At 49.1% G+C, this 115,343-nt stretch carries 102 protein-coding genes, 1 pseudogene and 1 riboswitch (1 of these 104 running past the window's edge); of the genes and pseudogenes, 90 read left to right on the top strand and 13 right to left on the bottom strand.

Annotated features, from left to right (window positions below; translation table 11 throughout):
• From ACE5LO_RS06060 to ACE5LO_RS06015, 10 genes are all read left to right on the top strand, one after another.
• Positions 1–178, top strand: the 3' end of a protein-coding gene (locus ACE5LO_RS06060) for a FecCD family ABC transporter permease (protein WP_375519130.1). Its footprint begins 866 nt before the window's first position; 178 of the gene's 1,044 nt are visible here — the last part of the coding sequence; its start codon lies beyond the left edge, outside the window; the stop codon is at positions 176–178.
• On the top strand, positions 178–1,206 hold the full coding sequence (locus ACE5LO_RS06055) for a FecCD family ABC transporter permease (RefSeq protein WP_375519129.1): 1,029 nt from the start codon (positions 178–180) through the stop codon (positions 1,204–1,206). Before ACE5LO_RS06060 ends, ACE5LO_RS06055 begins: the two co-directional genes overlap by 1 nt.
• 42 nt (positions 1,207–1,248) lie before the next feature.
• A complete protein-coding gene (locus ACE5LO_RS06050; RefSeq protein WP_375519128.1) occupies positions 1,249–2,127 on the top strand; it encodes an ABC transporter ATP-binding protein in 879 nt (292 codons plus the stop codon).
• Positions 2,128–2,229: 102 nt separating this feature from the next.
• Positions 2,230–2,706: a glutathione peroxidase gene (locus ACE5LO_RS06045; RefSeq protein WP_375519127.1), complete on the top strand. Its 477-nt coding sequence runs from the start codon at positions 2,230–2,232 to the stop codon at positions 2,704–2,706.
• 375 nt (positions 2,707–3,081) lie between these two features.
• The gene (locus ACE5LO_RS06040) at positions 3,082–4,443 is read left to right on the top strand and encodes an FAD-dependent oxidoreductase (RefSeq protein WP_375519126.1); all 1,362 of its coding nucleotides are present in this window, start codon (positions 3,082–3,084) and stop codon (positions 4,441–4,443) included.
• A gap of 410 nt (positions 4,444–4,853) precedes the next feature.
• Entirely contained in the window at positions 4,854–5,705 is an 852-nt protein-coding gene (locus ACE5LO_RS06035; protein ID WP_375519125.1) for a formate/nitrite transporter family protein, read from the top strand.
• 306 nt (positions 5,706–6,011) lie between these two features.
• Positions 6,012–8,078: a molybdopterin-containing oxidoreductase family protein gene (locus ACE5LO_RS06030; RefSeq protein WP_375519293.1), complete on the top strand. Its 2,067-nt coding sequence runs from the start codon at positions 6,012–6,014 to the stop codon at positions 8,076–8,078.
• 102 nt (positions 8,079–8,180) lie between these two features.
• Entirely contained in the window at positions 8,181–9,410 is a 1,230-nt protein-coding gene (locus tag ACE5LO_RS06025; protein ID WP_375519124.1) for an MFS transporter, read from the top strand.
• 40 nt (positions 9,411–9,450) lie between these two features.
• Entirely contained in the window at positions 9,451–9,957 is a 507-nt protein-coding gene (locus ACE5LO_RS06020; RefSeq protein WP_375519123.1) for a GNAT family N-acetyltransferase, read from the top strand.
• Between the two features lie 63 nt (positions 9,958–10,020).
• Entirely contained in the window at positions 10,021–11,004 is a 984-nt protein-coding gene (locus tag ACE5LO_RS06015) for an ABC transporter substrate-binding protein (RefSeq protein ID WP_375519122.1), read from the top strand.
• 79 nt (positions 11,005–11,083) lie between these two features.
• Here ACE5LO_RS06015 and ACE5LO_RS06010 read toward each other — a convergent pair whose 3' ends face one another.
• Positions 11,084–11,632, bottom strand: a complete 549-nt coding sequence (locus ACE5LO_RS06010) for a GNAT family N-acetyltransferase (RefSeq protein ID WP_375519121.1) — start codon at positions 11,630–11,632, stop codon at positions 11,084–11,086.
• 237 nt (positions 11,633–11,869) lie between these two features.
• Here ACE5LO_RS06010 and ACE5LO_RS06005 point away from each other — a divergent pair, with 237 nt between their 5' ends.
• Together ACE5LO_RS06005 and ACE5LO_RS06000 are read left to right on the top strand one after the other, a co-directional pair.
• On the top strand, positions 11,870–13,552 hold the full coding sequence (locus tag ACE5LO_RS06005; RefSeq protein ID WP_375519120.1) for a glutamine--tRNA ligase/YqeY domain fusion protein: 1,683 nt from the start codon (positions 11,870–11,872) through the stop codon (positions 13,550–13,552).
• Positions 13,553–13,663: 111 nt separating this feature from the next.
• Entirely contained in the window at positions 13,664–14,944 is a 1,281-nt protein-coding gene (locus ACE5LO_RS06000) for an ArsB/NhaD family transporter (RefSeq protein WP_375519119.1), read from the top strand.
• 93 nt (positions 14,945–15,037) lie between these two features.
• On the opposite strand, the gene ACE5LO_RS05995 is transcribed toward ACE5LO_RS06000, so the two are convergent.
• Positions 15,038–16,258: an MFS transporter gene (locus ACE5LO_RS05995; protein ID WP_375519118.1), complete on the bottom strand. Its 1,221-nt coding sequence runs from the start codon at positions 16,256–16,258 to the stop codon at positions 15,038–15,040.
• A 487-nt stretch (positions 16,259–16,745) separates the two neighbouring features.
• Between ACE5LO_RS05995 and ACE5LO_RS05990 the strand changes: the two genes are divergently transcribed.
• The 4 genes from ACE5LO_RS05990 (at position 16,746) to ACE5LO_RS05975 (ending at position 18,692) form a co-directional block, all read left to right on the top strand.
• Positions 16,746–16,889, top strand: coding sequence for a hypothetical protein (locus tag ACE5LO_RS05990; RefSeq protein ID WP_375519117.1), 144 nt, complete (start codon positions 16,746–16,748; stop codon positions 16,887–16,889).
• A 292-nt stretch (positions 16,890–17,181) separates the two neighbouring features.
• Positions 17,182–17,853 (top strand): molybdenum cofactor guanylyltransferase, encoded by a 672-nt coding sequence (gene mobA / locus ACE5LO_RS05985; RefSeq protein WP_375519116.1) that lies wholly within the window; start codon positions 17,182–17,184, stop codon positions 17,851–17,853.
• Positions 17,854–17,889: 36 nt separating this feature from the next.
• Positions 17,890–18,417, top strand: a complete 528-nt coding sequence (locus tag ACE5LO_RS05980; protein ID WP_375519115.1) for an SRPBCC family protein — start codon at positions 17,890–17,892, stop codon at positions 18,415–18,417.
• Entirely contained in the window at positions 18,369–18,692 is a 324-nt protein-coding gene (locus ACE5LO_RS05975) for a hypothetical protein (RefSeq protein WP_375519114.1), read from the top strand. The genes ACE5LO_RS05980 and ACE5LO_RS05975 overlap by 49 nt, the downstream gene beginning before the upstream one ends.
• Here the strand turns inward: ACE5LO_RS05975 and ACE5LO_RS05970 are convergent.
• Genes ACE5LO_RS05970 through ACE5LO_RS05955 form a run of 4 tightly spaced genes read right to left on the bottom strand, consistent with a single transcriptional unit; the run spans position 18,637 to position 20,841 of the window.
• The gene (locus tag ACE5LO_RS05970; RefSeq protein WP_375519113.1) at positions 18,637–19,572 is read right to left on the bottom strand and encodes a 1-phosphofructokinase family hexose kinase; all 936 of its coding nucleotides are present in this window, start codon (positions 19,570–19,572) and stop codon (positions 18,637–18,639) included. The two genes, ACE5LO_RS05975 and ACE5LO_RS05970, sit on opposite strands and share 56 nt — an antisense overlap.
• 35 nt (positions 19,573–19,607) lie before the next feature.
• On the bottom strand, positions 19,608–19,922 hold the full coding sequence (locus ACE5LO_RS05965) for a DMT family transporter (protein WP_375519112.1): 315 nt from the start codon (positions 19,920–19,922) through the stop codon (positions 19,608–19,610).
• The gene (locus ACE5LO_RS05960) at positions 19,922–20,263 is read right to left on the bottom strand and encodes a DMT family transporter (RefSeq protein ID WP_375519111.1); all 342 of its coding nucleotides are present in this window, start codon (positions 20,261–20,263) and stop codon (positions 19,922–19,924) included. The genes ACE5LO_RS05965 and ACE5LO_RS05960 overlap by 1 nt, the downstream gene beginning before the upstream one ends.
• A complete protein-coding gene (locus ACE5LO_RS05955) occupies positions 20,260–20,841 on the bottom strand; it encodes a TetR/AcrR family transcriptional regulator (RefSeq protein ID WP_375519292.1) in 582 nt (193 codons plus the stop codon). The genes ACE5LO_RS05960 and ACE5LO_RS05955 overlap by 4 nt, the downstream gene beginning before the upstream one ends.
• Positions 20,842–21,070: 229 nt before the next feature.
• On the opposite strand from ACE5LO_RS05955, the gene fni reads away from it, so the two are divergent.
• The 47 genes and pseudogenes from fni (at position 21,071) to metK (ending at position 75,036) form a co-directional block, all read left to right on the top strand.
• Positions 21,071–22,162: a type 2 isopentenyl-diphosphate Delta-isomerase gene (gene fni / locus ACE5LO_RS05950; protein ID WP_375519110.1), complete on the top strand. Its 1,092-nt coding sequence runs from the start codon at positions 21,071–21,073 to the stop codon at positions 22,160–22,162.
• A gap of 91 nt (positions 22,163–22,253) precedes the next feature.
• Positions 22,254–22,730, top strand: coding sequence for a GNAT family N-acetyltransferase (locus tag ACE5LO_RS05945; protein WP_375519109.1), 477 nt, complete (start codon positions 22,254–22,256; stop codon positions 22,728–22,730).
• A 197-nt stretch (positions 22,731–22,927) separates the two neighbouring features.
• Positions 22,928–24,028, top strand: coding sequence for a redox-regulated ATPase YchF (gene ychF / locus ACE5LO_RS05940; protein ID WP_375354678.1), 1,101 nt, complete (start codon positions 22,928–22,930; stop codon positions 24,026–24,028).
• Positions 24,029–24,290: 262 nt separating this feature from the next.
• Complete coding sequence (gene prfA / locus ACE5LO_RS05935) at positions 24,291–25,358, top strand: peptide chain release factor 1 (protein ID WP_375519108.1); 1,068 nt, start codon at positions 24,291–24,293, stop codon at positions 25,356–25,358.
• A 25-nt stretch (positions 25,359–25,383) separates the two neighbouring features.
• Positions 25,384–26,247, top strand: coding sequence for a peptide chain release factor N(5)-glutamine methyltransferase (prmC, locus tag ACE5LO_RS05930; RefSeq protein ID WP_375519291.1), 864 nt, complete (start codon positions 25,384–25,386; stop codon positions 26,245–26,247).
• A 99-nt stretch (positions 26,248–26,346) separates the two neighbouring features.
• On the top strand, positions 26,347–27,528 hold the full coding sequence (locus ACE5LO_RS05925) for an FtsW/RodA/SpoVE family cell cycle protein (protein WP_375519107.1): 1,182 nt from the start codon (positions 26,347–26,349) through the stop codon (positions 27,526–27,528).
• 322 nt (positions 27,529–27,850) lie between these two features.
• Complete coding sequence (spoIIR, locus tag ACE5LO_RS05920) at positions 27,851–28,507, top strand: stage II sporulation protein R (protein ID WP_375519106.1); 657 nt, start codon at positions 27,851–27,853, stop codon at positions 28,505–28,507.
• A gap of 227 nt (positions 28,508–28,734) precedes the next feature.
• Positions 28,735–29,820: an L-threonylcarbamoyladenylate synthase gene (locus ACE5LO_RS05915; RefSeq protein WP_375519290.1), complete on the top strand. Its 1,086-nt coding sequence runs from the start codon at positions 28,735–28,737 to the stop codon at positions 29,818–29,820.
• A gap of 145 nt (positions 29,821–29,965) precedes the next feature.
• The gene (locus tag ACE5LO_RS05910) at positions 29,966–30,526 is read left to right on the top strand and encodes a manganese efflux pump MntP (protein WP_375519105.1); all 561 of its coding nucleotides are present in this window, start codon (positions 29,966–29,968) and stop codon (positions 30,524–30,526) included.
• 41 nt (positions 30,527–30,567) lie between these two features.
• Entirely contained in the window at positions 30,568–31,149 is a 582-nt protein-coding gene (locus ACE5LO_RS05905) for a low molecular weight protein arginine phosphatase (RefSeq protein ID WP_375519104.1), read from the top strand.
• Between the two features lie 80 nt (positions 31,150–31,229).
• Positions 31,230–31,311: riboswitch (ZMP/ZTP riboswitch) on the top strand.
• Between the two features lie 164 nt (positions 31,312–31,475).
• Positions 31,476–32,030, top strand: coding sequence for a TIGR01440 family protein (locus ACE5LO_RS05900; protein WP_375519289.1), 555 nt, complete (start codon positions 31,476–31,478; stop codon positions 32,028–32,030).
• Between the two features lie 43 nt (positions 32,031–32,073).
• The gene (gene glyA, locus ACE5LO_RS05895) at positions 32,074–33,324 is read left to right on the top strand and encodes a serine hydroxymethyltransferase (RefSeq protein ID WP_375519103.1); all 1,251 of its coding nucleotides are present in this window, start codon (positions 32,074–32,076) and stop codon (positions 33,322–33,324) included.
• Between the two features lie 491 nt (positions 33,325–33,815).
• Positions 33,816–34,445 (top strand): uracil phosphoribosyltransferase, encoded by a 630-nt coding sequence (gene upp / locus ACE5LO_RS05890; RefSeq protein ID WP_375519102.1) that lies wholly within the window; start codon positions 33,816–33,818, stop codon positions 34,443–34,445.
• A 27-nt stretch (positions 34,446–34,472) separates the two neighbouring features.
• Positions 34,473–35,627 (top strand): non-hydrolyzing UDP-N-acetylglucosamine 2-epimerase, encoded by a 1,155-nt coding sequence (gene wecB / locus ACE5LO_RS05885; protein WP_375519101.1) that lies wholly within the window; start codon positions 34,473–34,475, stop codon positions 35,625–35,627.
• Positions 35,628–35,814: 187 nt separating this feature from the next.
• Positions 35,815–36,069: an AtpZ/AtpI family protein gene (locus tag ACE5LO_RS05880; RefSeq protein WP_375519100.1), complete on the top strand. Its 255-nt coding sequence runs from the start codon at positions 35,815–35,817 to the stop codon at positions 36,067–36,069.
• Positions 36,062–36,454, top strand: coding sequence for an ATP synthase subunit I (locus tag ACE5LO_RS05875; protein WP_375519099.1), 393 nt, complete (start codon positions 36,062–36,064; stop codon positions 36,452–36,454). The genes ACE5LO_RS05880 and ACE5LO_RS05875 overlap by 8 nt, the downstream gene beginning before the upstream one ends.
• An 18-nt stretch (positions 36,455–36,472) precedes the next feature.
• Positions 36,473–37,291: a F0F1 ATP synthase subunit A gene (gene atpB, locus ACE5LO_RS05870; protein WP_375354665.1), complete on the top strand. Its 819-nt coding sequence runs from the start codon at positions 36,473–36,475 to the stop codon at positions 37,289–37,291.
• Between the two features lie 91 nt (positions 37,292–37,382).
• Positions 37,383–37,607 carry a F0F1 ATP synthase subunit C gene (atpE, locus tag ACE5LO_RS05865; RefSeq protein ID WP_305753724.1) on the top strand — a complete coding sequence of 75 codons (225 nt, stop codon included), beginning with the start codon at positions 37,383–37,385 and terminating at the stop codon, positions 37,605–37,607.
• Positions 37,608–37,718: 111 nt separating this feature from the next.
• Positions 37,719–38,207 (top strand): F0F1 ATP synthase subunit B, encoded by a 489-nt coding sequence (atpF, locus tag ACE5LO_RS05860; RefSeq protein WP_375519098.1) that lies wholly within the window; start codon positions 37,719–37,721, stop codon positions 38,205–38,207.
• On the top strand, positions 38,204–38,749 hold the full coding sequence (locus ACE5LO_RS05855) for a F0F1 ATP synthase subunit delta (RefSeq protein WP_375519097.1): 546 nt from the start codon (positions 38,204–38,206) through the stop codon (positions 38,747–38,749). The genes atpF and ACE5LO_RS05855 overlap by 4 nt, the downstream gene beginning before the upstream one ends.
• A gap of 19 nt (positions 38,750–38,768) precedes the next feature.
• On the top strand, positions 38,769–40,283 hold the full coding sequence (atpA, locus tag ACE5LO_RS05850) for a F0F1 ATP synthase subunit alpha (protein WP_375519096.1): 1,515 nt from the start codon (positions 38,769–38,771) through the stop codon (positions 40,281–40,283).
• Between the two features lie 134 nt (positions 40,284–40,417).
• Complete coding sequence (atpG, locus tag ACE5LO_RS05845) at positions 40,418–41,284, top strand: ATP synthase F1 subunit gamma (RefSeq protein WP_375519095.1); 867 nt, start codon at positions 40,418–40,420, stop codon at positions 41,282–41,284.
• 94 nt (positions 41,285–41,378) lie between these two features.
• Positions 41,379–42,779: a F0F1 ATP synthase subunit beta gene (gene atpD / locus ACE5LO_RS05840; RefSeq protein ID WP_375354660.1), complete on the top strand. Its 1,401-nt coding sequence runs from the start codon at positions 41,379–41,381 to the stop codon at positions 42,777–42,779.
• Positions 42,780–42,847: 68 nt separating this feature from the next.
• A complete protein-coding gene (locus tag ACE5LO_RS05835) occupies positions 42,848–43,246 on the top strand; it encodes a F0F1 ATP synthase subunit epsilon (RefSeq protein ID WP_375519094.1) in 399 nt (132 codons plus the stop codon).
• 458 nt (positions 43,247–43,704) lie between these two features.
• Positions 43,705–43,926 (top strand): DUF1146 family protein, encoded by a 222-nt coding sequence (locus tag ACE5LO_RS05830; protein ID WP_375519288.1) that lies wholly within the window; start codon positions 43,705–43,707, stop codon positions 43,924–43,926.
• Between the two features lie 323 nt (positions 43,927–44,249).
• On the top strand, positions 44,250–45,596 hold the full coding sequence (gene murA / locus ACE5LO_RS05825; protein WP_375519287.1) for a UDP-N-acetylglucosamine 1-carboxyvinyltransferase: 1,347 nt from the start codon (positions 44,250–44,252) through the stop codon (positions 45,594–45,596).
• A 214-nt stretch (positions 45,597–45,810) separates the two neighbouring features.
• Entirely contained in the window at positions 45,811–46,887 is a 1,077-nt protein-coding gene (spoIID, locus tag ACE5LO_RS05820) for a stage II sporulation protein D (protein ID WP_375519093.1), read from the top strand.
• A 90-nt stretch (positions 46,888–46,977) separates the two neighbouring features.
• Positions 46,978–47,709 (top strand): stage II sporulation protein SpoIIQ, encoded by a 732-nt coding sequence (spoIIQ, locus tag ACE5LO_RS05815; protein WP_375519092.1) that lies wholly within the window; start codon positions 46,978–46,980, stop codon positions 47,707–47,709.
• 185 nt (positions 47,710–47,894) lie between these two features.
• Entirely contained in the window at positions 47,895–48,182 is a 288-nt protein-coding gene (gene spoIIID, locus ACE5LO_RS05810; protein WP_375354654.1) for a sporulation transcriptional regulator SpoIIID, read from the top strand.
• A gap of 164 nt (positions 48,183–48,346) precedes the next feature.
• Entirely contained in the window at positions 48,347–49,345 is a 999-nt protein-coding gene (locus ACE5LO_RS05805; protein WP_375519091.1) for a rod shape-determining protein, read from the top strand.
• A gap of 100 nt (positions 49,346–49,445) precedes the next feature.
• Complete coding sequence (locus tag ACE5LO_RS05800; protein WP_375519090.1) at positions 49,446–50,336, top strand: flagellar hook-basal body protein; 891 nt, start codon at positions 49,446–49,448, stop codon at positions 50,334–50,336.
• Between the two features lie 13 nt (positions 50,337–50,349).
• Positions 50,350–51,168, top strand: coding sequence for a flagellar hook-basal body protein (locus ACE5LO_RS05795; protein WP_375519089.1), 819 nt, complete (start codon positions 50,350–50,352; stop codon positions 51,166–51,168).
• An 8-nt stretch (positions 51,169–51,176) separates the two neighbouring features.
• Positions 51,177–51,380 carry a DNA-directed RNA polymerase subunit beta gene (locus ACE5LO_RS05790; protein ID WP_445993902.1) on the top strand — a complete coding sequence of 68 codons (204 nt, stop codon included), beginning with the start codon at positions 51,177–51,179 and terminating at the stop codon, positions 51,378–51,380.
• 324 nt (positions 51,381–51,704) lie between these two features.
• The gene (gene fabZ, locus ACE5LO_RS05785) at positions 51,705–52,139 is read left to right on the top strand and encodes a 3-hydroxyacyl-ACP dehydratase FabZ (RefSeq protein WP_375354647.1); all 435 of its coding nucleotides are present in this window, start codon (positions 51,705–51,707) and stop codon (positions 52,137–52,139) included.
• Positions 52,140–52,191: 52 nt separating this feature from the next.
• Positions 52,192–53,910 carry a phospho-sugar mutase gene (locus tag ACE5LO_RS05780; protein ID WP_375519088.1) on the top strand — a complete coding sequence of 573 codons (1,719 nt, stop codon included), beginning with the start codon at positions 52,192–52,194 and terminating at the stop codon, positions 53,908–53,910.
• Positions 53,911–54,112: 202 nt separating this feature from the next.
• Positions 54,113–56,131 (top strand): DUF5693 family protein, encoded by a 2,019-nt coding sequence (locus ACE5LO_RS05775; RefSeq protein WP_375519087.1) that lies wholly within the window; start codon positions 54,113–54,115, stop codon positions 56,129–56,131.
• Complete coding sequence (csaB, locus tag ACE5LO_RS05770; RefSeq protein ID WP_375519086.1) at positions 56,104–57,234, top strand: polysaccharide pyruvyl transferase CsaB; 1,131 nt, start codon at positions 56,104–56,106, stop codon at positions 57,232–57,234. The genes ACE5LO_RS05775 and csaB overlap by 28 nt, the downstream gene beginning before the upstream one ends.
• A 6-nt stretch (positions 57,235–57,240) precedes the next feature.
• Positions 57,241–57,999: a WecB/TagA/CpsF family glycosyltransferase gene (locus ACE5LO_RS05765; RefSeq protein ID WP_375519085.1), complete on the top strand. Its 759-nt coding sequence runs from the start codon at positions 57,241–57,243 to the stop codon at positions 57,997–57,999.
• Positions 58,000–58,168: 169 nt separating this feature from the next.
• On the top strand, positions 58,169–59,296 hold the full coding sequence (locus ACE5LO_RS05760; protein WP_375519084.1) for a glycosyltransferase family 4 protein: 1,128 nt from the start codon (positions 58,169–58,171) through the stop codon (positions 59,294–59,296).
• 271 nt (positions 59,297–59,567) lie between these two features.
• A complete protein-coding gene (locus ACE5LO_RS05755) occupies positions 59,568–63,488 on the top strand; it encodes an S-layer homology domain-containing protein (protein ID WP_375519285.1) in 3,921 nt (1,306 codons plus the stop codon).
• Positions 63,489–63,785: 297 nt separating this feature from the next.
• Positions 63,786–66,920, top strand: a complete 3,135-nt coding sequence (locus ACE5LO_RS05750; RefSeq protein ID WP_375519083.1) for an efflux RND transporter permease subunit — start codon at positions 63,786–63,788, stop codon at positions 66,918–66,920.
• 34 nt (positions 66,921–66,954) lie between these two features.
• Entirely contained in the window at positions 66,955–68,307 is a 1,353-nt protein-coding gene (locus ACE5LO_RS05745; protein WP_375519082.1) for an efflux RND transporter periplasmic adaptor subunit, read from the top strand.
• A gap of 492 nt (positions 68,308–68,799) precedes the next feature.
• A complete protein-coding gene (locus tag ACE5LO_RS05740) occupies positions 68,800–71,196 on the top strand; it encodes a copper amine oxidase N-terminal domain-containing protein (RefSeq protein WP_375519081.1) in 2,397 nt (798 codons plus the stop codon).
• A gap of 128 nt (positions 71,197–71,324) precedes the next feature.
• Positions 71,325–72,866 (top strand): stalk domain-containing protein, encoded by a 1,542-nt coding sequence (locus ACE5LO_RS05735; protein WP_375519080.1) that lies wholly within the window; start codon positions 71,325–71,327, stop codon positions 72,864–72,866.
• A 101-nt stretch (positions 72,867–72,967) separates the two neighbouring features.
• Positions 72,968–73,198, top strand: a pseudogene (locus tag ACE5LO_RS05730) (hypothetical protein); the annotation flags it as partial.
• Between the two features lie 114 nt (positions 73,199–73,312).
• Positions 73,313–73,612, top strand: coding sequence for an alpha/beta-type small acid-soluble spore protein (locus ACE5LO_RS05725; protein ID WP_375519079.1), 300 nt, complete (start codon positions 73,313–73,315; stop codon positions 73,610–73,612).
• A gap of 221 nt (positions 73,613–73,833) precedes the next feature.
• Positions 73,834–75,036 (top strand): methionine adenosyltransferase, encoded by a 1,203-nt coding sequence (gene metK, locus ACE5LO_RS05720; protein WP_375519078.1) that lies wholly within the window; start codon positions 73,834–73,836, stop codon positions 75,034–75,036.
• 63 nt (positions 75,037–75,099) lie between these two features.
• On the opposite strand, the gene ACE5LO_RS05715 is transcribed toward metK, so the two are convergent.
• The 3 genes from ACE5LO_RS05715 to ACE5LO_RS05705 are packed head-to-tail and all read right to left on the bottom strand — an operon-like array spanning position 75,100 to position 80,568.
• The gene (locus tag ACE5LO_RS05715; protein WP_375519077.1) at positions 75,100–75,984 is read right to left on the bottom strand and encodes a TetR/AcrR family transcriptional regulator; all 885 of its coding nucleotides are present in this window, start codon (positions 75,982–75,984) and stop codon (positions 75,100–75,102) included.
• 34 nt (positions 75,985–76,018) lie between these two features.
• On the bottom strand, positions 76,019–79,150 hold the full coding sequence (locus ACE5LO_RS05710; RefSeq protein WP_375519076.1) for an efflux RND transporter permease subunit: 3,132 nt from the start codon (positions 79,148–79,150) through the stop codon (positions 76,019–76,021).
• A complete protein-coding gene (locus ACE5LO_RS05705; protein ID WP_375519075.1) occupies positions 79,147–80,568 on the bottom strand; it encodes an efflux RND transporter periplasmic adaptor subunit in 1,422 nt (473 codons plus the stop codon). Before ACE5LO_RS05705 ends, ACE5LO_RS05710 begins: the two co-directional genes overlap by 4 nt.
• A 279-nt stretch (positions 80,569–80,847) precedes the next feature.
• Here ACE5LO_RS05705 and ACE5LO_RS05700 point away from each other — a divergent pair, with 279 nt between their 5' ends.
• The 4 genes from ACE5LO_RS05700 to ACE5LO_RS05685 all read left to right on the top strand — a co-directional run bounded on the left by ACE5LO_RS05700 (position 80,848) and on the right by ACE5LO_RS05685 (position 85,974).
• Entirely contained in the window at positions 80,848–83,544 is a 2,697-nt protein-coding gene (locus tag ACE5LO_RS05700; protein ID WP_375519074.1) for a stalk domain-containing protein, read from the top strand.
• Between the two features lie 47 nt (positions 83,545–83,591).
• Positions 83,592–84,752 carry a sensor histidine kinase gene (locus tag ACE5LO_RS05695; protein ID WP_375519073.1) on the top strand — a complete coding sequence of 387 codons (1,161 nt, stop codon included), beginning with the start codon at positions 83,592–83,594 and terminating at the stop codon, positions 84,750–84,752.
• Between the two features lie 4 nt (positions 84,753–84,756).
• Positions 84,757–85,479, top strand: coding sequence for a response regulator transcription factor (locus ACE5LO_RS05690; RefSeq protein WP_375354622.1), 723 nt, complete (start codon positions 84,757–84,759; stop codon positions 85,477–85,479).
• 66 nt (positions 85,480–85,545) lie between these two features.
• Positions 85,546–85,974, top strand: coding sequence for a hypothetical protein (locus tag ACE5LO_RS05685; RefSeq protein ID WP_375519072.1), 429 nt, complete (start codon positions 85,546–85,548; stop codon positions 85,972–85,974).
• Positions 85,975–86,201: 227 nt separating this feature from the next.
• Here ACE5LO_RS05685 and ACE5LO_RS05680 read toward each other — a convergent pair whose 3' ends face one another.
• Entirely contained in the window at positions 86,202–86,585 is a 384-nt protein-coding gene (locus ACE5LO_RS05680) for a DUF5643 domain-containing protein (protein WP_375519071.1), read from the bottom strand.
• A gap of 651 nt (positions 86,586–87,236) precedes the next feature.
• Between ACE5LO_RS05680 and ACE5LO_RS05675 the strand changes: the two genes are divergently transcribed.
• The 9 genes from ACE5LO_RS05675 to csrA all read left to right on the top strand — a co-directional run bounded on the left by ACE5LO_RS05675 (position 87,237) and on the right by csrA (position 95,011).
• Positions 87,237–89,192: an ATP-dependent helicase ComFA gene (locus tag ACE5LO_RS05675; RefSeq protein WP_375519070.1), complete on the top strand. Its 1,956-nt coding sequence runs from the start codon at positions 87,237–87,239 to the stop codon at positions 89,190–89,192.
• Positions 89,193–89,318: 126 nt separating this feature from the next.
• Positions 89,319–90,191: a ComFC family protein gene (locus ACE5LO_RS05670; RefSeq protein WP_375519069.1), complete on the top strand. Its 873-nt coding sequence runs from the start codon at positions 89,319–89,321 to the stop codon at positions 90,189–90,191.
• 178 nt (positions 90,192–90,369) lie between these two features.
• Positions 90,370–90,780 (top strand): TIGR03826 family flagellar region protein, encoded by a 411-nt coding sequence (locus tag ACE5LO_RS05665; protein WP_375519068.1) that lies wholly within the window; start codon positions 90,370–90,372, stop codon positions 90,778–90,780.
• 146 nt (positions 90,781–90,926) lie between these two features.
• Complete coding sequence (gene flgM / locus ACE5LO_RS05660) at positions 90,927–91,202, top strand: flagellar biosynthesis anti-sigma factor FlgM (RefSeq protein WP_375519067.1); 276 nt, start codon at positions 90,927–90,929, stop codon at positions 91,200–91,202.
• Positions 91,203–91,213: 11 nt separating this feature from the next.
• Entirely contained in the window at positions 91,214–91,714 is a 501-nt protein-coding gene (locus ACE5LO_RS05655) for a flagellar protein FlgN (RefSeq protein ID WP_375519066.1), read from the top strand.
• A gap of 15 nt (positions 91,715–91,729) precedes the next feature.
• Positions 91,730–93,310 carry a flagellar hook-associated protein FlgK gene (flgK, locus tag ACE5LO_RS05650; RefSeq protein WP_375519065.1) on the top strand — a complete coding sequence of 527 codons (1,581 nt, stop codon included), beginning with the start codon at positions 91,730–91,732 and terminating at the stop codon, positions 93,308–93,310.
• Positions 93,311–93,338: 28 nt separating this feature from the next.
• A complete protein-coding gene (flgL, locus tag ACE5LO_RS05645; protein WP_375519064.1) occupies positions 93,339–94,247 on the top strand; it encodes a flagellar hook-associated protein FlgL in 909 nt (302 codons plus the stop codon).
• Between the two features lie 78 nt (positions 94,248–94,325).
• Positions 94,326–94,742, top strand: coding sequence for a flagellar assembly protein FliW (gene fliW, locus ACE5LO_RS05640; RefSeq protein WP_375519063.1), 417 nt, complete (start codon positions 94,326–94,328; stop codon positions 94,740–94,742).
• On the top strand, positions 94,742–95,011 hold the full coding sequence (gene csrA / locus ACE5LO_RS05635) for a carbon storage regulator CsrA (RefSeq protein WP_375519062.1): 270 nt from the start codon (positions 94,742–94,744) through the stop codon (positions 95,009–95,011). Before fliW ends, csrA begins: the two co-directional genes overlap by 1 nt.
• Before the next feature lie 161 nt (positions 95,012–95,172).
• Here csrA and ACE5LO_RS05630 read toward each other — a convergent pair whose 3' ends face one another.
• Positions 95,173–96,015: a beta-1,6-N-acetylglucosaminyltransferase gene (locus ACE5LO_RS05630; RefSeq protein WP_375519061.1), complete on the bottom strand. Its 843-nt coding sequence runs from the start codon at positions 96,013–96,015 to the stop codon at positions 95,173–95,175.
• 216 nt (positions 96,016–96,231) lie between these two features.
• Here ACE5LO_RS05630 and ACE5LO_RS05625 point away from each other — a divergent pair, with 216 nt between their 5' ends.
• The 6 genes from ACE5LO_RS05625 to ACE5LO_RS05600 all read left to right on the top strand — a co-directional run bounded on the left by ACE5LO_RS05625 (position 96,232) and on the right by ACE5LO_RS05600 (position 101,735).
• On the top strand, positions 96,232–97,002 hold the full coding sequence (locus tag ACE5LO_RS05625) for a flagellin N-terminal helical domain-containing protein (RefSeq protein WP_375519060.1): 771 nt from the start codon (positions 96,232–96,234) through the stop codon (positions 97,000–97,002).
• Positions 97,003–97,153: 151 nt separating this feature from the next.
• The gene (locus tag ACE5LO_RS05620) at positions 97,154–97,516 is read left to right on the top strand and encodes a flagellar protein FlaG (RefSeq protein WP_375519059.1); all 363 of its coding nucleotides are present in this window, start codon (positions 97,154–97,156) and stop codon (positions 97,514–97,516) included.
• Positions 97,517–97,532: 16 nt separating this feature from the next.
• On the top strand, positions 97,533–98,984 hold the full coding sequence (gene fliD, locus ACE5LO_RS05615) for a flagellar filament capping protein FliD (protein WP_375519058.1): 1,452 nt from the start codon (positions 97,533–97,535) through the stop codon (positions 98,982–98,984).
• A 27-nt stretch (positions 98,985–99,011) separates the two neighbouring features.
• Entirely contained in the window at positions 99,012–99,401 is a 390-nt protein-coding gene (fliS, locus tag ACE5LO_RS05610; RefSeq protein ID WP_375519057.1) for a flagellar export chaperone FliS, read from the top strand.
• Entirely contained in the window at positions 99,398–99,736 is a 339-nt protein-coding gene (fliT, locus tag ACE5LO_RS05605; RefSeq protein ID WP_375519056.1) for a flagellar protein FliT, read from the top strand. Before fliS ends, fliT begins: the two co-directional genes overlap by 4 nt.
• Before the next feature lie 22 nt (positions 99,737–99,758).
• Entirely contained in the window at positions 99,759–101,735 is a 1,977-nt protein-coding gene (locus tag ACE5LO_RS05600) for a glycosyltransferase (RefSeq protein WP_375519055.1), read from the top strand.
• A gap of 25 nt (positions 101,736–101,760) precedes the next feature.
• Here the strand turns inward: ACE5LO_RS05600 and tagD are convergent, their stop codons facing one another.
• On the bottom strand, positions 101,761–102,204 hold the full coding sequence (tagD, locus tag ACE5LO_RS05595; RefSeq protein WP_375519054.1) for a glycerol-3-phosphate cytidylyltransferase: 444 nt from the start codon (positions 102,202–102,204) through the stop codon (positions 101,761–101,763).
• Positions 102,205–102,216: 12 nt separating this feature from the next.
• Positions 102,217–103,707: a CDP-glycerol glycerophosphotransferase family protein gene (locus ACE5LO_RS05590; protein WP_375519053.1), complete on the bottom strand. Its 1,491-nt coding sequence runs from the start codon at positions 103,705–103,707 to the stop codon at positions 102,217–102,219.
• Between the two features lie 203 nt (positions 103,708–103,910).
• On the opposite strand from ACE5LO_RS05590, the gene ACE5LO_RS05585 reads away from it, so the two are divergent.
• From ACE5LO_RS05585 to tnpA, 8 genes are all read left to right on the top strand, one after another.
• Positions 103,911–104,984, top strand: a complete 1,074-nt coding sequence (locus ACE5LO_RS05585; protein ID WP_375519052.1) for a glycosyltransferase — start codon at positions 103,911–103,913, stop codon at positions 104,982–104,984.
• Positions 104,985–105,100: 116 nt separating this feature from the next.
• Positions 105,101–107,179, top strand: coding sequence for a glycosyltransferase (locus ACE5LO_RS05580; RefSeq protein WP_375519051.1), 2,079 nt, complete (start codon positions 105,101–105,103; stop codon positions 107,177–107,179).
• Positions 107,180–107,201: 22 nt separating this feature from the next.
• Positions 107,202–108,233 (top strand): glycosyltransferase family 2 protein, encoded by a 1,032-nt coding sequence (locus tag ACE5LO_RS05575; protein ID WP_375519050.1) that lies wholly within the window; start codon positions 107,202–107,204, stop codon positions 108,231–108,233.
• Between the two features lie 40 nt (positions 108,234–108,273).
• Positions 108,274–111,756 carry a CDP-glycerol glycerophosphotransferase family protein gene (locus tag ACE5LO_RS05570; protein WP_375519049.1) on the top strand — a complete coding sequence of 1,161 codons (3,483 nt, stop codon included), beginning with the start codon at positions 108,274–108,276 and terminating at the stop codon, positions 111,754–111,756.
• Between the two features lie 26 nt (positions 111,757–111,782).
• On the top strand, positions 111,783–113,324 hold the full coding sequence (gene asnB / locus ACE5LO_RS05565) for an asparagine synthase (glutamine-hydrolyzing) (protein ID WP_375519048.1): 1,542 nt from the start codon (positions 111,783–111,785) through the stop codon (positions 113,322–113,324).
• On the top strand, positions 113,321–113,734 hold the full coding sequence (locus ACE5LO_RS05560; RefSeq protein WP_375519047.1) for an FAD synthase family protein: 414 nt from the start codon (positions 113,321–113,323) through the stop codon (positions 113,732–113,734). Before asnB ends, ACE5LO_RS05560 begins: the two co-directional genes overlap by 4 nt.
• Before the next feature lie 664 nt (positions 113,735–114,398).
• A complete protein-coding gene (locus ACE5LO_RS05555; RefSeq protein ID WP_375519046.1) occupies positions 114,399–115,079 on the top strand; it encodes a hypothetical protein in 681 nt (226 codons plus the stop codon).
• Positions 115,080–115,108: 29 nt separating this feature from the next.
• On the top strand, positions 115,109–115,343 hold a 235-nt coding region (tnpA, locus tag ACE5LO_RS05550), incomplete at its 3' end, for an IS66 family insertion sequence element accessory protein TnpA (protein WP_445993901.1).

Below are 115,343 nucleotides of genomic sequence, written 5' to 3'. Positions count from 1 at the left end.
CAAGGATTATCGCTGGATCATTCCCACCTCGGCGGTGCTCGGCTCGCTCTTGATGGTGGGCGCCGACATTGCGGCAAGGCTGGTTAATCCTCCCCAGGAGACGCCGGCCGCGGCCATGATCGCTCTGATCGGGGTTCCTTACTTCCTGTACCTCATCCGGAAAGAGGTGAGGGACTGATGAAGAGGCAGACAATCCGGGGCTCTGGAAGAAGCGCCAGGACTTTGACCGTTGCGGCGGTTTTGCTTGTGCTGATCGTTATTGTGCTGGTCATTAGCGTCAACTCGGGTCATACCTCCCTGAACCCGCTGCAGGTACTGAGGACCTTTATGGGAATGGGGAGCAGGAACGAATCGCTCATCTTATTCGAATTCCGGCTGCCCCGCATCGTTATTTCCCTGCTCGTAGGTGCAGGACTTGCCGTGGCGGGTGCGGTGCTGCAGGGAGTGTCCCGCAATCCGCTGGCCGATCCGGGTATTCTCGGAATCAACGCTGGCGCAGGGCTGGCTGTTGTTCTGTTTGTATCGCTGAATCCGCTCCGGCTGGGCGCTTCACCGTTTACACTGCCCTTTCTTGCGATCATCGGTTCATTTGCAGCCGCTGCGGCCATCTATATGCTGGCCTACCGCAAACATAAGGGCCTGTCCACTTCACGCCTGCTGCTCGCCGGAATTGCCCTGGCGGCCGGGATTCAGTCCTTGATGCTGGTGCTGGTGATCCGGCTGGATGAACAGAACTATGCTTTTGTGGCCAATTGGCTGGCAGGCAGCATCTGGGGGACGACCTGGGATTTCGTGCTGGCGCTGCTGCCCTGGATTTTTATTCTTGTTCCTTTTGTGTTCTCCAAAGCCCGGCAGATGGATGTGTTTATGCTGGGAGATCAAACTGCGGCAGGCCTCGGCAGTCTACTGAACCGTGAACGGCTGCTGCTTATAGCGGCCGCTGTAGCCCTCAGCGGGGCTTGTGTCTCCGTCAGTGGGGGCATAAGCTTTCTGGGCCTGATCGGCCCTCATCTGGCCCGCAGGCTTGTCGGACCGCAGCACATGTATTTCGTGCCTGTATCGGCACTGGTTGGCGCACTGATTATGCTGGCTGGAGACACCATTGCCCGCACGATAATGCAGCCGTCCGGTATTCCGACCGGCATCGTCGTTGCCGTCATCGGTGCTCCGTACTTTTTGTATCTGCTCTCCAGATCAAGGGGCTGACCATACCTCAAACGCCTTTAGAATAAGAAAGGGATGATCACAATGTTTCGTTTAAACACAGTCGGTTTGAATATCGCTTATGAGGATCGTTTGATTGTCGAGGATTTGAACATTGAAATACCGCAGGGTCAAATTACGGCGCTGGTTGGAGCGAACGGCTCCGGCAAGTCGACAATATTGAAAACGATGGCCCGCATCATGCAGCCCAAGGGCGGGAGCGTGCTGCTGGACGGCAAATCCATTCATAAGCAATCCACACGTGATGTGGCAAAGCAGCTTGCGATTCTGCCGCAGAATCCGACTGCTCCGGAAGGGCTGACTGTAACGGAACTTGTATCTTACGGACGTTTTCCCTATCAGAAGGGTTTTGGCTCACTGAAGGCGGAGGACCGGAAAATGGTTGAGTGGGCGATCGGGGTTACCGGCATGCAGGATTTTCATGACCGCCCTATAGATCAGCTCTCGGGCGGGCAGCGCCAGCGTGCCTGGATAGCCATGGCACTGGCGCAGGATACGGATATTCTCTTCCTTGATGAACCGACTACGTTTCTTGATATGGCCCACCAGCTTGAGGTTCTGCAACTCCTTGAGCAGTTAAATGCCAACGCGGGGCGCACCATTGTGATGGTGGTTCATGATTTGAATCATGCGGCCCGTTATGCCCATCATATGATCGCTATAAAAAAAGGAAAGGCTCAGGCCGTTGGTTCCCCGGTTGAGGTAATGAAGCCGGATATGCTGCGCGAGGTATTCGGAATCGAAGCCGATATTGTGACCGATCCGCGTAGTGGGGTTCCGCTGTGCCTGCCTTACGCCCTGGCCGGGCATCACGCCTTGTCCAATGTTACAGCTGGACCCGGAGCGGATGCAGTGCTCGTCCCTGATAGAGCAGAGAAGCTTGTAGGTGCTGCAGTAAGATAAGTTGGATTTGGATTTTCTTTTACGTTTGGTTATGATATAAAGACAAGATCCCATCTTATCTTGTACTAATCCGAGTCAGTTTATAAAGGAGGAAAAGCCACCATGTCCATTTATTCATTTCAGGCTATAACGCCCGCCAATCAGGTATTGTCTCTGGAGACTTATACAGGCAAGGTAATCGTGATTGCCAACACGGCGAGCAAGTGTGGTCTGACACCCCAATACGGGGAGCTGCAAAAGCTGTATGACGAATACAAGGACCGGGGACTGGTTGTGCTGGCCTTCCCGTGCAATCAATTCGGCGCTCAGGAGCCGGGCACCAGCGAAGAGGCAGAGGAGTTCTGCAAGATTAACTATGGCGTGAATTTTCCCGTTTTTTCCAAGCTTGAAGTCAATGGCCCTGACACGCATCCACTATTCCAATACCTTAAAGACCAACTGCCTGGAGAGCAGGAGAACGGGGAGATTGCCTGGAATTTCACGAAATTCCTGGTGAACCGCGAAGGAACGCCGATCGCTCGTTTTGAACCGAAAGAATCTCCAGACTCGATGAGATCGGCCATTGAGAAACTGCTCTAATAAGCCTCACAATCACAGATAAGTCATACCGTATCTTCTCCCGGGTGTATTGAGCCGGGAGATTTTTGCGTGTAAAAGAGTCTGTTCTTAGCTTGCGCTGAAACAGGAGGCATAATCAGAAAAAGCGTGGGAAAGCTAATGCAAGAAAAGAATCCTCCATATCGTTGCGATTGTGAACAATACGTGAACAAGCGTAAAAGTTGTTGCATTGTGAAATACATCACATTATAATAAAGTCATAAAGTGAAATAAATCACATAAGTAGCTATGATTTAGTGAAATAATTCACAAAAAAATTTTGTCCTATATCTTTTTCAATTTCTTTTCAAGCAAGTCCAGTCAGACATTCTAATTACACCTGAGGAGGCTACACAAATGAAAATTGCAGTTATCGGATGCACACACGCTGGGACAGCAGCCATCGTCAATACCGCCAAATTATATCCGGACGCGCAAATTACCGTTTATGAACGCAATGATAATATTTCGTTTCTTTCCTGCGGGATTGCTTTGTATGTCGGCGGAGTAGTGAAGGACCCTGAAGGCTTGTTTTATTCGTCTCCACAGCAGCTTGCCGATCTGGGTGTAGCCACCAAAATGCTTCATGAGGTGACCTCGGTGGATACGAAAACCAAATCGCTGCGCGTGCGCAATCTTGAGACGCAGGAGGAGTTTACGGATACGTACGACAAGCTGATTATGACGACCGGGTCGTGGCCGATTATTCCGAAGCTTGAAGGCATCGAGCTTGACAATATTTTGCTCTCCAAGAACTACAATCATTCCAATACCATTATTGAAAAAGCGAAAAACGCCGAGCGGATTACCGTCGTAGGTGCCGGTTATATCGGCATTGAGCTCGTGGAAGCTTTCCGGATGAATGGCAAGGAAGTTACCTTAATCGATAGCATGGATCGGATTTTGAATAAATATCTGGATGCCGAGTTTACGGACAGAATAGAGAATTCGTTGAAGCAACGTGGCATTCAGCTTGCCCTGGGGCAAACGGTCAACCGCTTTGAAGGCAAGGACGGCAAGGTTGCGAAAGTCATCACCTCCCAAGGGGAGTATGAGACTGATCTCGTTATTCTCTGCATCGGCTTCCGTCCGAATACCGGTCTGCTGAAAGACCAGGTTGATATGCTGCCGAACGGAGCCATCATCGTCAACGATTACATGCAGACCAGCAACCCTGATATTTATGCCGCCGGGGACAGCTGTGCGATTCACTATAATCCTACAGGCAAAAATGCGTATATCCCGCTGGCCACGAATGCGGTCCGGATGGGGACGCTGATCGCACGCAACCTTATGGAGCCGACTATCCCATATATGGGGACCCAAGGAACTTCAGGCATCAAAATATATGAACACAATATAGCAGGAACCGGTTTGACCGAAACAGCAGCAAAAGATGAAGGAATGGAGGTAGAAGCGGTTATGATCGAGGACAGCTACCGTCCGGAATTTATGCCCACAGCCGAAAAAGTGCAACTAAAGGTTGTATATGAGCACGATTCCCGCCGGATCGTCGGCGCGCAGCTCATGTCCAAAGCTGAGCTTACACAGTCGATCAACACCCTGTCAGTGTGCATCCAGAACCGGATGACTATTGATCAGCTGGCATTTATCGACTTCTTCTTCCAGCCGCATTACAACAAGCCTTGGAACTTCCTGAATACAGCGGGGCTGCAGGCGCTTCCACCGGTGAAAAGCAAGGAAGCTGTAACTCTGTAACCTTGTAACAATCTGCTAAAAAAATCTGTGCTATGTTCACTTAATTGCCATGAAATCCGGCTCTCCCTGCTCTCTGAATATTGTAAAATAAAAATATCAAATATTCAGATCATGATTATGAATCATGGAATAAAGGGGGAGGAACCGTCTTGTTTTGGATTGCATTTATGATTGTACTCGGAGCAATCGGTTTTGTGGCGATCAGCTGGTTTATGAAGCAGCTTGAGAAAGAAGAATATAATTAATCACGATATTGTTATACAAGCGGCTTCCTGGAGGAGGCTGCTTTTTTGCATATATGCCATCTTTTCTCTCTTGATTATGTGATAAATTTCACAACTTCCATCTTCATGACCATCTAAACTGAAAGAAACAGAAGAAGCGCTACAGCAAAGGAAGGAGAGAAAAGGATGGCAACTTATAAACCGAAGCAAATTGCGGAGCTGACGGTCGAAACCGGTGTCCACAAAGCCCACAATCCGTGGCAGACGGCGGTCATACTTGGCTTTCTGGCAGGCGCTTTTATCGCGCTTGGTTTTTTATTGGACATCAGGGTGATTGCGAGCGCTCCCGCAGAATGGGGGAGTATCGTCAATTTTATCGGTGCTGCCGTGTTCCCGGTGGGACTGGTGCTTGTGCTGCTTGGCGGTGGGGAGCTGCTGACCGGAAATATGATGGCGGTTCCCCTGGCCCGCATGGCCGGCCGCATCACGACAGGTGAGGTTGTGCGCAACCTTGTGCTGATCACGCTGGGAAATTTTATCGGCGCGCTGTTTGTCGCTTATTTTTTCGGTCATGTAGTGGGATTGACGGCGAGCGGGCCTTATCTTGACAAGGTAGTGGAGATGGCAGGTCATAAAATCCATGATTCCTTGTGGCAGTCTTATTTGTCCGGCATCGGCTGTAACTGGCTCGTCGCGCTGGCGGTTTGGTTGTCCTACGGCAGCGACTCCATGAGCGGAAAAATTATGGGCATCTGGTTCCCGACCATGGCCTTTGTGGCCATCGGGTTTCAGCACGTTGTGGCCAATATGTTCCTGATTCCGGCGGCTATCTTTGCAGGACACTTTACATGGCTTGATTATCTCCGTAATTTCGTTCCGGTATGGCTGGGCAATCTGACGGGCGGAAGCCTGTTTGTGGCAGGGGCGTACTGGCTGGCATATTTGAAGGATTTTCAGGCTGTTCCGAAGTCGAATATCCACGGCATCCAGGAGAAGTCGGGTGTTCATCCGCAGACGGCGCCGGACCAGGCTGTGTGAGTGCTGAGCAGCCGTGAAGTAAAATAAAAAAATTCGCCATGTCAGATTCGGGGGAACGAAATCTGGCATGGCGAATTTTTTTTGGGAGTGGTCCATGATCTGGCAGGAGGCAGAGTGTGTGTGCTCTTCCGTCCTTGCCTTGTTCATTTCTTACCCTGCAAGCAGATTCTTGAAACAGCTTATCTGGCAAAAAATATAGTATGATAGAGAAAAAGATGACGGACAATTGAGGTGCCGGACATGGGAGGGCCAGAAGTGATTCAGGATATCAGCATCAACAGGAAAGACAGGAACGGCAAGACATGGATGACGGAAGCGGCTGACGGTGTGTTTCCGGCGGTATGTCCGCTGGATTGTCCCGATACATGCGGGCTGCTGCTGCATAAGGAAAATGGCAAAATCGTGAAGGTCACAGGCAATCCGCATCATCCGATCACGAAAGGCGCCATTTGCAACAAGGTCCGCAATATGGCGGAAAGAATATATCACCCCGAGCGGCTGCTGCATCCGCTCAGACGGACAGGACCCAAGGGTTCAGGGCAGTTTGAGCGGATTACGTGGGAGGAAGCCCTTGCCAAAATTACCGAACGTTTTCGGGATCTTATCACAAGCCATGGCTCGGAGTCGATTCTTCCCTACAGCTTTTATGGCAATATGGGCAAGCTGAGTGTGGATGGCATGGACCGCCGTTTTTTCAACGCATTGGGCGCCAGCGAGCTGGAACAGACCATCTGCAATTCGGCGGGCAATGCCGGATGGGTGCATACGATGGGGTTTTACGGGGGAGTAAGCCCGGAGGACATTGAGCATGCGGATTTGATTATGATCTGGGGTGGCAATATTGTCAGCACCAACATGCATCAGGTTGTGCTGGCCGAGAAAGCGCGCAAGAAAGGGACCAGGATCGTCGTCATCGATGTCCACCGCAACCGGACCGCCCAATGGGCAGATTGGTTTATTCCTTTGTATCCCGGAACGGACACGGCGCTGGCACTGGGCATCATGAATGTTCTGTTTGCAGAAGGATTGACAGACACGGCCTTTATGGAGCGTTACACCGTTGGGCATGAGCTTCTGGAGGAGCATGTTCGTGGCTGCACACCTGAATGGGCAGCCCGCATAACAGGGGTGCCTGCTGAAGATATTGTCCGGCTGGCGCACATGTACGGGCGCGCGCACGCCGCCCATATCCATGTCGGCAACGGTCTGCAGCATCATGACAATGGGGGTATGATCGTAAGGACGATCACCTGTCTGCCGGCGGTTACGGGGCATTGGCAGCGGCGCGGCGGTGGAGCGACAAAATCGAACAGCGGTTATGCCAAGCTAAACAGTGCTGCGCTGGAGCGGCCGGATCTGCGGCCGAATCCGCAGGCTCGCCATATCAATATGAACCGGATTGGCGAAGCTCTGTTGGATCGAGAGAAGCCGGTTATGGGGCTGTTTGTATACTGCTCCAATCCGCTGGTTGTGGCTCCGGATACGGAACGGGTAACCCGCGGCTTCGAGCGGGAGGAGCTCTTCACCGTTGTCCATGATTTGTTTATGACAGATACGGCGAAGTATGCAGATATCGTTCTGCCTGCTGCTTCATCTTTTGAAAGCACCGATCTGTTCACTTCCTACTGGCATCATTATATCCAGCTTCAGGAACCGGTGATTGAGCGGGTTGGGGAGAGCAAGAGCAATTATGAGCTATTCTCGTTGCTGGGGCAGATGATGGGTTTTGACAGCGAGGTCTTTAGTGAGAGCGAGGAGAGCATGATCCGCGGAGCTTTGAACCATCCTGTCAATCCTTACTTGAACGGGGTTACGCTGGAAGCGCTGCAGGAGCACCGGCATGTGAAGCTGGATATGAGTCCACGGGGGCGGTTTTTGGAAATGCTGCCGACCCCTTCAGGCAAGATCGAGCTGTACTCTGAAACGCTGGAGCGGGTGGGGCTGCCCGGCTTGCCTGCTTATGTGCCATTAAAAGAAGGATACGACGGCGAGCGCAGGCCGGAACCGGATGCCTTGTATCCGTTGATGTTCATCTCCCCGCCGAACCACAATTTTCTGAATTCGACCTTTGCCAATGTCCCGAAGCATCAGGAGCTGGAAAAGGAGCCTCTGCTGCAGATTCATCCTGAAGATGCAGCGATACGGGGAATTACAGATGGCGATAAAGTAACGGTATGGAACGAAAGAGGGGCAAGTGAGCTGCGCGCGAAGGTTGCGGACCGGATGCTGCCGGGAACGGTGATTAGCCAGGGACTTTGGTGGGACAAAAACGGGCAGCGGCAGCGTGCGAATGTACTGACACCGGACAGGCTGGCGGACATGGGGAAAGGCGCCGTATTCTTTTCTACTGCTGTTAATGTAAAGCGTCAATGAATATGCTTGCCGGATGAGCGCATGTAAGCGATACTGATGGATGTGTCATGATTTTCTTACATGATGAGTCAGTCTGCTCATGTGCGATGAAGGAGTATATTCATGAAATTTTTGCAATCCTATCCTAAAGAAGTAAGAGTGTTTTTGATCGCCAGCCTGGTGAATTCAGCCGGAGGCTCTTTGATGTGGCCGCTGATTACGATGTATGTCTTCGACGAGCTTGGACATACGATGAGCGACGCCGGATTTGTCATTTTGATCCAATCGCTCGGCGGCATATTCGGGCAATTGCTCGGAGGAGCGCTATACCACCGGGTGGGCGTGAAGAAGCTTATCGTGGGCTCGCTGGTCATGAACGCGTTTGGGCTTTTTGCGCTGCCTTTTACCAGTCAGTACTGGTTTATTTTCGTAATGGTCATGGGATTTATCGGGTTTTCCAATGCTATGTCCATGCCTGCGATTCAGGCCTTTATCGGCTTCCGGTTTGCCGACCGGCGCGGGGAATTGTTTAACGTGATTTATGTAGCCAATAATATCGGTGTGGCGTTAGGAACGGCTCTGAGCGGTGTCCTGGCTGATTTGTCCTATCACCTGAGCTTTGTGCTGAACGGCCTTACAGCGGCCCTGTTTGCCCTTTTCTTCTTCTCTTATCTTACGAAGGTGGACAAAGAGGAAGGAGAGGTGCATTTGAGCAAGCGCGGCCGCGCTTCCGGGGAGCTGCCGCTGCCTGTGCTGCTGCGGGATATGCGGATTTATCTGTATATAGGCGTAGGGACCTTGTTCCTGTGGTTCGGCAACTCGATCTGGAATAGCGGGGTATCCCCGTTCATCATTGAAGAGGGGATGCCCAAGAGTATGTACGGTCTGCTCTGGACCTTGAACGGCATCTTGATCTTTGCCGCACAGCCGCTCGTGTCCTGGTTGCGGCGCAGCTGGACCGCCACGACATCTTCCCAGTTGATTGGCAGCGGCGTTTTCTACCTTGCCGCCTATATCCTCATGCTGGTTACCCAGAACTATACGGGGATGGTTCTCGCGATGGTGCTGGCAACGATCGGAGAGATGCTGATGTCTCCTGCCATCCCGGCGTTTTTGTCGGAGCACGGAGGCAAGGGGGCCCCGTTCTACATCGGGCTGACCGGCGGGATCGGGGCGGCCGGACGGGTATTCGGCCCTTACGCCATGGGCGTGCTGTACGATCAGGCAGGTCTGGCTCCGGCGGTTTGGCTGGCGGCGGCTACAGCCGTGCTCTGCATCCTGTTCTACATGCTGCATGGCTGGCTGAACCGCAGCCGCGTACAGAACGAACTGGAGGCTGTAAGAATACAATAGATTCAAGCCAAACCTGCAAAAAACGGAAGGATTGATGGATATGACGATTAACCAAGGATGGACTGTGCGTCCTTCGGAACTTAAGGATGCCTCGCAAATTATGGCACTGGATGAGCTTGTGTGGGATGAGCAGACAACTCCGGCTCCGTTGAATAAGAGCTCGCGGGAAGAGTTTCTTCGCCATTCCCCTCCGGGGGCGCAGCTTGTCGCAGTTAAAGAGGGAACGGTGTACGGTTATATCGGGTTCAGGCCTGCTACTTCGCTCCCCAGTAACAGCCATGTACTGGTCATTCATATCGCCGTTCATCCCTCCTGCCAGGGGCAGGGTGTCGGCGGGCTGCTTATGGATGCCATGAAGGAGCTGGCGGCTTCTCAGAGCATCCGCAAGCTCAGCCTTCGGGTCCTGTCATGCAATGAGGGAGCCGTAGCTTTTTATCGTAAGAACGGATTTGTGGAGGAGGGCAAACTTAAGGCTGAATTTTTCATTTCAGGTACCTATATAGACGATATTTTAATGGCCTATGATATGGAGAATAAATACATTTGACTCTTCAATTGATAATCATTATCATTAGATCATAATTGATTATGAGAAATGAGGAGAATTGTGTTGAAACAAGTCGTATTTACACGTAAAAGAACGATGGGCTTCCTCACGGGAATCATCTTGCTTGCATTATTGTTGTCCGCATGCGGACAGGCACAGCCTTCCGCGCAGCCGGAAGGCTCGGACACGAACCAGCCTTCGGCTGAAACGGCGGCAGAGCGTACGGTTACAGATGCCATGGGGCATAAGGTTACGATTCCAGCGAATCCGCAGCGGGTGCTGGCCCCTTATCTGGAGGATCCACTGGTGACGCTGGGTGTGACCCCGGTTGCACAGTGGTCAGTCCAAAACGGCAAGAAGCAGGACTATCTGGAGCAATATTTGAAGGACGTGCCTTTAATGCCGTACGATATGCCCCCGGAGCAGGTCCTGAGCGCCCAGCCTGATCTGATCATTATCAACTCCGAATCGCTGGTGCAAAAAGGGTTATATGAGCAATATTCTGCTATTGCACCTACTTATGTGCTGGGTGATGAAGTTTCCTCCGACTGGAGACAATCACTGCTGAAAATCGGCGAGCTGCTGAACAAGCAGGCGGATGCCGAGAAGGCCGTGGCGGACTATGATGCCAAAGCAGCGGCTGCCAAGGAAGAGCTGCAGGGAGTGGGTGGCGATCAATCTGTGGCCATTTTGTGGCTGACCAAGAAAAGCTTCTATATCGTCGATCCTAAGAAATCAAGCGGAGCCGTAGTATATGGCGATCTTGGGTTGAAGGCTCCCGCTCTAACGGTAGAAGCCGATTCGGATGCATCCTGGACCTCGATCACGCTTGAGAAGCTGCCTGAATTGAATGCAGATCATATCTTTCTCATCAAGAGCGACCAAGGTGCAGGCTCGGAAACGCTGGAGCGTCCAATCTGGAAGGCCCTTCCTGCCGTGCAAAAGGGCCATGTCTACACGATGGAGTCCAAAGGAAGCTGGTTGTACAGTGGGAAAATTGCCAATGAAGCAATGATCGATGACGTATTAAAGGCCATTGTCAAGTAACCCGATACTAAAAGACAAAGAACCTCCGGCTTCACGAATTCGTGAATAACCGGAGGTTCTTTGTTGGTTGAATGTGCTGTTACCGGAGCTGCTTCCATTCCTTCTGCAGCATGCCGTAAACGGCAAGATTGACATAACCTGCAGGCAGCTTCTCAGCTTCACGGATAATGCCTTCAAGCACGAATCCCAAACGCTCGGGAATGCCGCGGCTGCGGCGGTTGTTGGTAGCACAGCGGATTTCGACCCGGTGCAGATCGAGGTCAATCAAGGCATACTCCACAAAAGCGCGGCAGGCACTTGTCATGATGCCTTGTCCCTCATACCCCCGGCCCAGCCAGTAGCCGATGCTCACGGAGCGGCTGTCCCAGTTGATGGGAAAGAGGCTGATGATCCCCGCGAGCTCTTTATTCACCCAAATTCCTGCCGTAAAAGCTCCATTCTCAGCAGTCTCTTTCATAACGTTCTCCACAAATTTCTCGGTGTGGCTGATATCTGTCGCCGAATCAACCCAGGGCAGCCACTCCCGTAGACGGTCGCGCGACATTTCGGTCAACTCGTACAAGGCCTGCACATGCTCCTTCGCAATAGGCCTGAGCACCGTGCGTTCATCCAGTTCGTATGTAAACAAAAGCGATCCCCTCTTCCTCTCCTAAATACTGAGAATAAATGCTGACAGGCCGCAAACAGGCCATAATATTTTATGCTACATGATTCCGGAAGAGTCGTCAAAAGGGCCAAAGATGCGTTTTTTTAGATTATTGAACATTCTGATATGAAGAGGTATATTTAAGGGAAACATGTTTGCGCAGGAGTTATCTGTTAATACTCAAGACAAGCGATTAAACGCACAGAAAGGTTGATATGCGTGGAGAAGCCAAGCACTCCCCCGAATTTTATCAAGACAATCATTGAAGAAGATCTCCGCGGCGGCAAGGTGAAGGAAGTCGTAACCCGTTTCCCGCCGGAGCCGAACGGTTATTTGCATATCGGTCATGCCAAGGCGATCTGGATTGACTTCGCCCTGGCTGACGAGTTTGGCGGACGGACGAATTTGCGCTTTGACGATACGAACCCGGCCAAGGAAGAAGAGGAATACGTTAAGTCCATTCAGGAGGATGTCAAATGGCTCGGCTATGAATGGGAAGACCTGCGTTTTGCCTCCGATTATTTTGAAGAAATGTATGAACGGGCCGTGCTGCTGATCAAGAAAGGCAAGGCCTATGTGGATGACCAAAGTGCGGAGCAAATCCGCGAGACCCGCGGTACGCTGACCGAACCAGGCACGAACAGCCCGTACCGCGACCGCAGTGTAGAGGAGAACCTGAAGCTGTTTGAAGAAATGCGTGCAGGCAAATACCAGAACGGGGAAAAGGTGCTGCGCGCCAAAATCGACATGGCCTCCCCCAACATCAATTTGCGCGACCCGGTATTGTACCGTATCTCGCATACCCATCACCACAATACTGGGGACAAGTGGTGCATCTACCCGATGTATGCTTACGCGCATCCGCTTGAGGATGCCATTGAAGGTGTGACGCATTCTCTCTGTTCACTGGAATTTGAGGATCAGCGCCCGCTGTACGACTGGGTCGTCGCTGAATGCGAAATGGAGCATACGCCGCATCAATATGAATTCGGCCGCTTGAATCTGGCGCAGACGGTGACCAGCAAACGCAAGCTGAAGCTGCTCGTGGATGAGAAGCATGTCGACGGCTGGGACGATCCGCGCATGCCGACCATTTCAGGGCTGCGCCGGCGGGGGTTCACGCCGGAAGCGATCCGCAATTTCGTATTTGAAACCGGTATTTCCAAAGCATATGGTGAGATTGACCTGCCGGTGCTGGAGCACTTCGTGCGTGAGGATCTCAAGCTGAAGTCCCCTCGTACAATGGCGGTCATTGATCCGCTTAAGCTGGTGATCACGAACTATCCTGAAGGCCAGGTGGAAATGCTGGAAGCGGAAAATAACAGCGAAAATCCGGAAATGGGCACACGGCAAATTCCGTTTTCCCGCGAGATCTACATTGAACGCGAGGACTTCATGGAGGACCCGCCGAGCAAATATTTCCGCCTGTTCCCTGGCAATGAGGTGCGGTTGAAGCATGCGTACTTTGTCAAATGCAATGAGGTGATCAAAGACGCGGACGGCCATGTGACGGAGATTCATTGCACCTATGATCCGGAAACGAAGAGCGGAACCGGGTTCACAGGCCGCAAGGTGAAGGGAACGATTCACTGGGTGGAAGCCAGCCAGGCGGTGCCTGCTGAATTCCGTCTTTACGAGCCTCTTATTCAGGCGGAGGATGCGCTGGAGGACGAAGAAGATGGGGGAGAGAAAACCTTCCTGGATCAACTGAACCCGAATTCGCTAGTGATCGCTGAAGGTTTTGTGGAGCCGGACATGAAAGAGGCCAAGCCGCAGGACAAGTTCCAGTTTTTCCGTCACGGATACTTTAACGTGGATCCGAAGTTTTCACAGCCGGGACGTCCAGTATTTAACAGGGTGGTGTCCCTCAAAAGTTCGTTCCAGCTGCCGAAAAAGGGATAAACAGGCTGCAGACATCAATGTATCATAGAATTCAGGCGCTTCAGCCGGGGATCGTAGTACAGGTGCGATACCGGCGGAAGCGTCTATTCTTTGGTTGCCAAAGGAGGAACTATGGATCAGCAAGCTGTATGGGCCATTGTTATTTTTCTGGTCGTATATGCATTAATTATCTCGGAAAAGGTTCATCGTACGGTTCTCGCCATGCTGGGGGCCATTCTGCTCATTGCCACAGGCATTACGGATCAGGAAACGGCGCTTGCGCATATCGATTTCAACACCCTGGGCCTGCTAGTCGGCATGATGATCATCGTCAGTGTTACGGCGGAAACGGGGCTGTTTAATTACCTGGCTGTAAAAGCGGCTAAACTCGCCAAAGGGGAACCGCTACGCATTCTGGCGGTACTCGGGGTGTTGACTGCTTTCGGCTCGGCTTTTCTGGATAATGTGACAACGGTGCTGCTGACCGTACCGGTTACCTTCAGCATTACCAGGCAGCTGCGGGTAAACCCGATGCCGTATCTGATTACGCAAATTTTCGCTTCCAATATAGGGGGGACTGCGACGCTGATCGGCGACCCGCCGAACATCATGATCGGCAGTGCGGTCAAAGAGCTGACGTTCATGGCTTTTATCCAGAACCTGACTCCTGTTGTGGTCATCATTATGGTCGTGCTGATTCCCTTGTTCATGCTTATCTTCCGCAAGCAGCTGCGTACAACGGGGGAGTTGAAGCGGGGAATTATGGAGATGAATGAAGCCGAAATGCTGGGTGACCGCCGGATGCTGGTTAAAAGCACAAGCATGCTGCTGCTGACGGTGGCGGGTTTCTTCCTTCACCAGCTGCTCCATCTGGAGACGGCGACGGTTGCGCTGGCCGGGGCGTTCATCCTGCTGCTCCTTACCGGCGAGTCCATGATGGAGCAGGCTTTTACGCGAGTGGAATGGACAACCCTCTTTTTTTTCATCGGACTTTTCGTGCTGGTCTCCGGGCTGGTGGAAACCGGGGTGATTTCGGCACTGGCCTCCAAGGCCGTTGAGCTTACAGGCGGAGACCTTACGGCGGCCTCCATGCTGATCCTGTGGATGAGTGCGATTGCATCCGCTTTTCTGGATAATATCCCGTTTGTGGCCACCATGATCCCGCTCATTCAGGACATGGGGACGATGGGCATCACCAACCTTGAGCCGCTGTGGTGGAGTCTGGCACTGGGGGCCTGTCTGGGTGGCAACGGCACCCTGATCGGCGCGAGCGCCAATCTGATCGTGGCGGGTCTTGCGGACAAAGAGGGCCATCCGATTACTTTCCTGAAATATTTGAAATATGGCCTGCCGCTTATGCTGCTGACCATAGTGATCTCAACCATATATATCTATGTGCGTTATCTCCTGTAGCTGTCGGGCGATGCGCGTACTCATCAACTGCAATCTGTGAAAAGAAGCACCGGAGATCCTGGGCGGAATCTTCGGTGCTTCATTATTGGCGCGTTAAATGCCATTCTGTGGAACTTGTTTTTTTTCAGCCAGCGGCGGACGATAACCGTACTTGTACAGCATATACCACATCACTCCAAATCCGACTGCTCCCAGCAGGGCCAGCAACACACCCGCTTTATACATCATTTCGCCGCCGAAGCTTTGGAAGAGCCATCCCCCGGCAAAACCTGCCGCAATCCCGGAGATGCCGCTCCACGTAAGCGTATACAGTGCCTGACCGGAAGAACGGTACTCTGCAGGAATGAACAGCATGGTCAGCTGTGTGCCGACATAGAAGTAACCGCCGAACGTAATGCAGTGCAGCGCTTGTATGAGCACGACATCGAGCGGACTGGAGGCGGCCGCCATAAGCTGCCAGCGCAGGGCGAACAACAGGCTGACGAGGGCGAGACAGGCCGTCAGGACCGTCATTTTCCGTTTGAGCCAGCGGTCGAACAGAAGAAAGACGATGACCTCAAAAATGGAGGACATAAACACCGAAAAACCGACCATGCTTTTCGAGCCGCCAAGCTCTGTGATATAAAGGGAGACGAAGGCACTGTTCATGGCATTGGGAATCGATACGAGCACACCGAGAATGATAAAGCTCATAAAATACCCGTTGTTAATGATCCTGCCAAAGCCGCGCAAGCTGACCGGGGGCGTGTCCGGCGCGCTGCGGAGCGGGGGCAGGGCCGCGGCCGCGCCTGCGGCAGCCAGCAGCAGAATGCTGAAAACGACCGCGATGCTGCTTATGCCAAAGTAATCGATAACCGAGCCGGACGCTGCGGCAATCAGCGCCCAGCCGAGCGAGCCCCATAACCGGAAGGACCCGAATTTCCGGCCTGTGCCTTCGATGTAGCTGAGGATCATACTGTTGGTCTGGGCAAAGAGCGGGCTTTGAAAAAAGAAAAACAAAATCATGGATATGTAGATCATGGTGTAGGTGTTCACAAGAAATACGGCTTGCAACAGCAGCAGTGTCCCTGCCATCATTAAAAACAGGGTGCGCCGAATGTTCTGCGTCCGGTCGCTCATATATCCCCAAAAAGGGTTGGCAAACACGGAAACAAACGGGCCGATGGCCATCAGGCTGCCGATTTCGATTTTATCCATCCCGACTTCTTGCAGATACAACGGGAAGAAGCTTGAGAAAATCGCGATGGCCCCATAAATGAAAAAATTGTACATTTTCAGGGAATAGAGTGATGGATTGCTCTTCCTCAAGCGCATACATTCCTTTCTTCAACAGCTGTTAGGGACTCAGGGCAGTTTATCAGAAAAAAGAAAGAGAATCTTTAGATAATGTATCACTGTTTGAAAAGGTTAACAACTCAACTTACGCAGCATGAAATCGGCAAACAGGCTCTGATATCACGGAGTAAAATGGAGATCTACTGCTGGGGTTGACGCTGAATCAAAGCAGACAGCTTTTTGCTAGCTTTCTTGCAAGAAGGGGATTCGCCCCCCTCAGAGTCTAGTAGCCAGAGTGAGTTGGGTGTCTATAGGGGTGGTGCCTCTCCATAGAGCTTTGCACGATTATCCCTTTTGTTCAGAATGTGGGGTTGGGGTTTGGGAGGCCTAGGGGAAGGAATAAAGAGATAAGAGATGCAAAAAAGAGGCAGCTCAAGTGGGATGTTTGGCTCGAAACAGGAACATGTGTTGGTATAATGAAAAAGGAACTTATGTTCGCGGATTATGGATTCGGAGGCGAGCAGACATGGAAGTCCAAGCGGAAACGGAACTTCAACCCTTTAGCCGTCGTTATCACAACGAGCAGGCCTGCATGGAGGCATTGGTTCCCTCAAGCCTGTCGGCTGTATACGCCCTTGCGATGACCTCGAATCGATCTGCTTCTCCATAAGGCACAACCCAAAAAATAATAGACCCATTCGATGGTCCTGAATAGTAACAACAGGCATTTTCGTGCCTGATTTGATCCGTTATTTACTTTAACGTGCCTAAAGTGTATTTTTGGTTCCCGGTTTTCTGTTTTTCTTGACCTGATCCAACGGGATAATCGTGCAAAGCCCCTGAACAGCGAGTCGCATGTCTTGCCACGATCGGTTGGCGGCTTGAATACCAAGCACTAGAAGGGGATTCGGATTCGAATTCCTCAGAACCCAGCAGCGAAAATCAGAAAAGAGGCGAAGCAATTGGAGGTAACAGGTATCGTATTGGCGGGAGGAAAATCGTCGCGTATGGGAACAGACAAGTCGCGGCTGGACCTGGAGGGAATCACCGTCCTGGAGAAAATCGCAGAGGAACTGCATCGGGCTGCCGGACGGGTGATTGCGGCAGGCTGCAATGACGGCGGCGTACCAGCAGGCCTGGAAACAGTTCCCGATCATTATCCCGAACAGGGGCCTCTAGCGGGTCTGCATGCGGGGCTCAAGGCATCGGGAACGGAGTGGAACATCGTATGCGCCTGCGATATGCCACTTGTGAACACGGAGTCGCTGCTGGCTCTGCGGGCGGAGGTGGCGAAGCGATGGATTAAAGAGCAGCAACTGACGGCAGGGGATGGGGCCTGCGATGCAGTGATTCCGGTGATTGGCGGCAGAAGGCAGCCGCTGCTGGCCGCCTATCACCGCCGGGTGCTGCCCGGTCTGGAGGAACGGCTGCAGTCTGGATGGCTGCGAATGCAGGATTGGCTGGATACGATAAACGCAGCGTATGTAGACGGGGAAGCCCTGGCCGCCTCCGGTCCTCGGACAGCGGACAAGGTATTTTTCAATATGAATGAGCCGGACGATTATCGCCAGGTGTGCGCATGGATCCGGGAAGAACAAGGCATCAGGGATCAGGCTTCTGACGTTCAGCCCTGACCAGCCTGCGCATGATCGCGGAGAGGGTGTGAACAAGTGCCAGTAATCAGACATGATACTTATATAGAAGCTCCGATAAATGTCTGTTTTGACCTTGTAAGAGATGTAGAAATACACACAAGAACAACTTCAAAAACGAAAGAAAGAGCAGTGGGTGGTGTGACAAAGGGATTACTAAAAGAGGGAGATACAGTTACATGGGAAGCAACCCACTTTGGGGTTAAACAAAGGTTAACGGCTAAGGTGGTAAAAATGGAAGCTCCCTATAAATTTACGGATGTTATGCTCAAGGGAGCATTTCATTCTTTTACGCACACGCATGAATTTCTGGAACATGGACAAGGAACGATTATGAAGGATACATTTGAATATAAATCACCTCTCGGGATTATGGGAAAAATGGCTGATAAGATGTTCCTTGAAAAATATATGCAGCAATTTATTATAGAGCGGGCCAATGAATTGAAGAAAATTGCGGAAGCCAAGCTGCATATGTCACAGCAGGGGGTGAGCCGATGGAAGCAGCGGATGCTGGACCATTTGCGTCGGACCGGGAATTTCTAGAGCTGCTACATCGTGCCAGACAGAAGGATACGTGGGCCATGCTGGAGCTGCTGCGCCGGTTCGAGCCGGAAGCCGCAGCCCTGGTCCGGCACATTCCCATGGCGAGGGAGGATGCGATGCAGAGCCTGCGGCTGGCCATGCTGGAGCTGTTCACACGGGCGGAGCAGCTCCCGGCTGCGGCTGATCCTCAAGTCCGGCGCCGTGAAGCGGTGACGCGGGCTACAGCCGCTCCACACGGATGTCCCGCTCCAGGCGCAGGACATCCGCGGGTGTGACCCGGCCGGCCATCGCGTGCAGCGCGGCCGCCGTGCCGCAGGCCGCTCCCCGCCGCAGCATGGCGGGGAGGCCAAGGCCCGCCATGTCGCCGGTTACGAGCCCGGCGACCATGGCGTCTCCGCTGCCAAGCGGGCTGACGATGTCAGCCGCGGGCAGCGTCACGCGGTAGCTGGCGGCGGCGGTGGCCGCCAGCGCTCCGTCCGCGCCAAGCGAGACGACGGACAGGCCGGCTCCGGCCTGCACGAGCTTGGCGGCAGCTTCACGCATCGCGTCCGGTCCGCCGCCGGGCGCGATGCCCGCAAAGCGGGCGGCTTCCTCCTCGTTCGGCTTCACCAGGTCGGGCCGCCCGCGCAGCCCTTCCCGGAGCGCCTCGCCGCTGGCGTCGAGCGCCACCCGAGCGCCCTGCGCCTTCGCCAGCTCACAGAGCTCGGCGTACAGCCCCTGCGGGCAGCCGTCAGGCAGGCTGCCGGACAGCACGACCCAGGCGGAATTCGCCGCCAGGAGCTGTATCTTGCCCCGCAGCACGTCCAGTTCATCCTGCCCGATATGGGGACCGCCCTCGATAAGCTCCGTCTGTGTGCCAGCAGCCGGGTCCAGCACTGTAATGGCCAGCCGGGTTTCACCGAGGGCGGCGGTCACGAAATCGGTCGGTATCCCTTCCTGCCGCAGCCCCTCGATGAGCATACGGCCGGTATGGCCTGCCGCAAAGCCCGTCGCTCTTACTGGCACGCCAAGCGTATGTATAACCCGGGCGGCATTAACTCCTTTGCCCCCGGGAACGGTCACGTTTTCTGTAACACGGTGCACCCGGTCAAGGCGGAATCCGGGCACAGTGTAGATTTTATCAATGGCAGCATTCAGTGTTACGGTTGTGATCAAGGCTTCTTTCCCCCTGTTTCTGCGGCCGTCGGAAGTTAGGATATCAGCTTCAGTCCGGCGGCGGCAGCCAAAATCATTGCGATAAACAGCATTCTTTTCCAGTCCCTGTCCTCACCATACATGAGCATGCCAGCCACGGTGCTGCCGACGGTGCCGATCCCTGTCCATACAGCGTAAGCCGTGCCCATCGGAAGGTACTGCATCGCATAACTGAGCAGCGAAAAGCTGATCAGGAACGAGAGGCCCATCAGGGCGAAGGAGCGCCAGCCCTTGCCGAGGGTAATGCCTTTCATGCCGATGACGCCCAGCACCTCGGAGCCGCCTGCAAGGATTAATGCGAACCAGGCCATCAGGCGTTCCCCCTTTCACGTGCCCCTGAGTCGGTCACAAGCTTCAGGCCGACCACCCCGGCAAGCAGCACTGCGGTCAGGAGCACCTTCACCCAGTTAAAGGGCTCGCCGAACACCAGCATTTCGGCCGCAACCGTTCCGGCGGTGCCGAGTCCCGTAAAGACGGCGTATACCGTGCCCACCGGCAGGCGTCTGGCCGCCTGTATAATCAAATAAAAGCTGGCTCCAATAGCCAGTACGGTGATGATCCATTCTATCGGTGTGGCGGCATGCTTGAGACCGGACACCCATACGACCTCTATGATACCTCCCCAAATAACGTACAACCAGCTGCGGTTCATTTTATCTCCTTCTCCTTTAAGCAATTTATACCCTTCCAGAATATCGGCCAGGCAGCATGGACACGTCTGCGGTATTTCTCCGGACCGACGAACAGCAGCTCCACGGCCGTGCCGTCAACGAGTGTAATGTAAGCCAGCGCAGTGCTGTCCGCCTCAGCAGTGCTGCATTCCTCCAGCCGGCGCAAAAGCCGTGCCAGCATCCGCTCCAGCCGCTCCAGAAACGGACAAACGATATCCATCACTTCATCACACAGCGCTGGCGGCGGGAAAAAGCACATCCGCAGTACCAGCTTCGCCGTGCTGCTGCTCTCGTACTCCTTTTCCAACCAGTCAAAAAAATCTCTCAACAGCGCCTCGGTGCCAGCATTGCGGCAGTCGGCAAAATAGCCAAAAATTCTGCGCGACTCCAGATGGAACGCGTGCACAACCACCTTCAGAAACAGATCCTCCTTGCTCTTGAAATGCGCATACAGCGAAGGCTTGCGGATGCCCACCTCTTCAGCGATGCTGCCGAGAGAGGCGCCTTCGTAGCCATACTTTGCAAAATGGGACAGAGCGACATCCCTTATATGTTCCATACGCACTGCATTTATTCACCTACCTAACGATCGTTAGTTTATACTCTCACAGTCCATGTAATATGTCAAAGGACAGAGAAGTCCAGCCAAAATTGAACTCATCCGCATACTGTCTGACGTTATATTTTGAATTGTAAACAGGGTCCGATATACTATCTAAATAGGGAACTTCGGAATGGGGAAAAGAGATAACTACGATAGTTAAATAAATGAGACAAGGGAGCTTTACATGAGTGATCAAACCAATGAAAACCGGCGCGAAGTTAAGGAAGGCGACTCGCTGCTGCCCGCAGGGCGGACCGGGGAACGGAAAATAGAGCATGTGCGCTTGTGCCTGGAAGAGGACGTAGCTGGACGGGGCATCACCAGCGGCCTGGAGCGGTATGCGTTCAAGCATAATCCGCTGCCTGAGCTTGATTTTGCGTCCATTCGTCTGGACAACATCTTCCTTGGGCGGGCTGTGCGGACACCGCTGCTGATCAGCTCGATGACAGGGGGGAGCGTGGAAACGGGGAGAATTAATGAGCGGCTTGCGTCCGCCGCCGAAGCCAGGGGCTGGACGCTTGGTGTTGGATCGGTGCGAGCGGCCGTGGAAAAAGAGGAATTGGCCGCAACCTTTAATGTCCGCCGCCATGCCTCCAATATCACGGTGATCGCCAATCTCGGGGCAGTGCAGCTCAATTACGGATATGATGAAGAAATATGCCGCCGTGCTGTGGACATTGCGGGTGCGGATATGCTCGTTCTTCATCTGAATGGAATCCAGGAAGTGTTCCAGCCTGAGGGGGATACAAATTTCTCCGGGCTACTGAAGCTGATAGAGCACGTATGCCGGACGCTCTCCGTTCCCGTGGGCGTGAAAGAGGTTGGCTGGGGCATCGACGGTGAGACTGCTTCGAGGCTGTACTCTGCCGGGGTGGCGTTCATCGACGTGGCCGGCTCGGGCGGGACAAGCTGGAGCCAGGTCGAGAAATACCGTAACCCCGATCCGGTCAAACGGGCGGCGGCCGAGGCCTTCGCGGATTGGGGCAACCCGACTGCGGAATGTATTGCAGAAGTAAGCGCGCTTGAAAGCAAGGGAGCCATCATCGGCAGCGGTGGGCTGCAGAGCGGCGTGGATGCCGCCAAGGCCCTTGCTCTCGGAGCGGATTTGGCGGGCTTCGGGCGCTCCTTGCTCGGTTCGGCCGTTGCTTCGGAACAGGCGCTGCACGACAGGCTGGCCCAGGTCGAGATGGAGCTGCGGACGGTCATGTTCGGAATCGGAGCGGGGAATGTGGAGGCACTGCGGAACACGCCACGGCTGCGGCGCAGATCATTTTAGTGCATATAAGATAGCATCCGTATTATACTGAAGGAATTCAAGAAGGACGTCCTGCGGCCTTCACAATCCGATACTGGAGGGGATGGGGCCAATGATCTCACTTATACCGATGAGTCCCGAGCAATTCGAGCGTTTTGAGCAATGGCTGATCAAGGATTTCGCTGAGGATAAAATAAAGGCAGGAGCCTGGACGGCAGAGGAAGCACTGCAGCGCTCTCAAGAAAGCATAAGAAAATTTATTCCATTAGGTCTGACAACACCTGATGCTTATTTATATGCCATCGTCCTCAGTGAAGACAGCAAAGAGTTGCATATCGGAAATCTCTGGTTTAATATCACGCAACATACTTGGGGAGCAGAAGCTTTTCTGCTGGAAATTACGATCTTTGAGCAGTACCGGGGCAAGGGTTATGGCAAACAAACGATGGCTGTGCTGGATGAAAAGGCCCGCCGGGCCGGCGCTTCCCGCATCGGCTTGCATGTGTTCGGACACAATGAGAGGGCGCTGCATTTGTACAAAAGTGCGGGTTATGCCGTTACGGATATCCAGATGAGCAAAGAACTTTAACGCGTGAACAGATGTGAAACAGATGTGCTTCTCCGGTTGCCGCCTGTGGCGGTTGTCATATATAATGTGGGTTGGTGTAACTGTGACAAGAATGGAGTTTACATCAAGCCAAACTATCGCTAAGCGCGGTCTGTCTTCTGTGAATGTGCGTCGATAGACGTTTTTCTTATTTCATATAAACGGGAGTTGTTCTTACTATGGCTTTAAAAGCAGGAATCGTCGGACTGCCGAATGTCGGCAAATCGACGCTGTTCAACGCGATCACACAGGCCGGCGCCGAATCCGCCAACTATCCTTTTTGCACGATTGATCCGAATGTCGGCGTGGTTGAGGTTCCGGACGAGCGTCTTGATAAATTGACAGAGATGGTCGTGCCGAATAAAACGGTGCCGACGGCCTTCGAATTCGTGGATATTGCCGGTCTGGTGCGCGGCGCGAGCAAGGGAGAGGGCCTGGGCAACAAGTTTTTGGCCCATATCCGCGAGGTGGATGCGATCGTGCATGTCGTCCGTTGCTTCGAGGATGAGAATATTACGCATGTCGACGGCAAGGTGGACCCGGTCAGCGATATACAAACCATTAATCTGGAGCTGATTCTTGCTGACCTGGAGAGCGTGGACAAACGGCTTGAACGGTCCCGCAAAAACACAAAGGGCGGCAACAAGGCTGCCATGCAGGAAGTGGAAGTGCTGGAGCGTCTCAAGGAAACGCTGTACAATGACAAGCCGGCGCGCAGTCTGGAGCTGACGGATGATGAGAAGCTGCTGGTTCGCGATCTGCATCTGCTGACCATGAAGCCGGTGTTGTATGCGGCTAATGTCAGTGAGGATGGCGTGACGGATGCAGACAGCAATCCATATGTTCAGCAGGTCCGCGAGTTTGCGGCAGGCGAGAATGCCGAGGTTGTGCCGATCAGCGCCAAAGTGGAAGCTGAAATCGCCGAGCTTGAGGGTGAGGACAAGGCCATGTTCCTGGAGGAGCTGGGACTGGAAGAGTCGGGGCTCAACCGTCTCATCAAGGCGGCATACCGCCTGCTTGGACTGTACACTTACTTCACGGCCGGGGTGCAGGAGGTGCGCGCGTGGACGATCCGCAAGGGCACGAAGGCTCCGGGTGCGGCAGGCGTAATCCACAGCGATTTCGAGCGCGGTTTCATCCGTGCGGAAGTCGTGTCTTATGACGATCTGGTGGCGGCGGGTTCCATGAACGGGGCCAAAGAACGCGGCCAGCTGCGTCTGGAAGGAAAGGAATATGTCGTGCAGGACGGCGACATCATGCACTTCCGCTTTAACGTTTAATCCAAATCATGCAGGGGGACGAAAGCTTCATATCCCTTGCCTTCTGGCGGTCGCAGCCGGGCAGCGAGCCCCGGGCGGCCGCTTTTTTTGCAGTATGATTCCGAAGCTGAGGCATGTATTGAAGTAACCTGCATAATTTTCTGGAAACGCGGATTTGCCAGTAGTTATTGATATGTTAAGATGATATAATCAAATGTTGAAAAGATAGTGATTGTATAAAAATATAGATATGAAACTTTGATGAATAAAGAGGTGAATTCCCTTGTTGGATCGACTGCAATCTTTAGTGGACCGCTATGAGAAGTTGAGCGAACTGCTTTGTGATCCGGATGTGGCAAATGACAGCAAGAAGCTGAGGGACTATTCCAAAGAACAATCTGATCTGCAGCCCGCCTACGAGGCTTATACAGAATATAAAACAGTGACGGAAGAGCTGGATGCCGCCAAAGCGATGCTGGCTGAAAAGCTTGATGACGAGATGCGCGACATGGTCAAGATGGAAATTGAGGAGCTTTCCGCCCGCAAGCAGGAGTTGGAAGAGAAAATTCGCGTGCTGCTGCTGCCTAAGGATCCGAATGATGACAAGAACGTGATCGTGGAGATTCGCGGCGCGGCCGGCGGGGATGAAGCGGCCCTGTTCGCGGCTGATCTCTATCGCATGTATACCCGTTACGCGGATACCCAGGGCTGGCGTGTGGAGCTGATGGATGCGAATATGAACGATCTTGGCGGCTTTAAAGAGGTTACGTTCATGGTCAACGGCCGCGGGGCGTACAGCAAGCTTAAATTCGAGAGCGGCGCGCACCGGGTACAGCGGATTCCGACCACGGAGTCAGGCGGCCGTATTCACACGTCCACGTCTACGGTAGCGGTGATGCCTGAGGCGGAAGAAGTGGATATTGAAATTCTCGACAAGGATATCCGTGTCGACACCTTCTGCTCCAGCGGTGCCGGCGGACAGTCGGTGAACACAACCAAATCCGCTGTGCGCGTAACCCATATTCCTACCGGCATTGTGGCGACCTGCCAGGATGGCAAATCACAGAACTCCAACAAAGAGAAGGCGTTGCAGGTGCTGCGTGCCCGCATTTATGATATGATGCGCCAGGAAGAGGAAGCCAAGTATGCAGGCGAACGCAAGAGCAAGGTGGGTACAGGTGACCGCAGCGAACGGATTCGCACGTATAACTTCCCGCAAAGCCGTGTAACCGACCACCGGATTGGTCTGACGATGCATAAGCTTGACCAGGTCATGAACGGCGAAATCGAAGAGATCGTATCGGCGCTGACCATTGCGGAGCAGACCGATTTGATGGCACAAGAGGTATAAAGCTTTGGCACGCGCGATTTATCGGATGTCACCGGGCCGGAGTATCAGAGAAGCCTTATCTGGGGCTTCTTCTTTTTTGGCGGCTGTTGGTGTGATGGAGCCGCAGCATAACGCGCGGCTGCTGCTGGAGCATGTGCTTGGACTGGAAGGGACAGCGTTCTATGCTGAACTGGGTCAGCCCTTTCCAGCAGAACGTGCGGCAGATTGGGAGGCGGTAGTGAACCGCAAGGCGGCGGGAGAGCCGGCACAGTATATTATCGGCTCCCAGGAGTTTTACGGCCGCCCCTTCAGCGTGACTCCGGCGGTGCTGATTCCCCGTCCGGAGACAGAACTGCTCGTGGAGGCCATCCTGCAGCACGGAGACCGGCTGTGGCCGGGAGGCACGCCGCATGCCCTGGACATCGGCGCCGGCAGCGGCGCGATCTCCGTAACACTGGCGGCCGAGAGAACCCGCTGGCGGGTGTCGGCCGGGGATATTTCGGCGGCCGCACTGTCAGTGGCGGCGCGGAATGCGGAGGCGAACGGCACCACCGTGGATCTGCGCGAAGGCGACTTGCTGCTGCCCTTCGCCGGGGAGATGGTGGACATTCTGGTATCGAACCCTCCATATATTCCCGCTGCAGACATCGAAGGGCTGCAGTCGGAGGTGCGCGATCATGAGCCGCGCACGGCGCTGGATGGCGGCCAGGATGGTCTTGATCCGTACAGGGCGATGATGGGCCAGCTGCCGCTGCTGGCGGCAGCGCCGCGCTTGATCGGCTTCGAGCTGGGCATGGGGCAGGCGCGTGAGGTGGCCGGTCTCCTGAAGGAGGCAGGTCATTGGAGCCGCATTGTCATCGTGCCTGATCTTGCGGGTATTGAACGGCATGTCCTGGGAATAGCGGAATGAGCTGCATTTTATTTTTGACCGCCGATCCTATACAATGAAGGGTAGCTGAATGGTTGGAGTTGCTGGATCCGTGTTCAGAATTCGCTTCAGGGGGAAACTATGCTTCAGAAATTTAAAAGAATCGACGGCCCCATTATTACCATTTTGCTCTTGTTGATGGGGATCAGTGTTGTTGCCGTATATAGTGCAGGCCGCTATTGGGCCGGGCATCAGAACGATTATATCAGTATTATTGTCAACTATGCGATTGGTTTTGTGGCGTTGGCCGGTATGACATTGCTTGATTTCCGCATCTTTATCAAATATGCGAGATATATCTATCTGGGTGGCCTGCTGGTGCTGATGCTGGTGTTCTTTTTCGGGGAAAACCTGAACAACGCGCAAGGATGGCTGAGGATTGGCGGTCTCAGTATCCAGCCGGCCGAGCTGTTCAAGCTCGGGCTGATCATCAGTTTGGCCTACATGCTGATGCTGAGACGGCAGGGTGAGCTTCGCTTTGTCCGTGATGTGCTCCTGATTGGTCTGGTCACGTTTGTCCCTTTTGCTGTTGTCATGGCGCAGAACGATTTGGGGAATGCGCTTGCTTATCTTGTCATTCTTATAGGCATGCTGTGGATCGGCAACATGAAAGCATCTCATGCGCTAATTGGTCTTATTATATTTACGGTAGCGGTAGTTGGCGGAATCAAGGCTTATACTACCTTTCATGAAGAGATATACACCTTTATGAAAGATATAGGCCGGCAGCATTGGACAGACCGCCTCGATCCATGGCTAATGCCGGATGAAGCCAGCGCAGCGGCCAAGTGGCATACGGAGAATGCCAAACTGGCGATTGCGTCCGGCGGCATGACCGGCGAAGGGTTTTTACAGGGCTCTTCGGTCCAATCCGGCCGTGTGCCGTATACGTACTCGGACTCCATATTTGTAGTGATTGCTGAGGAATTCGGCTTTGTGGGTTCATCAGCACTGCTGCTGCTCTATTTTATCCTGATTCACCGCATGATTTTGATCGCGCTGGAATGCAGGGACAGGGCAGGACCGTATATTGTGGTCGGCATTGTGTCCATGCTGCTGTATCAGATATTTGAGAATATTGGCGCCTTCATCGGCATCATGCCGCTCACTGGCATTACTTTGCCGTTTGTCAGCTATGGCGGCACGTCGCTCCTGATTAACATGGCGAGTATGGGGTTGATTATGAGCATCCGCGTTCACGGGCAGGAAATAGATGATGATTTGCCTGATCCGGTCCGGTCTCGGACGGTCAAGCAGACTTAAATTCATAGGTATCTTGCAGGGGTTCTTTCCATAGGGAGAGGGCCTCTGTTTTTTTGTTGATTATAATAATGCGTGTTCAAAAAGTCAGGTTTTCAGCACCGAGAAGGTTGGATGAAGCTAGGGACTGAGGAGCGGAGCGTACGTTTTGTGTACGTGAGCACCGGAAGGCCCGGCTGAATTCAAGATTCGATGTCGAGTCCGCTTCCTGACTTACTTCGTGATCAAAAGATGACTTTTTGAACAACTTCTAATAGTTTCATAGGTTTATCCCTCTGGCAGACGGACATACTGATAGACATAAAGAGGAGCGGGGGGAACGGGAATGAAGGCAGCAGTCAAACAAACCGTAATTATCCTAGTATGTTTATTTATATTAGTTATGTCCTGGGAGGGGCAGAAAGTAGACGCCGCCGTACCCGGCTGGGTACAGCAGGCCTCAGCGATTCCGCATGATTCGATCCGGCTTCGCATTCTGGCCAATTCCGATTTGCCGGGGGATCAGCTCGTGAAATTACAGGTCCGGGATGCGGTGGTAGCCGAGATGAATACGTGGATCGATGAGATGCAGCAGCCGCGAAGTCTGGAGCAAGCCCGGAGTATCGTACGGACACGGCTGCCGGAAATCCGGGAAACGGTAGGCCGGGAGCTTGCCCGTCAAGGACTGACGTATTCGTATAATGTAGAGCTGGGACAAGTTCCATTCCCAACTAAAATTTACGGCAGCAGAGTGTATCCTGCGGGACAATACGAGGCCGTCCGCATTACGCTGGGAGCGGGTGCGGGCAAGAACTGGTGGTGTGTTCTGTTTCCTCCTCTGTGCTTCGTCGGGGCGAGCAGCCCCCAGGGGGCTGACAAGGCAGTCGCTGCCGGTAAAAATACTGAACAAGGCGACAATAAAGAAGATCAGGTTGAGGTACGCTTCTATCTGGTGGATAAAGCGGTTGATTTATGGAATTGGGTTGGCGGACTGCTTTCCTAGCAAGTGCATCAATAAACGGTTTTCTAAATGTGATATAATAAGTGAACGAAAGCCAGGAACTTGAGCTTATACGGAAAACTGAACCCAATCAAGAAGGTATAGGATGAATAAATATGAATGATGATCAAAAGCTGCAGCCTGAAGACGCCGGCGGCCCGGCACAAGCCGGGAAGCGTCCGACGTTCTGGTGGGACGTGAAAAACCTGGAGCAGGCCGTGGCGAATGAAATGGAACCGGGAGGGAGCTCGTATACAGGGCATCCCTCCCAGTTTGCGGCACTGGCCTTGCGGGAGGCGGCTGCTTTGCTGCGTGCGGGCGATACGGTTGCTTTCCCGACGGAAACTGTATACGGACTCGGTGCCGATGCCCGCAATACCGCCGCTGTAGAGGCGGTTTTTGCTGCGAAGGGCCGACCCTCTGACAATCCGCTCATCGTGCATATTGCGCGGCGCAGCCAGCTCGATGAACTCGTGCAGCAGGTGAACGGCACGGCGGAGGCCCTGATCAAGGCGTTCTGGCCGGGGCCGCTTACGCTGGTGCTTCCGGTCAAGCCGGGCGTGCTGTCCCCGCGCGTAACGGCGGGGCTGGACACGGTTGCCGTGCGGATGCCGGACCACCCGGTGGCGCTGCGGCTGATTGCCGAGGCCGGGTGCCCTGTGGCAGGGCCAAGCGCAAACCGCTCCGGTCGTCCGAGCCCGACGACTGCCGAGCATGTGCGCGAGGACCTGCAGGGCCGGATCGGCGGCATCGTCGATAGCGGCCCTACCGGCGTGGGGCTGGAGTCGACCGTGGTGCAGGTCGGCGACGACGGCACCGTGACGATCCTGCGCCCTGGCGGCATCACCGCCGAGCAGCTCACCGCCGTCTGCCCGGCCGTCACGACCGACCCGGGCCTGGCGGGCACCGCCGGCTCCGACACCCCGGCTCCCCGCTCGCCGGGGGTGAAGTACACGCATTACGCGCCCCGCGGGCGCTTAAGCGTGGTGGAAGGCCCGTCTCCGGCAGCGGTGACGGGCCTGATCCGGCGCGAGCTGGCCGTGGCGGGGGCCAGCGGAGAGCGCACGGCCGTGCTCGCTTTTGACGAGCACGCAGCCGATTACATCGGGCAGCGCGTCTATACGCTCGGAAGTCTCGACACGCTGCAGGAGGCGGGGCGGCGCCTGTACGGGGTGCTGCGCCGCTGTGACGAGGATGGCATTACTTTCATTCTCGCAGAGGCCTGTCCGCCGCACGGGCTTGGCGCGGCCGTTATGAACCGGCTGCTGAAGGCGGCCGGACATCAGGTGATCCGGGCAGACGAAGCCCGCGAGTAGCCTGCAGCACTGACAAAGCCGCAGTACCGGGAACAGCCCGCAGCTGCCGCATGCCTCAGTGCCCCTTCCATGGATACGGCATGTACTAGTTTCCTCCTTGTCCGCATATCGTGTACAGATTGAAAATGTACATGGAGGAATGACCATGCTTGAAGCCACTTCCCATATGGGACAACTTCTGACCGTTCTGATCATGGCCCTTGCACTCGGGATGGATGCTTTTTCGCTCGGAATCGGTGTAGGGATGAAGGGCGTCCGGCTGCAAGATGTCCTGCGGATCAGCGCGGTCGTTGCCTTGTTCCACTTGGTGATGCCGCTGCTGGGCATGTTCACAGGGCATTTCATGAGTGAAGTGTTTGGACATGTTGCGGCCTATGTGGCTGGTGGCCTGCTCATTTTGCTTGGCTGTCATATGATTTATAATTCAATATATGGAAGCAGCGTGCCGCTGCTGGATTACCGCTCTTCCGTCGGAGTGATCCTGTATGCGCTTGGCGTGAGCATGGACTCCTTTTCGGTGGGTGTGTCCCTTGGCATGTTCCGGAGCGATCTGTTGCTGACGGTTGCCGCCTTTGGCGGAGCCGGCGGTGTGATGTCAGTCCTGGGGCTGCTGCTGGGAAGACACGTCAGCCGCAATCTGGGTGAGTACGGAGAGGCGATCGGCGGGGCCATTTTATTTGCTTTTGGAATGATGTTTATTTTTTGATTTTTGCAAGCTGCAGCGTGGAGAGCAGGAGGTGGGAAGTCATGAAAAATATTTTGTTTGTATGTACAGGCAACACATGTCGGAGCCCGATGGCGGAAGCGATGCTGCGCAAGCTGGCTGTTGAACGCCGGCTTGGTCTGGAGGTGCGTTCGGCCGGAGTAGCCGCAATGGACGGCACATCAATTTCCCGTCATGCCGAAGCCGTGCTGCGGGATCACGGAATCAGGGAAGCCTTCCGTTCCACATCGCTGCATGGGGAACTGGTGGAATGGGCGGACCTGATCCTGACTCTTACGCAAAGCCATAAGCGGCATGTGATCCAGCGCTTTCCTGCGGCAGCGGGGAAGACGTACACACTGAAGGAGTATGTTGAGGATGATCCGGCAGTCCTGAACGACCTGCAAACACTGGACAGTCTGTTCGCCTCCCAGGAAATGATGGCCTCCCTCGGCCAGGAGCTTTCCGTGGAAGAAAGGGAGCGTATGATTGAAATCCGGCAGCGGATTCCAAGCTTTGACATCTCCGATCCTTTCGGCGGATCACGAGAGGATTACGACATCGCGGCAGCGGAAATCCGCACGGCGTTGCACCGTCTGGCGGATAAGCTGGAAAATCGGAAATAATCACACCGTCTGGCGGATTTTTGGTGCAGATTGCTGTTGATTTCCCCGCATTGATAAATTAAGATAAGGGTACATGAACGAGAATCCGGTGTAACTGGCGACGAAAGTGGGCTAAACCACGGTGGAGCATCGGATATACGGCCGGTCGCCTGGGCAAAAGAGCAATTCCGCGAGCAGTCGCGGACTGCTCTTTTTTCATTTAGCAGGTTTCCTCTGCCCAGGATGGCAGCTTGTCGTTTTTGCTAAAACAAAGGCGGGGCTATTCAGCTGGAATGAAAGCTGAAACTATGCTGGACTGCGGAACAGGGGGGCTTGAGATGGAGCATATGGAGATGGCAGTCGGCCTGCGCGCGAATACTGTAGCTATATTAAGGGAGCTGGCCGCTGTCGCAGAATTGAAGCCGGGCAGGCTGCTGGTCATTGGTGCAAGTACCAGCGAGGTGGCTGGACGGCGAATCGGCACGTCCGGAGCGCTGGAGGTGGCTGAGCAACTGCTGGCAGGTGTCAGGGAGGTGCAGCAGGAATATGGATTTGATGCTGTATTCCAATGCTGCGAGCATCTGAATCGTGCGCTCGTGCTGGAAAGAGCTGTCATGGAGAGGCTCGGCTTGAAGGAAGTGGGCGCCGTGCCGGTGCCGAAGGCTGGCGGTTCCATGGCTGCTGCGGCTTTCAGGTCGATGAAGGAGCCGTGCCTGGCCGAAACAATCGAAGCGCATGCTGGTCTGGATATCGGCGAGACGCTGATCGGCATGCATTTGCGCAGGGTGGCCGTTCCCTTCCGGCCGAGCCTCCGTCATATTGGGAAAGCGCGGGTCAATGCAGCCTTTACCCGTCCTCCGCTGATCGGCGGCGAGCGGGCGGTTTACCGGCTGGAACTGTAAAAAGAATACAAACAAGCATAATAACGCGGGGAGGAACTTTATTATGATGGAAAATTTGCGCAAAAATGATCCGGCTGTGCTGGAAGCGATGGGGCTTGAGCTCAAGCGCCAGCGGAACAATATTGAGCTGATCGCATCTGAAAATATCGTGAGCGAAGCGGTTATCGAGGCGATGGGCTCCGTTCTGACGAACAAATATGCCGAAGGATATCCCGGCAAGCGTTACTACGGCGGCTGCGAGCATGTCGATATTGTGGAAAATATTGCGCGCGACCGGGCGAAGGAGCTGTTTGGTGCTGAGCATGCCAACGTGCAGCCTCACTCTGGCGCACAGGCCAATCTGGCGGTTTACCTGACAGCGCTGAATACCGGTGATACGGTACTTGGCATGAACCTGGCGCATGGCGGTCACCTGACGCATGGCAGCCCGGTAAATGCATCTGGTTTGCTGTACAATTTCGTGGCTTACGGCGTGCGTGAAGACAACTTCCTGATCGATTATGATGAAGTGCGCAAGGCGGCCTTCAAGCATCGTCCGCGTCTCATAGTAGCCGGAGCAAGCGCATATCCCCGCACGATCGATTTCGAAGCCTTCGCTTCGATTGCGAACGATGTCGGTGCTTTGTTCATGGTGGACATGGCGCATATCGCCGGTCTGGTCGCTGCAGGCATTCATCCAAATCCGGTGCCGCATGCCCATTTTGTGACCACTACAACGCACAAAACGCTGCGCGGACCGCGCGGCGGCATGATCCTGACACGCAAGGCTTGGGCACAGGCCATCGATAAAGCGGTATTCCCGGGTACGCAGGGCGGGCCGCTTATGCATGTGATTGCTTCCAAAGCCGTAGCTCTTGGCGAGGCGCTTCAGCCTTCTTTTACCGAATACGCGAAGCAAGTGGTGCGCAACGCCCAAGTGCTGGCGGAAACGCTTATCAGCGAAGGTGTCAATATCGTGTCCGGCGGTACGGACAACCACCTCATGCTGATCGACACGCGTAATTTGAACATTACGGGGAAAGACGCGGAGCATGTGCTCGACTCTATCGGCATCACGGTGAACAAGAACGCGATCCCGTTTGATCCGACCAGCCCGTTTGTAACTAGCGGTATCCGCATTGGCACACCTGCGGCTACTTCCCGCGGCATGGACGAGAATGCCATGATTGAAATCGGCCAAATTATTGCCAAAACGCTGAAAAATGCGAAGGATGAAACCATCCTGGCGGAGCTGCGCAGCCGTGTCACTAAATTGACCGACCAGTTCCCGATTTACCCTGAAATTCAATATTAAGATTCTGTCCGAGCGCTAGCGCGATTTATAAGACCGTTCGTGTCCTGTAAAGGATGCGGGCGGTTTCTTTGTGTTTAACCTCTGAGCGGCGGACCCTTTCAGGTGTAAACACCTGCTGAGTCCTTTCCGTTATAAAGGTAGTTCAAAAAGTCATCTTTTGATCACGAAGGAAGTCAGGAAGCGGACTCGACATCGAATCTTGAATTCAGCCGGGCCTAAGCGGATGCTTCCGAAGCATGTTTCCTACGGAAACATTTCAGGTGCTCACGTACTCCACGTACGCTCCGCTCCTCAGTCCCTAGCTTCATCCAACCTTCTCGGTGCTGAAAACCTGACTTTTTGAACTCGCACTTATAGGAAATTTGGATAGAAACGTGGAAAACTCGGGCGTGACAGGTGTTAAATCATGCCGGGGAATGATATAATAAACGGGATTTGTGGCAGGATGTATGTACAGGGATTTTATCGAGTGAACACCGGAGGGACTTTTTATGGGCAAATTGGTGATATGTGATCACCCTTTAATTCAGCACAAACTAACATTTATTCGCGATGTTCGCACCAATACCAAGGATTTTCGTGAATTGGTGGATGAAGTGGCCACTTTAATGGCTTATGAAATTACGCGTGATATACCGTTGGAAGGCATCAAGGTACAGACTCCTGTGGCTGAGACGGAAGCCAAGGTGATTTCAGGCCGCATGCTGGGACTGATCCCGATTCTGCGGGCCGGGCTGGGCATGCTGGACGGAGTGGTCAAACTGATCCCGGCGGCGAAGGTAGGGCATGTCGGATTATTCCGCGATCCGGAAACACTGCAGCCTGTGGAATATTACACCAAGCTCCCTACGGACGTAACGGAACGCGAACTGATTGTAATCGATCCGATGCTGGCTACCGGCGGCTCGGCGATTGCGGCGATTGATGTGCTGAAGAAACGGGGCTGCACACAGATCAAGATGATGAACCTGATCGCTGCTCCGGAAGGTGTGAAGGCCGTACAGGACGCACATCCGGACGTTGATATTTATGTAGCTGCACTGGACGAGCGTCTCGACGATCACGGCTATATTGTGCCTGGGCTTGGCGATGCCGGTGACCGGTTGTACGGTACGAAGTAAGCGCAAAACCGTTAAAAGGAGTCTACAATGTCTAAAATTAAAGTAATGACCATTTTCGGTGTGCGCCCTGAAGCAATCAAAATGGCGCCGCTTATTCTGGAGCTTCAGCGTCACCCTGAGCATATTGAATCGATCGTTTGCGTAACGGCACAGCATCGTCAGATGCTGGATCAGGTGCTTGAGGTGTTCAAGATCACCCCTGATTACGATCTCGACGTGATGCAGGACCGGCAGAGCCTGAACGAAATTACGCTGCGCGTCCTGGCAGGACTGGAGCCTGTTCTGCGCGAAGCGAAGCCCGATATTGTGCTGGTGCACGGGGATACGCTGACCACCTTCCTCGCCAGCTATGCCGCCTTCATGCAGCAGATTCAGGTCGGCCATGTTGAAGCAGGGCTGCGGACGTGGAACAAGCTGTCTCCTTACCCGGAGGAGATGAACCGGCAGCTGACAGGCGTGCTGGCTGATCTTCATTTCTCCCCGACAGATTGGTCGGCTGGCAACCTGCACCGGGAGAACAAGCCAGAAGACCGCATTTACGTTACAGGCAATACGGTAACTGATGTTTTCCAATATACGGTGCGGCAGGATTATGATCATCCGGTCCTGAAATGGGCGGAAGACAAGCGACTGATCCTGATGACCGCGCACCGCCGCGAGTCGCAGGGAGAGCCGCACCGCAACATCTTCCGCGCAGTCAAGCGCATCGCGGATGAATTCGAGGATGTGGCGATCGTGTATCCGGTGCATCCAAGCCCGGCGGTAAAAGAGCCGGCATTTGAAATTTTGGGCGATCATCCGCGCATCCGGCTGATCGATCCGCTGGACGTGGTGGATTTTCACAATTTCTACGCCCACACCCACCTGATTTTGACCGATTCGGGCGGGATGCAGGAGGAGGCGCCATCCTTTGGTGTGCCTGTGCTGGTGCTCAGAGATACCACGGAACGGCCTGAGGGCATCGAAGCAGGGACACTTGAGCTTGTCGGGACGGATGAAGAAAAGGTATATGAACGTACCAAAGCGCTGCTGACCGATTCCGCAACCTATGAAACGATGAGCAAAGCGGCGAATCCGTACGGTGACGGGCATGCTTCGGAAAGAATTGTCAATGCCATACTTCACCATTTTGGCATCCGCAAGCAGCGTCCTGAACAGTTTCACAGAATGTTCACAAAATAAGTTTGAATCAAGTTCTTACAAACCAGCAGTTGAACATACAGTTCAACTGTACGGTTTGCAAGGGTTTGAACTGCTTAATACCTTGTTTTTGAGCCGATTTTCCCGCTTTAGGGCGCTAAAATCTGTTCATTGACAAAAAGTCTGCTCATTCAGTAAAATGAACTGGAATTGCAGGGGTGACGTGGAAATGGCTGAGCCGGAAAAGCCGGATCGCAATCGGAATGACGGGGGAAATCCCTGGAAGGCAATTGGTCTTGTCAGCGCTCTCGGCATTGATTTGGCTGTATGCGCTTTTGCCGGATTTTATGCAGGCGGTTGGCTGGATGAGAAGCTGGGAGGGACAGGTATATGGATTGCCGTAAGCGTTCTCGCGGGATTGGCTGTCGGCGGAATCAGTGTTGCCATGGTCATCAGAAAGGTATTGAGGAACAGCAATGAGTGAAATGGCCAGATTTCAAAGAGTACTGTGGGTAGTTGCGCTTTTCTTTATGGCTCTTTGCTTCCTGGTGGCGGCCTTGATGCCGCATCACCGTGATGTAGCTCACGGTTTGGTTTTGGGAACCGTAGTAAGCTGTCTAAATGTGCTCTATATGTCCTATAAAGTCGGGAAGGTGGCATCAGCTGCGGCAGGCGAAAGTGGCAAGAAGGTTGTAGGGATAGGTTTCGGCGTAAGAGTTGCTACCTCGATCCTCGCTATGGTTCTCGCCCTGGAGTTTCCGTCTTATTTTCATGAAATCGCGGTCGCGGCAAGTCTTGTCTTCGGACAACTCCTTCTTTTAGTGATAGGCATCATACTTGCACTTCTGGAAGATAAACAGCGAGACTGAGAAAGGGGTGAGAAAAAAATGCATGAATCACCGATTATCGCACTGGGCGGATTGCGCTTTGACCTGTCGATCATATTGATGCTGATTGTGACCTGTACTGTTGTTTTTGTTCTTGCCCGATTGGCTACCAGAAATTTATCGGTCGAAAATCCGGGAAAGCTGCAGAATTTTATGGAATGGGTCGTCGAATTCATTCAAAATATGATTTCCAGCACGATGGATATGAAGAAGGGCAAGCCTTTTCTGTCTCTCGGCATGACGCTTCTCATGTTTATTTTTGTAAGCAACATGCTGGGCCTGCCGTTTGGTATCGTAACCAACTATGAAGATCCCGCTGAGGCGACCTTCTTTGGCAAACCGCTGGTTTCGGTGCAGGAGCTGTTTGCGGAGGCGCATGAGAAAAATCCTGAGGAACACCCTCACGCGGCCGTACAGTGGTGGAAATCACCTACGGCGGATGCAGGGGTTGCCATGGGCTTGGCCGGCATGATCTTCTTGCTGGTACATATTCTGGGTATGTTCCGGAACACCAAGGCTTATTTTAAGCATTATGTGCAGCCGTTCCCTTTCTTCCTGCCGATTAACCTGATCGAGCAATTCTCCAAGCTGCTGACACACGGAATGCGTTTGTTCGGTAACATTTTCGCAGGCGAGGTTTTGATTTCCGTGCTGCTCAAGCTGGCGGCCCTGGGTGTGGCAGGCTCGATTGCTTCCGTGCTCGGATTGATTGTTTGGCAGGGCTTCAGTATATTTGTCGGAGCGATCCAGGCGTTCGTCTTTACAATTCTGACGTTCGTTTATATCTCTCAGGCAACAGAATCGCATGATGAACACTAGGTTTCAAGGTTAAGTTCAGGAGTTCCGCTTCGCGCTTAACTGTAAATATATGAATAACACAATTTCACATCTCTAAGGAGGATTATTAACAATGGGAGTTTGGGCATTTGTAGCAGCAGCTATCGCTGTAGGTTTGGGCGCGCTTGGCGCAGGTATCGGTAACGGTCTGATCGTAAGTAAAACAGTTGAAGGTATCGCTCGTCAGCCAGAAGCGAAATCCTCTCTGCAAACGGTAATGTTTATCGGTGTAGGTCTGGTAGAGGCCCTGCCGATCATCGGTGTCGTTCTGGCATTCATTTTCTACGCAGCAGCTTAATTGAATGGAACAAGGTTTGGCGGGGAAGGCACAGCCATCCGCGCCTTCTTTGTTGAGTTTAGTATGATCATGTCAATGGAACCGACGTTTACCGGAAAGGAGTGACTTCAATTGCAATTGGAATGGACATCTATCGTTCTTACGTTAATCGCGTTTTTGATTCTGTACTGGCTGTTGAACCGTTATGCTTTCGGTCCCCTCTTTTCCGTCATGGAGAAGCGGCGTGAGCTGGTCACACAGCAAATGAACGAAGCGAAGCAAACCCGCGAGCAGGCAGCGGCCTACGTGGAGGAGCAAAAACAGGCCCTGCAGCAGGCGCGCAAGGAAGCCTACGATATCATTGAGCAATCGAAGCAAACCGGCAGCAAGCAGGCTGAGCAAATTATTGGCGAGGCGCGCAGCGAAGCGGGGCGTCTCAAGGACGAAGCCGTGCGCGAGATCGAAAGCGAGCGCAATAAAGCGATTGCCGCTCTGCGCAGCGAAGTGGGCAAAGCATCCGTGCAGATTGCTTCCAAGCTGATTCAGAAAGAAATCAAGGATGATCAAGTCCAGGAAGAGCTCGTTGACCAGTACCTGAAAGAGGTAGGGGGCAGAGCATGAGCCAGGATACTGTAGTTGCCAAACGGTATGCGAAGGCCCTGTTTGAGGTAGCCGAACAGCAGCAGAAGGTGACGGAAACAGAACAGGAGCTCAGAGCTTTCGTGGTAGCTGTTTCAGGAGATGCGGAGATCCGGGGCTTCATCAATTCCCCGAATGTGCCGGAGCCGGTGAAGCTGCAGGTGCTGGCCGGAAGCTTTGAGGGCAGGCTATCCGCTCCTGTCCTTAATACGATCAAGCTGCTGATTCAGCGGGGCAGAACGGATCTGTTCGGAGCGCTGCTGGACGGTTATCTGGCGATTCAGGAGGATAAGCTTGGCCTTGCTGATGCCAAAGTGTACTCGGCATATGCACTTGACGACGAGGAAAAAGCGGCGGTCGCCGAACAATTCGGCGCGCGTGTAAATAAAACGATCCGGGTGGAAAATATCGTGGACCCGGAACTGCTCGGCGGATTAAAGGTGGTCATCGGTGACACGATGTTCGACGGCAGTGTGGCCGGCAAGCTGGAGCGGCTCGAGAAGTCTTTCAATAGACGAGTATAGAAGATAGGGGTGAACACACTTGAGTATCAGACCTGAAGAAATCAGCACATTGATTAAAAGTCAAATTGAGCAGTATAAAACGGACATTGAGGTTGTTGAGGTCGGCACCGTTGTAGAAGTCGGTGACGGGATCGCCCGTGTCTACGGTCTTGAAAAAGTTATGTCAGGCGAGCTGGTTGAATTCGAGAACGGCGTTTTGGGCTTGGCACTCAACGTGGAAGAAAGCAATGTCGGTGTCGTTATTCTGGGTGAATACTCCAACATCCGTGAAGGCGGACAAGTAAAGCGTACGGGACAGATCATGCAGGTTCCTGTAGGCGAAGCTTTGATCGGCCGCGTAGTGAATCCACTGGGGATTCCGGTGGACGGCAAAGGGCCGCTGGCTACGACAGAATTCCGTCCGGTGGAATATCAGGCTCCTGGCGTTATGGCTCGTAAGTCTGTTCATGAGCCGATGCAAACCGGCATCAAGGCGATTGACGCGATGGTACCGATCGGCCGTGGTCAGCGGGAATTGATTATCGGTGACCGTCAGACGGGTAAAACCTCGGTTGCGATCGACGCCATTCTGAACCAAAAAGGCAGCGGTATGAAGTGTATCTATGTTGCCATTGGCCAGAAGCAGTCAACCGTGGCTCAAGTAGTTGAAACTCTGCGCCGTAACGGTGCATTGGAATATACCATTGTGGTTACAGCATCAGCTTCCGAGCCTTCACCGTTGCTGTACATTGCACCATATGCAGGCGCTGCCATGGGCGAGTACTTCATGTTTAAAGGCGAGCATGTCCTGATCGTGTACGATGACCTGTCCAAACAGGCTGCGGCATACCGTGAATTGTCCCTGCTGCTTCGCCGTCCTCCGGGCCGGGAAGCTTATCCGGGTGACGTATTCTATCTGCACTCCCGTTTGCTGGAGCGTGCAGCCAAGCTGAACGACGAGCTGGGTGGCGGTTCCATGACGGCGCTGCCGTTCATCGAAACGCAGGCTTCCGACGTTTCGGCCTATATTCCTACGAACGTAATCTCGATTACGGACGGACAAATCTTCCTGGAGGCGGACCTGTTCCATGCAGGTCAGCGTCCGGCGATCAATGTGGGTATTTCCGTATCTCGTGTCGGAGGTTCCGCGCAAATCAAAGCCATGAAGAAGGTTGCAGGCTCCCTGCGTCTGGATCTGGCTCAATACCGGGAGCTGCAGGCATTCTCGCAGTTTGGCTCCGATCTGGATAAGTCGACCAAAGCCCGTCTTGACCGCGGTGCCCGCATGATGGAAATCCTGAAGCAGGACGTGAACCAGCCGTTGGCTGTTGAACTGCAGGTTGTCAGCTTGTATACAGCGGTTAGAGGTTACCTTGACGATATTCCGGTAGGTGATGTTGGCCGTTTCGAGAAGGAATTCCTCATGTACATGCAGTCTAACCACGACAATGTCCTGCAATCGATTCGCAATACGAAGGATCTTGTTGCAGATAATGAAACAGCGCTGAAAGCGGCAATCGAACAGTTCAAGAAAACGTTTGCTCCCTCGGTCTAAGCTGTACCCTGTGAATGAGTAATTTTCAGCCAAGTCCGCTCTCCTTTGCCGGACTTGGCTCATAAATAGGATATTGTATTGCTTTGCTTACGAAGATAGCTTTGACTTCGTCAAAGCTTTAAGGTGGTGAAATCATGGCAAAAGGCATGCGCGAGATTAAACGCCAAATCAAAAGTGTGCAGAACACAAAGCAGATCACCAAGGCGATGGAAATGGTGGCGGCCTCCAAACTGAGAAAGGCGCAGGAGAAGGCTGATGCCGCTCGTCCTTATGCGGAGAAGCTCAAGGAAGTGGTTGCGAGCATCGCCACCGGAACCAAAGGAATCAAGCACCCTATGCTCGATACCCGTCCGGTGAAGAAAACGGCGTATCTGATCATCACTTCAGACCGCGGTTTGGCCGGCGGATACAACTCCAACATTTTGCGGGCGGTCACTGCGACCCTGGCTGAACGCCACAGCTCACAGGATGAGTTTGTGCTGTTCGTCATCGGGCGCAAGGGACGCGACTACTTCACACGCCGCGGTTATGCCCTGGCGGATACGGTAACGGATCTGTCTGATTCACCGGCATTTGCGGATATCAAGTCCATCGCCTACAATGCGGTCCAGGGATTTGAAAAGAGCGAATTTGATGAGCTGTATATATGCTACAACCGATTCGTGAATGCGTTGACCCAGATTCCGACGGTGGACCGTCTGCTGCCGATGGCCGCTCCGACAGCCACCGAAACGTCTCTGTCCGCCAGCTACGAATATGAGCCGTCGGCGGAGGGCGTCCTTGAGGTACTGCTTCCCCGTTATGCAGAAACGCTCATTTACGGAGCTTTGCTTGATGGTAAAGCCAGTGAACTTGGCGCGAAGATGACGGCGATGGGTTCGGCGACCAAGAATGCAACGAAAATGATTAATGAGCTGAGGCTTACTTATAACCGCGCCCGCCAAGCGGCAATCACCCAGGAAATCACGGAGATTGTAGCGGGAGCAAATGCACAAGTGTGATCGGAGTTTCATCAATATCATAGCTTAGCGGCGCAAAGCAACAGGCAACGTATCGGAATTTGCTGTGCAAAGCTTGTAGGAGGGAAACAAGAAAATGAACAAAGGACGCGTTGTGAGCATTATGGGTCCGGTTGTCGACGTTGAATTCGAACGTGGTCAGCTTCCGGAGCTTCTTAATGCCATCACTATCCAAGGTGAATCGGAAGGCGGCAACAAAATCAGCCTGACACTGGAAGCTTCCAAGCATCTGGGGGACAATCGTGTACGCTGTATCGCAATGTCTTCTACCGACGGTCTTGTACGCGGTATGGAAGCAGTGGATATGGGGGCGCCGATTTCGGTGCCTGTAGGTGAGGTTACGCTTGGCCGTGTGTTCAACGTGCTGGGGCAACCTATTGATGAAGCGGGCTCGGTAGAGAGTGCTATAAAAAATCCGATTCACCGTCAAGCGCCAGCGTTTGACGAGCTGACGACACAGGCAGAGATGCTGGAGACAGGAATTAAGGTTATTGATCTGCTGGCTCCTTATGCCAAGGGCGGTAAAGTCGGCTTGTTCGGCGGCGCAGGTGTCGGCAAAACCGTAACGATTCAGGAATTGATCAATAACATTGCTCAGGAGCATGGCGGTATTTCCGTGTTTGCAGGTGTAGGCGAACGTACACGTGAAGGAAATGACCTCTACCATGAGATGAGAGATTCGGGTGTAATCAATAAAACAGCGATGGTATTCGGACAAATGAACGAGCCGCCAGGTGCCCGTTTGCGCGTGGCGTTGACAGGTCTGACGATGGCGGAATACTTCCGTGATCAGGAAGGCCGCGACGTACTGCTGTTCGTTGACAACATCTTCCGTTTCACCCAGGCGGGTTCCGAAGTATCGGCATTGCTGGGACGCATGCCGTCCGCTGTAGGTTATCAGCCAACGCTGGCAACCGAGATGGGACAACTGCAGGAGCGTATTACTTCCACCAAAAAAGGTTCGGTTACCTCGATCCAGGCCATCTACGTGCCTGCTGACGACTACACGGACCCGGCTCCGGCTACGACGTTTGCCCACTTGGACGCCACAACGAACCTGGAACGTAAAATTTCCGAAATGGGCATTTATCCGGCGGTGGACCCGCTGGCATCCAGCTCGCGTATTCTTACTCCAGAGGTCGTAGGTGAAGAGCACTACCAGGTAGCTCAAGGTGTAAAACGTATCCTGGCTCGCTATAATGAGCTGCAGGACATTATTGCGATTCTGGGTATGGATGAGCTCAGTGAAGAAGATAAAATGCTGGTTGCGCGTGCACGTAAAATCCAACGCTTCCTGTCTCAGCCATTCCACGTGGCCGAAGCGTTCAACGGCTTCCCGGGCAAATACGTTCCGGTTAAAGAAACGGTGCGCAGCTTTAAAGAAATTCTGGAAGGCAAGCATGACAATCTTCCGGAAGCGGCTTTCTTGTTTGTAGGCACCATTGAAGAAGCGGTTGAAAAGGCCAAAAATCTGTAATCGTACATGACAGCAGGTAGGTCTTACGAAGTAGGCTGTCGATGGACAGCCTGTCAGGAGGGATGGAAGTGAGCACCTTTTTGTTGGAAATCGTGACCCCTGAGCGCCAGGTTTACTCGGAGCAAGTGGAGAGTCTGAACGTTCGGGGCGTGGAAGGGGAACTCGGCATCTTGGCCGGGCACATTCCGATGGTCACTCCTCTGCAGATTGCTCCGGTCAGCATCAAAGCCGGCGGCAGGACTGAAATCCTGGCGGTCAACGGCGGTTTTGTTGAAATCCGGAAAGATAAAGTCGTCATTCTCGCCGAGAGCGCAGAGCGTCCGTCTGAGGTTGATGTGGAACGCGCTAAGGCAGCTCGGGAACGCGCTGAAGTCCGTTTGCAGAGCAGGCAGGATGAGTATGACCACCGCAGAGCGGAGCTGGCGCTGCAAAAAGCCGTGAACCGCTTGAAAGTGTCCGAAAAATAAATTGTGTTCGTAGGAAAAAAGAATCAATATATATAGGTCGAAAGCCCGGTGGTTTTAACCGCCCGGGCTTTTTTTATGGAAGTTCGCGAATAATTTGTGGAACCTTGCGAATAATCAGAAAAATGCAAAAAAATCAGAATTACATGGATTTTGAACGGTATTTCAAGCAAGATGAGAATGACTAATTATTGAAAAATGTCGAAAGTGATTGAAAAAAACGTAAATAGGACTGGATTGTTGCGCTTTCGGCAAGTATTATATAATAGTCCAAGCTGGCAAGCAGACATGAAAGAATCCTGATTTCATTGTTTGCATTTTTACCGCTGACGCATATGATGCACATATAGGCTGTTCACGAACTGAACAGTCGGGCAGCGGTCAATGAACTGCGCTCAGTGATCCGGAGGTGCTAAATCGTGACGGATGAATTAACCCGGCAGATCGGCCAAACAACAGGCATGAGCAGCATGGTCTCCATGATGGTATCCCTCATATGCATAGCCTTGGCCTGGTGGTCGCTGCAGAGTGTTAAGTTCGACTTGTGGATCAAGAACCCCAAGGGGGGACAGGGAAGGCTGCTGCATCTGTTTTTGGCTGTAGTGCTTGGAAGACTTGTGGCCGGCTTTTTGCTGGATTACATTTCCTGGAGCCAACTGTTGAGGTATATGTTTGTCGAATAGGATCGACAGTGGTGGTTAACAATGAATTTACATGGCTTTGCTCGGTAGACAGTAACAACGTTACGGGCAGGACAGACATGCAATAATGAAAAAATGCTTGTATAAGCGCTTTGAACGATGATATGATGGAATTTAGTGAGTCATTAAATCCATGTGATTTATTTTGAATATTAAACAATTTTTTTACACCACATTTACAAAAAATGAACCTCGTTTGCCGTGGCAGTCTGATCTGGGCCGCCGGGTTGCGAAACACGAAAATAGCGGATACCGTTCTTTTTTTCCACACCGGAAAAGGGAAATGACGCGCGGAGGGAAGCATGATGAGCAAATTTATCGTCCGCGGCGGCAATAGACTGGTCGGAAGCGTAAAAGTGAGCGGAGCCAAAAACTCTGTTCTTCCGATTATCGCTGCCTCTCTTTTAGGGGAAGAAGGAGAAAGCGTCATCGTTGACGCGCCTCCTCTAGACGATGTAATGACGATTAATAAAGTATTGGAATCGCTGGGAGCAAGCGTTACATATCAAGATGAAATCATTCGTGTTGACGCACGGTCGATCACATCCTGTGAAGCGCCGTATGAATGGGTGCGGAAAATGCGCGCATCTTTTCTGGTCATGGGGCCGCTGCTGGCACGGATGGGGTATACAAGAATTTCCCTTCCGGGAGGTTGCGCTATCGGCACACGTCCGATTGATCAGCATCTGAAGGGCTTTGAGGCGCTTGGGGCGAAAATCAGCCTGGGCCAGGGCTATGTGGAAGCCAGAAGCGATGGGCGTTTGCGTGGCGCCAAGATTTATTTGGACGTTGCGAGCGTCGGAGCGACCGAGAATATTATGATGGCAGCTTCGCTTGCTGAGGGTATCACCATTATTGATAATGCGGCAAGGGAGCCTGAAATCGTTGATTTGGCCAACTATTTGAACGGGATGGGCGCCAAGGTGCGCGGAGCCGGTACCGGAGTGATTCGCATCGAGGGTGTTGAGAAGCTGCACGGCGTTCGTCATACGGTCATTCCTGATCGCATTGAGGCCGGTACTTACATGGTAGCGGCAGCTATAACAGGCGGCGATGTCTATGTAGAAGGCGCCATTTCCGATCATCTGGGTCCTGTGATTGCAAAAATGGAGGAAATGGGCGTTACGGTCCAGCCGGATGAGAACGGCATTCGTGTTATGGCCAGCAAGCTGCTTAAAGCGGTTGATGTCAAAACCTTGCCATATCCCGGATTTCCGACAGACATGCAATCCCAGATGATGGCCCTGCAGCTCGTTGCGGAAGGCACGAGCGTCATTACCGAAACGGTGTTTGAGAACCGCTTCATGCATGTGGATGAATTCCAGCTGATGAACGCGGAAATCAAGGTAGAAGGACGCTCGGCAATCGTCACCGGCAATGCAAAGCTTACAGGCGCAAAAGTATGTGCTACCGATTTGCGGGCAGGTGCCGCCCTGATTTTAACGGGTCTCGTTGCTGAAGGGACTACGGAGGTCAGCGGTGTTCATCATATAGACCGCGGATATGTGCATCTGGCTGAGAAGCTCACCACTCTTGGAGCCGACATCTATCGGGTTTCGGTAGAAGAGAGCAAGCCGGAAGCTGCTTCTGTCGAAAGGGTGGTCAAGGAAGAAACGAAGGGTGCTTTCAAAATACAACCGACCCTGGCATAATCGATTGAATTCAGTAGTACTTCCACACATAAGAGTTGCTCTCCCCGGGCTTAACCGGGGCCGGGCAGCTCTTTTTTTTGTCCTTCAGTCGGGCATTGCGGCTCTCTGCTTTCTCTCAAATCCGGTTCTATCAAGCGTGAACCTTTCATATGAATGAATATCCGGTCCGGTCAAGCACCCCGGTCTCACTTCATAGAACGGAGGTTTCTCCCAAATGAAAGATTCTCGTGCCAGGATCCGACGGCTGTCGCCGGGTCCGATAGTTGCATTAACCGCTCTGCTCCTGATGGCGCTTATTCTGCCGGCCGTGCTGGTGTGGCCTAGGGGGACGCACCCGCAGCCCTCGCCTTCAGGAAAAGTTGTGCCGGATACTGCAGCACAGCCGGAGTCCGTGGACTCGAAGAAGAAAGCAGCCTCATTCAAGACGGTTAAGGTCAGCGTCTTCTTAAGCTCCACAGGCGCAATCGAGACTCTTCCTCTTGAGGACTATGTAACAGGAGTGGTGGCGGCCGAAATGCCGCCTGAATTCGGGTATGAGGCTCTAAAGGCACAGGCGATTGCAGCCAGAACATTCATAGCCCGGCGTTTGCTGGCCAAGGATACAAGCGGTACGCCCAACGGGGCTGACGTGACAGACACCGTAGAGCATCAGGTATATCTGCCCCTGACAGCGATTCGGCAGCAGGAGCAGAATCCGCAGCGGGCCGAGGAGCTGGCTGCTATCCGTAAGGCTGTCAAAGAAACGAAAGATATTATAATGACGTATAAAGGGAAGCCGATCACTGCAGCTTTTTTCTCAACAAGCAATGGATATACGGAAAACTCCGAGGATGTCTGGACGGCATCCGTCCCTTACCTCCGCAGTGTTCCGAGCCCGTGGGATCAGCGGATCTCGCCCCGCTACAAAGAAAGCATAACGATGAAGATCGCAGAAGTTTTGGACAAACTCGGTCTGAAGGGGGAGGCTGTGCAGGCTGCTTCAGGGTCGGGTGTTTTCCCGGAAATCAAAATTCTATCTACTACCGAGGGGCACCGGATTAAGAGCATCCGCATCGGAGACACCGTTTTTAAAGGAACTGACTTGCGTCAGCGGCTTGGACTTCGATCCAGCGAATTTACATGGGTAATTCGGGGAGAGCAAATGGTCATCACGACTTACGGCAATGGCCATGGAGTCGGCATGAGCCAGTGGGGTGCGAACGGAATGGCCAAGGAAGGTTATACGGCAACCCAAATTCTCAAACACTACTACACAGGAATCGGTTTCTCCAAAGCCTCGCAGCTGCTTTAAACGATATAAATATAAAATTTTCAAATTTTCTGAGAATACAAGTATAAAAGAGTAGCGCCCGGTAACACTGGTTACTGAGGTGATGAAACCATGAATGAACAAAACAAAAACCAAAATCACGAAGAATCTTCCAAAATCAAAATGGGAGAAAGAGCTTCACAGCCGTCTACGTGGAAAAAGCTGTTGTCCAAAAGGTGGGTATATCCTGCAGCCTACATTGCCGCAGCAGCCATCATACTAACTCTTGTGTGGGTCTATCAGGATACCAGCACAAAATCACTGGAGCAGAATCCTGCCATTCAAGGAACAGCTAACAGTGTGACGGATGATGTCGGTCTTAATGGGGAGCAGGAAAGTGTAGAAGTGGTCGCCCAGTCCGAGAACATGGTTTGGCCTGTGGCGAATGCTAACGAGGTAACGATTGTAAAGCCGTTTTTTGATGAAACCGCATCAGAGGATGAACAGGCTGCGGCGATGGTGGAATATGACCAAACCTTCACGGCCAATACAGGTATCGACCTGGCCCGCTCTGATGACGCGGTATTTGATGTAAAGGCTGCGATGAGCGGCAAGGTAACCCGTGTAGAGCAGCATCCCCTGATGGGCAACATTGTTGAAATTACACATGATGATAATCTCAAAACCGTGTATCAAAGCCTTGACCAGGTAAAGGTCAAAGAGGGCGACCAAGTGAAGCAGGAGCAGGTTATTGCTTCGGCAGGCCGGAATGAAATGGAGAAGGCCCTGAACAACCATCTGCATTTCGAAGTTATTGAGGAAGGCAAGCCGGTAAATCCGACAACGCTGCTTCCGCAAAAATAATCATGCTCGTCCCAAGGCAGGGGGAACCGTCCCTCTGCCTTTTTTTTGTGCCTTCCAGGGGCTTTGTCTACATCCCACAAGGAAATAATTAGGGCCACGGAAGCTTGTCACAGCGCCAAACCGAGCATATCTATCCCCGCCACTCATATAATGTACCAAACTATCCACAGTGGGGAGGCGGGAGTGTGCACGATTACATCAAGGAACGGACCATTAAAATTGGCCGCTGCATCGTAGAAACGAGACATACGGTCCGTACGATCGCCAAGGAGTTCGGTGTATCCAAGAGCACGGTGCATAAGGATTTGACCGAACGGCTGCCTGAAATCAATCCGGACCTTGCGGATCAGGTGAAGCATATTTTGGAATACCATAAATCCATCCGCCATCTGCGGGGAGGGGAAGCGACAAAAATTAAATACAAAAAAACGAACGACAGCACGCATGATGTTCTGGTATCCGGCAAGTCCTGAATTTTTGTAAGATTATACACACTTATCCATTGAATCCTTCCCCTGAAGTATGATATGTTAAAAGATGGTACAAGATCGAATTATGTCACGACACTCTTCAATAATGTACATAAATTTCCCGGTTCTTGTCACTTCTTAAAATATGACTTTGGGGGCTCTTTTATATGATTAGCAAGGATATCGGAATTGATCTGGGTACGGCAAACGTGCTGATACACGTGAAAGGAAGGGGTGTCGTACTAGACGAACCTTCTGTCGTTGCTATTGAAGGGGATACGAAGAAAGTTCTTGCTGTCGGAGAAGAAGCGCGCCGTATGGTCGGACGGACACCCGGCAACATTACGGCAATCCGCCCGTTGCGTGACGGGGTCATTGCAGACTTTGAAATTACAGAATCCATGTTAAAATATTTTATCAGCCGGGTTGGGGGCAAAAGCTGGTACAGCCGTCCCCGGATTTTGATCTGCGCGCCGACGAATATCACTTCAGTGGAGCAGAAGGCGATTCGTGAAGCGGCTGAACGAAGCGGAGCCAGGGAGGTTTTCCTGGAGGAAGAGCCCAAGGCGGCGGCGATCGGTGCAGGTATGGACATTTTCGAACCGAGCGGAAATATGGTTGTAGACATCGGAGGCGGAACGACGGATGTTGCCGTGCTGTCGATGGGGGATATCGTAACAGCTTCATCGATTAAGATGGCGGGGGACAAGTTCGACGAAACCATTTCCAAGTTCGTTAAAGAAAAGTACAAGCTCCTGATCGGGGAGCGCACCGCCGAGGATATCAAAATTGCGATTGGAACTGTGCACCCGGACGGACGTCAGGCTGAAATGGACATTCGCGGACGGGATATGGTGTCAGGCCTTCCAAAGACGATTTCCATTTCCGCGCGCGAAGTGCAGGGGGCCCTGGAAGACCCGGTAAGCAGTATCATAACCGCGGCAAAGTCGGTGCTTGAGCGGACGCCGCCGGAATTGTCGGCAGACATCATTGATCGTGGTGTCATTCTCACCGGAGGAGGAGCGCTGCTCAGCGGATTGGATGAGCTGCTCTCGCAGCAGCTGCGGGTGCCTGTACTGGTGGCTGAAGATCCTATGCACTGTGTGGTTAAGGGCACGGGAATTATGCTGAATAACCTGGATCAGGTGGTTAAGAAAAGATTCTGATCTGCCGATATAGATAGTTAGACAAGTTCAATCCATGACGGATGCAGCACGGTGTGCTGCATTTTTAAAATAGATGAATCGAGGAGCTGAACCACCAGTTATGCTGAGAGGACTTTACACTGCCGCCGCAGGTTTGATTACCCAGCAGCGCCGTCATGATACGGTTACACAAAATATTGCCAACATCAACACGCCCGGATATAAGCAGGAGACAGCCGTGCAGCGTGCATTCCCGGAAATGCTTATTGCCATGACAGGCGGTTATGCGGACAACCCTAACCGTACGGTAGGGCGTCTGAACATGGGCGTTTTCGCGGAGGAGAGCCTCTCCCCATACGTTCGGGGACTTATTACGCCAAGCGGAGAAACAACCGACTTTGCTATGGAGTCCAATATTATCGTGAACGACCCGGCAACAGGACAGCCAATGAACTTTGACTCCTCGGGCAAGTATGCGGATGAGAACGGACAAGTCACGTACAGACCGGAGGCCTTCTTCATGGTACGGGATGAGGAAGGCAATATTCGTTATACACGGGACGGGCATTTCCGGGTGGACGGCGTCGGAACCCTTCGTACATCCGCAGGCTCTGAGGTGTTGGATGACAATGGGGATCCTATTACCTTGACCGGATCGGTGAAAGATCTTAAAGTAAACGGACGGGGGCAGCTCCAAGGGCAGTTCCGTGAAGGAGATCAGCAGACAGAAATTACGCTTGGCATCAGCATTATCGACCAGCCTTATCAATTGGTTCGTGAAGGCAACGGCAATTTCAGGCTGGACACGCAAAGCGGCGCGACCGCAAGATTACTGCAGGGCGATGACGATGTGGAAATCAAGCAAGGCTACCTGGAAGGCTCCAATGTGGACGCCACCCAGTCCATGGTCGATATGATGGCTGCGCAACGCGCCTACGAGTCCAATCAAAGAGTCATTCAATTCTATGATGCAAGCCTTGACAAAGCTGTTAACCAGGTAGGACGGGTATAGGGGGAATCAAACCATGAATAACTCCATGATTGGCGCTATGGTTACGATGTCCGGCGTACAGAAGCGGCTGGACATGATTGCCGAAAATGTAGCGAATGTGAATACAGTAGGTTATAAAAGCAGGGATGCTTCCTTTGAGGACGTGCTGTCACGGGTTCAGCAGCAGCCTGAAGCCTTTCGCCAGACCGGGCGGGCGATGCCGCTTGGCTTTAATATGGGTTTCGGGGTCAGGGCAGCAGCTATGAGTACAGATATGAAGCAGGGTTCGCTCAAGGAGACTGGCAACCCGACGGATTTGGCGATTGAAGGCAACGGGCTGTTCGCCATCGAGGTTAATGGTCAAAAGGCCTGGACACGGAATGGAAGCTTCAGCTTTACCCCTGATCCGCTGGGTACCGGTCTGTTGCTGACAACATCTGAGGGCCATGCTGTGCTCGATCGTGAAGGTGTTCCGGTGACAGCTGCGCTGGGATCGAAGGTGGCGATTGACAAGCAAGGCAATCTGCTGGTTCGAGATCAGGGCAATGGTGATCCTTATGTGGCGCATCGGCTCCAGATTGTTGAACCTCAGCGTTCCGAAGGTCTCGTGCAGGGAGCTGACAATACGTTTGTTTTGGCTAATGGCGTCACTGAGGCTGATGTATTCGGGGCAGGAGCTGCAGCCGCTCCTGTGCCCGCGACGATTCGTCAAGGCTACCTTGAACAGTCCAACGTGGATTTGACGGATGAGATGACGGATATGATGCAAATTCAGCGGATGTTCCAGATGGCTTCGCGGGCGCTCACTTCCAGCGACACGTTGATGGGTCTGGCCAACTCTCTGCGGGCATAGGCGGTAAAATGATGACAGAACAGAAAGAAACGGCAGCTGTACAAAAATCCGTATGGCGGATTGCACGTCATTTTGTGATTCCGTTGCTTCTTGTCATTTCCCTGCTGGGGGGGATGATTGCAGGTTATGTCGTTGTGGGCAAGCACAGCCTCGAAGATGTGTTTAACATGGCTACATGGCGGCACGTGTTTGATCTGGTATTTGCCCCATAGCTTTTATCGGATATTTTATATTTTTAAAACCTAACCGTACGGCAGAAGCTGTGCGGTTTTTTGGCATAGACAGGCTGAAATTCAAGCTGCAGCAGGTTCTCAAAATGGTACTTGGGCGGAATTTTCTTTTTAGTCTCGGAAAATGTATAATGATGGGGGAGTTTTGCGGCGTATTCGTGTCAAAAGGGCCTTTTCGCGCCCTGTTCTACTGGTTGGCGGAAAAAGCCCCTTATCTTAACCTTCACTTCTGCAGCAAGTGTAAGGATATTAATAGGTATTACCACCTTGAGCTGTTTTTATGCAAAGGATATGGAGATGATCGTTATGGAAAATGTGCAGTTGGATATCAATCAGATTCAGGAAATTATTCCGCATCGTCCGCCGTTTCTGCTGGTAGACCGGATTGTTGAGCTGGAAGAAGGCAAGAAGGCGGTAGGCATCAAGAATGTCACCATGAATGAACCGTTCTTTACAGGACATTTTCCTGGTTATCCGGTCATGCCGGGCGTACTGATTACAGAAGCGCTCGCTCAGGTCGGTGCTGTGGCTATTCTTAAGGTTGAAGCCAACCGCGGAAAAATCGGCTTTTTGGCCGGACTGGACAATTTCCGGTTTAGGGGACAGGTTGTGCCAGGAGACACCTTGCGGCTTGAAGTGGAAATTATCCGCCTGAAAGGCTCCATCGGCAAAGGCAAAGCAACCGCCAGCGTAGGTGATAAAGTCGTTGCCGAGGGTGAGATTATGTTCGCCCTGTCATGATACATAGGCAATCCCGATTCTAATCATAATAGTAGGAAGGGGAAATAACTTTATGTCACAATTGAGCTCACAAGCCATGGAGAGCATTGAGCGCTGGCTTCAGGATCCTGTAATCGATGAGGAGACGAAGCAGGAGCTGCGGGCTCTTGAAGGCAACGATAAGGAACTTGAGGACCGTTTTTATAAAGAGCTGGAATTTGGCACCGGCGGCCTGCGGGGAGTTATTGGCGCAGGCAGCAACCGGATGAACCGTTATGTCGTTGGCCGGGCGACGCAGGGACTTGCACGGTATATTTTGGAGGAGCATGGGGAGCGGGCAGGCAGGCCTTCTGCCGTGATTGCCCATGACTCCCGTCACTTTTCGCCGGAATTCGCGTTGGAAGCCGCTCTGGTCCTTGCAGGCAACGGCATTGTAGCGAAGCTGTTTCCGTCGCTGCGTCCAACACCGCAGCTGTCCTTCGCGGTCCGTCATTTGCAAGCGACTGGGGGTATTGTCGTTACGGCCAGTCATAACCCGCCTGAATATAACGGTTATAAGGTGTATAACGAGGAGGGCGGCCAACTGGTGCCGGATCAGGCCGAGAAGGTGATCAGTTACATAAGGGAGGTTCCTTCCTTCTCCGATGTGCGCCGCATTTCGCGCGAAGAAGCGGAGGCGCAGGGACTGCTTGTATGGCTTGGCGAGGATGAGGACGCAGCCTTCATTAACGCAGTCGCCGAGGTCAGCGTCAACCGCGAACTGATTGCGAGTGGTCCGGGCAAGGACTTCAAGCTGGTATATACCCCGCTGCACGGCACGGGAAATCATCCTGTACGTCAGGTGCTGCAGAAGCTCGGATTCCAGCAGGTACATATTGTGCCGGAGCAGGAACAGCCTGACGCCGAATTCTCTACCGTAAAATCACCGAATCCGGAGGAGCGCGATGCCTTCAAGCTGGCCATTGAGCTTGGCGGAAAAATCGGGGCAGATCTGCTGCTCGGAACGGATCCGGATGCCGACCGCATGGGCGCAGTTGTTAAAAACAAGAGCGGTGAATATGTGGTGCTTTCCGGCAATCAGTCCGGCGCGATTATGGTATACTATTTGCTGAATCAGCTTAAAGAAGCAGGCAAGCTGCCCGAGAACGGGGCAGTGGTCAAAACGATTGTGACAAGTGAGATGGGTGCAGTCATTGCCGAGCATTTTGGCGCTGCCGTATTTAACACACTCACAGGTTTCAAGTATATTGGCGAGCTGATGAACAAGTTCGACCAAACCGGAGGTCACACCTATTTGTTCGGTTATGAGGAGAGCTACGGATATCTCGCCGGCAACTATGCGCGTGACAAGGATGCCGTGCTGGCTGCGATGCTGATCGCTGAAGCCGCCGCCTATTACAGCACACAAGGAAAAACGCTGTATGATGTCCTGGAGGAATTGTATGAGAAGTTTGGATACTTCCAGGAAAGACTTGAGTCGCGGACCTTGAAGGGGAAGGACGGGCTTGAGAAAATCCAGTCCCTGATGACCCAGTGGCGTAATAACCCTGCCGCTGAAATCGCAGGTGTGATGGTCAAGGAAGTGCTGGATTACTCCAAAGGGCTGGATGGACTTCCGAAAGAGAATGTCCTCAAGTTCATGCTGGAGGACGGTTCATGGTTCTGCCTGCGTCCATCGGGGACAGAGCCGAAGATCAAGGTATATTTTGCGGTACGCGGGTTATCCACTGCGGATGCTGAAGGTAAGATTACACGTCTGGTGGAAGCTGTTATGTCCCGTGTAGACGCTTAAGAATAAAAGCAGGAACGCATCGGTGACCTCTCACGGCAATGGGCAGCAAGCCGGGGGAGGTCATCTGCTTTTGAGCTGGAATTTCATGGTGAATCCGCCGTCGTGGTTTGGCCTGAGCGGAAGTTCGTTTTACGGCGTGCAGTACAGACGGTTTGTATCGGAAGGCTCTGTACCGCGTGCTGAATGATGAGGAGGTACTTTGGTGTATCAGAAATGGCAGTATTGGAATACCCGCGCGCGGAAATGGTTGTGGGCGGTGGTCGTAATCGGCCTGATTGCGGTTGTACCGGTTATCGGCGACCGGCTGCAAACGGAGAGAACATCCAAATCAGTTGAATTTGTATTTGATTACCGTGATTTGACGGACGCCGCATCTTACCAGGCACGTCCCCAGGATTACCTGAACGAACAGCTAGACAAATTGAAGGAAGCGGGCGTCACTTCCATGGCGCTATTTGAGAGCACTCTGAGTGATCTGGAAAAAGCCCGCCGTATCGTTACCTATAATGAAAAAGACATTTCCCGCATGACAGGACAGCCTGTACCGGGGAATCAGAATTTTACCTACGTTCAGTTCATGAACAAGGAAAGTGCGGATGCGTATACACCGATGCTCAAAGAGACGTTCGGCAGTCTGGGCATTGCTGTAAATCCGTGGAGATATGATGGACAAAGCGGTCTCGTCATAGAAACCTCTCCGGAGGACGCTTCCCTGAAGCCGATGCAGCCGGACCCGGTGGCCATGGCGATGCTCCGCTCCAAAGGCTTTATCATTATGCCACGGATGACGGACAGCCTGCCGTACAACCAGCAGCTGGTGGAAAGCACGCTTGCCAATTTTGAAAAAAACGGGGTAAAGCGCATTCTGTTTGAAGGCGAGTCTGTCAAGGGCTTCCATGATGATGCCGATTTGAACAGTCTTTCCGCCTTTGCCGAGCTGCTGAACAAGCATGGGATTGGCGTAGCGGCTATAGAAGGCTTGAAAGCCCCTCAACTTGGCTTTAACAAGCTTGCTTATTTGTTAGATTATAACGTGGTTCGTCTGCATTCGCTGAGCGAAGCCGATTCGTCGCTCGACGTTCAGACGATTGCGGACCGGTTTGTACTGGCGACCAAGGACAGAAATATACGGATCATATATTTAAATACGGTTCCTACCCGCAGTGTTGCCGAAGCGAAGGTCAAGGACTCTGTTGATAATCTGGTACACTCGCTGGCTGACCCGGGCAATGCCGTGCAGCGCATAGAGAATAACGGCTTTACGATTGGACAAGCCGAGCCTTTCCATGTAAGCGATTCTTCTATGCAACGTTATTTTAAATTGGTGGCTGTTGCGGGTGCTGTCGCACTGATCGCCATTATGATTTCCTATTTTCTGCCTGCATTGACGCTGACTGCTTTTATTCTTGGCCTCATCGGCTGTGCTGGCTTATATGTGTTGAATTCCAGCCTGATGGAGCAGGCGCTCGCACTGGCTGTTGCGATCAGCGGTCCAACAGTGGCCATGTTGCTGGCTGTACGGAAAATAACGGCTCTTCATGATCAGAAACCCGAACTTTCGGTGGGAAGCCGCTTTGGCAAAACTGTGCTTCTGTATGTGCAGACTTCGATCCTGTCGCTGGCAGCTGTACCTTTTGTCATCGCACTGCTGAATAACATCAGTTACAGTCTGGTGCTCAATCAGTTCAGGGGAGTAAGCCTGCTGCATTTTGTTCCAATTTTTCTGGTGGCGGTGTATTTGTTCTTCTATAGAGGAATTTCGCTTCAAACTGAAGTGCCGAAGCTGCTAAGGCTGCCTATTACGGTATGGATGGTTGGTGCGTTGGTCATCCTGGCGGCGGCAGGTTATTATTACCTCTCCCGCACCGGAAACGCTGGTTCTGTATCTTCTTATGAAATGGCATTCCGTACGTTCATGGAGAATACGTTTGGCGTGAGACCACGCACCAAGGAATTCCTGATGGCACATCCGCTGTTTATTGTGGGGGCATTTGCGGCGATTAAATACCGCAAAGCGATTTATGTAATGATTATCGCTGTCATCGGGCAGCTGTCGATGGTGGATACGTTCGCCCATATTCATTCTCCGGTCCTTATTTCACTCGTTCGCGGGCTGCTTGGTCTGGGCATGGGGCTTATTTTCGGAATTATTGCGGCTGGCGTATGGCGGCTGCTGGAAGGAGCTTGGACAAGATGGTCTCCTCGGCTCCGAAAATTGTAATTTCCGGTTATTACGGCTTCCGCAACAGCGGGGATGAAGCTGTGCTGAAATCGATTTTAACGGCTCTGAAGGAAGAGGGAGAGCAAACCGGGTTAACCGTCGAGCCCATCGTCCTCTCTTCCGATCCCGCGTGGACCACAAAAATGTATGGCGTACGTGCGGTACACCGGATGCGTCTGAAGGAGGTCCGAGCGGCTATTCGTGAAAGCTCGGGTGTCATCAGCGGCGGGGGAAGCCTGCTGCAGGATGCCACAAGCCCGAAATCCATACCTTATTATCTCGCCATCTTGAAGCTGGCACAGTGGGCTGATAAGCCGACATTTGTCTATGCGCAGGGAATTGGTCCGGTGCAGCGCAAATGGTTTTACCCTTTGATTAAGTCTGTTTTCAACCGTTGTACGTATATATCGGTGCGGGATGAGCAGTCGGGGGGGCTGCTGGTTGCTATGGGGATACAACGTTCCTCTGTGCACGTCGTACCGGACCCCGTAATGGGGCTTCCGCTGCCCGCGCATGCGGAGTCCGGATCAAATGGAGTATCTCCTGCTGGCATGCCGGTTATCGGCATCTCGGTGCGTTATTGGGACAAGGAAAGAAGAGAGCTGCAGGCCATTGCCGACGGCTTGCGCAAGTTAAGTGCCAAGCGGCCTGTACATCTGCGCTTTCTGCCTTTTCACCTGCCTGATGACGTGCAGGCCTCCCAATATGTACTTGAACAATTGGGCGATGTGGACTCCAATGGAAGCAGCATGAGTATGGAGCGGGAGATTACAGACCCGCAGCAAATGCTTCTGGAGGTCAGTAAATGTGATCTTATTATCGGCATGCGGCTGCACAGTCTTATCTATGCCGCTTCCAGAGAGGTACCGCTGCTCGGCATATCTTATGATCCGAAGATCAATCATTTTCTGAGCAGGATCGAAAGTGAGCCAGTTGGTTCATCAGATACGCTTAACGGAGACAAGCTTGCGGCAGCAGCGGCTGAGCTGCTCGATAACCGCGAAGCATGGCAGGGCAGACGGGCCGCCGCTATTCAAGCCCTGCGGCAGGAAGCCCGTCTGCCTGCACGGCAAATTATCGAATATTTGAGTCGTAAAGGATGATTGAAATTGAAGCAGCAGCAAACAGTTCCGACGGTCCCGATCTTTGGAATCCCGGTATCAAGGCTCAACATGCAGCAGACCGTAGCATGGCTGACGGAGGCTGTGGATTCTGGCAGGCCACATCAGATTATTACAGCCAATCCGATTATGGTCATGAAAGCTCTGGAAGAGCCTGCTTACATGAAGGTAATGCTGGGCGGGGAGCTGCTCGTGCCTGACGGCACCGGCGTTGTCTGGGCCGCAAACGTGGCGGGTATGCCTGTGGCCGAGCGTGTGCCCGGATTTGACCTGATGCACGAATTGTTCAAGGTGGGAGAAACCCGTGGCTGGAAAGTGTACCTGCTGGGCTCCACTTTAGAAGTGATTCAGGCGACGGCTGCCAGGATAAAGGAGCTTTATCCCGGAATTGTGATATGCGGGATAAGGGATGGATTTTTCGGGCCGGATCAGGATGATGAGGTGATCGAAGCCATACGGGAGGCTAAAGCTGATCTGCTGTTCGTAGCACGCGGAGCGGACACGCAGGAGCCATGGATCGCCAGGCATAAAGAACGCTTGGGCGTGCCAGTCATGATGGGCGTAGGCGGCAGCTTTGACGTCATTTCCGGGAAAACGAAGCGTGCGCCGGTTGCCTTCCAAAAACTGCGGCTCGAATGGTTTTATCGTCTGTTGAAAGAGCCGAGCCGGTATAAAAGGATGCTTGCGCTGCCAAAATTCGCAGTGAAAGTGCTGCGTGCAAGAGAAAACGTGACAAAAATGGGCTGATAAGCGGAAATTTGACGTTAAAACAGCCTAAATTGCCATAATATAAAGGTTGGTATTTATTTTTGATCGGAGTATAATTCAATGCGGTTGGATCATTTTCACTAAATCTTCACATGGTAAAGGTAATGGTGAAAAAGATTCACGTTAAAAATGGGGGTCGAATGATCAAATGTTGCCGATCTATATCATTGGTTTTATCGCAGCACTGGCACTGGCTTTAGCCTTGACGCCGCTTGTCAAAAAATTCGCGGTCAAGGTGGGGGCCGTTGATGTGCCGAACGCCCGTAAAGTTCATACCAGAATTATGCCTCGCCTGGGAGGGTTGGGAATATTTCTGGCATTTGTTTTAACGACGCTGATGCTGCTGCCGTTCATACCGGAAGGGGTACTGACATCACGGGACATCAACTTCATTACTGCCTTTTTAATCGGTGGAACCATGATTGTTACCATCGGTGCACTGGATGACCGCTTCGATCTGAATGCCAAGCTCAAATTTTTGGTACAAATCGCTATAGCTTGTATCGTTGTTTTCGGATTTGATATTCGCGTTGACTTTATAGATATCCCGTTTCAGAACTCCTATTCGTCACTGGAGACCTGGATTTCGGTTCCGCTGACCATTTTCTGGATCGTGGGTGTAACAAATGCGATTAACCTGATTGACGGACTGGACGGGCTTGCGGCTGGTGTATCAGGCATCGCCATCGCGACTATTTTGGTCATGTCCATACTGATGGGCAATGTACCTGTTGCTTTGCTGTGTCTGGTGCTGCTGGGCAGCATTGTCGGATTTTTATTTTTCAACTTCCATCCGGCCAAAATTTTTATGGGAGACACAGGCTCACTGTTTCTGGGCTTCTGCCTGGCAATGCTGTCACTCCTGGGATATAAACAGATCGCGGTTGTGTCCTTTATTACACCGCTGATCATCATCGGCGTGCCGCTGTCGGATACCTTCTTTGCCATCGTGCGCCGCAAGCTGCAGAAGAAGCCGATTTTCTCTCCTGACAAAGGGCATTTGCATCACTGTCTGCGTGAGCTGGGCTTCAGCCACAGACAAACTGTGCTGATTATTTACGGCATTGCCGCTTTCTTTGGTGTGCTGGCTGTCATTCAGACGTCGGCTGCGATGGCTGAAGCCAACTGGGTTACCTTTGTTGTCATCTGTATCATGATGTTCTTCATGCAGATTGGAGCGGAAGTGATCGGACTCGTTGGCAAAACAAAAAAGCCGATTATAAATCTGCTGCTTCGTCTGCGGGTGAAGCCGGATCAGTCGCGTTCGAAATTATAAGATTCGACTCGGCTTAAAGCCAATACATTTTTAGCCTAAAAATTATAAGCTGAAGAACAGCCCTTAAGCTCCGGATTAATGGAGTTTAAGGGCTGTATTTATTTGTTTTCTTGTTAAAGGAGATGTGGGAGAGCGTGCTGCTACAAGGAATCTTCCCTTTTTTAGGGAAAGCCTAAAAAATTGGATACCATTGTCCGATAAAATAACTATGCACTCATTTCGTGCCAAAAAGGTACGGCAGAATCAAAGGAGGACAATCAAGTTGAGAAAAATGCTTTCCATGTTGCTGACGGTCGCCTTATTGGTAACCATGGTGCCGATGGTTTGGACGGGGACGGCGGAAGCCGCATCAGGAACTTACTTTATTTTTCCATCGGAAAAATATGCTGTTGAAGATGCGCGTGTAGTTACCACTGAGCGCGTGGATCTGGAGGGTTCCTTCAATAATGTTGATGAAGATACGATTTCATACAGTGTGTATCAGTTATCCAAAAGTGGTGATACCTACACTGAAGTCAGCTCGAATGTGGGACAAACCGGGAATATTTATCCCGATGGTACGGATTTGCGGATTTTAAACTTAAAACTGTTCTCCGGTCTCAATAAAATTGTGATCAGCGGTAAAAAAGGATCGTCCAACGTATCTGACACCATTTATATTGAATACCGCAATGGTCCAACATTATCGGATCTTAATGCGACGCTCAATGGAACGACGGTTGCGCTAACTGAGGACGAGCCTGCAGTTCTGATGGCATCTGCTATTGGTAAAGGCAATTCTTCATCACAGATCGTTGTCTCCGGATATGCGGCTAATGCCACGAAAGTCACCATATCGACAAACGGTAAATCGTGGACTTATAATGTGTCGAGCTCGAATAACTACAAGTTTACGGCGGGTACGGTGGTGATCAATAAAGGCAATAACACGCTGACCATTACCGCTTCCAACAACGATCAATCGGTTACAACAACCCGCGAGATCACGTTTTATAATGGTGAACCAACATTTTATAACACATATTTACTACAAGATGGGAAGACTTCAGCAGATTTGTCGACTACACCCGACTTTAGTGTAGCTAATACTAAGGGAATCACGATGCACGGCACTGCGGTAGTTCCTTTCGCAGGCACGGCACCTACAAGTGTAGAGATTAATTATACTCTTTCGGGCGGCGCGGCAGGCAAAGCCACTGTGTCAGGAATAAAGAAATATGATGGCTATGTGATGGTGCCGTTTGAGATCGCAATTCCTGAGACTACGCCTTATGATTCCAAGATCCGGTTGAATCTGAGCATCACTGGGTTGAGTGGGGACAGCAGTCTGTATTTCGCGCTTCGCAACAGTGCAAACCCATTTATTTACGATATAAATTATCTGCAAGGATACAACAGCAGCACAAAGGAAGCGGATGCATTAAGGCTTACTGGAAGCTCTATGCTTGATACGACTACCAATATTAATGCGGTACCGGCAGGGATTGAGGTTCAGGTCATCAATGAACAGGCAGGAAAAGTTACTATAGAAACAGATCAGGAGGGGATTGCCCTAAGCAGTGTAACCTCCGAGAATGTAAATAAAACGATTAATGGAGTTCCTACAAATGTTACTCGTTTCATCATTAAGATAAGCTCGCTTCCAAGCACAACAAAACAACTCAAGCTGCAACTGAAGAACCAGAAAGATACTGGTGAAAAAGAGATTATTGAAACGAAATTGCTTGATATCAATATGTTATATGGCCCTTATGTGCAATTTGACAGCCTGTATGATGGTCAGCAGATCCAGCTTGACTCTAATAAAGCTAATGAAGTGAAACAAATCAAGCTTAATGCTGTAAGTAATTTTAGCGGTCAACTGCTCAATGTGGCCTCGGAAGATGACATTAAATATTCCGGTACAGATCAGACGGTATTTCTGTATGTGAATAATAGCCGGATTGTTCTTGTGCCTGTAGATGAATCCAAGAGCAAAGCCAAATTTCACGTTTCAGATAAAGACGCCGCTGCTGAAGCCATGGTACTGGGTTCCAACACCATCCGGTTTGTGTACAAGTCCAAATCAGATGAGTATGAAAAAACTTTGAAGATTAATATTACCACATCCAATCTACCTGTGATCCCTGCAGGGACGATGGGAATTATGCCGTTCACCTTTAAGACCGGGGACGTAGGCACTCCGGATTACCCTGATATCGCCCCTACCAAGGCGGATCCCAACTTTACGGGAAGTAACGGTGATTATACAACAACTGTCTCGAAAATGAACATTTTCGGTACGTTTGATTTTATTGATCTGGGTAATAATGAATCTGATGTTGATAGTGAACTAGCCGCAGTTACCAATCCGGAGGATTATATTCTGCAAATTGAATCTTCGGATAAAGGGTTTAATAAAGGAGCTCCGCTGAGATGGTCGTTGAAGAACAGCTTCCATTCCGATGATGCGACTCAGACTGATTATAATAAGGCTGGTGGTGAGGTTACTGATTTGGTAGTATACTACCATCCAAAAGAAGAGAATTTTAGTTTTGTCTTGTTCGGTCAGGATGTTCCACAGGACGGATCAACTGTTGTGTACAACTTTACATTGTACAATACGGGACTAGGTGGAACATCGTCAACTTACCGTTTGGAAGTCAATTTTTCAACTTCTTCCTATCATATTATTCGTCCGCTGCCCGACCGAAATCTGATAAACCAGAATTTTGTGGAAGTTGTCGTGGATGCTCCTAACGCCAATGGTGTTAAAATTAATAAACAGGCCGCCGAGCAGGTTGCTTATGATGAAGACTATGATGGAGATACGGATTATCCGTCAGCTTACAGATACGTTGTAAAAGGTTTGAAGGCAAACAAAGATAATAAGATTCCAATCGAAGTTACTGTGGGAGATCAGGTGCTGAAGAGTGAGGTTACGGTGAAATATGTGCCAGCCAACATCCCTGGAGCGCAGTATATGGAAACCATGAAGAAGTCCCACAAGGTTTTTGAAGGGGCGCTTCAGTTAACCTTCCCTAGTAGTACAAATCTTATCAGAAATGATTACTATGTACCGGATCGGTTTAAAAATCAGGTCTTCACGAATCATGATCTGTTATTTGGTATTGCCAACAATGAGGATGGGGTAGTCGACAGATATGATGAGCTTGACGATCTGAATAAGCGTTTTGCGTCGGGGCAGCCTTATTTTGTCGGGGAATTCCCTTTACGTTTTGGTAAAGCAAGCCCGGTATTCTGGATCGATCCAGGTGTAGCAGATGATTTGGAGACAGAGGATAAATATGATCCAGTAACGCAAGGTATGGGCCCGTATCAACTCTCTCCAACCGCGCGGGTGAAAAGCTTCTTTGAACGTGCTACGCAAGATGAGTTAGTACCATCCAAGCGCGGGAACCTGACCCTCACGTACAACTCGAGCGTCACAGCTGATACCGGCAGACTTATTACAGTACTGTATTTTAACCCTGAAACAAAGACGTGGGAGAACTTGGGCGGAGTCGTCAATAACAAGAAGAACACGATAACTGTTCCTTTTTCCAGATTCGGCTACTATGTCGTAGCTAAACTGGGTGAAACCTATACAGACATTATCAGCCATCCGTATGCACGGAATTACATCGAAGCGATGTTTGCGAAGGGTGTTATGAATCCAGAGGACCCTTCCGTTGGTTTCAAACCGGATATCAACATTACACGTGCCGAGTTTACGGAAATGATCGTTAAGGCACAGCAGCTTCCTTTCAATTATCAAGGAAATCTGTCATTTAATGATGTTTCCAGAAGCTACACTAACAATCTTTGGGACTTCCGTTTCGTAGAAACGGCGGCACGAGCAGGGATTGTTAAAGGCATTCAGCCTGGAGTCTTCGATCCGGAAAGCAACATTACGCGTCAAGATGCAGCTGTTATAATCGCCAAAGCCTTGAATCTGAAGCTGCTAACTGACCGTGCGAAGATTGAAAAAGGATTGGCCAAATACTTCAAGGATTACAAGGATATCGATTACTACGCAGCTGCGTCTGTTCTGGCCATTGCCCAGAAGAAGTTTATTACGGGCGCTCCAGTTGATTCCAAGGATGCAAGCAAAGGTTATAACTTTAATCCGACATCCTTTACGCTTCGTGGTGACGCGGCAATTATTGTTGCGAAGGTCATGGCATCCACGAAGAAACTGCCAGCGATGTAATATATGGAACGGGTATTATAGTGTTTGAAAATGCATCCCTCATGCTGCATAAAATGCTTCTATTTTATGTAGCATGACAGGGGTGTTTTTGTTCATTTGAAGCATTTGACTAGGCTGAGCGAACTATGCCATAATAGGGGGCAAGGGCCTAGTTATCAGCAATTATTTCAAATTGTAATGGTTCTAAAAAAATATATAAATTTTGCCTGCCAACCTGAAACCTCTTTACTTGCAAGAGCGTAGTATCGAAGGTATGGCAATCTATACTTATATAGAGATCATATGGGGAGTGAGGAGATGTCACAGTTTTCAATACGCCGGCCCGTAACCGTCTTTATGCTGATCGTGGCTTTATTGATCGGGGGCGGTATATTTGCTCAAAAGTTGCCTGTTGAACAAATGCCGGAGCTAGAGTTTCCTGTGGTTGCTGTTGTTACAAGCATACCAGGGGCAACACCATCTGAAGTAGAAGAATTGGTGAGTAAGCCGATTGAAGGCAACCTTGCGTCGGTAGAGAACGTAGATACGATCAGTTCTCAATCGCAAGAAGGTTCATCCATGGTCATGATCCAATTCAATTGGGGGGTAGATCTGGATCAGGCTACATTGGATATCCGGGATAGCTTGGATGGGGTTAGGGACTCTTTACCCGATTCGGCCAATTCCCCTAGAATCTTGAAGCTTGATTTAAATGCAACCCCTATTATCAATCTTGCATTCACAGGGGAGCAGGATGTTAATTCATTACAGCCTATCGCCGAAGATGTGATTCAACCCCAGCTTGAAAGAATAGCGGGTGTGGCATCCGTAAGTGTAACAGGTGGACAAGACAGACTGATTCGCATTCATTTGGATCCTGCCAAACTGGAAAGCTACGGGATCACCCTGGATCAGGTAAGCCAGGCTCTGGCGGCCAATAACCAGTCAGGCTCGGCTGGTGCAGTAACCAAAGGCAGCACAGAAGTTCAGATACGTGTAGATGGTGAATATCAGGCTGTTTCGGAAATGAAGGAAATCCCGATTTCAGCAGGTTCGGGAACTGTTAAGCTTAAAGATATAGCTACAGTAGAGGATTCTTACTCTGATGTAACTTCTATTTCCACATACAACGGGAAACCGAGTATCAATATTGGGGTTACTAAAGCATCCGGCGGCAACACACTGCAAATTGCAAATGCCGTAAAAGAACGTCTGGATTCGATCCGGCAGGAGCTTCCGGAAGGCACCAAGCTTGAACTGGTTACGGATTCTTCCGAGCCTGTCAGCGACTCAGTCCACCTGTTGGTGGAACATGCTGTACTCGGTCTTGTGATTGCAGCTATCGTACTTTTGCTGTTCCTGAACAGCGTTCGTTCAACGATCATTGCAGCTATTGTTATCCCGATTTCATTTGTAGCAACGTTCTTAATGATGTATTTCACAGATCAGACCATCAACGTTATCTCGCTTAGTGGTTTGCTTCTGGGACTTGGTTCCTTTGTAGACTTTGCGGTCGTAATTATTGAGAATATTTTCAGACAGCGGCATGAAGGAAAAAGCATGCTGCAGGGTGCCATTGAAGGCTCCAAGCAGGTTGGTAATGCCGTTATGGCATCAGCGCTTGCGCAGATCGTTGTTTTCTTGCCAATTGTTTTCGTAGAAGGAATTGCGGGCGAGCTCTTCAAGCCACTCGCTTTAACGGTTATTTTTTCTCACATTGCAGCATTGCTTGTTTCCTTGCTGATTGTTCCGATGCTCAGCTCACGCTGGCTGCCGAAGCTTCCGGACGAGTCGGTGTATACCTCGGGCAATTACCGTGGCTTCAATCCGATCGTATGGTTTAATATCGGGTTCGAAAAGTTCAAAAATGGTTACAGCAAGACATTGGAATGGAGTATCCATCACAGAAAAAGTGTACTTGCGATAACCATTCTTATGTTTGTAGGCGCAGGAGCGTTGACTCCAATGGTTAAGTCTGAGTTTATCCCGTCTCAGGATTTGGGAGAGTTCACGATATCGCTGGAGATGCCAGACGGAACCAAGCTGGAGGGGACCAACAGCGCCGTTCAGCAAATTGAGAAAGAAGTTATGAATATTCCTGAGCTGGAGAAGGTGACGGCAACGGTTGGCTCGGCGGGAGGATTTAGCGTCGGCAATCCGACAAATGCGGCTACATTGAGTGTGACGCTTGTTGATGAGCGCTCTCGTTCAACGGACCAAGTCGTATCGGAGCTCAGGGAGAAGATTACCAATATTCCGGACGCAGATGTCACTCTTAGTGCTGCTCAAGGATTCTCAAGCGGTTCACCTGTACAAATCAATCTCAAAGGCGACGATATGGAAGTGCTGCGCGAGCTTTCGGATCAGCTTGTCAAAGAGGTTAGCAATATTGAGGGAACGGTTAACGTTAAAAGTACTTTGGACGAAGCGCGTGAAGAATACCAGGTAACCGTTAATCGTCAGTTGGCAGCACAATATGGGTTATCTACATCACAGATCCTATCGGCACTGCGGACTACCTTTAATGGCTCGGTTGCTACGACCTATAGCACTGGGGACGATCAGATTGATGTAGAGATTTCTATGCCTGAGCAGTTCAAGGAGGATTTCTCTTATCTTGAAACTTTACGGATTACCACTGCACAGGGTTTTGATGTGCCATTATCTTCTATTGCGAGTCTGGAACGGATTGAAGTTCCTGTCACAATTACTCGTGAAAATCAGACCCGTCAAGTTGAAGTTACGGCTGATATTGATGGCAGAGATACGGTTAGTGTCAATCAGGACGTAACCAAGCTGATGAATAATCTGTCGATGCCTGAAGGATATTCGGTAGATACAGGCGGCGGGGAAGCGGAACAGATGATGGAGTCCTTTGTAAGTCTCGCCGTCGCGCTTTTACTGTCTGTAGTTCTGATTTACATGGTTATGGCTGGGCAATTTGAATCCTTGTTTACACCGTTTATCATCATGTTCTCGATCCCGCCGACTTTTATAGGTGTTGTTCTGGGACTGGTTTTGACAGGGACTGCGTTGAGTGTCATGGCCTTTGTCGGATATATCATGCTCGCCGGACTTGTTGTTAACAATGCGATTGTATTGATTGACTTTGTTATTCAGCTTCGTAAAGAAGGGGTGGAAAGGGACAAGGCGATCCTACACGCGGCATCGGAACGGCTACGGCCAATTCTGATGACTACGCTTGCGACGGTTCTTGCCCTGTTGCCAATGGTGGTTTCCAGTGACCCGGCGAACGAGTCCATGGCGCCTATGGCAGTTGTCGTTGTATTTGGTCTTTCTTTCGCGTCGGTCATTACGTTGATTCTGATTCCTGTCGTATATATTTTGTTTGATAATAGTACCGTTAAACGTAATAACCGCAAGTTGAAACGCCAGCAGAAAAGAGAAGCAAAAAAGCAGGCAAAGCTTCAGCAAGGCAATGTGCAGGTCTAATAGATAATGCAGGACATAGTGAGGTGGGAAAACCATGAATAAAAAAAGTGTAGTATTGTTATCGGCCTTGGCTTTGTCAGTCGCGTTGGCCGGCTGCTCGGGGGGAGGAGAACCCCCTGCAGCCGCACCTGCGAAGCAAACGGCCGTATCTGTCGAAGTGGGTAAGGTAACAAGGGGCAGTATCGAAGCTGAGGCAGGTGTTGTCGGCACTCTGGCCCCCAACAAATCCGTTCAGGTAGCTCCCAAGATTAACGGGACGATTCAGAGCATTAACTTGAAAATCGGTCAGACGGTCAGTAAGGGGCAGGTTCTGTTTACATTGGATCAAAAGGATATCCGCGACAGCATCAAGCAGTCCCAGGAATCCTATAACGTGGCCCTTGCCAATCTGAAACAGGCACAGAGCAGCTCTGAACAGTCAGTGCAGCAGTCAGAATCCGGTGTTGACCAGTCGAAAGCCGCCCTCGTTCAGCAACAAAGCTCCATAGACCAGGCGCAGAACTCCATTAAGGATGCTGAGAGCTCCCTGCGGGACGCGCAAAATAACCTGAACCGTACACAGCAGCTGTTTGCGGCGGGTGCTGTATCCCAAACCGAGCTGGAGCAGGCGCAGACCACAGCAAGACAGGCGCAAAGCGCACTGGATAATGCCAAGCTTACGCTGAGCACCGCTCAATCTTCACTGGAAAGTGCCCAAACGACACATCAAAATTCCTTGAAGTCACTTGAGCTGGCTCGTAAAAGCGCTGGTGTAGATGTAGCCCAGGCTAGTGTCGAACAGTCGCGCTCTGCCCTTGAGACAGCGCGCAGCCAATTAGTCGACGCTACGGTGAAGGCTCCTATGTCTGGAACGATTTCGGCTGTCGCCGGAAATGTTGGGCAGATTGTGAGCTCCCAGTCATCCGTGGTCACGATTGCGAATACCAATCCGATTCTTGTGAAGGTGAATTTGTCTGAGTCTGAAATGATGAACGTCAAAGTAGGTTCCTCTGTGACAGTTGGAATTCCTTCCGTGGAGAAGCGAATTAACGCCAAGGTCACGGCTATCAACTCTGTCATGGATCAGGAGCTGAAAGCTTATCCTGTTGAAATCTCTATAGAAAATCCTTCGAATACACTTAAGGCAGGTATGGTTGCCAATGTGTATATCCAGTCCGGGGCAGCGGAAGGTCTGCTCATTCCACAGGCAGCTGTCAGTGAAAAGGCTGGCGAAAAGTTCGTGTATATAATAGAAGGAACTGTCGCCAAACAAGTGAAGATTCAGACCGGAGAAGAGAGTGCAGAGAAGGTGGAAGTGACCGAAGGGCTCTCAGAGGGTCAACAGATCGTTGTGAAGGGTGCAAGCATGCTTACTGACGGTGCACAGGTAACTGTTGTAAAAAAGTAGAATAATAGTTGTTTGCTTGGCATATCTTGATATGAGGCATGTGTTCTTACCTTTGCGTGAGCAGAATGATGCGTTTTTGAACCCCAAGACGCATCATTCTATACCTCTTTTTCTATATCATCTTTTTGTAGATATTAGGAGAGGAAGGGAATAATTGTTGGATGACTCTAGATAAGGCGTTGAAGTATAATTATGACTGTAAGAAGGCGAATACATATTTTAAAAAAAATCAAAAACTTTTTTTAAAATGACGCAACTTTTTAGAAACTCGCCACGTCTAATTGTGTGAGTATGATACAGAGGGGTTACAATTTCGAAGAGACAAAATATGATAAAAAAATTCTTTACGACATTGTAATGACATTGTATAATACTGGAGTAAGTTGTGAGATGTACGCTTTCTTTATGATCTTGATTCCAAGCTTCTGTGATATTGTCACAGATATCATTTTATAAGGGTTATGAAAGCTCGGAAAGGAGGTGTAACGACTGATGAGTGACAAGATCCGACACAAAGAAAAGAATATTGTATCGCATGATATTCAAGGAGGAGAAAAAAAGGTTATGACAAAGTTTAACAAGAAAATGATCAACGTGCTTGCTACTGCAACTCTGGTTGCTGGTGTAGCAGCACCTGTAGCAACACTCGTTGCTCCAACTGCAATCCACGCTGCTGGCGGCGGGGAAATCAAAGCTACTAACACTCCAACTGTTAGCGACGGTGGAGTAGTCTCAATGGGTTCTGTAACATTTTCAATTCCTGAAGGCACAACACTCAATAAAGGCGACGAAGTAGTCATCAAATTGGATTATGATCTTGCGACTAAAGAGCAAGCCAAATCCAGTGTAGCTGCGAGCACTTATAACACTCTTGGTACTACAGTTTACGACTTCTCGGCTTTCCCAATTACAGGGGCTGGCAACGGTGTTTCCTTGACTGCTAACGGTGCTGTTTCTGCGACTAAACTTGCTGAAGGTGATTTTTCAGCTAGAGTAGCTGCTTCGGACCGTATCGTTGTAACTTACAATGGTGCAACCAAAGAAGTAACTGGTGACCCTGCTAAATTCACATTGCGTCTGGGTAAAATCTGGGTTGATGAGGGCGAAAACGATGATGCTGAAGTTTCATTTGAAGCTTCCTCTTCCAGCGTATTCCCAGCTGGTAAAGCAACAGTTGCTAAAATCACAGACTCTGATGATCTGAACCTGGCATTCTCAAGCTTGGATACTTCTAATAACAGATTTACACCAAAAATCGTTCTGGAAGAGCCAAAAGCTGGTGCATTCTCAACTGCAACAGAAGTGAAAGTCAAGTTGCCTAGCGGTTATTCTTGGACATCTCTTCGTGCTAACGTTGAGGCCATTTACGGTGATGCTGATCCTAAAAACCTGAAATTCGATACTAAAGGTGATAATGGCCGTGAGTTGGTAATTACGTATACTAGCGATGTTCCATCTGAAAAAGCAACCAAATTCGAAATTCCTTTCGATTTCGAGGTTGATGACTCCAGTTCAGTGAAAGCTGGCGACATTAATGCTAGCATTTCCGGTAAAACAAGCACTAACGTAACTAGCGCTAAAATCGGTACTTATGGTGACTACGGTAGCACACTTTCTGCAGCTGATGCTCCAACAATCACTGCAGGTAAAGATGAGCAAGAAATAGCGGATATCAAGTTGACTGAAGCTATTGGCGAGAGCTTGGTTAACGGCCGTACACTTGAACTGACCTTGCCAGAAGGTGCTGCTTGGCAGCCTGTTTATGAGGCGGTTTATAAAGATTCGGCTGCTCCGGATTACCGTGACCTTGAAGCTCCTGGTGGAAAAGAAACAATCAAAGACGAAGGTGTTACACTGAAATTTGCTGGTTACACTGGTACAGATCGTCGTACAGCGAAGTACACAGTTACAAGAAACAGCAGCGACACTGACGAAGCAACTCTGGAATTTGAAGATGTTGAACTGGCACTGGCAAGCAATTTCACAGGTGATGTGAAAGTTACTGTTGGCGGTAATGCCGGTGTTGAAGGTGAAGTAGTTGTTGCTAAAGCAGTAGCTCCTGTCACTGCAGCAGCATCCAACAAGCCTAACGTAATCATCGGTGCTACTGGTCAAACAGCTTCCAGCTTCACACTGACTGAAGGCCAAGCAGAAGCATTGGAAGATGACGGTACTGTAAGTCTGGAACTGCCAAAAGGTGTATACTTCACATCTACTCCAAAAGTTGAAGTAACTTCTGGCGATGCTAAGATCTCCAATGTAAGAAGAGCTTCTGATGATAACAGAGTGTTGTTCACAATTGATGCTGACAGCACTGCTGCAAGCACAATCACTGTATCTGGCGTAACTATTGATCTGGATCGTACTGTTCCAGAAGGCGACATTACTCTGGACGTTCGTGGTAGCGCAGTTTCTGAAACTGAAGTGTACACGAAGTGGGAAGACAACGATGCAGCTGCTAAAGTAGCAATCGCAACTGTATCCACTCCAGCTCCTAACGATCAGAACTTGTCGACTGTATTCACAGTCAACAGTACTTCTTACACTGTGAATGGTGAAACCAAAACAGCTGACGTTGCTCCTTACATCGAGAACTCTCGTACGTTCCTGCCAGTTCGTTACGTTGCTGACGCTCTGGGCGTAGGTCCTAAAGACATTCTGTTTGATAAAGCTACTTCCACTGTAACTCTGATCAAGGGTGACCGTGTAGCTCAAATCAAACTGAACACTAACAAACTGACTATTAACGGTACTGTAATTACTATGGACGTTAAAGCAGTGACTAAGAACAACCGTACAATGCTGCCTATGACTTTCGTAGCACAAGCTCTGGGAGCAACTGTTAGCTACGACGCAACTGCTAAAACAGTTACAGTTTCCCAGAAGTAATTCGTTCTTAACACATTTTAATAATGAGAAAGGGGTTCCTTTATGGAACCCTTTTTTCAATAATATGCACAATATGATGTGAGTTTATACTTTCTTCATTTTTATTCAGATTTGGAGGTATCCTTGATATGAAACGACTAAGCTCGGCTTTGTTGTCCACGGTGTTGCTCTCTTCGGTTATATCTGGCGTAGGTTCTGCTGCAGCGGCTGATAACATTAAGGTGGTCATTAATGGAGTGACCCAATCCTATGCTCAGCAGCCTGTATTAAATCATAATGCAACTTTGGTTCCATTTCGCGCCATTTTTGAATCTCTGGGAGCTCAAGTGAGCTACGACGAAGCGAACCACAAAATTACTGCGGCCAAAGGTTCAGACACACTCGAGTTTCGTATTAACAGCACCACTGCTTATAAAAATGGGCAATCTATTGCTTTGGCTACACCTGCTAAGGCCATAAATGGCTCAACCTATGTCCCGCTGCGTTTTGTCGGTGAATCGTTAGGCGCCAAAGTAAATTGGGATGCAGCAACTTCAACTGTAAAGATTGAAACAGCTCAAACCACATCTACTGGCCAAACCACACCTGCTGCACAAAATAGCCTGAATCCGCTGGAAACAGCTGTTACAAGCACATATGCCACTTATGAAACGAATACAGAACCGCTTGCTTATAAAGATGCAGTAGCGCTTGCGATTAGCAATAGCAATTCTATTAAGTCACAGGAAGCGACTCTTAAGTCACTAAACAACAGCTTGGAGGATGCAGCAGATGATATCGACTTTGTCCCTCCACGCAACGGAAGCAATGATGCAGCTAATTCGGCGTTCAATAATTATAGCCAACAGCAAATTAACTATTCTAAATCTCAAAAGAAATTGGAGACCGAGAAAGATGGCGCCGGTCTTCAGGTCAAAAGATTATATAATGCCATCATTGATGCTATTGAGAAAAAGCGTATTGCCGATTTGAATGTAGCTGATACGGAATGGAAACTGCGTATCGCACAGACTAAGCGGGATAATCAAATGGCCAGTGACTATGATGTAACCCAGGCCCAAAATACACTAACACAACAAAAGGCTGCACAAGAAGTAGCCGCTAAAACTTTGGATGATGCTTACCGATCCTTAAATGCGTTAATCGGTTATAAAGCGGATCAAAAGTATGAAGTGCCGGATACCCCTAAATTTGAAGTGTTTAAGGACGATGTAGAAGCACACGTTGGACGTGTTCAGGGAGATAGTCCTACCGTATGGATGGCTGAGCGGGAGATCGAGCAAGCTGAACTGGATATTAATTATTTTAACTTTGTTGGCAGTACCGATAACGCCTATGAAAACAAAGAAATCAATGTTGATTTGAAAAAAATCAGCGTAGCGGATGCAAAAAAACAATTAGAAGATGCAGTTCGGCAGACCTATGATCAGATTAAAACTCTCGAAACACAGTATGCACAGCTGCAAGCTTCCATGACAAGCGCTCAAAATGCTCTTGATATGACGAAAAAGCGTTTCGAACTTGGTATGTCTACAGAATATGAAGTGTTCCAAGCTGAGCTTCAGCTTGAATCTTTGAAGCAACAAATGACTTCAATCGTTACAGGCCTGGATAACGCAAAAATGGCTTATGAGAAGCCATGGCTTGCCGGAGCAGGTGCACAAGGTTAACTTAATGCAAAGTAGAATATGAATCAATGTATGGATAAATCCCCTCCTGTAGGGGATTTTTTCTTGTCCTCGTTATACAAACCTATTATGATAGGGTTTTTATTGCCAAAGCGGGGGTTGAGTTCATCGTCCGTAATGGCTATGCTGCCATTTACAGTATGGATGCCAGCGGGGCCATTGATATTACGGATGGAACGGAAATATTCCATAATCAGGCTGTTAAGAAAAATCATCTGTTATCTTTCCCGCGTGAAGGCAGAGGGATACAAGTTCAAGAAGGGCAAACCTACAATGTGACAGTCATGGTTCGTGAAGGTTATTCAGTTCAGTAAACAAGAAGTGGATTACCCGGTTTCTTAATTCCCTGATTTAACAATATGTGCATGGCTGAATGCGGCTCATTCCGGCAAAATAACCATACAACATTCATATGGAGGTGGCACTACATGCCGGGAAAACGTCGTAATCATATCGTACCCGCAAGTCGAAGCATGCTGCAGGAAATGAAATATGAAATTGCCGCTGAATTAGGATTGCCGGTACACAACCCTTTATATGCAAGCTCGACGAATGGAACAACTGACACTGAATTTTCAGGAGAATTAGGGACCAATTATACAGCAGCTACTGGGACAGTTGAATGGCGTCATCTGACCTCTCGTGAAAACGGGTCTGTTGGAGGACAAATTACCAAGCGTTTGATTCAAAGTGCAGAAGGTGAATTATCAAGGCTTGGCTTAATGTAATAAACCCCTTAGTCTCAATTCATTGACACCATATATCAAATGCGCTATCATGGCAGTTGAGACTTGTAGAACCTTTTCCAGTCGGAAAAGGTTTATTTTTTGAGTACGGAATATTGCATTGCATTGGGCACTACTGGGCAAGAGCTTGCATATACTGAACAACATTCAATATGTATGCCATATTCATTATTCATTATTTCTCTAGCGGGAGGTTTAAATTCATGTCTGTAAAAGGCCGTCACCTTTTTACGTCCGAATCCGTTACGGAAGGTCATCCGGATAAAATCTGTGACCAGATTTCCGATGCCGTTTTGGACGCATTTCTGGCTAATGATCCTAACGCACGTGTAGCCTGCGAAGTATCTGTAGCAACAGGGCTGGTTCTTGTTATTGGTGAAATCAGCACGAAGTCGGAATATGTGGATATCCCATCCATTGTACGCAATACAGTGAAAGAAATTGGTTATACACGTGCCAAATATGGCTTTGACTATAACACATGCGCGGTACTTACTTCTTTGAATGAACAGTCTCCCGACATCGCTCAAGGCGTTAACGCAGCTTTGGAAAGCCGCGATCCTGCGGAGATGGACAAGGAGACAGAAAACATAGGTGCAGGTGACCAAGGCCTGATGTTCGGTTTTGCAACGAACGAGACACCTGAATTGATGCCGCTGCCAATCGCTATGTCTCACCGCATTGCGCGTCGTCTGTCTGAAGTGCGCAAGAACGGCACTTTGAATTATCTGCGTCCAGATGGCAAGACCCAAGTCACGGTAGAATATGAAGACGGTAAACCGCTTCGTATCGATACGATTGTCGTATCCACACAGCATGCTGAGGAAGCTACCCTGGAGCAGATTCAGAAGGATATCAAGGAGCAAGTCATTTTGCCGGTAGTCCCTGCCGAATTGCTCGATGATCAGACAAAATATTATATTAACCCGACTGGCCGATTCGTTATTGGCGGACCGCAAGGGGATGCAGGTCTGACAGGCCGCAAAATTATTGTAGACACCTACGGCGGTTATGCACGCCATGGCGGGGGAGCTTTCTCTGGTAAAGATCCGACAAAAGTTGACCGTTCTGCAGCCTACGCAGCGCGTTATGTCGCCAAAAACCTCGTTGCAGCCGGTCTCGCGGATAAAGTCGAAATTCAGCTTGCTTATGCTATTGGCGTGGCAACCCCGGTTTCTATTAACGTAGATACTTACGGAACGGGTAAAATTAGCGACGAGAAGCTGGTTGAACTGGTTCGCAACAACTTTGACCTCCGTCCTGCAGGCATTATCCGCATGCTGGATTTGCGTCGTCCGATCTACAAGCAAACAGCGGCCTATGGGCACTTTGGTCGTACAGACCTGGATGTGCCATGGGAGCGTGTCGATAAGGCAGAAACTCTTAAGCAACAAGCCGGATTGTAATTATATTTTTTCATATCATAAAATAAACAAAGACGACTGAGAACATTCAGTCGTCTGTTTATTTTACAAACCCAACAAGCCTCTCAGCTTCAAACATTCTTCCTTGAGTTCATCAAGCTGTTCCAGATAAGACAGCATCGCCTTAAGCAGCCCGGCGGACGCATCGTCCGCAGAGGCTTCTTTTCTCAACTGGCTGATGATATCCAAAAACTCCTGTTTATTGCTATCGCTCAGGCTTAAGCGCATAAGCCTCGCTTCCAATTTCTCGAGCAAGCCGGCAATTTTTTTCCCTTCCTGGAGAGGGTCAGGTCCTCTGCTGCTGGCAAACCAGCCCTCCAGGCCCCACAAAAAACTGGGCGGTCCGCTCTGCTGACGCATTCCTGCAATCAGAGAATCGGTGATATAAAGAAAAAAATCCGCCAGCTTGTCGATGCTCTCCTTCTCCACACGGTTTTCGAACATCTGGATATATTCAAAGGTTACGCTCTTTAAAATAAATGCGATATCCCAGATATGTTCCTCCACATCGGGACCGTACACATCAAGCAGAGCGTCGCGGATCCAGAGAAAGAGGCGCTTCTCATGCCCATCCAGAGCCTCAGTTGTTTCTTCATCATAAGTGTTGGCCGGGAACGGGTCAGTAATGATCAGCATATGAATTTTATTGCCAATAATGTTATTCAGATAGATTTTAAAAAACTGAAGAAGCTTATCCCTGGACGAGAGGCCTGTCTGGCTGTACAAAGCTTTAATACCCTTCCGGATGTCTTCTTCCATTCTAAAGCAGACGGCCATAGGCAGTTCATGCTTTCCCTGAAAATATTTATAGAAGGATGCCTTGGCCATCCCGCTCTCCTTGGCAATTTCCTCGACAGAGGTCGCAACAAAGCCTTTTTTGGAGAACAGCCGCATGGCCGCCTGTACAATATCGTCTCTCTTGTTATCCAAGTCCATGTTCCTCCTAGCGATACCTAGCGATACTTTATTGCTGCAGATACCCAGTGTCAGAGGTGTCAAGCTCCACAATTGCTTTCTTTTCCTTGCGATGCTTGCGTCTTAGCTTGTATCTGGCCATCAGCATATAAAGAGATGGTACCACAAACAGAGTCAGGAGTGTAGAGAACAACAGACCGAAAATAATGGCATATGCGAGCGGCTTGAAAAGCAGGCTGCCCAGCAGCGCGATCGGGATCATCCCCACAATGGCCGTGAGCGACGTTAGCAAAATCGGCCGGAAACGAGCGGCGGTGGCCTGTATAACCGCTTCTTCAAGCTCTATCCCCTGATGGCGGGCATCCTCAATAAATTCAATCATCACGATGCCGTTCCGCACAACGATGCCGGCAAGCGCAATGATGCCCATAATGCTCATGAAGCCAATCGGCATACCTGTCAGGAATATTCCAAGAATACCGCCTGCGGCTGCCAGGTAGACCGTTGTCATAATAATCAGCGGAATCGCAATGGAATAGAACTGAATTGTAATCAAAATTAAAATCAAAAAGACAACAACAATCGACAGTGTGCCCAAATCGGCAAAAATTTCGTTCTGGTCCGAAGTTTCGCCGCCGATCTCCCAGGAGTATCCCTCCGGGAAAGAAATTTTCGCTAGCTTTGTATTTACATCCGCAGCAGCATCCGTGGCCGTCCGCCCATCCAGATCCGCCTCAACGGTAACCGTCCGCTCCAGATTATAATGACTGATCTGCTGGATGGCAAAGGATGGCTTGACCTGGACAAGCTGCGACAACGGAATTTGCGTGCCGGAGGTGTTGGTCACATTAAGCTGCTGAAGCAGCACATTCGGGTCTGTATTGTCCTGATTCAGATACACCTTGATGTCAATCAGCTCCGAGCCGGTATCAAACTGGCTGGCGTCCAGACCCTCATTCAACAGCAGCAGAGTTTGCGTCAAGTCGGCGTAGCTGACTTGATACTGGTCCATAGCCTGCTGATTGACCTCAAGCTCCAGGGCGTAGCGCTCAATTCCCATGTCGTCCGTAATCCCTGTCGTGCCGTCTATAGAAGCTATGGACTCCCGTACCTGCTGGGTAAGTGCCTGTAGCTCCCCGGTTTCCGGGCCGGAAATACGAACAGATACAGGCTTGCCGACAGGGATTCCGAGGCGTGGAATCCTTTCTGTAATCGTAATCCCAGGATACGTATTATCAAAATGCCTGCTCCAGACTTCAGGTGTCTTGTCGAGCTCAAAGCTGTGTTCTTTGCCAATAACGGTAATCTGGCCGTAAATGTCGCCTGCTTCTGAAGAAGTGCCACCATTCAAATCACTGTAAAGCTGCGGCGCTCCGCCTCCAGCGGCATAGGCCACCTTCTCCGCTTCCGGCTGCTGTTGCACCCATCCGGCTATCTCCTGCACGATACGGTCCGTTTCCGAGAGCGAGGTCCCGACAGGCATCGTAATATTGATGGTCATATGCGGGTCCTCAGCCTCCGGAAAAAGCTCAATCGGCGTAAACAGCACAAGACCGTAGGCGGCTGTTCCGATAAGCAGCCCGGCGAGGCCGGTAAACAGCGGCCTTTTCACGACTCTAGCCATGATTTTACCGGAGTAGAGCTGAGTCAGGCTCTGAATTTGACGGCCCAGCAGCCCGGCCGGTTTGGCCGTGTTATCCTTGCGTTTGTGAAGTCTGCGCGTCTCGTACCATTCCCGAAAAATGGGGATGATGGCCAGGGACATCAGCATAGAGGCCAGCATAGCCAGCGAGATCACGACCGGGATTGGTTTGATAAACGCGCCGGTATCCCCGCTGAGGAACATCAGAGGCATAAATGCCGAAATGGTTGCGAGCGTGGCCGTCAATATCGATACCGCCACCTCCCTGGTACCGTTCACGGCTGCTTCGGCCGGGGATTCTCCCAAATCCGTTAACCTGCGCTCGATATTGTCATTTACGACGACCGCGTCATCCACCAGAATGCCGAGCACGATGATCAGCCCGACCACGGAAATCTGATTAAGCGTAACGCCAAGCATAGGAAGAAAGATCATGGCTATAGCAACGGAGACAGGGATAGCTAAAGCGACAAAGGAGGAGGTCAGCAGGTTTAATCCCAGCGTACAGATGAGGATTACGGCTGCGATCGCCAAAAGTGTCTCACGGGACAGGTCGGCGAAGACTTCATCGACATTGTCCTTCTGTGCAAAGAGGGTAACGAATTTCACGTCCTCCGGGAGTGTTTTTTGCAATTCTGCCAGCTTGGTGTTGACTCTCTCATTCATCGTACGGATGTCCGTTCCTGTCTCGGCGCCCAGTGAAATACGAATCGCCGGTTTTCCTTCCGCGTACGCATGGACATCCGCATCGGCATGAGTAAGCTGAACGGTTCCTATATCACTGAGATACACAGGCGAACCGGATTCGGTACGGGTGATCAGGAGCCTGCTCAACTCCTGCGGGTCCGAGGCTTCTTTGACGATAAGCTGATAGGTCCGGTCATTATATTCCACATCACCGGTCGGTACCAGGTTCATCCGGGCTTGAACGGCCTGCACAACCCGCCCCCAGGGCAGCCGGTACTGCTGGAGCTTCTGTGTATCGATCGCGATCTTGACCTCTTGATCAGGCAGGCCGGAAATCGTCACATTGGAAACGCCATCAAGCGCTCCGAGCTGATCCTCCCAGCTTGTCATCAAGCTGTTCAAGTTATACAGGGAATCTCGGGAGTCCGCAGTGATGGCATAGGAGCCGATAAAGGAGCTGGCAAGATTATCGTTAATCACCGGTACCTCGGCGTCCTCCGGCAGATCCGATTGGGCATCCTGTACTTTTTTGCGCATTTCATCCCAGACGACTTCCGGATCGGCGTCATCCTCGGTCTCGACCAGAATGGACGAAAATCCGTTCCCGGAGGTCGAAGTAATGTTGCCCACCCCTTTAACCTCCTTGATCCGCTGCTCCAGTTTTTTGGTGACGGTCTGCTCGACCTTCTGCGGCGCAGCCCCGGGATAAGTGGCGGTTACCATAGCCTGTCTGACGACGACATCCGGCATTTCCTGACGGGGGAGCTGCATGAAGCTGAACACACCAATGAGAACGGCCATCAGGAAGAACAGAATCGTAATTTTACGTTTCTTGACGAAATAGGCGATCATTCGTTGCTTCCTCCCGTTTGTCGCAGCACATCCCCGTTAAAGAGAGAGGCGGATCCTTTCGTTACGATACGGTCACCCTCGCCGAGCCCCGAGACAACCTGCAGCTTATTATCGGTCATTTCCCTACCCAACTCGACATTCGTTTTGACGGCTTTGCCTTCATCCTCCTTGAATACATACGGCTGGTCACCTGTCTGAATCACTGCTTCAACCGGGACAAGAATTCCCTGTTTGCCAGACAGCTCGCGCGCAGCTTTTATAACCTGACCCGGCAGCCAGTCATGCGATGAATTCGGAATGACAACCTCGACGTTGATCGTGCCTGTGCTGGCATTTGTAGCGGCGTAGATGGCGGACACCGTCGCGGTACGGGTTTCACCATACAGACTGACGGCAACCTTCTGGCCCTTTTTCCAATCCTGAATTTCACTGTCCGGAACGGGGAGCAGCACTTTCAAGCGGTCTATGCTGCCGATTCGGTAAACGGTCTGACCGGAAGCCACAAGCTCTCCGGGCTCGATCTGCTTCTCCAGTACGACGCCGTTAAATGGTGCCGACAGCGTTGTGCGGGACAGAGCAAGCTCAGCCTGCTCCTTGGCTACTTTAGCCTTTACATAAGCTGCGGCAGCCTGTTCCCTGGAGGACTGGGCCTGCAGCTGCGTTGCGGAGGCGGCGGATTGGCCTGCAAGTGCTTCCTTCAGCGCGGCTTTAGCAGCATCCGTATCTTCAGCGGTTGCTCCTTCCTGCAGTAGAGACAGCGATTCACGGGCGGCTTCCAGATCCTTTTCGGCACTGACCAGTTGAAGCTGTGCACTCTCATTGTCCGAGGCGGAAGCCGCTCCTGCTTCATACAGCTTGCGAATGCGGTCGGCATCGGCCTTGGCTTTGTCATAGGCGCTTTGCGCCTTGCCTGCAGCGGCTTGGGCCTGGGCCTTCTCCTGTTCCCGTGCACCCTTATGTACCTTGCGTACGTTGGCTTCGGCGCTTTCAACCCGGGCTTCCGCCGATGCGAATGAAGAATCTGCCGAACGGATGCCTGCTTCCGCATTCGTAACCGCCGCCTGTGCCTCTTGAATGGAGGCTTCTGCTTGTGCCAGCTGGAGCCGATAATCCGATTGTTCGAGCTGAGCCAGGCCGCTGCCCTTGCTGACTGAAGCACCTGCAGCAAGGGAGGCCGCTGCGACCCGCCCGCCGATTTCAAAAGAAATGGCTCTCTCCTCATAGGCCTGCAGTGTGCCGGAAAGGTCATACACTGTGTTCAGCGATTCTTTTTTGACAACCATCGTATCTACAACGGCACCGTTGGCATCCGCTTCAGCTGTGGCATCCGAATCGGGTTGTTCCGCTGAACAACCAGCCGCAACAACAGTGATGGCGAGTATGGCTGGCAGCCAGAGTGGGATTTTATTTTTGCCCATTTTCAATTACTCCTCCTCTTAAATAAACAAACATTTAAACTATTCAGTATGATTTGAACTATATAGTTCAAGATGATTATAGAAGGCGGACATGAAGCTGTCAATATGTGGGCGAGATTGGCGGTGGGCAGACATTAGACGAGGAAAATCGCGAGAATGGCGTAACTTTTCGCATTTTTTTCAGTCTATTATTACTAGGGCAACAGTTTTATAGGATAATATCTAAGCAATTGCTTTTTTAATTCAAATAAGCATGCAGATGGGAGAGTTTATATCCAAATGGTTTTGCGTCGCTCCAAACAAACGGACAATGGGACAGGCAGAGGGAAAAAGTTGGCGATTATATCGCTTGCAGGTATATTGTGGGTTGGACCGGTCATTGGGGCGGGCGGCTTTGCGCCGTTGAATTGGACAGGGGGCTCGGTGGCCAGTGCCGCCTCGGCAGTCAAGCTGGGGGAGGAGATTCTTACTTCGGGGGCTATTCTGATGAAGTACCGGTACAGCACCTCCTCAGGAACAGCTCTGGCGGATGTCATTCGTGTCGATCTTACTAATCCGTATGTAAAGCTGGATGTCATGACAGGCAAGGGAGGACAGTTCACGACACGGCAAAGCACGGAAGGCATGGCTAAAGAAACCGGGGCTGTGGCAGGAGTTAACGGTGATTATTTCAACACCTCCCGCGAAGGCGCGCCGATCGGCGGACAGGTATCTGACGGCGAACTGATGTCCACTCCTTCCGATTTGTCGGGTATGTATGCTTTTGCCGTGACGAAGGACGGCACTCCTATGGTTGAGCAATTTACATTTGATGGCACCATTACTGCTGACGATGGTTCTTCGTTTGAATTGGCCGGCATTAATAAGGCTGCCTATACTCCTGAGACATCGGGCAGCAGCTATAGCCATTCGAATGCCGCCTATATCTACACATCCGCATGGAAGGCACTGGAACGGCCGGAAAACAGTTCAACGACTCCGACGGAGGTTCTGGTCGAGAACGGGGTTGTTACCCAAATCGCGGAGAATGCTGCGCTGCCGATTGCAGTGCCGGAGAACGGTTATATTTTGCGCACACACGGCAAAGCGGCCGATTTTGTCAAGCAGCATCTGGCCGTGGGGGAGTCGGTTACGACAAACTATAAGCTGCTTGTGAAATCGAGCGGCAAAGAAATCGATCCATCAACCCTGCAAATGATGATCGGGGGCCATACCATCCTGGTGAACGAGGGCAAGGCGTCTTCCTTCTCCCGCAGTGTATCCAGCATCGGAGGAACCCGCGCCCGCACGGCTATAGGGTATTCCAAGGACAATCGCTATGCCTATTTGATCGCTGTAGAAAAGAACGGCAGCAGTGCCGGTATGTCGCTGAACGAGCTGCAGTCATTCATGACCAGCATCGGCGTATGGAAAGGTCTGAATCTGGACGGCGGCGGCTCCACAACATTGGTTACCCGCGACCTCGGCAATACCGAGCCTGATCTGACGTTCAACACCGAATACGGCACACAGCAGCGCAGCATTGTTAATGGAGTGGGCGTTTATTCGGAAGCTCTGCAAGGAACACTGAAGGGCTTCACGGTCGGCGGAAGCAAAACATTGCTGATCGGCCAGACCGGAAGCTACACGTTGAAAGGTTATGATACCTACTATAACCCTTATAATATTGGGACTACTACCGTTACCTGGTCGTCTGGCAACCCGGCGGTAGTCTCGGCCAGCGGGGGTACAGTTAAAGGTGTAAAACCGGGAACGGCAACCCTGACCGCCAAGAGCGGCTCGGCGACAGCCACTACGAAGGTTACTGTGCTGGGAGCGGAGGGCATATCCTCCTTGACGGCCGGCAGTGGTACAGGCTCCCTTAGCAAAGGAACGACCATTTCCATTCCGGTGACGGCCAAAACAACGGACGGACAGAATGTAAGCATTTCCGCCGATGCGCTGAAATGGGAGTTTATCGGCTTTAAGGGCAGTGTCAAGGGGAACGAGCTGACTGTGTCCTCTGTCGACGCCGGAGCAGAGGCTGGATATGCCATCGGCCGTTATGACGGCTTCAGCACGGTGGTTACTCTGACAGCGGACGGCGGAAGCAGCATGTGGGAGGATTTTGAAAATGCTGGCTACGATGTGAGCTTTACCACCAACGCGCAGGGAGTAACCGGCTCGGCAGCCATCATGGACGGCAGCGGTGAGAAAGCAGGCTCGAAGGTTTTACAGCTGGATTATGACATGACAGGTGGTTCAGGCAAAATGTACGCCTATGCCGAACTGAACGGCACCTCCGGTAAAACCATTCAAACCCCGGCGACAGGCATCTCGATGGATGTATTTGGGGACAAAAGCCTCAACTGGCTGCGGGCCGAGATTGCGGATGCGGACGGTGACACGGTTTATGTGGACCTTGCCAAAGCGATTGACTGGAATGGCTGGAAGTCACTGAGTGCGGATCTGAGCGGACTGGATATTGCTTATCCAGCGAAGCTGAAGCGTCTCTATGTTGTCAACGTGGAAGAAGGACAGGATGAGCGGGCCAAAACAGGAACCGTAGCGTTTGATAACATTGCGTTAAATGCTCCCGGTACGGTAAGCGGCCAAGGCCTCAAGACCGGAACGGCCCAGATGAGTATCGGCAGCAAGTCCATGACCGTGAACGGCAACCAGACAGTAATCGATGCCGCACCGATTACCCGCAATGGCTCTACCTATGTGCCGATTAAATACATTCTGGATGCGTTTGGCGGGCAAGCGCAGTGGAATGCCTCCGCGCAGCGCGTGACGGTGATCCGTGGCGGAGTGCTGATGGATCTTAATGTGAGTGAAAAGCAGTTTGTCCTGAATGGGAAACGCAAAAATGCAGACGTGGCGCCTTTGGTGTTAAATGGTAGGACTTTAGTCCCTTTAAGGCTGGTATCTGAGCAGCTAGGGCTCACTGTAAAATGGGAGCAAAAAACGAAGACCGTTACGATCCAATCATGATATGGTATGATATATACCTGAAAAGCTAGGATTGGAGATTAAAATTCGTGGATTTTCAAGCCGATGTCATAGACCGAGTCATCAAAAACGCCATCCAGGTGATGGAGAAGAGCAAGTACCAAATGTTCGAAGTATTGGATTCGGCACGGTCCGAGCTTATTAATTTGAACCAGGAACTGCAGACGGTGCTTAAGGAAACGGCCGAGACGATCGAGAAGGTCGATCAGTTGGAGATGAACTACCGGCGCTCGCGGATCCGGCTGACGGAAGTCAGCCGGGATTTTGTCCGCTATACGGAAGAGGATATTAAAACGGCTTATGAAAAGGCTACCCAGCTCCAGCTGGACCTGATGATCTACCGTGAGAAGGAGATTTACCTCAAGGCGAGAAGGGATGATCTCCAGAAGCGGGCGAAGAGCGTTGAGGCATCCGTGGAGCGGGCGGAGACGATCGGCTCGCAAATGGGCGTGGTGCTGGAGTATTTATCAGGGGAGCTGGGTCAGGTGACCCGGATTATCGAATCTGCCAAGAATCGACAGTTTATTGGTTTGAAAATTATTCTTGCACAGGAAGAAGAACGCAAACGCATTTCGCGTGAAATACACGACGGGCCTGCGCAACTGCTCGCTCATCTAGTGCTTAGGGCGGAAATTGTAGAAAGAATGCTCGCCAAGCAGGAATTCAAGATGGTACAGGACGAAATAATAGATTTGAAGAGACAGGTCCGTTCCAGCCTCGAAGAAATGCGCAAGGTCATTTTCAATTTGCGTCCGATGGCGCTGGATGATTTGGGTCTTATTCCTACACTCCGGAAGTATGTTCAGGACTTTGAGGAAAAGACGAAAATAAGGGCGATATTTGAAACGAGGGGGAAGGAGCACCGTCTCTCTTCCGCGATGGAAGCGGCCATTTACCGTTTGATCCAAGAAGGCCTCACCAATGCCGCAAAACATGCCTATCCAACTTTTGTACTGGTAGAGATCACATACCAGGCACAGTTGGTTAAAATCGTTGTGCAGGATAACGGACTGGGATTCAAACCTGAGTTATTCGAACAAAAGGGCAAAGATCACAATCATTTTGGCTTGATTGGCATGCGAGAAAGGGTTGAACTGCTCGAAGGGAGAATGGAGATCGAGTCCGCGGAGAACCAGGGGACGAAGATCGTCATTCATATCCCGACCAACGTGGAGAAGGGAAAGGAGTAACAGGATGGAAAATCATGATAGCGGAACTGCAGCAATCAAGGTCCTCCTGGCTGATGATCATCAGCTGTTTCGTGAGGGACTGAAGCGTATTTTGAATATGGAAGAGGATATCGAAGTTATCGGAGAATGCGGTGACGGCATCCAGGTGCTCGAGTTTTGCAATGAGGAGAAACCGGACATCGTGCTTATGGATATTAATATGCCTGTGGAGAACGGCGTGGAGGCTACCGAGAAGCTGCGCGAGATGTTCCCGGATGTGAAAGTCATCATTCTGTCCATTCATGATGATGAAAGCTATGTTTTTGAGACGCTTCGTAAAGGAGCTAATGGATATCTGTTGAAGGACATGGAAGCGGAATCGCTGATCAATGCGATTCGTTCCGTGCATGAAGGATACGCGTTTATCCATCCGAAGGTTACCGGAAAGCTGATTCAGCAGCTGCGCCGGATGACCTATTTGAACGAGACAGGTGCCATGGCTGAAGGGCATTCCGCTGAAGCTGGCGTGAAATTTGTGGCTGGCGAGAACAATCCGCTGACCCGGCGTGAAGCCGAAGTGCTGCGTCTGATGGCAGAAGGCAAGAGCAACAAGATGATCGGGGAATACCTCTTTATCAGTGAGAAAACTGTAAAAAACCATGTCAGCAGCATTTTGCAAAAGATGGAGGTAGACGACCGTACCCAAGCGGTAATCAACTCTATCAAGTACGGCTGGGTTACTCTGTAACCGGCAAGGCTGTCACTCCTTCCCTCGTACCGGCATATATTGTCGCTATGAGGAGGTGGGGCTTCCATGGCAATTCAACTGGCATGGATTTTGCTTGTGTACGGTCTGGCGGCCGCCGTGGTTCGTTTGCTTTATATACGGCATGTGGCTGAATTGCAGACAGGGCATCGGAATCGCCCTGATAAACGGCGCATTCATTATATCCTGATTACTTCCAACCATGAGTTGTGGGTGGAATGGGTAGTCAGAGTACTGGCGGCATATTCCTGTTTGCTGAACCGATCCCTGCACATATCGGTCATAGATGATCAGTCGAAGGACTGTACAGTGGGTATTCTGGAACGGCTGGGCCGTACGGGCGGCTTTGAGCTTGCCGTGATCTCAAGTCCATTTACTGTGGTACCGCCAGTAGTGGAGTTAGAGGCTGGGGAAGCCCAGGCGGTGCTTGATCTGAGAACGATGAAGCCTTCCGATAAGATTCCGCTTGTCCGCTGAATTCGCAAGGATTCTCTCTAGATTTAACAAGATGAATAATGAGGGAGTGAAGCACACTTTCTGCCGATCGGCATGGGAGGAGTGCTTTTTTGCTATTAAGCGGTGCTCCAAAAATAGGGTCCTGCAGAAGATGGTACATATAGAGAAAAGGGCCGGGAGGTACCGGACCCTTAAACTTTGTTAGTTGTGAATGGCAGTTTATTTGGAGGGGATATCGACTTTGATGCTCATTCGTTGTTTTCCAGCATTCCTTCCCCGTTTAACCCTCGCAGCAGATTTCCTTTGTCATCATAAACGGCCACCTGATGGCCCATAAGAGCAGAAGCTTCGTCATCGCTAAGCTTGGTTTTTCCAAGTGCGTTTAGTGAGTATTTCACGTTGGTTGTGATTGGAGTGACATCTACCTCAGAGAGGGTGAATGACAGGCTGTCATTGGTTATTGTCTGTTTGGGATTCAGGTGTACAATATCTTTTTCAGAAACGCCGACGCTGCGGTTCCGCTTCGATAGAAGGGTATTGCATTCATTAATCAAAATCCGGAAAATCCAGGTTTTGAAATAAGCAGGCTCTCGCAGCGTTGAAATGGATTTATAGGCTTTTAAGATGGTCACCCTGCTGCGCGGCGGTAATTTCCTTTTCTGTGATCACTCGTTTTCACCACCTTTATGGTTAAGCTGTGTTTGTATCGATTTACAGTAATTAGACAGGGCAGGGGAATGAAAGGTCACAGGAATTCGCATCTCCTTCTTGCAAGTTTGCCGATCTCATACTGCGAAAGTTGAGTTCGGTGCTTGACAGTTAAGCTGCGGCTGATCATGGCAGGAAATGTGAACTCGCTGTTCGGGGGCTTTGCACGATTATCCCGTTCGCTCAGGTACAGAAAAACAGAACACCGGGGACCTCAAGAAAAACTTCCGCTAAACGCGGTCTGGCTTCTTTGAATGTACGTCGATAGACGTTTTTCTTATCTCGTTTTCCTCTATTCATTCCCCTAGATCCGCCTCAATCCCAACCCTCAACTCTGCATTCTGATCCAAGGGGATAATCGTGCAAAGCTGTATGAAGAGGCACCAGGCAAATGTGCTGGATTTGGGAAGCGGGACATGTGTATAATAGAAATAATTTAGTTGTTAAAAAAGTTAGCTGCTTAATGATTCATATTATAAACCTTAATTTAGCTGAAAATGCGTGAAGCACACGCCGATGCCTGCGGGCCGGTGTGTGCTTTTTTTGTGCGTTAAAATGTGGAAAGGGGCGGAAGCATGAAGGTGGCTGTGTACGTGCTGCGTGGTCGCAAAGGCTGGGAGATGAACCTGTCTCTGGACTTGGAGGTAGATCGCATGTGGAGTGAAGCCAGGCAGAGGGAAGGAGGATCTGACGAAGGGGCGGAGATGATTCTGCTGGGTGCAGCCTATCCGCTTCCGTGGGCGTTTAAGCTGTGCGAGGGCTTTCACAGTCTGCCGGAGATGGACTCCTGGACACTGCGTGGGTGGGAAAAGTATGTTGCTGCCCGGCTGCTCGAGGAGCTTGCGGTCAAGCGGTCATCCGGCCGCGAGCCCGTGCTGGAAGGAGCAAGGCTGTTGAAGCAGGCAGATGGCCGGAATGACGGACCCGGCTTCGATGGAAAGGGTGGAAGCGGAGATCTGGTCCGCGAGGAGCTGCAGCGAGGGGCGGACGAGCTTGCCGGGCTGCTGGCCGGCCGGAAGCTGCTCGTGCCCGAGCTGGCGGCGCTGCTGGCGGAGGCAGCGCCAGCGTTAAGCGCAAGCTGGCGCGCCGCCGCGCAGCTTGCGCACCTCCAGGGTCGGCTCGGCTTTGCCGCCGGCCTCACTGCGCCGCGCGCTTCGCGGGCGCGGCGCAACGAGCTGCGCTGCCGGCGCTGTGGCAGCGTGGCCAGGGCCCGCACGGCCTGCGCCTCGTGCGGGCTGGCGGGCTGCGCCTACTGCGAGGCCTGCCTCGCGCTGGGGCGCAGCCGTGCCTGTTCGCTGCTGCTTCATGCGGCAGCAGCAGCTTTGCCGGCCCTGCGCAGCCAGGCCGGCCGTGTGCCCGCCCCCACCCTGGAGAGGTGGGGGCTTAGCCCGGCGCAGCGTGCCGCCGCAGAGGCGGCACTGCGCTTTCTGGCCGCGCCGGCTGCGAGCGCGGCCGCCAGGTCCGCTGCGCCTGTGTGGCTGCAGCGGCTTCGCTGCCTAGGCTGGCCGCTGGCAGAGACAGCGGGGGCAGGGCAGCCCCTCCATGCCAACCGGCGCTTCCTGCTGTGGGCCGTAACAGGCGCGGGCAAGACGGAGATGATTTTCCCGCTGCTGGATGAAGTGATCCGGCGGGGAGGCAGTGCGCTGGTGGCATCCCCGCGCCGCGATGTCGTGCTGGAGCTTGCGCCCCGGCTGTCCAAGGCTTTTCCCGATATTGACATGGCTCTCTTGTACGGCGGTAGTCCTGAGCGCTGGAAAAAAGGGCGGCTGACCCTGGCAACAACACACCAATTGTTAAGGTTTCACCAGGCGTTTGACCTTGTAATCGTGGACGAAATTGACGCTTTTCCCTATCACAACGATCCCATGCTCGCATATGCGGCCGAGCATGCATGTCTCCCGGAAGGCAAATTCATTTATCTGTCGGCCACGCCACCTGCCACGCTGCAGAGAGAAGCAAGACAGGGTGCACTGGCGCATGCCAGGGTGCCGGTGCGTTTCCATCGTCATCCGCTCCCTGTACCGGTAAGACTGGCGGGAGCTTCAGTAAGCCGCTGCTTGCAGCAACGAAGGCTCCCTTCCGCCTTGCTCTCACGGCTTCAGGTATCCCTTGCCCGGGGCGCACAGGTATTTTTATTTGTCACGCGCATAACCCAGATAGACCCTCTGGTAACATTACTGTCCGCTTGTTTCCCTGATATCAGGGTGGCTGGAACCTCTTCGCAGGACCCCGACCGGAGCGTCAAGGTCAGCAGCTTCCGGAATACAGATATCCGGCTGCTAGTCACGACGACGATACTGGAGCGGGGAGTTACGGTTCCCAGGAGCGATGTCTACATTCTGGATGCCAATGACTCATTGTTTGATGAGGCCTCGCTTGTACAGATGGCCGGCAGGGCCGGACGCTCCAAGGATGATCCCGGAGGCAAGGTCGTTTTTGTTTCACCTGAATGGACGAAAGGGCAAAAACAGGCGATAACCCATATCCGCGCCATGAATGCGCTGGCCTCAAAGCTTGGCTATATAAAATGAACCTACTGCAACTGGTACACGTGGCTATTTTCTCGGCGTCAGATCAGGTTATCTACATTTAAAATGAACCTATTGAAGCTGGTACTGCTGCTTCTATATATCCGAATTCACGATGGAGGTATCAACATGCCCGTTGTATCCTTGGCGTCCCTGGGCCGGCAGCTTCAGGAACTGCTAAAACCACCGGTTAAACGCTGCCTCACCTGTGGAGGCCGTGCCGTACTTAACGCCGGATTGCCCGGTATATGCAGCCGCTGTGCACATCGTATTCCATGGATAGGCCGCATCCGCTGCAGCTGCTGCGGCCGTCCTGTCGGCTGCCCGGATTGCTTGCGGCCAGACCGGGTGGAACGAGCTTTCGCCTGCAACCGCAGTGCTGTTGCCTACACGGCCGAAATGAAAGAATGGATTTCGTGGTACAAATACAGGGGCGAAGAAGCGTATGAGCCTTTGCTGGCTGCGATGCTGGGCAGGGCTTATACAGCTATGCAGTCAGAGCTTACGATCCGGGATCAGGGAGCGCGTACCCTTGAATCTACAGGTTTATTTATGAAGAAATGGAACCGGTATAAGAAAGAGCGGTGGCAGCCCGATCTCATTACCTGTGTACCAGTGAGTGAGGAGAGACTGGCGGAGCGCGGCTTCAATCAGGCGGAAAGGCTGGCTATGCTCCTGGCTGCCGACAGACGTATCCCTTTTTGTCCGCTGCTTGTCAGAAACCGCGATACCGGCAAACAAAGCTTTAAATCCCGCAGAGAGCGAGGCGACTCCATGAAATCCGCCTTCTCCGCATGGCCTGGCATTCAGGAATTATTGTGGGAAGCAAGGGAGCGCCGCAAGGGTTCTTCACGAATCCATCACCCGCTGCGCGTGCTGCTGGTAGATGATATTTACACAACCGGAAGCACGCTTGAGGCGTGCAGCCGTGTCCTTCGCAGTGAAGGCGAGGCCATCGGGCTAAAGCTCGAAGTTTATGGACTTACCTGGGCAAGGTCCTGATGATGATTAAAATGCCGCAGTCCGCTGCCGATATATTCACTAAGGGGAGAAAAATGCATGTTCACGCAAAAATAAGTCGGACAACAGCCAGCCCCCACTAGACGAAGCATCCGCATATCGTGTACTCTATAAAGATCAGAGGTGCGTGTATCGGAAATGAGAGGAGCAATAGAACGAGATGAATATTGACAATTGTCCTCGCTGCGGCAAACTTTACGCGGTTAACATTCGGGAACTATGCCTTAATTGTATTAAAGATATTGAAAGAGAATATGAGGTATGTGTACAACACCTGCGTGATAACAGGGGTTCCAATATTCAGGAGTTATCTGAAGCGACGGAAGTGAGCGTCAAGCAAATTACCAAATTTATTCGTGAAGGTCGTATTTCCGTTATGAATGCGCCTAACATGATGTATCCATGCGAGGTGTGCGGAACCCTCATTCGCGAGGGCCACATGTGCGATTCCTGCAGAACACGACTTACGAAGGAGCTGACAGAGGCGACACGCAATGAAAATGCACGGGACCAGGGCAATAACATGGGCTCGTCTACCTACAGTGTCATCGACAAAAAGCGCTCTTTCTAGTACAGTGGAATTAAATACACTTGACGCTATTCAAAATGCTTTGTAAACCGCCGATAATCTTAAATAGAGCTTATCGGTTTTTTTATATTTCTCGATAAAATTTGCCTATAAAATATTGAAACATTAAGGAGGGTGGAAGTTAAGTTATGAAAATTAACGAGACCAACCGCATCGGTGCCATTAACCCATATCAACGAAATATCGAATCCAATATTCAGGAAAGCAAGAAGAAAAACCAGCGCAAGGACGAGGTATCCATCTCCGCAGAGGCTATGGAAATGCTGCAGCGCAGCAGCAACACGGACCGGGCCAACCGAATCCAGGAATTGAAGCAGCAGGTTGCTTCAGGCACGTATAAAGTCGATGCGGACAAAATTGCCGAGAAGCTGCTGCCGTTCTTCAAGCAGAACGCTGATAACTAGGTGAACGAAAAATGCCATTAACACTGCTGCTCGGAACACTTGAACGGTTAAATGAGGCTCATCTGCAGTTAATAGAGCTGGGCCTTGAGAAGAAAGAGGCCCTGATCAGGAATCAAGTGGACCAACTAATTGCTGTGATGACACGGGAATCCAGAGTGTCCAAAAGGATTGAACAGCTGGAACAAGAGCGGGTAGAGAATGTTCATGTATTCCTGCAGGACCGCGGCATTAAATCCAGGCTGAATCTTACGATCAGAGAATTATCAAGGCTGGTTTTTGAGCAGGAAGAGAAGCAGAAGCTGCTTCAGATCCAGTCCGCCCTCGGCTCCACGCTGAAGCAGCTGAAGGAACTGAATGATCTCAATCAGCAGCTTATACAGCAGGCTATTTCGTACATTGATTTTTCTATTGAAAGCATGTCCTATTACTCTGAATCAGAAGTGACCTATACGCATCCGGCCGAGAAGCAGGCTTCCGGCGGGCGCCGTGGCCTTTTTGATACACGTGCCTAACTGGAGGAGAACAATATGGCCTCAACTTTTCATGGGATAGAAACATCCAAACGAGGGTTAAATACCCAAACGGCTGCATTAAACACAACAGGGCATAACATATCTAACGCCAATACACCCGGTTACACACGGCAAGTCGTCAAGATGCAGGCGTCCGAGCCGATGGAAGCTATCGGAATGAACCGTTCAGTGGTTCGTGGGCAATTGGGAACCGGCGTACAATTCAACGCAATTGAACGGGTCAGACAATCATTTCTGGATAACCAATACCGCAACGAAAATACCTCTCAAGGTGCCTGGAGCATCCGGTACGACACGCTGGATAAGCTTGAAACCATCATGAATGAACCTTCAGATACGGGAATCCGCAAGGTGCTGGACAATTTCTGGAATGCATGGTCCGACTTGAGCCAGGACCCCCAGGATGTGACCAACCGTAAAATCGTAAAAGAAACGACATTAGCCTTAACCGACGCTATGAACCAGGTCGATAAGCAATTAAACGCGCTGACCAGTGACCTGACCAGCAACATTACACTAAAAACTACGGAAGTGAATTCCCTTCTGCAATCCATTGCGGATTTAAATGGAAATATCACCAAACTGGAGGGCTTGGGGGATAATCCCAATGATCTGTATGACCAGCGTGATTACGCAGTAGACCAGCTTTCCAAGCTGGCTAATGTGACTGTGACTCAACTGGATACAGGGTATCAGGTTACTGTTGCAGGACAGATTGCTGTAACGGGAACACAGGTGACGGCGACAACAGCAGATGCGTTAAAGGCTGCTTATGACGGCGGCACGCTTACAGGCGGAGAGATCTACGGCATGTTCGTGTCCCGTGACAAATATGTGGTAGATTACAAGGCACAGATGAACCAGTTAGCCAATACGCTTGCGAATGGAAATATAGAAACCACCTTGCCTGCAGGCACGGTACTGCCCGAGGGAACGGTGCTGAATACCGGACCTGACAACACACCTGTAACCTATTCCGATGCTAACGGGAACAGAACTTTAACTTCCGATTTGAAAGTGACGGTTGCAGGGATCAATGGATTGCATCAACTGGGCTACACACTGAGCGGCACCACTCCACAAAAGGGCGGACTCTTTTTCACCACCAAGGATGGAGGTCCGGTCACAGCAGGCAATATCACACTTAATCCGGATATCCAGAGCGACCCGAATAAAATTGCCTCTTCCCTGCGTGTAAATGGTGCAGGAACAACGGATGAAGCCGTAGTGGTTGGTAATAATGGTCTGGCGCTAGCGATGGCTAACCTGAAGAGTGTACCGTTTGATTTCGGGTCTTCCATGTCCAAGGCGACAACGACGGACGACTTTTTCAGCTCGATTGTGGGCCAGCTTGGAGTGCAAACGGAAGAAGCGGACAGACAGGCGAAGAATGCGCAGCTGCTTACCGAGCAGGTGGATCTGAACCGTCAAGCGGTCAGCGGAGTATCGCTGGATGAGGAAATGACCAACCTGATTAAATTCCAGCATGCATACAGCGCAGCCTCCCGATTTATGACGACATTCGATCAGCTGCTGGACAAACTGATTAACAGCACAGGCCGTGTAGGTCTTTAATTAGCTCTTTTAGCTTAGGAGGTAGGACATGCCTATTCGTGTAACCCACGGGATGACCACAATGCAAACGCTCAGCAACCTGAACCGTAATTACAGCAATATGAGCAAAATGGAAAACCAGATTTCGACCGGCCGCAAGCTGAACAAACCCTCCGATGACCCGGTGGGTGTGACCTATGCGCTTCGTTACCGTGCCGAACTGGCCTCAAACGAACAGTTTCAGACAAATACGGATGCGGCCCTGAGTTGGTTGGATTTTACGGATTCCACCATGCAGCAGGCATCCAGCGTGATGCAGCGGCTCAAAGAGCTGACCGTACAGGCTTCAACCGGAACCGTTCCCCAGTCTGGCCTCGACGCTGTTAAGATGGAAGTACAGGAATTGAAAGAGCAAATGACGAATATCGGCAACAGCCAAATCCGGGGCAAGTATATTTTTAACGGGCAGAATTATGATCAGGCTCCATATGAGCTTTCTGCAACCGTCACGCAATATTCCCAGATCACACCGGATACCAATCCGGTAGAATATGCAATTGGGGACCAGTCCAAATTTCAGGTGAATACATCAGGCAGTGACTTTTTCGGGACCGCGACTGAAGATGACAATGTTTTCAAAGTCATGGATGACTTAATCGATGCTTTAACAAGAGGCGATTACGAAGATATTGGTGCCCAATCCGACAAAATCGAATCCAGATCCATTAAAATGCAAGCCGGCCTATCCGAGGTGGGGGCGCGTACGAATCGACTGGAACTGGTTCAATCCAGGCTTGATGACCGGAACCTGAACCTCACGACACTGCAATCCAAAACAGAAGATGCGGATATCGCCAGCCTGATGATTCAGGCCACTTCTGCCCAGACCATATACCAGGCGGCTTTAAAGTCGTCGGCCCAAATCATGCAGCCCACACTTATGGATTTTATGAATTAATACTAGCTACTTGTGGGTATGTTTAGCTGCGGACGGCAAGTCCGTAGCTTTTTTGCTAATCAAAGGAGGAATCGTAAAGTGACCCCTGCACAGGATATTTTTTATTTTTCAAAAGGATTGCCAGGCTTCGAAGAGCTGCACGGATTTTACTTGCAGCAGCATAACGAGTTGTTTAGTTTATTGAGCGCAGTTGATAAACCGGATGTATCTTTTATTACTGTCAATCCGTTTGATTTTCATACCGATTACGAATTTAAGCTTACCGAGCAAATTACAGATGAACTGGGTATTCGAGATGAAAGTCAAGTAGCGGTCCGCTGCATTGTAACCTGGCATAGCCAGCGGTCGCTTACCACTGTGAATCTGCTGGCTCCTATTATCTTTAATGCTGAAAAGCACACCGGAAAGCAGATTATACTCCAAAATACACCTTATACAACGAAGCATTCTTTATGGAACACGACAGGATCAGACGGGAAGGGCGGTGAAGGCTAATGCTCGTGCTGTCGCGGAAGAAAGGCGAGTCCATTGTAATTCAAAACAACATTGTCATCACGGTACTGTCCGTCGAAGGGGATAATGTAAAAATCGGGATTTCTGCCCCAAAGGATATTGATATTTACCGGAAGGAAATCTTTGAAGCTATACAGCAGAACAATCAGGATGCGGCAATGGACTTGCAGGCCATTCAAAATGCCATTTTGCATATGGAGAGTCTCAACCCTGATAGAGGCGATAATGAAACTAAGGATGAAGAGGGTTGATACTTTTGCAGTATCAGAGTGTATTGGACAAAGATAAAGCATGCAGTTACCTGGACATTGCGGAGGCAAGAGCAAAGAGTCCCGAGCTTATGGAGTGGGTTCGGAGATCCAGGGAGGACTTATAAACATAGAGCAGCTGACTATACGGCTGCTCTGTGTTTTTATTTAGAGCCCAATGTTTGAAGGATTACTTGAATGATGGAAGGATCAATTTGATCATCAAATTTGCGCGCAAAGAAAACGTCTGAATTAAATAACTCAAACAGCGAGGAACTTTGTAAAGTGTTTGCTCTACCAAGTCCATCCTTACCGACAGACATGACTATGTATCTGAAGTTTTTGGATAATGTTTTTTCTCTGAAAGGGCTGTTCATTGCCAATGTTTGAAAGTACTGCTCATCAGACACATGAGAATATCTAAAGTAATCCTGCATATCAAAGGCAAGGGGAGAATAAACAGCATAATGTGCAAACTCCCTCGTAATGATTCTCCATTGTGAACCATTAAATGCCTTCATGCCCTCGATAAAATAATGCTCGAATGGAGGGCGTTCTCCTAATATTTTTAACTCACCGACATCTTCAATAAAGAAATTATTGAGTGCAACTCCTTTATATTTTTCCGTAGATTCAATACATTGAATAAAGTTAGTGGAAGGTTGCGTTTCAAGAAATTCTTTTAAATTGAGTTGAGAAACCAAAGGAAGGTCTTGGCCGCTTAAATTTATATAATGAGTCCACTCGACGTCCAGACGTAAGAGTTCCTTAATGGCATCCAGCTCAAGCTGTACCAGGCTCCAACAGCCCCAGGTTACAGAACGGGAATGTAAAATATGAATATTTGAGAATGATTCAGCCCACTGAATGGCCAAGCGATGTACATCTTCTTCAGACTTTGCATCAACATGAATCATATAAATATTGCTTTCATCATATATGGATTGCAGCAGACTATTAAGCATAGTCGGCTTGTGATGGGCGAGAATAAAATAAGCAATTTTCATTTCCAAAGCCCCTTAGTTGGAATTAATATATAATTCATTCTATAAAGTAAGTATAAAAATGTAAATAAAATAAAAAAATCAGCTTCAGCTATAAAAAAAACTATTTCGGTTGTCGATATATCATGTAGAGCGGTAATTCTTCAGGGCGGCCGACCTGTGAAGACGCTTTTACCACAAGGATGTGGGAATCAAACCATTTCAGGGAGGAAATTTCAAATGATTATCAACCACAACGTACCAGCTTTGAATACACACCGCAACATGGGCTTGAACACGAATGCAGCAAGCAAAAATATGGAGAAACTGTCTTCCGGTCTTCGTATCAACCGTGCAGCTGACGATGCTGCAGGTCTGTCCATCTCCGAATCGATGCGCGGTCAAATTCGTGGTCTGGAACAAGCACAACGTAACGCTCAGGACGGAATCTCCTTCGTACAAACTGCAGAGGGTGCAATGAACGAAGTATCCTCCATGCTGACTCGTATGAAAGAGCTGAACGTACAAAAATCCAGCGGAACTTACAGTTCCAACGACACAAAGAACATCGACCAAGAGCTGAAAGAACTGGGTGCACAAATCGATAACATCATGACCAAAACTACATTCAACGGGATCAGCATCACTAAAGGTGCTACAATCACTGTGAATGACAAAGCGACGGGTTCTATTACAATTGGCTCGATCTCCACTACTGGTTTTAGCAGTTTGGGCTCTAGCACAACTCTGAGTTCGATCGAAACAGCAATCAAAAATGTATCTACAGAACGCGCTAAACTGGGTGCTGTACAAAACCGTCTGGAGTACACTTCCAACAACATCGGTACTACAGTAGAGAACCTGACTGCCGCAGAATCCCGTATCCGTGACACGGACATGGCGAAGGAAATGGTTGCTCTGTCCAAGAACAACATCCTGCTGCAAGCTTCCCAATCGATGCTGGCACAAGCGAACTCCGCGCCACAAGGCATTCTGTCTGTACTTCGTTAATAATCGCAATAAAATCCGAAGAAGCCTTGGTTTTCAGGGCTTCTTTTTTGTTTTTTCTTAACAATACAGCCTTTTTTACCGATATACATAATAACCGGATGGGAAAATCATCAGCTAGAGCTACTCTTAATGAGATAAGGAGAGGTGTTTTGTGGACCAACGAATTTCGGGATCAGGAATGGCTGCGGTCAGGGCAGTTTCGCCACGGTTTGCAGCCGATGAACCGGCGATTGCTGCGGCTTCCAGTAGCAGTGCAGGTGCTGCCAACGTTGAAGTAAAGCTGTCCGGAGATGAAGAACAGGCCATACAACAGCTGGAGAAAGCAATCAGAGCCGTGCAAGGACCGGAAAAAACCTATGAAATTTCGGTCCACAAGCAGACTCATGCCATTATGGTAAAGGTGTTTGACAAACAAACCGGGGACTTGATCCGGGAAATCCCTAAGGAGAAGCTGCTGGATATTGCAGCAAATTTAATGGAGCTGAACGGAATGATCATAGATAAAAGAGCATGAATCGGAGGGGAATTTAATGAGAATTTCGGGTCTTGCTTCTGGACTGGATATTGATTCGATGGTTAAACAACTGATGACAGCGGAGCGTGTTCCCCTGGACAAGCTGAACCAGCAAAAACAGCTTGCCGAATGGAAGCGGGAAGGATACCGCGAGGTCAGCACCAAGCTGGTCGGCTTTAATGAGAAGCTGACTTCCTACAGCTTCAGCAGCGCAATTGATTCCAAAAAGGCTACTATTACCGGGGCGACTGGTGTATTGACCGCCAAAGCTACTGGGGCAGCGACAGATTCGGTTTTGAATGTTACTGTTAATAATCTTGCTTCAGCATCCAATGTCATCTATAAAGGAGCTGCCGGGGCCACTAAAATGTCTGATTTAGGTGTGGGTTCGGAATCAGTAAAGATTGGTTCTGCTGAGATAAAGTTTGAGGCGGGTGACACGATCGACTCGTTTGTCTCCAAGATCAACAAAAGCACTGATGCCGGGGTTACCGCCGTATACAATTCTACAACTGGAAGTCTGTCGTTAACCAGTAAAAAGACAGGCAGCGAAAGCATCAACCTTGAAGGAAGTCTGTTTGAGAGCAGTGCCAGCTTCACCAAAAGCTCGGAAAAAGTGGGGCAAGATGCGGAAGTCGTGATTAATGGCTTGACCACCAAGCAGTCATCCAATACGTTTACCGTCAACGGGGTTGAAATCAGCTTAAATGGTACCACTCCAACCGGCCAATCAACCCAGATTGAAGTGTCCCAGGATATAGACACAATGGTTAATACCATTAAAAGTTTTGTTGAGGCTTATAATGACACGCTGTCACAGCTAAACAAAAAAACCGGCGAAGAACGTTATAGAAAATATTTACCGCTTACCACAGAGCAAAAGGCAGACATGAAGGATTCCGAGATTGAGCTGTGGGAAGGAAAAGCGAAAAGTGGAATGCTGAAAAGTGATTCTATAGTTGATAAAACGATTAGCGATATGAGGACGGCGCTTGCATCCGATGTAGTCATGCCAAATGGAGAGAAGATCAATCTGGCCCAGTTCGGAATCACAACCGGAAACTACAGTGAAAAAGGAAAGCTCTATATAGACGAAACCAAGCTGCGTGAAGCGTTGGAAAGCAATCCAGAGAAAGCGACAGCATTGTTTGGACAAACTGATAACGCAGACAAAACCAATTATACGTCTAACGATGGTATTTTTAACCGAGTAAAGAAGATTAATTCCGGTTCATTGCAAAGCTTGGCGGATAAGGCCGGTACCTCTAAAGTGAGCAGTGACCTCACAACGGCATTTTTGCCGCAAAGCCAGATTGGCGAGCAGCTGTCCGACTATGAAAAGCGAATTGAGGCGCTTCAGGATCGTCTGGCCCGGGTCGAGAATCAATATTATAAGCAGTTTACAGCGATGGAAATGGCAATGAACAAATACAACAGTACGGCTTCCAGCTTGACCAGTATGCTTTAATAATTGCTTTAAAAGGAGAGAGTTACCTTGATTACAACACCGCATCAAAAATACCAGCAAACACAATTGCAAACGGCTTCCCCGTCCCAGCTGTTACTTATGCTGTATGATGGTGCCATTCGCTTCATCCGTCTTGGTATTTCCGCGATTGAGGAAGCAGATCACCAAAAGACAAATACCTATCTCTGTAAAAGTCAGGCTGTAATTCATGAATTGATTGCTGCATTGAATTATGACTATCCAATTGCCAAAAATTTGTACCAAGTGTATGAATATATGATCCATCGCCTTATCCAATCCAATATGAAGAAAGATAAGCAGCCTGCAAATGAAGTCTTGTCTTATCTGCTTGAGCTGCGCGAGTCATGGGATACTGCCGCCAAGTCACTGGGTGGCACTGCGGAGCTGGCAAAGTGAACGGGGTACACGAACTTGTGAATCGGTTGGATGAATTGACGGCTCACTTGATGCAGCGTCTGCCTCAAGCAGGCTATGAAGAGCTTGCTGAATTTACAGAGCAAAGAGCGCAACTGGTTGCTCAAATTGAATTGAACAAGCATGATTTAAATCATGAGCATAAAGAGATTATAAGGGAACTTGCAGCCCATGATCAGGCGATACTCGCGAAAATGAATATCTTTAAAAATGAAGCTGGCCAATGGCTACAAAGACAAGAGGCCATCAAGGAACAAAAATCAGCTTACAATTCAAGCTATACAACAGACGGCATGTTCTTTGACCGCAGGAACTAACCAAGAAGGCGGATAACTTTTTATGAAGCGACTCAGCGTTTGCATGATTGTAAAGAATGAAGAAGCTCTTCTGTCCAGATGTCTGGATAGTGTGCAAGGAATTGCCGATGAAATTGTTATTGTGGATACCGGTTCAACCGATCGAACCAAGGAAATCGCTGCCCGGTATACCTCATTAATCTTTGATTACACATGGTCAAACGATTTTGCGGCGGCCCGCAATGAATCTTTGCAGCACGCTACCGGCAAATGGATTCTGGTTATGGATGCGGATGAATATTTGGCCGTAGAAGATTATGATCAATGGAACGACTTTTTGGATAAGGAGGAGTCGATAAGCCATCTTGCTTACACGCTCCCCATTATCAATTTTACAGGTGATAAAGAATACCAGGATGATATGACGACTTCGCCCGTTACCCGTTTGTTCCCGAATGGGAAGGGAATCCGCTTTGAGCGCCCGATTCACGAACAGCTAACCCGGGGCGAGCTGGGAGAACTTTATCATAAGAAGATAGACTTGAATATTTATCACACCGGCTATCAGGATCAACGGGTTGCAGAGAAAGACAAGCACACAAGAAATATGCAGATTTTTGAACAAATGAAAAAGAACCAGCAGCTAAGCGAGTATGACTGGTTCACACTGGGAAATCAGTACCGGTATGCCAAAGAGGAGCAACAGGCCTTGGAGTGTTATGAACGCGCATTGCAGGGGGCTGACCCCAAGCTGGCCTGGTATTCTCATTGTCTCGTGGGATTGATTACCCTTTACTACAAAACTGACCAAATCGCTCGTTCCTGGCAGCTTACGGAGCAGCAATTGATTAAGTTTAGCGAGTATCCGGAATATCATACGATTAAAGGTATTCATTTGGAGACACTCGGATTCTTTGATGAGGCCGCTTCTTGTTATACAGAAGCCATTGAGCTTGCAGAGAAGAGGGCAAAAGGCAACAAGGAATTCTGGCTGATTGATCCTGCCTACAGCTTTGAATCTCCTGTACAGCAGCTTATTTCCATGTCCTTTAGACTTAACAATAACCAGCAGGCCATTTACTGGCTTTCCAGGCTTCTGAACAAAAATAACAAGAATCCGCGTGTGCTGCTGCAACTGGTAGAGTGGCTGAGCCAAAATGAAAAGGAAAGTGCAATTATTGAGTTTTTGAACAAAACCTATGACAAGCACAATAAGGCAGATAGTTTACTGTTGTTTAAAGTTGCGGCAGCTTTGGGACAGGCTGAAATTGCGGGTTATTATCATCAGTATTTGCATACTCAAAATGAGATAAGTGATTTGGACCGGTTGCAATTTGCTATGCTTCAGAATGATCAAAAAAGTTGGAAAAAGCTGCTGGCTCAACATGCTATTGAAGTCACCGAGGATAATAAACAGCATTTGTGGAGCTATGCGGCAGCAGGATCATTTATTTGGAATGAGTTTGAAACCTTTTTCGATTTCATGAACAAATTGCAGGATCCGGAGCTGGCAGAGCTTGCTTCCATGATCATGATAATTGCTAAAAATGAAGCACCGGATCAGGGGTTAGCAGAGCAGCACGCGGATTCCTGGTTTGTTTTGGCCAAGCAGCTGTTTCTACTGAGGCAGTTCGAGTGGTTTGACCGTTTGGTGAATATCGTCAGAACACCGCAGTTGGTTAATCACCTGGCTAACTATTTTTATAATTTGGGGCTAACGGAGATGGCGATGAATTATTATTCCATTCTTTTATCCCAGGGAGCATTAAACGGAGTTAGTCTTGAAAATCTCGGAATGTATCATTTAAATCATGGTTACCATGAGGATGCGGTTGGATTCCTCGATCATGCGCTGCAGGACGAGCCAGGTAAACGTTATTTGTATACTCTGCTGATCAGAAGCGCTGAAGGCAAGGATAAGCTCACGTATATTGAGAGATTTAAATCCCAGTTTCCTGAATTTATGTCTATTTCCTTTGTGAAAAGATTCGTTGAGGAACAATATGTTTCCGCAAAATAAAGAGAACCGGCAACCAGCCGGTTCTTTACCTATTAACAAGGTTTTTCTCAGTGAAGTTGCGCTGTCTAATACTTTGCTCATGCCCATTTTGCAGGTTGCTCTTGATTGAAGTTGTCGATACGTCCGGAGTACGTGCAAGATAAATGACCTCGCAATATTGTTTCAGATCATCAAATTTCCCCGCCCAATCATCCCCCATAACAAAGGTGTTAATCTGATGCTCCTGGATATCGGCACTTTTTTGCTCCCATTCGTATTCCGGAATGACCAAGTCTACATATTTGATGGCTTCCAGCATCATTTTGCGTTCCTCATAAGTAAAGTAAGAGGTTTTCCCCTTGATTTCATTAAAGTGGTCTGTCGACAGCCCAACTGTCAAATGATCTCCCAGTTCCTTTGCACGCTGCAGAAGCAGAATGTGACCATAGTGCAGCAAATCGAAGGTGCCATACGTAATTACTTTTTTCACATAGAAGCCCCCTTATCCTTCAGAGGATATTGCAGCAAGCCTCTCGGTGAGAAGTGCTGTAACCTCTGGTTTGGTGCTTTGCTGCATCGCTTTATTGTAAGATGCTTTGGCTGCTGCAAGGTCGCCCGTCGTTTCATAAACATAGCCGAGATTATACAACAAGTCTTCATCCCAAGGGAAATGCTGATGCCCTTTCAGGAACGATTGGATGGCCTCCTGTGGGTTATCTGTCAATAGATGCAGCATCCCGTTCATGGCAAATATGTCGGGATCGGCCTGATTCGTCTCCAGATATCTTTGGATGGCGTCATTTGCCTGCTGCAGATTGCCTTGCTCAATCATTCCTTGGATCACGTGTTTGATCTGCTGCTGTATCTGCTTGTGCTGCTGGTACGTTTCCCGTCTCTTGTAAATCAAATCCTTATGCTCTTCAATATAGCTGTCTATTAGCTCCCAAATTCGCTTCGATGCTTGATTGTCCCTGTAGTGGTGACACAGATTCAATATCGTATTTCTTTCGGAAGAGTACCATTCTGGCTCCGTTAAGAAGCGGCTGATGGCATTTTCCAGCTCTGTTTGAGAGTAAAGTTTAGGTCCCGGTGTCCAGAAGTCGTAGGGCTCGAACAACAGGCCGCGGTTTTGCTTATAATCTTCCAGGTCTGTCGGCACAAACATTACAGGACGATTCAGCAACAGAAAATCAATATAAACAGAGGAGTAATCCGTAAGCAGCATATCGGCTGCTCCGAGCACATCATATAAATCCAGCTTGGCCTCAGACAATTGGCTATCACTTAACGTGAAAATTCCCTCTCTTGAAAGTTCCTCCAGTTCTTTGGTGAAATAATCCTCCTCAAAAGGATGAAGCTTAAGAACAAGCGAAATTCTGTTCTTTTTTAAGTATTGAACAAGATTGGTTTTATGGAAGTCAGAGAGACCGAAGATATTCCCGAAGTTTTTAGCGCCTTCTATTTTGTCTGGTGTGATTACCGATTTGCGGAAGGTCGGCATGAAGAAGATCACTTTGTCTCCATTCAGGTCAGGGAACAATCGCTTTAACTTTTCCTTCGAATCTTGGGAAAACAACGCATCATTCCGCGGCAGCCCGGTGATTCGATATTGATCAATAATGCCTCCGTTGCATGCATTCATTGCTGTGTTGTACAGCGTTGAATACGACATAATCATATCCGTCTTGGACCAATGCTCATGAATATGCTGGTCAGGCGTTGTATCCTGCCTGTCCATTTTGGCCATCCCTTTTAGCGGAAAGCCATGCCATAAATCAATATTTATCTTGTCATAGTTAGAAGAGTATTCCCCATGGGTGGTGATATACACATCACCTTGATCGATATAACGATTATATTGGGTTTGCTCCCTGGTTAAGAGCTCAATATCATATTTCGATTTCAGCTCATCGGAAGCAGCATGATATAGATAATAATTGTTTGAGCCAGAGGCTGACAAGTGAAACATGGTAATTTTGATTTTAGGATTCATGGAGGGTTCCTTCCATTAAATAAGTTCTCATAGTTAGTTTATCGGTAAAACGTCGAAACAGATAAAGAGTTAGCAGATACTATTTCGAAATGGAAAAAAATACAATGCATAGATATGGATTAGAAACCTCTCGGGATGAGCTTTAAAAACCGATATTAAATATAAGCAGCATATCTGAGCACAAGTAATCTCGAGAGGTAACCATGAAAAAAACAATTTCCTTAGTCATGATTGTAAAAAATGAAGAACGCACCCTGAAACGCTGTCTGGAGAGCGTGATCCAATATGTTGATGAAATTATTGTTGTCGATACGGGGTCCACAGATCAGACCAAGGACATCGCAGCAGAGTATCAGGCCCGTATTTTTGATTATAAATGGAGCAATGATTTTGCAGCCGCACGCAATTTCGCACTCGAACAATCTACGTGTGACTGGTGCTTAGTGCTGGATGCGGACGAGTACATATCCAATGATTGCTCAGATGCTGTACAAACGCTGCTATCTAATCCGTTTCCGGCTGTTGGTAAAGTGAAGAGAATTGATAAGTTTCAAGGCAAGGACGGCATTAACCTTGAACAAAGCTATATTACGAGAATCTTCCCTTCTTACTGTCGGTATACCGGAAAAATTCACGAACAGATTGTAACTGATCTTCCCCGCATCACAATGGATGTAGAAATTCAGCATGACGGTTATTTTCAGCAGACCAAAAACGAACGGAACATTCCTCTATTATTAGAGGTTATAAATCAATCCCCGGAGGATCCCTATTACTACTACCAAATTGCCAAGGAGTATCGGGGGCTGGAAAGGCATGAAGATGCATTTGAATGCCTGAAAAAAGCATATCATCTCATCTCCGGACAAGAAGTCTACGCTCCTTCGCTTATTGTCAATTACCTTTATGCAATCATGGCCATAGGCAAACTGGAAGATGGAATTGCCGTGATTGAAAAGGAACAGGAATTTTTATATGACTTTCCCGACTTCTATTTTGCAGGGGCGTTATATTTGCTTGAACTCATCATGAGTGACCCGGGACAGTATCAGCACCTTCTCTCACACATTGAACAATACTATATGAGAGCTCTTGAAATTGGGGACAACGGCAAAGAAGGGAGTGTTATGGGGACCGGGAGCTTTGCCGCCCATCATAATCTCGGGGTATTTTATGAGGTTCTCGGGGATCTGGAGAAGGCTAAAGAGCAGTATTTGGCCGCCGCTCATTATAAGTATGAGCCTTCTATAGAAAGACTTTCACTTATGGCACAATAGGATGTCTGCCGCTTCATTTTTTATGTAGGTCCAGAGAAGTTATTTTGTCGTTTGTCTGTCGGTAAGACAAGGATTAACCGATATAAAAGATATCAATGTACACAAAGGGGTCTTCCATGCAAAAGACGAGTATAGTAATCAGCGCGTCGCCGGATGATTTGGAATATTTAGCGGCGTCCATAGATAATATCCGCAAATTTACGGAACGTGGCACCTACGAGTTAATCGTAGTGGAGCACGGAGGTTCCTGGAAAGTAAGAGAATGGCTCGCTGATCAAACGGATGTGCTTACATTATTTCATGAAGGGCTTTTAACACAAGGCCAAGCCTGGAATAAAGGTGTAGAAGTAGCTTCAGGAGATAATATTCTTTTCCTGCACAGCGATACACTTGTTACAGAATATTGGCTTGACTATATGATGCAATCCTTATATCAAGATCAGGACATTGCTGGTGTGGGGCCTGTGACGAATAATGCCGAGGGAGACCAGGCAGTGGAGGTCAGTTATACCTCGATGGAGGGCATGCTCCAGCAAGGACGTATCTGTAATCGCAACTTTGGTTTGAAGCAGAAGCTGGCAATATCGGACTTTTGCATGTTTTTCAAGAAAGCAGTCGTTTCAGAAATAGGCCCGTTTCATGAAGAGCTTGGTGGCGAGGAGCTTGCTGCAGATTACTGCCTGCGAATAGCCCAGGCCAAGTACAGACTAATGGTATGCACCAACGTATTTGTCCATCATTATGGCTTGAAGATGGCGTCAAATAGAACTTCAAAGCGGCTCTTCAAAACGTTATGGGGATTTGGGCAGCTTGAAGTTAAACCGCAGTCCAGTTTAAATAATTTGCTTCCTATCGATATTCCCGAGGTATTCCGTATACTGGTGGTTGGGAGCGGTTGTGGGGCGACGCTGCTTAGTCTTAAACAACAGTTCCCCGAAGCTGAAGTTTACGGTATTGAGGCAAACACTAAGGCACGTTTAATAAGCCAGAATTTGCTTGGTCATAAGGATAGCGTGATAAACAGCTTTGAGAGGGCCGAATTTAAGGAAGAATTTTTTGATTATATTCTCCTAAGCACTACTCAAAATCTGGTCGAGGCTCTCATTCAAAGCAGAACGTTGTTGAAATCAGACGGAAAATTAATAGCTGATCTCCCGAATGTATACCATTATTCTACTGTAGTCAGCCTTGTGAAAGGCAAAGAACTGGACGAGCGTAATCTGGCCGCCTGGAGCATCGAGGAATTTACGGCAGTACTGGAAAAGATAAACTTTGAAGTAGCATCCATTCAAACTGTTAAGGAAAACTTACAGCAGGAGGAGCAAGTATTTATTAACGGATTGAGACGGCTTGTTCCCAATGAACTACCTGAACACTTTGATGTAAGCCGTTTCCTGATTATTGCCAAGAAAGAGACAAGTCCGGCGGTTTTGCATGAATCGTTTAACCGGTTATTTCAAAACCCAAGTGAAGAGCTTGCTGAAGAGATCTTAAAGAGCTCTGCAAGCCAGATTCTGAAAGCTGTTAAATCCTATAACGGCCCAGTCGTTCCGTTGTTGAACTATCTGGCAATTTCTCATTTTGAAAGAAATCAGATGGCTCAGGTATTCCCGCTTTTGTCCAAGGCGCATGAACTGAATCCGGATGATCCGACTACGTTGCTCAACCTTGGAACAGTCTATTATGGTGCCGGTGATGATGAGAAGGCGCTCTATTGGCTGGAGAGGATTCCGGAGAAGAGTGAACAGATTGAGAGTTGGATGTATCAGATTCAGGAGACAATTAATCTAAAATCTGACACATTAAAATGGCTGAAATTTTTACTTCTGCGAACAGAACATGGGGTCAAAAGAGATGAGTCGATGGCAGAACTGTTCCAGTTAATTCAAAAAGAAGAGATAAGCTTCCAAACAATTAGTAATGTTATAAGAGCTGAGATTGGAGATAAACTGAGTACTGTTAACCTTTTCGTTAATTATTTGTATGAAAATGGCCATTTCACATGCGTTTTAGCAATGCTTGAAATAGCACTAGAATATCAGGATGATCAAGATGAGACGTTGTTTATCTTAGCTAATCTCAGCTATAAACTGAATGATTGTAACAGTTCCTTAAAATATTTGAATAGAATAAAAATGGAAAGTGAGAAGGTCTCGAATTTAAGAATGAACATTACAACCCTTCAGTTAGACTGAAGATTCTAGGATGTGATAATTAATGGAAGAAAAGAGTATAAAAATATCAGTCATTATACCCATGTTTAATACAGATGAGTATGTACAAGAAACTATTGAGTCACTGTTAGCTCAAACTTTTCAGGATTTTGAATTGATTCTTGTTGATGATGCTTCAACGGATAAAACCTATGAAATAGCTTCCTTTTTTGCGTCTCGACATAATCAAATTGTGCTTTATAAACAGGAAAAAAACAAAGGAGTCTCAGCAGCAAGAAATATAGGATTAGAACTGGCACGAGGTAAATATATCTTTTTTGTTGATTCAGACGATACGCTCCCAGAAGAGACATTAGAAAAGATGTACTTAGCAGCTATTAATAATCATGCAGATATAGTTACAGGAATATATGAGCGCTTTGATAAGAAAAATAGTGTGATTTCTAACTTTTTTAATATATATCCAGAGCTTAAAATTGAGGGCACCATCAATCTTTATGAATGTCCTGGCATCCTTTACTCTGTGTACAGTTGTGGGAAACTTTTCAAAAGAGAGGTTATTTTACAAGCGAAATTCCTGGAAGTAATAAATTACGGAGAAGATCATATTTTTACGATTGAAGCTTTTTTAAAGGCCCATCATATTTATAATTTAGCTTCCACAGTATATAACTACAGGATTCGAGATGGAGAAACAGAATCTCTCTCCCAATCAGTTTATAAGGATCCGGTGAATAATCTGGAATATTTATTAGAAATTTTAAGGATAATTGAGAAAATGCTCGTTAAATATGTAAGTGAGCCTCAGTTAAGAGCTAAACTGTTCAGTATTTATTTATCGAGAGTACTGCATTGGAATATATGGACTGCTTTAAGCCACGGATTACTTTCTATGAATATGTCAACAAGATTTAAAGTTCTTTCTCTTTATATATCTTGGTTTGATGGTTTAACTCCTGAAGTATATGAAGCAAATTTGTCTGATTTTAATGTGATTAATTATAAAATTGACCGGGTTAAGAGTGTGTTAGACACACAAACTATAGAGCTATGTGATCGGCTTTTATACAAATAAAGCTGATTATGAAATCTTTTTATTACAGCAGGAGGTAAAAATGAGATACATCCTTGACTTAATTGCTGAGAATATAAATACTAATCAGCTGCAAAATGCATACGATTTGATAATTGAAAATGAAGAGTTTCTTACCCAAAATGCAGAGTATTGGAACTTAAGGGGAATCCTTTGTTTAAAGGTTGAAGAATATTCTGCAGCAATTTCCTGTCTCTCTAAAGCGATTGAACTAGATGAGTTTAATGGTGATTTTTATTATAACTATGCTTATGCTTTTGAAAGAATCGGTAGTCAAAGTGATGCTGCTCTATATTACGGTAAAGCCTATAAGTATTTAAATGATCAGAGTATAAAAACTGAATTGGCCCAGATGTATGTGGATAATGAAGCACTGAAAAACATTTTTGTTACGGCAGCGGAGGAAAAAAAGAAGACTTTTATTATTTTGTCCTCAAATATTTGGAGAGATGTGTATCAGCGTACTCATCATATCTCTAGAGCTTTAGCGAAATTTGGCCACCATGTGCAATATGTAGAGAGAGTTCGTAGTACTATAAGTGAGGGGAGAACCTTATCTGTTACTGATCTTTTAGAGTACTCGCTAAAATCCGTAAAATTAGTAGATGGAGTCAGCATCTTCTCCCCTGTAGAGTTATTAGATGAAAATCAGAATGTTTTAGAAAGTAACTATATTGAATTAGTTCAAAGTTTACTTCATTATTCACTATCGAATAATGAAGAAGTAGTCATTATAACATATTTACCTTCCCAGATTAATGTCATTAAATCTCTTAAGGGTAATTTTTATCATATTTATGAGTGTGTTGATGATCATTCTGATTTAGAATACTCATTCTGGGGACATAAAAATGATTTCGTTTGGGAACAGGAGTTAATGGATTCTGCTAATGCAATCACTACAACAGCTTCAGCTCTATATCTGCAACGTACTGCTATAGAGCAAAGAAAAAATGTGTTTTTATCAAGAAATGCGGTTAATGAATTAGACTTTTTGTGCTCATCAGCACAAGAGATACCACATGACATGCAATATATCCCTGAGCCGAGAATAGTCTATACAGGAGCACTTTATGATTGGTTCGATGTAGAGTTATTCTATCAAATAGTAAGGTCCAATCCTGATAAGTCTTTTGTAATTATAGGCTTTGGAAATACTGATTTGTTGATAGAACCCTGTCCGAATCTCTTTTTTTTAGGCGAAAAAAAACACAGTGAGCTAAAAAAATATTTAAAACATATGCAAGTTGGGATTATTCCTTTTAAGGACAATACTGACATTATCATAAACTGTGATCCAATCAAGCAATACGAATATATTGCATCTTCTATACCTGTAATTGGTACTTATATGCCGGAAGTACTTCTTGATAAAGAGTATTCCTTTATTGCGAATAACTGTGAAAAATTTAATGTTGCTATCAATAAATATTTAAAAATGACGTTGAATGATAGCGTAATTGATAGTTTTGTATCACGTAATAATTGGAATGTTAGGGCTGCTCTTCTTTCTAATTTAGCTAATAAGCGAATCGATGAAAATTATATCGAAAAGGAACAAAATCACTTAGGAAGTCAATTGTATGCTATATCCAGAAATTATAAGTCACCTGTATTTCTAGCTCTATTCTCTATGTACAGTAATCTTAACAACAAAATAAAATATCAAGAAGGTCTTAAACAAGCTTATGAGAAGTTCGAACGGGTTAAGTTTGTTGAAAGACAATACTTGATTTCATTAATATCAACTAATCAAAATCAAAAATTCGCAGAAATCTACTCTAAATCTAGTTGGTTTAAGCAAGAACTTTTGAAAGAGTTACAATATAGAATAGATACTCAAGATTACAGTGTTATTCCTTCTTTGGAATATTTGTGTATGAATGACGTTAAAAATTTTTTTACAAGTATTGAGTTCATTACAAATTCAGATACACAAAAAATGTACAAAATGTACTTGGATTTTATTCAGCAAAGTAAGGTAAGTGGTATTGAACTTACTAATATAGAAAGTGAAGAAAAATCGCCTTTATATTTGTTTCTATCTGAAAAAAATGAAAGTACGGTTAGTATATATGTCTCCAATTTATTTGATGATAATACCATAGATATTACAACATTCTTAAAAGCAAATGGACTTAATATTGATGGGTATTGCTCTCACAGTTCTTATACTCATAAAATCAGTATTGATACCCCCATAATTTCTCTAGATGATTTGCTCTTAAAACAACAAAATGATGAGAATATAAAGCTAATTGTGATTTATGATTCTAACTATGTAAAGCAAATTAGATCACTAGCTGAATATGGAATTAAAGAATGTGAAGTAGCCGTGTCTTCTGGTATTGGACTGGAATTTGTCAGAATCGATGCTAATTTGATGAAAAAAATAAGGGATAAAGATTATTTGAAAACAGTAGTGTTTAACAAGTTCAATGCAGCAGACTCTAATGTGGAAGCATTATTAAAGTACATTCCAAGGGAATATAAAGATATGTTTAATATACATGTAATTTACGGAAGAGATATATACCTAACAGAGAATGTTGTTAAGGCTCCTTTAATCGCATCTGTGACGGTATCAGGTTTTTCTACATTTCTTTATCTCCCCAAGTTTACTTTCAATATAGAAATTGGCCACGGAGGTCTGCCGTTAAAAGCATGCGGTTTAATGGATAAAAAAGATAAACAGTCTGGTGGAACTCAAGAAGTTTACAACAATGCTGACGTAGTATGTATAGCATCAACTATGGAGCAAATCGTCCGCAGTTCATTCTATGCAATCCCAGAAAACAAATATAAAATTACAGGATTAGCAAGGAATGATATGTTATGTCTGGCTGACGGAAAAGCAAACCTTCAAAAGTTATTAGGGGCAGAACTTGATAATAAAACAATTATATTTAATATGCCTACTTTTCATTTAGATGAAAAGAGAAATAGAGTTGAAGGAGACTTAAATCTTATTGATAGTTTTTTAATTTCTGGCTTTAATTACGAAGAGTTTAATGACTTTTTAAAGGCTTCTAATATGATATGTGTATCTAAAGTTCATCATGGAGAGGAGAACGCTATAGCTGCAAAAACAAAAAATCGTGCTAATAGCAATTTGTTCTTTATAGACAATCATACACTGCAAACAAACGGACTAGATCTTTATGAAATCTTAAATGCAGCAGATATATTAATTACTGACTATTCAACAGTCTATAATGACTTTTTATTTATGAACAAGCCTATAATATTCGTCAATACCGACATTGACAAATATCGTGAAGAAAGAGGTTTAGTTTTAGAGCCCTATGATTTTTGGACTGCAGGTCCTAAAGTAAGTAGGCAGCAAGAATTACACGAAGAGTTGGAAAAATATACTTTAGATAAAGACTACTATAGAAGTGAACGTGAAAAGTTGCTCCCAGTTTTTTTTAAGCATACTGATGCAAATTCTGTGCAACGGACTTGGGAGGTAATACATCAAGCTTTTAATACTTTGGAAGCTTAATTAATTTGTATTAAAGGAGCAAAATAATGTGCGGCATACTTTTTACAAATAATTCTGGCGAAATAAATACCAATGAATTCATGATTGCTTTGTACCTAATGAGACACAGAGGACCAGATGCCCCCCTTGGATTTTATAATTATGAAAATATAATGATGGGCCATAACCGTTTAAGCATTGTGGATCTTCACGATAGAAGTAATCAGCCTTTTTTTTCAGAGGATGGTAGATATGTAATTGTTTACAATGGAGAAATTTATAATTACAGGGAACTGGCTAAAAAATATAATGTCCAGATGAAAACAAGTTCTGATACTGAATTATTGCTAATGTTATATATAAATTACGGACCTATTATGTTGAATTGGTTAAATGGGATGTTCGCTTTTATTATATTCGATACTCAAATGAAAAAAATCTTTGTTGCACGTGACCGTCTTGGTGTAAAGCCATTATATTACAACGTAAAAGGAGAAAATTATACTTTTAGTTCTGAGATTAAGCCGTTATTACATTTATTAAAAAATTATTCCTTGGACAATATAGCGATCCGACAGTACAAAAAAATGAGGAGTTTTTTTAATAACAGAACAATATATCAGGAAGTTAAAGAATTTCCTCCTGGTTGTTACATGGAAGGGAATGTACTTTATCGTTATTGGGAAAATGATTATTCGGACAAACAGCCTCCTTCTGATGAAGAACTTAAATACTTATTAGAATCTTCCGTAAATTATCGTAAAATTGCGGATGTAAAAATAGGAAGCTACTTGAGTGGAGGATTAGATAGCACAATTATAACTGGGCTTGCTGGAGTTCAACATAGCTGGACAGTAGGTTTTAGAGAAATGAATGAATTTCAATGGTCTCATTTGGCAGCAAATCATTTTGAAACTGAACATCATGTAATCGAAATGAATAAGTCGCAATTTATTGATTTGTCAAAGAAGTTGATACGTGAAAAGGCAGAACCTCTCTCAGTTCCTAATGAAGTACTTTTATATTATATGACAATGCAAGCTAAGAAAGAGAACACAATTATCATGAGCGGCGAAGGAGCAGACGAACTTTTTTTTGGATATGATCGAATATTTAAATGGGCAAACAGTTCGGAAAAATGGGATTTAGAGCAGTTTAGTGAATTGTATACCTATGGCTCTCAGAAAGACCTAGAGATCGTTGAAGATGCTATTCAACCATTTCTTAAATGGAAAAAACCTGAAATAATAGTTGCTGCATTTTTTCAAGAGGCACATTTGAGGGGATTATTAAAGAGATTAGATGGAGCTACTATGCTGAATTCAGTTGAGGCTCGGTCTCCATTTTTAGATTACCGTCTTGTCGAACGATTGTCTGGAGTAGGGTACCAATATAAAGCAAAAGATGGAGTTGTTAAAGCTCCCTTGAAAAGAGTTTTTAAAGATCATATTCCAATTGAGATAGCTGAAAGAAAAAAAGTTGGATTTCCGGTTCCTCTGGAGCAAATTTTTGGAGTTTCTTTTAAAGGTGAAAGTTATTTTGATAAATGGTTTAACTATAATCTTGAAGTTTTAGGAGAGTTATTATGATTATTGGATACACTTCAGGGGTGTTTGATTTATTCCATATAGGTCATTTGAACCTCTTAAAAAATGCTAAATCCATGTGTGATCGCTTAGTTGTTGGAGTAACTACAGATGAGTTGGTGTCTTATAAATTAAAAAAAGCGGTCATTCCTTTTTCAGAGAGAATGGAAATAGTGAGAGGGATTAGATACGTCGACGCTGTTATTCCTCAAGAAACTATGAATAAATTCGATCAGTGGGAGAAGTTAAAATTTGATGTAATGTTTGTTGGGGACGATTGGTTCCAAAGTGATAAATGGAAATTATATGAGTCTCAGTTTAATGAGGTAGGCGTCAAAATTATATATTTTCCTTATACAAAAGGTATCTCTTCCACATTACTAAATGAGACATTACAAAATTTACGGAAATAATTATTCAGATATGACAGGTTTGTAATATGAAGTGCGACAGCTCAAAGAGAAAGTTATGGGCTCATGTAAATTGGAAGTTACCCCACCGTGCTATCCGGAAGCTATTCGTATTGTCGACCGATTTTATGTCTAGCGTTATGTCACCGAAGCCATTCAAGCTGTACGGTAAACGGATTAGAGCACCTTGTCTCTCCGACAGAAAGCGAATCTAAAAGCAAAGCATCGGCTGCTGAAAAGCAACAGGAGTTGAGGGGTACTCAGTAAGCTCAAGCCTGGAAAGAAGTGCTTGTGAAATGGTACAACTACTCACCAGGTGTAAACACAGCCCTAATCCGGTTGGACAACTAGTTTGATCAAGGAGAACAGCTACAGCATTCGGCTATTCCCCATCTGTTTCTACGCAACTTGGCGTCAGGAAATCGACAACTACCATCGCTGCAACTGGAACAATGGCTGCGGTTGAGGACCGAAATAACCAAATACAAGGCCTTCCAGTCTGATACTACTTCACTCGTAACCGGGATCGGTAGGTACAAGGTCTCCTGGTAGAATTCAATCAAGCGTGGTAATCTTGAACAGAATCGGCTTGATATCCCAAGACCAACTTTGTATTGAGCCTCAAAAGATAGAAGTTTTTGTTGAAAATCAAGTGGGGGGAAAATGGATGACCATTACAAAAGGTATGCATGATGTTTTGGAAACTATGAAATTAATTGTACAGGAACTTATAAATAATGAGAAAGAAAAAGAGCGGCTTATAAACTCATTTATCGATGGATATGTTTTTATAAGTAACGGCTTAGAGAACAGAAATATTGTTTCTCAAGATATAAAAGTTATACAAAAATTAGGAAATATCCTAGTTTCAGTAGTTGAGAGGTTTAATTCTAATGAAATTAGCCAAGGTGAATCTATTATAAATAGAGAGTTAATTCCTTTTTTCAGCGTATGGGGGAAAACGATAAGTTCTCATTTGAAACACAAATTGGTTATTTGCGGAATTAATGTTTACTCTCCAAAGTTTCATGAGCTACTGGACGATACAGAATATGAAGTAGTTGGATATCTAAACCTTCCAGAAGTTGATCTTGAAGCTGAAGCAATTGGTAATGTCCCTATATTTTCTTTAAACAATATTCAGGATAATTGGTTTGATTATATTGTTATAGTGTCTGAACATTATAATGCTATTGAAGAAGTATTAGGTCGTTTTTTTGCTCCAGAAAAAACTATAAACTACATGAAGTATGCTATTGAATACTCATCTCTTTATAATAATCTCTTCCTTAACGTAAGCGTCAAATCTAGCCCACCTTCAATACAAACGGAAACCATGCGAAAATGAAGGCAATCCAACGAAAGCGGGGTTGCTTCATGACAAAACAAGAACAACGACGACAAGCATGGATTGCACGCGTCGCGGATTACAAAGCCAGCGGACAGACCATGAAAGCCTGGTGTGCGACGCAAGGTGTGACTCTAAATCAATTGAAATACTGGCTTCGGACTTTGAAATCTCGTCCAGTCTCCATCTCCGAATCTCCCGCCTCCTTTATTCCGCTAGCGCTCCGAGAGACGACTGGAACGGAAGTCGTTCCCCGCCTCTCCC

Source organism: Paenibacillus medicaginis, from assembly GCF_042138635.1.
GTDB lineage: Bacteria > Bacillota > Bacilli > Paenibacillales > Paenibacillaceae > Paenibacillus > Paenibacillus medicaginis.
The sequence above is the reverse complement of the archived record's forward strand: the minus strand, read 5'-3'. Positions and strand labels throughout refer to the sequence as shown.

What these genes read in the sequence shown, in the direction of transcription:
- ACE5LO_RS06055 (WP_375519129.1), top strand. Translation starts at nt 178, where the DNA reads ATGAAGAGGCAGACAATCCGGGGCTCTGGAAGAAGCGCCAGGACTTTG.
- ACE5LO_RS06050 (WP_375519128.1), top strand. Translation starts at nt 1,249, where the DNA reads ATGTTTCGTTTAAACACAGTCGGTTTGAATATCGCTTATGAGGATCGT.
- ACE5LO_RS06045 (WP_375519127.1), top strand. Translation starts at nt 2,230, where the DNA reads ATGTCCATTTATTCATTTCAGGCTATAACGCCCGCCAATCAGGTATTG.
- ACE5LO_RS06040 (WP_375519126.1), top strand. Translation starts at nt 3,082, where the DNA reads ATGAAAATTGCAGTTATCGGATGCACACACGCTGGGACAGCAGCCATC.
- ACE5LO_RS06035 (WP_375519125.1), top strand. Translation starts at nt 4,854, where the DNA reads ATGGCAACTTATAAACCGAAGCAAATTGCGGAGCTGACGGTCGAAACC.
- ACE5LO_RS06030 (WP_375519293.1), top strand. Translation starts at nt 6,012, where the DNA reads ATGACGGAAGCGGCTGACGGTGTGTTTCCGGCGGTATGTCCGCTGGAT.
- ACE5LO_RS06025 (WP_375519124.1), top strand. Translation starts at nt 8,181, where the DNA reads ATGAAATTTTTGCAATCCTATCCTAAAGAAGTAAGAGTGTTTTTGATC.
- ACE5LO_RS06020 (WP_375519123.1), top strand. Translation starts at nt 9,451, where the DNA reads ATGACGATTAACCAAGGATGGACTGTGCGTCCTTCGGAACTTAAGGAT.
- ACE5LO_RS06000 (WP_375519119.1), top strand. Translation starts at nt 13,664, where the DNA reads ATGGATCAGCAAGCTGTATGGGCCATTGTTATTTTTCTGGTCGTATAT.
- ACE5LO_RS05995 (WP_375519118.1), bottom strand. Translation starts at nt 16,258, where the DNA reads ATGCGCTTGAGGAAGAGCAATCCATCACTCTATTCCCTGAAAATGTAC.
- ACE5LO_RS05990 (WP_375519117.1), top strand. Translation starts at nt 16,746, where the DNA reads ATGGAAGTCCAAGCGGAAACGGAACTTCAACCCTTTAGCCGTCGTTAT.
- ACE5LO_RS05975 (WP_375519114.1), top strand. Translation starts at nt 18,369, where the DNA reads ATGGAAGCAGCGGATGCTGGACCATTTGCGTCGGACCGGGAATTTCTA.
- ACE5LO_RS05965 (WP_375519112.1), bottom strand. Translation starts at nt 19,922, where the DNA reads ATGGCCTGGTTCGCATTAATCCTTGCAGGCGGCTCCGAGGTGCTGGGC.
- ACE5LO_RS05960 (WP_375519111.1), bottom strand. Translation starts at nt 20,263, where the DNA reads ATGAACCGCAGCTGGTTGTACGTTATTTGGGGAGGTATCATAGAGGTC.
- ACE5LO_RS05955 (WP_375519292.1), bottom strand. Translation starts at nt 20,841, where the DNA reads ATGGAACATATAAGGGATGTCGCTCTGTCCCATTTTGCAAAGTATGGC.
- fni (WP_375519110.1), top strand. Translation starts at nt 21,071, where the DNA reads ATGAGTGATCAAACCAATGAAAACCGGCGCGAAGTTAAGGAAGGCGAC.
- ACE5LO_RS05945 (WP_375519109.1), top strand. Translation starts at nt 22,254, where the DNA reads ATGATCTCACTTATACCGATGAGTCCCGAGCAATTCGAGCGTTTTGAG.
- ychF (WP_375354678.1), top strand. Translation starts at nt 22,928, where the DNA reads ATGGCTTTAAAAGCAGGAATCGTCGGACTGCCGAATGTCGGCAAATCG.
- prmC (WP_375519291.1), top strand. Translation starts at nt 25,384, where the DNA reads ATGTCACCGGGCCGGAGTATCAGAGAAGCCTTATCTGGGGCTTCTTCT.
- ACE5LO_RS05925 (WP_375519107.1), top strand. Translation starts at nt 26,347, where the DNA reads ATGCTTCAGAAATTTAAAAGAATCGACGGCCCCATTATTACCATTTTG.
- spoIIR (WP_375519106.1), top strand. Translation starts at nt 27,851, where the DNA reads ATGAAGGCAGCAGTCAAACAAACCGTAATTATCCTAGTATGTTTATTT.
- ACE5LO_RS05915 (WP_375519290.1), top strand. Translation starts at nt 28,735, where the DNA reads ATGGAACCGGGAGGGAGCTCGTATACAGGGCATCCCTCCCAGTTTGCG.
- ACE5LO_RS05910 (WP_375519105.1), top strand. Translation starts at nt 29,966, where the DNA reads ATGCTTGAAGCCACTTCCCATATGGGACAACTTCTGACCGTTCTGATC.
- ACE5LO_RS05905 (WP_375519104.1), top strand. Translation starts at nt 30,568, where the DNA reads ATGAAAAATATTTTGTTTGTATGTACAGGCAACACATGTCGGAGCCCG.
- ACE5LO_RS05900 (WP_375519289.1), top strand. Translation starts at nt 31,476, where the DNA reads ATGGAGATGGCAGTCGGCCTGCGCGCGAATACTGTAGCTATATTAAGG.
- glyA (WP_375519103.1), top strand. Translation starts at nt 32,074, where the DNA reads ATGATGGAAAATTTGCGCAAAAATGATCCGGCTGTGCTGGAAGCGATG.
- upp (WP_375519102.1), top strand. Translation starts at nt 33,816, where the DNA reads ATGGGCAAATTGGTGATATGTGATCACCCTTTAATTCAGCACAAACTA.
- wecB (WP_375519101.1), top strand. Translation starts at nt 34,473, where the DNA reads ATGTCTAAAATTAAAGTAATGACCATTTTCGGTGTGCGCCCTGAAGCA.
- ACE5LO_RS05880 (WP_375519100.1), top strand. Translation starts at nt 35,815, where the DNA reads ATGGCTGAGCCGGAAAAGCCGGATCGCAATCGGAATGACGGGGGAAAT.
- ACE5LO_RS05875 (WP_375519099.1), top strand. Translation starts at nt 36,062, where the DNA reads ATGAGTGAAATGGCCAGATTTCAAAGAGTACTGTGGGTAGTTGCGCTT.
- atpB (WP_375354665.1), top strand. Translation starts at nt 36,473, where the DNA reads ATGCATGAATCACCGATTATCGCACTGGGCGGATTGCGCTTTGACCTG.
- atpE (WP_305753724.1), top strand. Translation starts at nt 37,383, where the DNA reads ATGGGAGTTTGGGCATTTGTAGCAGCAGCTATCGCTGTAGGTTTGGGC.
- ACE5LO_RS05855 (WP_375519097.1), top strand. Translation starts at nt 38,204, where the DNA reads ATGAGCCAGGATACTGTAGTTGCCAAACGGTATGCGAAGGCCCTGTTT.
- atpG (WP_375519095.1), top strand. Translation starts at nt 40,418, where the DNA reads ATGGCAAAAGGCATGCGCGAGATTAAACGCCAAATCAAAAGTGTGCAG.
- atpD (WP_375354660.1), top strand. Translation starts at nt 41,379, where the DNA reads ATGAACAAAGGACGCGTTGTGAGCATTATGGGTCCGGTTGTCGACGTT.
- ACE5LO_RS05830 (WP_375519288.1), top strand. Translation starts at nt 43,705, where the DNA reads ATGAGCAGCATGGTCTCCATGATGGTATCCCTCATATGCATAGCCTTG.
- murA (WP_375519287.1), top strand. Translation starts at nt 44,250, where the DNA reads ATGAGCAAATTTATCGTCCGCGGCGGCAATAGACTGGTCGGAAGCGTA.
- spoIID (WP_375519093.1), top strand. Translation starts at nt 45,811, where the DNA reads ATGAAAGATTCTCGTGCCAGGATCCGACGGCTGTCGCCGGGTCCGATA.
- spoIIQ (WP_375519092.1), top strand. Translation starts at nt 46,978, where the DNA reads ATGAATGAACAAAACAAAAACCAAAATCACGAAGAATCTTCCAAAATC.
- ACE5LO_RS05805 (WP_375519091.1), top strand. Translation starts at nt 48,347, where the DNA reads ATGATTAGCAAGGATATCGGAATTGATCTGGGTACGGCAAACGTGCTG.
- ACE5LO_RS05800 (WP_375519090.1), top strand. Translation starts at nt 49,446, where the DNA reads ATGCTGAGAGGACTTTACACTGCCGCCGCAGGTTTGATTACCCAGCAG.
- ACE5LO_RS05795 (WP_375519089.1), top strand. Translation starts at nt 50,350, where the DNA reads ATGAATAACTCCATGATTGGCGCTATGGTTACGATGTCCGGCGTACAG.
- ACE5LO_RS05790 (WP_445993902.1), top strand. Translation starts at nt 51,177, where the DNA reads ATGATGACAGAACAGAAAGAAACGGCAGCTGTACAAAAATCCGTATGG.
- fabZ (WP_375354647.1), top strand. Translation starts at nt 51,705, where the DNA reads ATGGAAAATGTGCAGTTGGATATCAATCAGATTCAGGAAATTATTCCG.
- ACE5LO_RS05780 (WP_375519088.1), top strand. Translation starts at nt 52,192, where the DNA reads ATGTCACAATTGAGCTCACAAGCCATGGAGAGCATTGAGCGCTGGCTT.
- csaB (WP_375519086.1), top strand. Translation starts at nt 56,104, where the DNA reads ATGGTCTCCTCGGCTCCGAAAATTGTAATTTCCGGTTATTACGGCTTC.
- ACE5LO_RS05760 (WP_375519084.1), top strand. Translation starts at nt 58,169, where the DNA reads ATGTTGCCGATCTATATCATTGGTTTTATCGCAGCACTGGCACTGGCT.
- ACE5LO_RS05755 (WP_375519285.1), top strand. Translation starts at nt 59,568, where the DNA reads ATGCTTTCCATGTTGCTGACGGTCGCCTTATTGGTAACCATGGTGCCG.
- ACE5LO_RS05750 (WP_375519083.1), top strand. Translation starts at nt 63,786, where the DNA reads ATGTCACAGTTTTCAATACGCCGGCCCGTAACCGTCTTTATGCTGATC.
- ACE5LO_RS05745 (WP_375519082.1), top strand. Translation starts at nt 66,955, where the DNA reads ATGAATAAAAAAAGTGTAGTATTGTTATCGGCCTTGGCTTTGTCAGTC.
- ACE5LO_RS05740 (WP_375519081.1), top strand. Translation starts at nt 68,800, where the DNA reads ATGAGTGACAAGATCCGACACAAAGAAAAGAATATTGTATCGCATGAT.
- ACE5LO_RS05735 (WP_375519080.1), top strand. Translation starts at nt 71,325, where the DNA reads ATGAAACGACTAAGCTCGGCTTTGTTGTCCACGGTGTTGCTCTCTTCG.
- ACE5LO_RS05725 (WP_375519079.1), top strand. Translation starts at nt 73,313, where the DNA reads ATGCCGGGAAAACGTCGTAATCATATCGTACCCGCAAGTCGAAGCATG.
- metK (WP_375519078.1), top strand. Translation starts at nt 73,834, where the DNA reads ATGTCTGTAAAAGGCCGTCACCTTTTTACGTCCGAATCCGTTACGGAA.
- ACE5LO_RS05710 (WP_375519076.1), bottom strand. Translation starts at nt 79,150, where the DNA reads ATGATCGCCTATTTCGTCAAGAAACGTAAAATTACGATTCTGTTCTTC.
- ACE5LO_RS05705 (WP_375519075.1), bottom strand. Translation starts at nt 80,568, where the DNA reads ATGGGCAAAAATAAAATCCCACTCTGGCTGCCAGCCATACTCGCCATC.
- ACE5LO_RS05700 (WP_375519074.1), top strand. Translation starts at nt 80,848, where the DNA reads ATGGTTTTGCGTCGCTCCAAACAAACGGACAATGGGACAGGCAGAGGG.
- ACE5LO_RS05690 (WP_375354622.1), top strand. Translation starts at nt 84,757, where the DNA reads ATGGAAAATCATGATAGCGGAACTGCAGCAATCAAGGTCCTCCTGGCT.
- ACE5LO_RS05685 (WP_375519072.1), top strand. Translation starts at nt 85,546, where the DNA reads ATGGCAATTCAACTGGCATGGATTTTGCTTGTGTACGGTCTGGCGGCC.
- ACE5LO_RS05675 (WP_375519070.1), top strand. Translation starts at nt 87,237, where the DNA reads ATGAAGGTGGCTGTGTACGTGCTGCGTGGTCGCAAAGGCTGGGAGATG.
- ACE5LO_RS05670 (WP_375519069.1), top strand. Translation starts at nt 89,319, where the DNA reads ATGCCCGTTGTATCCTTGGCGTCCCTGGGCCGGCAGCTTCAGGAACTG.
- ACE5LO_RS05665 (WP_375519068.1), top strand. Translation starts at nt 90,370, where the DNA reads ATGAATATTGACAATTGTCCTCGCTGCGGCAAACTTTACGCGGTTAAC.
- flgM (WP_375519067.1), top strand. Translation starts at nt 90,927, where the DNA reads ATGAAAATTAACGAGACCAACCGCATCGGTGCCATTAACCCATATCAA.
- ACE5LO_RS05655 (WP_375519066.1), top strand. Translation starts at nt 91,214, where the DNA reads ATGCCATTAACACTGCTGCTCGGAACACTTGAACGGTTAAATGAGGCT.
- flgK (WP_375519065.1), top strand. Translation starts at nt 91,730, where the DNA reads ATGGCCTCAACTTTTCATGGGATAGAAACATCCAAACGAGGGTTAAAT.
- flgL (WP_375519064.1), top strand. Translation starts at nt 93,339, where the DNA reads ATGCCTATTCGTGTAACCCACGGGATGACCACAATGCAAACGCTCAGC.
- csrA (WP_375519062.1), top strand. Translation starts at nt 94,742, where the DNA reads ATGCTCGTGCTGTCGCGGAAGAAAGGCGAGTCCATTGTAATTCAAAAC.
- ACE5LO_RS05630 (WP_375519061.1), bottom strand. Translation starts at nt 96,015, where the DNA reads ATGAAAATTGCTTATTTTATTCTCGCCCATCACAAGCCGACTATGCTT.
- ACE5LO_RS05625 (WP_375519060.1), top strand. Translation starts at nt 96,232, where the DNA reads ATGATTATCAACCACAACGTACCAGCTTTGAATACACACCGCAACATG.
- fliD (WP_375519058.1), top strand. Translation starts at nt 97,533, where the DNA reads ATGAGAATTTCGGGTCTTGCTTCTGGACTGGATATTGATTCGATGGTT.
- ACE5LO_RS05600 (WP_375519055.1), top strand. Translation starts at nt 99,759, where the DNA reads ATGAAGCGACTCAGCGTTTGCATGATTGTAAAGAATGAAGAAGCTCTT.
- ACE5LO_RS05590 (WP_375519053.1), bottom strand. Translation starts at nt 103,707, where the DNA reads ATGAATCCTAAAATCAAAATTACCATGTTTCACTTGTCAGCCTCTGGC.
- ACE5LO_RS05585 (WP_375519052.1), top strand. Translation starts at nt 103,911, where the DNA reads ATGAAAAAAACAATTTCCTTAGTCATGATTGTAAAAAATGAAGAACGC.
- ACE5LO_RS05580 (WP_375519051.1), top strand. Translation starts at nt 105,101, where the DNA reads ATGCAAAAGACGAGTATAGTAATCAGCGCGTCGCCGGATGATTTGGAA.
- ACE5LO_RS05575 (WP_375519050.1), top strand. Translation starts at nt 107,202, where the DNA reads ATGGAAGAAAAGAGTATAAAAATATCAGTCATTATACCCATGTTTAAT.
- ACE5LO_RS05570 (WP_375519049.1), top strand. Translation starts at nt 108,274, where the DNA reads ATGAGATACATCCTTGACTTAATTGCTGAGAATATAAATACTAATCAG.
- asnB (WP_375519048.1), top strand. Translation starts at nt 111,783, where the DNA reads ATGTGCGGCATACTTTTTACAAATAATTCTGGCGAAATAAATACCAAT.
- ACE5LO_RS05560 (WP_375519047.1), top strand. Translation starts at nt 113,321, where the DNA reads ATGATTATTGGATACACTTCAGGGGTGTTTGATTTATTCCATATAGGT.
- ACE5LO_RS05555 (WP_375519046.1), top strand. Translation starts at nt 114,399, where the DNA reads ATGACCATTACAAAAGGTATGCATGATGTTTTGGAAACTATGAAATTA.